This window comes from Stenotrophomonas sp. FBCC-B152 (assembly GCF_059134105.1).
Map to the genome: position 1 here is coordinate 3,121,917 of NZ_CP101442.1, position 114,232 is coordinate 3,236,148.

Sequence of the window (114,232 nt, forward strand, 5' to 3'; positions counted from 1 at the left end):
CCCGCCCCCGCGCGATTTCCTCGCGCACGAACTCTGGCGTGATCGAGGCCTGGATGGAAGCGCCGAACGACTGGCCGGGATGCTGCATCAGCAGCGCCTTGTCGCGGATCGCCTCGATGCGCTGGTTCTCGCGGATCGCCACGAACTCCATTTCCGGGGTGATGATGCCGCGACGGGCGTAGTGCATCTGGGTGACATTGGCACCGGCCACGGCGCGGCGCGGTTGCAGCCGCGACGGAAAGCGCACCGCGTCCAGCCGCGCATCGGTTTCGCGCGAACGCCCGAACGCCGAGCTTGGCCGACCCAGCAGTTCGGTGTCGCCGCGCTCGGCGACCCAGCCCGCACGCAAGGCCGGCAGCCCGGTGGACAGATCGATGCGGGCCTCGGGGTCGGTATAGGGACCGGAGGTGTCATAGACGGTCAGCGGCGCGTTGTCGCCACTCAGCGCGATCTCGCGCATCGGCACCTGCAGGTCGCTGCGCGAGCCGGGCACGTGGATCTTGCGCGAGCCGGGAATCGGTCGCGTGACCGATTCAGACAGCTGCTGGGCCTGTTGCTGCAGGGCGGAAAGGTGTGCGTTCATCGGGCATCGTCCTGGGTTGTCGGTGCGAGGGTTCGCACGGCGAGGGACGAAGCGGCGGCGCACGGCCGGCGCACGGCGCGCGGATGCCAGGCGGGGGCTGGACGGCGCGGTGCATCGGCTGTTGCGAAGCTTCCCTACGCCGGTATCAACCGGATCAGGTTCGAAGGGACTGTCTCAACCGTGGCCACGTGGCCGCGGTACCCCCGCTTCGGGGCGGATTAGACCACACCTGCACCGGAAGTGTGAACAGCCATGTCATGCCGCCTTGGCTAGACTGCCGCGCATGGTATTCCGACTCTCCATCGCCCTGGTGGTGCTGCTGGTGCTCGCCGCCGGCGTGGCACCGGACCCGTTCAACGAGATCGTGCGCGGCGGGCTGGTGCACATCATCCGCAGTGCCGGCTGGCTGTACCTGCTGGTGGTGTTCATCACGCTCTCGTTCCTGCTCTATCTCGCCTTCGGCCGGCTGGGCTCGCTGCGGATCGGCGGCGAAGACGCCGAACCGGATTTCTCCAACGCCAGCTGGATGTCGATGCTCTTCGCTGCCGGCATGGGCATCGGCCTGGTGTTCTGGGGCGCAGCCGAACCGGTGTCGCACTTCGTCACCCCACCCGAGGGCCTGCCCCCACAGAGCATGGAAGCAGCGCGCGCCTCGATGCGCTATGCGTTCTTCCACTGGGGCCTGCACCCGTGGGCGATCTACGCGCTGATCGGGCTGGCGATGGCCTGGTTCCAGTTCAACCGCAACGGCCGTGGCCAGATAAGCGACCTGCTGCAGCCGCTGATCGGCGCGCACCACCGCGGTTGGATCGGCACGGTGGTGAACGTGGCAGCGGTGGTCGCGACCGCCATCGGCGTGGCCACCACGCTGGGCTTCGGCACCATCCAGATCGCCGCAGGCCTCGAGCGCGTGTTCGGCCTCCACGCCGGCGCGCCACTGCAGCTCACCATCATCGCCGTCGCCTTCGTGCTCTACATGGCGTCCACCGCCAGCGGCGTGAACCGCGGCATCAAATGGCTCTCCAACTTCAACCTCGGCCTGGCCGCCGTGCTGCTGGCACTGGTGCTGGTACTGGGCCCCACTGCCTTCATCTTCGATACCTTCACCACCACCATTGGCTCCTACCTCAACCAGCTGGTGACCATGAGCCTGCGCATGTCGCCATTCTCGGGCAGCACCTGGGTGGCGGACTGGACGATCTTCTACTGGGCGTGGTGGATCGCCTGGGCACCGTTCGTCGGTTCGTTCATCGCCCGCGTCTCGCGCGGGCGCAGCATCCGCGAATTCGTGCTCGGCGTGGTGATCGCGCCCAGCGTGCTCGGCTTCCTGTGGTTCTCGGTGTTCGGCGGCACTGCGCTGTGGTCGCAGATCTTCGGCCATGTCGACCTGGTGCAGGCACTGGGCACCGGCTACGAAACCGTGTTGTTCACCATGTTCGACAGCCTGCCGATGCCCACCTTGCTCTCGGTGATCGCACTGGTGCTGCTGATGATCTTCTTCGTCACCTCGGCAGACTCGGCCGTACTGGTACTGGCCAGCATGTCCACCGACGAAGCCGGCGACCCGCCGCTGTCGCGACGGATCACCTGGGGCGTGGCGATCGCGCTGATCGCCGCCGTGCTGTTGCTGGCCGGCGGCCTGGATGCGCTGCAGGGCATGATCACCATCGCCGCCCTGCCCTTCGCACTGTTGATGCTGGCGGTGATGTGGTCGCTGTATCGCGTGCTCGACATGGAATATGCGCTGCAGCGCCGCCGTGCATTGCGCGCGCGGCGGATGATGGATGCCTGGATCGAGCGCGAGATCGCCGCGCAGGAAGAGACGCGCGATGAGGCTTCGCGGGCGGATGGTTAGGCCTCAAGAGCAGCGTTTCAGTTCTTACGTGACGGGGAGGCCGACGGGCAGCCCCTTACGGGACACGCCGTAAACCCATCCATGGGGGCTTGGCAAAAACATCCATGTTTTTTCACAGTCCCTACAGGGGCTGCCCGCCGGCCTCCCCAGAAGGTGAGTCGCGTGCGGATGGAAAGAGCAGACACGCATGGCGTGTCCCTACGCGGTGCCGTTGGTAGGTTCGGTTCCCGAACGAACACACGGAACGCACCCACGTCCGGTAACGCATGAAAATAATCGAAGCCGCCGTTGATCTTCCCGTGGCCCCCAACACACTGTCGAGGGTCGGCGGGGGCGGGTTTGCGGGACTGTAGAAAACATGGATGTTTTCTACAAGCCTTATCTGTTCGGAATCTGGCAGCGTAGGCGTCGAGAGCCGGCGTGGGCCGCCGTAAGAGCCTGGATCTCGACGATCGCCATGGAGCTTGGCGCCCACGCCGGAATCTCCCTTGATCCGCCCGAACAGTTGCTGGAGCTGACACTCGCAGTGATAAGACTGGGCAAGCGGGGGAGCTCTCGACCCTTCCAGACTATACGGAGTTTGGCGATGAACGGGATCGGGATTGATGTGAGCAAGCGTCAGCTGGATGTTGGTACGACTGACGGGGAAATTCTGCAGGTCAGCAATACCGCCGCTGGCTTTGCTGAATTGGAGGTCTGGCTGAAAGAACACCCGGCAGACCAGATCGTGCTGGAGGCTACCGGTGGCTATGAGCAGCGCGTGCTGGATTTCCTGCACAAGGCCGGTCGTCCGGTGGTCCGTGCCAATGCCCTGCGGGCCCGTAGGCTGGCTCAGGGCATGGGCCACGTGGCCAAGACAGATCGCTTGGATGCCTACGCATTGGCGAAGATGGCCGTGCTGGTCAAGCTGCGCGCCTACCAGCCGCTGGAGCCTTGGCAACAAAGAATGCGGGAATTCGTGCGGGCTCGCCGGCAGGCGATGCAGGCGCTGACCGTGGCGCGACAGCAGCAGGAAATGGTCGGTGATCGTGAATTGCGTCGGCTACTGCAGGCCAACATTACGCGCTTGCAGACGCTGGTCGCACGCTTGGGAACGCAGATCGGCGAACAGGTTGCACAGCAGCCTCGACTGGCCGTACTGAAGTCGATGAAGGGCGTCGGCCCTGCGCTACAGGCGGTGCTGGCCAGCTATCTGCCCGAGCTGGGCAGAATCAGCGGCAAGGCCATCGCCAGCCTGGTCGGCGTGGCACCGATGTCCCACGACAGCGGCACGATGCGCGGGAAACGAAGTATCCACGGTGGTAGAGCCGAGATCCGTCAGGTGCTTTACATGGCTGCCATGTCGGCCATGCGGCATGAGCCTCGGCTAAAGGATTTCTACCGGTCGCTGCGGGCTCGCGGCAAGGAAGGCAAGGTGGCCATCGTGGCGGTGATGCGAAAGATGCTGGTAATCCTCAACGCCCGTGTGCGCGACGCTGAAAGCGGACCGATCCCAGCCTGAAGCCAGCCAACGGGGGACATCAAGAGGCTGCCGGCCAGCGGCCGGCACTACCATGCCCGTCTGCTGGAGGAGCGGCCCGACCTCTCAGCAACACAGTTGCTCCATGGACGGATTCACGGCGTGTCCCGCAAACCCGCACCCGCCGGCCCAGCTCAGGCCATGCGGGAACCAAAGGCTGTTCGCCCCGATGCATGAAGCAGCCACGCAGGGCGTGGCTCTACAGGAATGTTCGGCAGTCAGGCGATACAGGACCGATCAGTACCCCGCTGCCTGCCCATCCTTGCGGCTTTCCGAAGCGCCGTAATACACGCCGGTTTCCGGGTCGCGCATGATCGCCTGGTACCCACCGTACGGACCATCCGCGAACGTCACGCGGTGGCCCTTGCGCATCAGCGCGCGCACCGTCTCATACGGATAGCCGGTTTCCAGGTTCACCTCGCCGCCGTCGCTCATCGCCGTGGCCTGCCCGGTCGGCTCGGTCGACCCTTCATGCTGGATGCGCGGCGCATCGCCGGCTTCCTGCAGGTTCATGCCGAAGTCCACCAGGTTCATCACGATCTGCGCGTGGCCCTGCGGCTGCATCGCACCGCCCATCACGCCAAAGCTCATCCACGGCTTGCCGTCCTTGGTCACGAAGCCCGGAATGATGGTCTGGAACGGACGCTTGCCCGGCGCATAGCCATTGGGGTGGTCCTTGCGCAGCACGAACATCTCGCCGCGATCCTGCAGGATGAAGCCCAGCCCCGGCGGCGCCATGCCGCTGCCCATGCCCCGGTAGTTGGACTGGATCAGCGACACCATCATCCCGTCCGCATCGGCCACCGTCATGTAGATCGTGTCGCCTTCTTCCAGCTGCTTCGGCGTGCCCGGCTGCACCTCGCGCAACGCCTTGTCCATCGAGATCAGCTTGCGGCGCTCGGCCGCGTATTCCTTCGACACCAGCTTGGCCACCGGCGCCGGCTGGAACGCCGGATCGGTGTAGAAGCGCGCACGGTCCGCGAACGCCAGCTTCTTGGCCTCCACGAACAGGTGCACGTGCTCCGGCGAACCGAACGGAATCTTCGAGAAGTCGTATCCCTCCAGCACGTTCAGGATCTGCAGCGCTGCGATGCCCTGGCTGTTCGGCGGCAGCTCCCACACGTCATAGCCCCGGTAGTTGCTGCTCACCGGCTCCACCCACTCGCCGTGATGGCTGGCCATGTCGTTATAGCTCAGGTAGCCGCCGTTGGCCTTGAAGTACGTGCCGATCGTGCGCGCGATGTCGCCCTTGTAGAACGCATCGCGGCCGCCCTGCGCGATCTGCTCCAGCGTGTTGGCCAGGTTCGGGTTCTTCCACAGCTCACCCTTGCGCGGCGCATGGCCGTTGATCGTGAACTGCTCCTTGAAGCCCGGGTACTGCGACAGCTTGGGCACCGAACGGTCCCAGTAGTAGGCGATCACTTCCGCCACCGGATGGCCCTCGCGCGCATAGCGGATCGCCGGCGCCAGGTTGTCGGCCATCGGCTTGCGGCCGAAGCGGTCGTGCAGCGCGAACCAGCCATCCACCGCGCCCGGCACCGACACCGGCAGCGGGCCGGTGGCCGGAATGTCCTTCAGCCCCCGGCGCTGGAACTCGGCCAGGGTCAGCGACTTCGGCGAACGGCCCGAGCCGTTGTAGCCGTACAGCTTCTGGGTCTTGGGATCCCACACGATCGCGAACAGGTCCCCGCCCACGCCATTGCCGGTGGGCTCCATCAGCCCCAGCGCGGCATTGGCTGCAATCGCCGCATCCACCGCCGAGCCGCCGCCCTTCATCACATCCAGCGCGATCTGGGTGGCCAGCGGCTGCGAGGTGGCCGCCATCGCGTGCGGGGCGATCACTTCCGAGCGGGTGGCAAAGCCATGCCCGGTAACCCGGTCGGCGGCAGAAGACAGCATCGGCAGGGCGCACAACAGCGCGGCGGCCAACACGGCACGGGCAAGGGGTCGGGTCACGGAGTGGGTTTCCTGGAGGGGTGGCAAGCCTTCGATGGTGGCGGTTGGGGCCTGTTGCGCACATCCGACAATGGTCATGTACGGCGTCATCGGCGGGGTCATCCACGACAGCCATATCCGCGCAGAAACCGGGCTTCAATACTTGAATTGGGGTTCACCGGAACGCTTTCACGCGCAACCATCCTTATACGGCGGGGCTTTGCGCTGGATACAGCCGAAACCGTTGGAAATTGTCGAAACACGGTTGACAGCGGCAAAACCGCTGTGGTTTTCTCGATCACATGTTGCAGCGCCACACGCCCATTCGCGAATCCATCGAGCACGCCGGTCCCGGCGCGGCCTCCATCCGTTCGCTTCTTGTCCTCGTACTTATTACCCAACCAACAGGTGCGGGACGGACCGGCGTGTAAGTAGAACTGCCAGGTATCCATCAAAACCCGCACCCACCCTGGTGCGGGTTTTTTCGTTTCAGAACCCTCCGATTTCTTCCTCCAAAGGACCTCCCCCATGAGCACCAACGACCTGCCCCAGATCAAGATCGCTGTTGTCGGCTACGGCAGCCAGGGCCGCGCCCACGCACTGAACCTGCGTGAATCCGGTTTCGACGTGGTCATCGGCCTGCGTCCGGGCGGCCCGACCGAGGTCAAGGCACAAGCCGACGGCTTCACCGTGAAGGCACCGGCCGAGGCGGTGAAGGATGCGGACCTGGTCGCCGTGCTGACCCCGGACATGGTGCAGAAGAAGCTCTACGAAGACGTGCTGGCGCCGAACATGAAACAGGGCGCGGTGCTGCTGTTCGCCCACGGCCTGAACGTGCACTTCAACATGATCGCCCCGCGCGATGACCTGGACGTGGTGCTGGTTGCACCGAAGGGCCCGGGCGCGCTGGTCCGCCGCGAATACGAAATCGGCCGCGGCGTGCCGTGCATCTGGGCGGTCTACCAGGACCGCAGCGGCAAGGCCGCCGAGTACGCCCTGGCGTATGCCGCCGGCCTGGGTGGCGCGCGCGCCAACCTGATCCAGACCACCTTCAAGGAAGAAACCGAAACCGACCTGTTCGGCGAACAGGCCGTGTTGTGTGGCGGTGCCTCGGCACTGGTCCAGGCCGGTTTCGAAACGCTGGTGGAAGCCGGCTACCAGCCGGAAATCGCCTATTACGAAGTCCTGCACGAACTGAAGCTGATCGTGGACCTGTTCTACGAAGGCGGCATCACCCGCATGCTGGAATTCATCTCCGAAACCGCGCAGTACGGCGATTACGTGAGCGGCCCGCGGGTGATCGACGCCGGCACCAAGGAGCGCATGAAGGCGGTGCTGGCCGACATCCAGGACGGCACGTTCACCAAGAACTGGGTGGCCGAATACGAAGCGGGCCTGCCGAACTACAACAAGTTCAAGCAGGCCGACCTGGAACACCCGATCGAGAAGGTAGGCAAGGAACTGCGCGCCAAGATGGTCTGGCTGCAAAGTCAAGCCGCGTAACCGCGCGGCTCCCCCACCGCTTTCGCAAAGGTCACCGCATGAACACCTCCGCACACAGCACCGCGCCCCGCAACGGCGCACGCTGGTTGACGCAGGCCCTGGAAGCCGAGGGCGTCGATACGCTGTTCGGCTATCCGGGCGGCACCATCATGCCCTTCTACGACGCCCTGGTGGATTCAGGGCTGAAGCACATCCTGGTGCGCCACGAACAGGGCGCGGCGCTGGCCGCCAACGGCTATGCCCGCGCCAGCGGCCGCGTTGGCGTCTGCGTGGCCACCTCCGGCCCGGGCGCCTCCAACCTGGTCACCGGCATCGCCGATGCCATGCTGGATTCGGTGCCGATGGTCTGCATCACCGGCCAGGTCGCCACCCCGCTGCTGGGCACCGACGCGTTCCAGGAACTGGACGTGTTCGGGCTGACCCTGCCGATCGTCAAGCACAGCTGGCTGGTGCGCTCGGTCGACGACCTGCCGCGCATCGTCCGCGAGGCGTTCCGCATCGCCCGCGAAGGCCGCCCGGGCCCGGTGCTGATCGACCTGCCCAAGGATGTACAGATCGCCGACGCCAGCCACCTGCCCGCGCACGTGCCGGAAACGGTCAACCCGCCGGTGGCCCCGGCCGACGCCGCGCTGGCCGATGCCATCGCCGCGATCCAGGCCGCCGAGAAGCCGGTGGTCTACGCCGGCGGCGGCGTGGCCCTGGGCGATGCGGTGGAGGACTTCCGTGCCTTCGTCGACGCCACCGCCATTCCCACCGTGCTGACCCTGCGCGGCCTGGGTGGGCTGCCTGCGCAGCACCCGCATTACCTGGGCATGCTGGGCATGCACGGCACCCGCGCGGCAAACATGGCCGTGCAGGAGAGCGACCTGCTGGTGGTGGTCGGCGCGCGCTTCGACGACCGCGCCACCGGCAAGTTGAACGAGTTTGCGCCGTTCGCCCGCGTCATCCATATCGATGCCGACGCGTATGAGATCTCCAAGCTGCGTACCGCCGATGTGGCGGTGCCGGGCAACGTCGGCACCGCACTGCGTGCGCTGACCGCAGCCCTGCCGCGCGCAGCCGCATCGCAGGAGGCGTGGCGCAAACGCTGCGCCGGGCACCGCGAGCGCTTCGCCGCACGCTACGACGCACCGGGCGCGCACATCTATGCCCCGGCGCTGCTGAAGCGCCTGAGCGAAGTGGCCCCGGCCGACGCGATCATTGCCTGCGATGTCGGCCAGCACCAGATGTGGGTGGCCCAGCATTGCCGCTTCAACCACCCGCGCAACCACCTGACCAGCGGTGCGCTGGGCACCATGGGCTTCGGCCTGCCGGCCGCGATGGGCGCGCAGTTCGCCTGCCCCGACCGCACCGTGGTGCTGGTCTCCGGCGACGGCAGCTTCATGATGAACGTGCAGGAGCTGGCCACCATCGCCCGCTGCCGCCTGCCGGTGAAGATCGTGCTGCTGGACAACAGCTCGCTGGGCATGGTCCGCCAGTGGCAGGAGCTGTTCTTCGCCGAGCGCTACAGCGAGATCGACCTGTCCGACAACCCGGACTTCGCCGCGCTGGCCAAGGTGTTCGGCATTCCGGCCACCCGCATTGAAAACCGCGACGACGTCGAAGGCGGCCTGGCCGCGCTGCTGGCCGAGCCCGGCCCGGCGCTGCTGCACGTGGCCATCGATGCGCGCGCCAACGTGTGGCCGCTGGTGCCGCCCAACAACGCCAACAGCACCATGCTGGAAAGCAACCCCGCCCATCAGCCCCAGGAGTTCCCCCATGCAATACCGGCTTGACCTGGTGCTGGTTCCGGCCGAAGGCGCGCTGCTGCGCGTGATCGGCATGGCCGAACGCCGTGGCTTCGCGCCGCGCGCGATCGTGGGTGCGCCCAATGCGGCCGACGATGGCCGCTGGCACCTGCAGCTGGTGGTGGACAGCACCCGTCCGCCGGAGACGCTGTGCCGCCAGATCGAGAAGATCTATGACTGTGTTTCGGTGCGGATCAGCGCGCTGGAGCCGGGTACTGGAGTAACCGTATGAACGCCCGCGCCGTGGTTCCGGTGCCGGTACGGAGGGGTCTTCTTCAAGGCCCGTCGCCCACGCACGACCGCGTCCGTCATCCCCCGTGCGATCTGCGGAGCCGCCATGCCGGCTAGCCGTGCCCCGCAGGAATCGGACGTAGGCGATGTAAGCGTCGCCGACGTGCTGGCCGCGCAGGCGCGGCTGCGCCGGTTCCTGCCGCCCACGCCGCTGCATTATGCGGAGCGGTTCGGCACCTGGCTGAAGCTGGAAAACCTGCAGCGCACCGGCTCGTACAAGGTGCGCGGCGCATTGAACGCGCTGCTGGCCGGGCGCGAGCGCGGCGATGACCGCCCGGTGATCTGCGCCTCGGCCGGCAACCACGCCCAGGGCGTGGCGTGGTCTGCCTACCGGCTGGATATCCCGGCCATCACGGTGATGCCGCACGGCGCCCCGGCCACCAAGATCGCCGGCGTCGCGCACTGGGGCGCCACCGTGCGCCAGCACGGCAACAGCTATGACGAGGCCTACGCCTTCGCACGCGCCCTGGCCGACCAGCACGGCTACCGCTTCCTGTCGGCCTTCGACGATCCGGACGTGATCGCCGGCCAGGGCACGCTGGGCATCGAACTGGCCGCGCATGCGCCGGACGTGGTGATCGTGCCGATCGGCGGTGGCGGGCTGGCGTCCGGCGTGGCGCTGGCGCTGAAGTCGCAGGGCGTGCGCATCGTGGGCGCCCAGGTCGAAGGCGTGGATTCCATGGCCCGTGCGATCCGCGGCGACACGCGCGAGATCTCCCCGGTGGCCACCCTGGCTGACGGCGTGAAAGTGAAGATCCCCGGCACCCTGACCCGCCGCCTGTGCAGTGCGCTGCTGGACGACGTGGTGATCGTGCGCGAAGCCGAGCTGCGCGAAACCCTGGTGCGGCTGGCACTGGAAGAACACATCATCGCCGAAGGCGCCGGCGCGCTGCCGCTGGCCGCCGGCCGACGCGTGGCCGGCAAGCGCAAGTGCGCGGTGGTCTCCGGCGGCAACATCGATGCGATGGTGCTGGCCCAGCTGCTGTCCGACATCCGCCCACGCCCGCCGCGCAAACCGCGCCGCCGCGCCAGCGAGCGAACACGGCCACCGCTACCGACCGTGCTCGCGCCACCCCCGAATTCCATCGTCCTTCCTTCCCCTGCCTTGCCATCCGACCTTGCCGTCGAGGAGACCTCCTGGTGACCACGCCCAACTCCCCCCGAATTCGAATTTTCGACACCACCCTGCGTGACGGCGAGCAATCGCCCGGCTGCAGCATGAGCCCGCAGCAGAAGCTGGTGATGGCACGCGCGCTCGACGAGCTGGGCGTGGACATCATCGAAACCGGCTTCCCGGCCAGTTCGCAGTCCGACCGCGACGCGATGGCGATGATCGGCCGCGAAGTGCGCCGCCCAACCCTGGCCGTGCTGTCGCGCTGCCTGGCCACCGACATCGAGACCTCGGCCAAGGCCCTGGACGCGGCCGCCAACGCGCGCCTGCACGTGTTCCTGTCCACCAGCCCGCTGCACCGCGAGCACAAGCTGCGCATGAGCCGTGAGCAGGTACTGGAATCGGTGCACAAGCACGTGAGCCTGGCGCGCAGCTACATCGACGATGTGGAGTTCTCGGCCGAAGATGCCACCCGCACCGAGGAAGACTTCCTGATCGAAGTGGCCCGCGTGGCCGTCGCCGCCGGCGCCACCACCATCAACCTGCCCGACACCGTGGGCTTCACCACCCCTGAAGAGATCCGCGGCATGTTCCAGCGGGTGATCGCCGGGGTGCCCGACAGCGACCGCATCATCTTCAGCACCCACTGCCACAACGACCTGGGCCTGGCCGTGGCCAATTCGCTGGCCGCCATCGAAGGCGGCGCCCGCCAGGTGGAGTGCACCGTCAACGGCATCGGCGAGCGCGCCGGCAACTGCTCGCTGGAAGAGCTGGCCATGGTGTTGAAGGTACGCAACGCCTTCTACGAAGAAGACACCCGGATCAACACCCCGCGCATCGTGTCCACCTCGCAGCTGCTGCAGCGCCTGGTCGGCATGCCGGTGCAGCGCAACAAGGCGATCGTGGGCGCCAATGCCTTCGCGCATGAATCGGGCATCCACCAGCACGGCATGCTGCGCCACCGTGGTACCTACGAAATCATGCGTCCGGAAGACGTGGGCTGGGAAAACTCGCAGATGGTGCTGGGCCGCCACAGCGGCCGCGCGGCGGTGGAAGCGCGCCTGCGTGCATTGGGCTTCTGGCTGGAGGAAGAAGAGCTGAAGCTGGTGTTCGAGCAGTTCAAGACCCTGTGCGAGCAGCAGCGCGTGGTCACCGACGCCGACCTGCAGGTATTGATGCAGGGCAGCTCCACCCAGAACGGCTACCGGCTGGCCTCGATGACCATCAGCGACGTAGGCAGCCGCGCCAACGCGCTGGTCGAACTGTCCGACCCGGATGGCAACCGCGTGGCCGAAACCGCGCAGGGCGATGGCCCGGTGGACGCGCTGTTCGGCGCGCTGGCCGCCGCCACCGGCGTACAGCTGATGCTGGACAGCTACCACGTGCACAGCGTGGGCATCGGTGCCGACGCGCGCGGCGAAGCCAACCTGAGCGTGCGCCACGACGGCGTGGAGTACGAAGGCACCGGCACCAGCCGCGACATCATCGAAGCCTCGGCCCTGGCTTGGCTGGACGTGGCCAACCGCCTGCTGCGCCAGCGCCAGGCCAACGCCGAACAACCCGCGGCCACCGCCGCCGCCTGAGGAACCCACGCATGAGTGCCTTCGACAGCCCGTACACCGCCGACGCTTCCCAGCACTGGAACGCGCACGACTACGCCATCGACGCCGGCTTCGTGCCGCTGCTCGGCGGTGCGGTGGCGCGCCTGCTCGACCCGCAGCGCGGCGAGCGGATCCTCGACCTGGGCTGCGGCGATGGCGTGCTGAGCTTCGACCTGGCACTGAGCGGTGCGCATGTGACCGGCGTGGACAGCTCGCCCGAGCTGATCGGCGGCGCGCGCGCCCGCGGCATCGACGCGCTGCTGAGGGACGCCCATGCGATGACCTTCGAGCGCCGCTTCGATGCGGTGTTCAGCAACGCCGCGCTGCACTGGATGCGCGAACCGGACAAGGTGATCGACGGCGTGCGCCGTGCGCTGCGACCCGGTGGCCGCTTCGTCGCCGAGATGGGCGGCCAGGGCAACGTGGCCACCATCACCAGCGCGCTGCAGGCCGCCCTGTGCAGCAACGGCCATGCGGTGCCGGCGTTCCCGTGGTACTTCCCCAGCGAGGACGAGTACGCCGACCGCCTGCGCGCGCACGGTTTCCAGGTGCGCCATATCGAATGCCTGGCGCGCCCGACCGTGCTGCCCACCGGCATGCAGGGCTGGCTGCGCACCTTCGCCTCGCCGTTCCTGGCCGGCCTGGATGCCCGCCAGCGCCAGCGCGTGCTCGACGACACCGTGGCGCTGCTGGCCCCGACCCAGCGCGATGCGCATGGCCAGTGGACCGCCGATTACGTGCGGCTGCGCTTCGAGGCGCGGCTGCGCACTTCCTGACCGACCCGAACCGCCCTATCGTCACATGAACCACAGCAAGGCCATTCCATGACCCCAGCTCCCCGCACCCTGTACGACAAACTGTGGGACGCCCACGTGGTCGTGCCCGAATCGGACAGCGCGCCCGCCGTGCTGTACATCGACCTGCACCTGATCCACGAAGTGACCTCGCCGCAGGCCTTCACCGAACTGCGCGAGCGCGGCCTGTCGCCGCGCCGCCCGGACCGGACCAAGGCCACCATGGATCACTCCACCCCGACCCTGCCGGCCGGCGCCGACGGCAAGCTGCCGTATGCCAGCGCCGCTTCGGAAGCGCAGGTGGCGATGCTGGCGCGCAATTGCGCCGAGCACGGTATCGAGCTGTTCGACCTGCAGTCGGCCAACCGCGGCATCGTGCACGTGATCGCACCCGAGCAGGGCTTCACCCAGCCGGGCATGACCATCGTGTGCGGCGACAGCCACACCTCCACCCACGGTGCGTTCGGCGCGCTGGCGTTCGGTATCGGCACCAGCGAAGTGGGCCACGTCCTGGCCACCCAGTGCCTGCTGCAGCGCAAGGCCAGGACCATGGCGATCACCGTCGATGGTGCATTGGCGCCGGGCGTGGGCGCCAAGGACGTGGTGCTGCACATCATCGGGGTGATCGGGGTCAACGGCGGCACCGGCCATGTGCTGGAATTCCGTGGCAGCGCGATCACCGCGATGGACATGGAGCAGCGCATGACCCTGTGCAACATGTCGATCGAAGCCGGCGCCCGCGCCGGCATGGTCGCGCCGGACCAGGTCACCTTCGACTGGGTGGCCAACACCCCGCGCGGCCCCAAGGGCGTGGAGTTCGACATCGCCGTGGCGCAGTGGAAGCAGCTGCGCAGCGACGCCGGCGCGCGCTTCGACGTGGAAGTCCACATCGATGCGGCCGACATCCGCCCGACGCTGACCTGGGGTACGCATCCGGGCACGGCCATCGCGGTGGACGCGCCGATCCCGGCCGCCAACGACGCGGCCGACCAGAAGGGCCTGGACTACATGCACTTCCGCGCCGGGCAGACCCTGGCGGGTACGCCGGTGGACGTGGTGTTCGTCGGCTCGTGCACCAACGGCCGGCTGAGCGACATGCGCGAAGTGGCGCAGGTGCTGCAGGGCCGGCGCGTTGCCACGGGCGTGCGCATGCTGGTGGTGCCGGGTTCGGAGATCGTCAAGCGCCAGGCCGAAGCCGAAGGCATCGACGCCATCGTGCGCGAGGCCGGTGCCGAATGGCGCGAGCCGGGCTGTTCGATGTGCATCGCGATGAACGGCGACCTGGTCGCCCCCGGCCAGCTGGCGGTGAGCACCAGCAACCGCAATTTCGAAGGCCGCCAGGGCCCGGGCTCGCGCACGCTGCTGGCCTCGCCGATGACGGCCGCCTGGGCGGCGGTGAACGGCCGGGTGGCCGACCCGCGTGAACTGTATGCCAGCCAGGAGGTGGCCTGATGAGCGGCTTCCGTAGCCTGACCTCGACCAGCGTGGTGCTGCGCGAGACCAACATCGACACCGACCAGATCATTCCGGCGCGGTTCCTGTCCACCACCGAACGCGCCGGGCTGGGCAAGCACGCGTTCAACGACTGGCGCTGGCAGGCCGATGGCAGCCCGAACCCGGGCTTCGCGTTCAATCAGCCGCACAACGCCGGGCGCAGCATCCTGCTGGCCGGGCGCAACTTCGGCTGCGGCTCCTCGCGCGAACACGCGCCGTGGGCATTGGCCGACCTGGGCCTGCGCGCGATCGTGAGCAGTGAAATCGCCGACATCTTCCGCGGCAATGCGTTGAAGAACGGCTTGCTGCCGATCGTGCTCGACGAAGCCGACGTGCAGACGCTGATGCAGCGCCCGGACGACGCATTGACCGTGGACATCGCTGCGCGCGAGCTGCGCACGCCCGATGGCCGGGTGTATTCCTTCCCGCTGGACGGCTTCTCGCAGACCTGTCTGCTGGAAGGCGTGGACCAGTTGGGGTATCTGTTGGGTCGTACCCCTGACATTGAACGTTACGAGAGTGAACATGCACGCTGAGATTGTCGTATTGCCCGGTGATGGCATCGGTCCGGAAGTCGCCGCGGCCGCGGTGGCGGTACTGGGCGCGGTGGCCGAACGCTTTGGCCACACCTTTGGTTTCAGCGAACACGATATCGGCGGCATCGCCATCGACCGCCACGGCGAGCCGCTGCCGGCGGCCACGCTGGAAGCCTGCCGCCAGGCCGATGCGATCCTGCTGGGCGCGGTGGGCGGCCCGAAGTGGTCCGACCCGAACGCGAAGGTGCGCCCGGAGCAGGGCCTGCTGGCTATCCGCAAGGCGCTGGGGCTGTATGCCAACCTGCGCCCGGTGCGTACCCACCCGGCCGCGCTGGGCGCGTCGCCGATCAAGGCGGAGCTGCTGGAGGGCGTGGACTTCGTGGTGGTGCGCGAGCTCACGGGCGGCATCTACTTCGGTGAGAAGACGCGCACGGCCGACACCGCCAGCGATCTGTGCAGCTACAGCGTGGGCGAGATCGAGCGGGTGATGCGCAGTGCGTTCCGGCTGGCACGGCAGCGCCGTGGCAAGGTCACCTCGGTGGACAAGGCCAACGTGCTGGAAACTTCGCGCCTGTGGCGTGACGTGGCGGCGCGGATCGGCCGCGAGGAATTCCCGGAGATCGCGCTGGAACACCAGCTGGTGGATTCGATGGCCATGCACCTGCTGGCCAAGCCGCGCGAGTACGACGTGATCGTGACCGAGAACATGTTCGGCGACATCCTCACCGATGAGGCCTCGATGCTGGCCGGTTCGCTCGGCCTGCTGCCGTCGGCGTCGTTGGGTGAGCCTGGCGCGGTCGGGATCTACGAGCCGATCCACGGGTCGGCGCCGGATATCGCCGGCAAGGGCATTGCCAACCCGTACGCCACGATCTTCAGCGCCGCGATGCTGCTGCGCCATTCGTTGGGGTTGGAAGCCGAAGCGGCCGCCGTTGAAGCCGCTGTACATGCGGCGTTGGATGATGGCGTGTTTACTGCGGATCTGGCGGCCAGGGGCCAGGCCGTATCCACCACGCAGGCAACCGACGCTGTGCTGGCGCGGCTGAGCTGACGTTTAAAAGCCCTCGTTTGAGCGTTTACGAGTGATGGGCCGGCGGTGGCGGGGGTACGGGGGGCGCCGTGAACCCATCCTTGGGGGCTCTTGCGAAACATCCATGTTTCGCAAAGCCCCCGTACCCCCGCCCCCGCCGACCCATTGACGGTTGGTTGGGGGCCAAGGTAGAGCCACGCCCTGCGTGGCTGCTCCGGCTTTTGATCATTGTCTCCGCCCACGACCATCTGTCTGGGGCGGCCGGCGGGCAGCCCCCGTAGGGGGCTGCCCGTCGGCCGCCCCGCCAGGAGTGAATCAAGGCGCCGATGCTTCTTCGGCTTTGCCCGCTTCACCCGCTTCATCCGGCTTCACCCGGAACCACGCCGCGTACAGCGCCGGCAGGAACACCAGCGTCAGCACGGTGCCCACGATCAACCCGCCCATGATCGAGATCGCCATCGAGCCGTAGAACGCACTGCGCGACAGCGGGATCATCGCCAGCACCGCCGCCAGCGCGGTCAGCACGATCGGGCGGAAGCGGCGCACGGTGGCGTCGATGATCGCGTGCCAGCGGTCGTGGCCGGCGTCGATGTCCTGCTGGATCTGGTCGATCAGGATCACCGAATTACGCATGATCATGCCCGCCAGCGCGATGGTGCCCAGCAGCGCCACGAACCCGAACGGTGCGCGGAACAGCAGCAGGAACAAGGTTGCGCCGATGATGCCCAGCGGTGCGGTCACCAGCACCATCGCCGCACGCGAGAAGCTGCGCAGCTGCAGCATCAGCAGCGTGGCCACCACGATCAGGAACAGCGGCATGCCGGCCTTGATCGAGTTCTGGCCGCGTGCGGAATCTTCCACCGTGCCGCCGGTTTCCAGCAGGTAGCCGGACGGCAGTTCGGCACGGATGCCTTCCAGCGTCGGCAGTATCTGCTGCACCACGTCCAGCGCCTGGCTGCCCTCACCGATATCCGCGCGCACCGTCACCGTCGGCAACCGGTTGCGGTGCCAGATGATGCCGTCCTCGAACACGTACTCCAGGCGCGCCACCTGCGACAGCGTCACCGAGGTGCCGCTGGCCGTGGGAATGGCCAGGCTGCCCAGCATGTCCAGCCGCACGCGTTCATTGTCCGGCCCGCGCAGCAGCATTTCGATCAGGCGGTTGCCCTCACGGTAGGTGCTCACACTCATGCCCGACAACGACGTGCCCAGCAGCTGGCTCACCTGCGCACTGCTCACGCCCAGCGCGCGCGCACGGTCCTGGTCGATCACCAGCCGCACCACCTTGCTCGGCTCGCTCCAGTCCAGGTTGACGTTCATCACGTGCGGGTTCTCGCGCACCTTGGCTTCCACCTTGCGTGCGATCGCCTGCACCTGCTCGATGTGTTCGCCTGAAATGCGCATCTGCACCGGGTAGCCCACCGGCGGGCCGTTCTCCAGCCGGGTCACGCGCATCTGCACGTCCGGGAACTGCGGAATGACCTCCTTCAGCAGCCAGTCGCGGGTGGCCTCACGCGCTTCGGCGTTTTCGGTCAGCACCACGAACTGCGAGAAGTTGGTGGCCGGCAGCTGCTGGTCCAGCGGCAGGTAGAAGCGCGGCGAACCGGTACCCACGTAGGCCACGTAGTTGCTGATGCCGTCGCGCCCCTTGAGCAGCTTCTCCAGCTTGGTCGCCTGCGCCTGGGTGGCCTGCAGTGATGCGCCTTCGGCCAGTTCGATGTCCACCATCAGTTCCGGGCGGGTCGAATCCGGGAAGAACTGCTGCGGCACGAAGCGGAAGATCAGCAGCGAGAACACGAACAGCGCTGCCGTGGCCGCGATCACCCACCAGCGGTGGCGCAGGCATGCATCCAGGAAGCGGCGGAAGCGCGTGTAGAACGGCCGCTGGTACGGGTCGTGGTCGTGCGCCAGTTCCGTCGGCGCGATCCAGCGCGCGAACGCCGGGTGGCGGTCGGCCCACTGCAGGCGCCTGGCGCGCCAGCGCCCGGCCAGGCTGTCCGGCTTGAGCGGCTGCGGATTGAACAGGTCCGGCAGCATCTTGTCGCCCAGGTAGGGAATGAACAGCACCGCCGCGATCCACGACACCACCAGCGCAATGGTTACCACCTGGAACAGCGAACGGGTGTACTCACCGGTGCTGGACGCCGCCGTGGCGATCGGCAGGAAGCCGGCCGCGGTGATCAGCGTACCCGTCAGCATCGGGAACGCCGTGCTTTCCCACGCGAAACTGGCCGCGCGCAGGCGGTCATAGCCCTGCTCCATCTTGGTGGCCATCATCTCCACCGCGATGATCGCATCGTCCACCAGCAGGCCCAGCGCCAGCACCAGCGCGCCCAGCGAGATCTTGTGCAGGCCGATGTCGAAGTAGTGCATGACGAAGAACGTCATCGCCAGCACCAGCGGAATGGTCACGCCCACCACCAGGCCGGTGCGCAGGCCCAGCGAGAAGAAGCTCACCAGCAGCACGATCACCACTGCTTCGGTGAGCACCTGCACGAACTCGCCCACCGATTCTTCCACCGCGTGCGGCTGGTCGGAGACCTTGCGCAGCTTCATGCCGGCCGGCAGGGTTTTCTGCAGGCGTTCGAATTCGGCATCCAGGGTGGCGCCGAGCTTGAGGATGTCGCCGCCGTCCTTCATCGCCACCGCGATGCCGATGGCGTCTTCGCCCATGAAGCGCATTTTCGGCGAGGCCGGGTCGGCGAAGCCGCGCTTGACCTCGGCGATATCGCCCAGGTGCACGGTGCGGTCACCGGCCTGGATCGGGAAGCGGCGGATGTCGTCCACGCTCTGGAACTGGCCGGTCACGCGCAGCTGCACGCGGTCGGTGGGGGTTTCAAAGAAGCTGGTGGCGGCGATCGCGTTCTGGTCGGCCAGCGCCTGCTGCACCTGCTGCAGCGAAACGCCGAGGGTGGCCAGCTTGGTGTTGGACAGCTCGATCCAGACCTTTTCGTCCTGCAGGCCTTCCAGCTCGATCTTGCCCACGTCCGGCACGCGCTGCAGTTCCAGCTGGATGCGGTCGGCGTAATCGCGCATCACCGCGTAGTCGAAGCCCTGCCCGGTCAAGGCATAGATGTTGCCGAAGGTATCGCCGAATTCATCGTTGAAGAACGGGCCGACGATCTCGCGCGGCAGGGTCGGCTTGATGTCGCCCACGCGCTTGCGCACCTGGTACCACAGGTCCGGAATCGCCTTGGAGCGCAGGCTGTCGCGGGCCACGAAGATCACCTGCGATTCGCCCGGCCGCGAGTACGAGCGGATGAACTCGTACTGCCCGGTGTTGAGCAGCGCCTTCTCGATCGGCTCGGTCACCTGGCGCGAGACCTGCTCGGCGGTGGCACCCGGCCACATCGTGCGTACCACCATCACCTTGAAGGTGAACGGCGGATCCTCGGACTGGCCCAGGTGCTTGTACGACCACGCACCGATGATCGCGAAGGCCAGCATCGCGAACAGCACCAGCGCGCGGTTGCCCAGCGCCCATTCGGAAAGATTGAAGCGGCGCACGGGGTCAGTGCCCCTTGGCCGTGGCAGCGGGCGCGGCGGCCGGCTTCAGCACCGGGCGGTTCTGCCGGTCCACCGGGGTGACCGCCTGGCCGTCGCGCAGCAGGTGCCCGCCGGCGGCCACCACCCAATCCTGCGCGGCCACGCCGGACAGCACCGGCACCGCGTCGGGGCCATAGGCACCCACGGTCACCGGCGTGGCCTTGATCGCGCCGTTGGACGGGTTCACCACCCACACGCTGGCCTTGCCATTGGCGCCGCGCAGCACCGCGCCCAGCGGCAGCTGCAGCGTGCCGGTGCGGCCGGCGGCGGCGAACACGCGCGCGCTCTGGCCCAGCTCCACTTCAGCGGCTGCTTCGGGCGCCAGGCTGACCCGGGTGGCGTAGGTACGCGCCTGCGCATCGGCGGCCGGGGCGATCTCGCGGATCGTGCCCGGCAGCATCTGGCCCGGCTTGTTCCACAGCTCCACCTGCACCTCCTGGCCGACCTGGTAATCGCGGATGTTGCTTTCCGGCAGGGCGATCAGCACCTCGCGTCCGCCGTCGGCGGCCAGGGTGAACACCGTCTGCCCGGCGCCGACCACCTGCCCGGCTTCGGCCTGGCGGCTGGCGATCACGCCATCGGCCGGCGCGCGCAGCTGCGCGTAGCCGGTCTGGTTGCGGGCCACCGCCAGGTTGGCGCGGGCGGCATTGGCCTGGCCCTGCGCGGCCTTGAAGGCGGCGGTCTGTGCATCCAGGGTGGACTGGCTGACCAGCTGCTGCTCGGCCAGCGTCGCGTAGCGCTTCTGGTCATCGCGGGCGCGCACCAGGTCGGCTTCGGCCGCGGCCAGCTGCGCCTGCGAGGCGCTTGCCTGCGAGGCGAAATCGGCGGCATCCAGTTCGGCCAGCAGGTCACCCTTGCGCACGCGCTGGCCGGCATCGACGTGGCGCTTCACCAGGTTGCCCCCGACCCGGAACGACAGCGGGCTTTCCTGCAGGGCATGCACCTCACCCGGGTAGGCCGCCACTTCCTGGCCGCTCACCGTGCCCGGCTGCACCACCAGCACCGGGATCGGTGCGGCCGGCTCGGCATCCTGTTTGCCACACGCTGCCAGCATCAACGCCAGCAGGCCACTGCCCATCCATCGCAAGTTGTTCATGAGGTCCTGGACCTTGAAGTACCGGGGGAGACCGTCTGGAAGCGACACTCTATTCCATGACGGCTAATAGTGAACCAGTCGGTATAGTATAAATATCGAACCGATTGGTCTAGTATTGTTTGCATGACTGATCCGACCACTTCCGCCGTGCCGTCCAAGCCTGCCGCCAAGGCAGCCGGACCCGGCCGCCCCAAGGATCTGGGCAAGCGCGCAGCCATCCTCGACGCGGCCAAGGCATTGTTCGTGGACCAGGGGTATGGCGGCGTCAGCATGGACAGCATCGCGGCCCAGGCCGGCGTTTCCAAGCTGACCGTTTACAGCCATTTCGGCGACAAAGAGACCCTTTTCACCGAAGCTGTGAAGTCCACCTGCGTGGAGATGCTGCCGGACGCGCTGTTCGTCACCGACGCCGACGGCGCGCTGCGCGAGCAGCTGCTGGGCATCGGCCGGGCGTTCTTCACCATGATCACCTCGCCGGCGGCCGTGGCCGTGCAGCGGGTGATGATGGCCCCCGATACCGACGACCGGATCCGCGAGATGTTCTGGGTGGCCGGCCCGCAGCGCACCAGTGATGCCCTGGCCGAGTTCCTGCGGGCCCGCACCGAGCGCGGCGAACTGGAGATCAGCGACTTCCAGACCGCCGCCCTGCAGTTCTTCACCCTCATCAAAGGCGAGCTGCATACGCATATGATGTGCGGGCTGCGAACGGCCCCGGCCGAGTGCGACGCCGACGCCCATGTGGAGGCCAGCGTGACCTTCTTCCTGAGGGCCTACGCCACCCGCCCCGGGCGGTGATGACAACATGAATGGACCGGAGGTCGCGGTGACTTCCGGCACTGCGACCCCGGCGCGACGGCAGCGATGCTCTCAGCGCGCCGCCGGCTCCCGGCACCGGTAAAATGGCCGGCCCACTGCGCTGGATTAAGAACCTCATGACGATCGATTACGCCCACGCCCGCGAACTGATGGTTGAACAGCAGATCCGTCCCTGGGACGTGCTGGACATCCGTGTGCTCGACGTACTGGCACGTTTGCCGCGCGAGGCGTTTGTCGCCGATGCGAACCGTACCCTTGCCTACGCCGACGTTGAACTGCCGCTGGGCGACGGCCGCAAGATGATGAAGCCGGTCATCGAAGGCCGCACCCTGCAGGCGCTGAACCTGCAGCCGGGCGATGAAGTGCTGGAAATCGGCACCGGCAGCGGCTACCTCAGCGCCTGCATGGGCGCCCTGGCCCGCGAAGTGCTCAGCCTGGAAATCGACCCGGCCCTGGCCGAGGCCGCGCGTGCGCGCCTGGATGTCACCGGCCTGGGCACCAATGTCCGCATTGAAACTGCCGATGCCCTGACCTGGGACACCGAGCGCCGCTTCGATGCCATCTGCGTTACCGGCGCGGTGGAAAGCATCCCCGCCCGCTTCACGCAGTGGCTGCGTCCCGGTGGCCGCCTGTTCGTGATCCGTGGCCATTCGCCGGCAATGGAAGCGGTGCTGGTCAATGCCGATGGCAGCATCAGCGATTCGCTGTTTGAAACCGATATCGATTACCTGCGCGGTGCCGCGCCGGCACCCCAGTTCCACCTCTGAGTCCAAGGAAGCCGCAATGATCCGCCGATCCCTCGCTATTGCGCTGGCCGCCGCCCTGCTGCCGATGACCGCCTCTGCCGCCGACCTGCTGCAGGTCTACGAAATGGCGCGCAACGGCGATCCGCAGCTGTCCGCGGCTGAATCGACCCGTCTGTTCGACAAGGAAGGCGCCGTGCAGGCCCGTGCCGCACTGCTGCCGCAGATCAATGGCGAGGCTTCGCTCACGCGCAATCGCACCACGCCGAACCACGACGTCAGCTCCACCTCGTTCACCACCAAGAACCGCAACTACGGCCTGAGCGCGTCGCAGACGCTGTTCAACTGGACGCAGATCTCCAACCTGCGTTCGCAGCGCGAGCTGAGCAAGGCGGCGGACTTCACCCTGGACTCGGCCAACGACGACCTGATCACGCGCACCTCGGCGGCGTACTTCAACGTGCTGGTGGGCATCGAATCGCTGTCGGCGGCGCAGACCAACGAAGCGGCGGCCAAGAAGCAGTTCGACTTCGCCGACAAGCGCCTGGAAGTGGGCCTGGCCCCGATCACCGATGTGCATGAAGCGCGCGCCCAGTACGACCAGGCCCGCGCCAACACCATCATTGCCCAAAACACCCTGGCCGACGCCTACCAGGCGTTGACCGAACTGACCGGCCAGCCGGTCACCGACCTGCGCGCCCTGCCGGCCGACTTCCGCCCGGAACTGCCGGCCAAGTACGCCACCGTTGACCAGCTGGTCAACGAAGCGGTTGCCCAGAATCCGGCGCTGAAGTCGCAGGAGCTGAAGGTGAGCGCGGCCGAATCGAGCGTGTCCGCCGCACGCGGTGGCCACTACCCGACCCTGTCGCTGGGTGCCACCGCCGGCCGTTCGGCCAGCTGGGGTGACGTGGTGGGCAGCGGTTCGAACTTCAGCCCGGACCAGCGCAGCAACAGCATCGGCCTGACCCTGAGCGTGCCGATCTTCTCCGGTGGCGCCACCCAGTCCGGCGTGCGCCAGGCCCTGGCCCAGCGCGATATCGCCCAGGACGGTTACGAGCAGCAGAAGCGCGCCCTGGACCGCAACACCCGCAACGCCTACCAGACCCTGGTGGCCGGCATCAGCGAAGTGGAAGCGCGCCGCCTGGCGGTGGTCTCGGCGCAGAGCGCGTACGACGCGTCGCAGGTCGGCCTGGAAGTGGGTACCCGCACCGTGCTGGACGTGATCCAGAACCAGCGCATCCTGTTCTCGGCCCAGCTCGAGTACGCCAACGCCCGCTACACCTTCCTGCAGAACCGTCTGCTGTTGGGCCAGGCAGTCGGCACGCTGGACATCGCCGACCTGCAGGACATCAACCGCCTGCTGACCCTGCAGGCCGCAACGCCGAGCACCCAGGTCAACAACTGACCGAGGTGTAACGCGGAAACGAAAAAGCCACCCGCAAGGGTGGCTTTTTCGTAGCGACACGCCATGCGTGTCCCACGGATCGCCGGCACCGCGCAGACACGCATGGCGTGTCCCTACGCCGAGGTCACTCCAAAGGCGGCGGCAATCGCGGGGCGATCAACTCGACCGTGCGCTTGAGCGCGCCACGGCCGTTGCTGACCAACGCGCACCCTGCGCTTGCCATGTCTTCGCGTGCTTCCGGATCGCGCAGCAGGGTGAGCAGTGCATCGCCCACGCCCGCCACGTCATCGGCGATCAATACCGCGCCCGCTTCGCGCATGCGCCTGGAGATCTCGGCGAAGTTGTGCAGGTGCGGCCCGGTCACCGTGGCGGTGCCCATTGCCGCCGGCTCGAGCAGGTTGTGGCCGCCGATCGGCTGCAGGCTGCCGCCGACGAACGCCACCTGTGCGCAGCCGTAGAACGCCATCAGTTCGCCCAGCGTATCGATCACGAACACATCGCTGTCGGCCTGCGGCCAGCGTTGCTGGCGGCGTGTGCTGACCTTCCAGCCCTGCTCGCGTGCCAGCGCTTCCACGCGCGGGAAGCGTTCGGGATGGCGCGGCGCCCACAACAGCAACAGGCCAGGAATTTCCTGGCGCAGGCGGCGGTGCAGGTCGATGGTGGCCTGTTCCTCGCCTTCGTGCGTGCTGGCCGCGATCCACACCGGGCGCGTGCCGGGCACGGCGGCGTGGAAATCGGCGGTGAACTCGCGCACGTTCGGCGTGGCGATGTCGAACTTCAGGTTGCCCAGCGGCTGTACCTGTTCGGGCAGCGCACCGAGCTGGATGAAGCGCTCGGCGTCGTCGGCCGACTGCGCGGCCACGCAGGTAACCGTGCGCAGGGTGCGCCCGATCAGTGGGCGCAGCAGGCGGTAGCCGCGCAGCGAGCGCGCCGACAGCCGGGCATTGAGGATGTACACCGGAATGTCGCGGTCGCGGCAGCCGAACAGCAGGTTCGGCCACAGCTCGGTTTCCAGGATCAGCGCCAGGCTGGGTTTGAAGTGGCCCAGGAAGCGGCCGACGCTGCCCGGCACGTCATACGGCAGGTACACATGGTCCACCGCATCGCCCCACAACGAGCGGACCCGCTCCGAGCCGGTGGGGGTGATGGTGGTGATCACCCAGCGGATGTCCGGGCGCAGCTGGCGCAGCGCGTTGACCAGCGGCGCGGCCGCATTCACCTCGCCCACCGACACCGCATGCAGCCAGACCCGCGGCTGCGCGGTGGAATCGGGGTAGGAAGCGTAGCGCTCGTCCCAGCGCTGGAAGTACTCGCGCACCCGGAAACCGCGCCAGACCAGGTGGTACACGGTGATCGGCAACAACAGGTACAGCACGACCGAATACAGGCCGCGCAGGATCCATTCGACGGGACTTTTACGCATGCGCAGAGGATACGGGAGCGGCCGCGGGAAAGACATGCGGGGCCGGTGCTGACGCACCGCGACAGGCGCATGACTTAGAATCGGGGGTATGTCAGATAACGCTTCCACCGCCACCCGGCCGTCCCTGCGCAATCCCCGCCACTGGCCGACCTTCGCTTTCATGCTGGTCGCCTTCGCCGTGGCCCGCCTGCCCTGGGGCCTGCAGCGCGCGCTCGGGCGCGGGGTGGGCACCGTGGCCTACCGGCTGGCCGGCAGCCGCCGGCGCGCGGCCGAGGTGAACCTCAAGCTGTGCTTCCCCGAAAAGGACGACGCCTGGCGCCAGCGCCTGCTGCGTGACAGCTTCGACGCGCTGGGCGTGGGCATCTTCGAATTCGCCCGGGCCTGGTGGGGCAGCATCGACAGCATCCGTCCCAAGGTGCAGGTGGAAGGGCTGGAGCACCTGCACCGCATGCAGGCCGAGGGCCGTGGCGTGCTGCTGGTGTCGGGCCACTTCATGACCCTGGAGATGTGTGGCCGGTTGCTGTGCGACCACGTCGACCTGTCGGGCATGTACCGCAAGCACCGCAACCCGGTGTACGAGTGGGCGGTGAAGTTCGGCCGGCTGCGCTACGCCAAGGCGATGTATGCCAACGAGGACATCCGCGCCACGGTGCGGCACCTGAAGAAGGGTGGCTTCCTCTGGTACGCGCCGGACCAGGACATGCGCGGCAAGGACACCGTGTTCGTGCCGTTCTTCGGTCACACCGCCTCGACCATCACCGCCACCCACCAGCTGGCGCGGATGACCGGCTGCGCGGTGATTCCGTATTTCCACCGCCGCGAAGGCGGGAAGTATTTCCTGAAGATCGGCGCGCCGCTGGAGAACTTCCCCAGCGAGGATGTGGAAGCCGATACCGCACGGGTCAACCAGGCCATCGAAGCGATGGTGCGCGAGGCCCCGGACCAGTACCTGTGGATCCACCGCCGCTTCAAGCGCCAGCCCGGCGGCCGCAGCGACTATTACAAATAACGGGAACGCGCTGCACGGCTGCAGGACGTCGATCCCTATCGTAGAGCCACGCCCTGCGTGGCTGCTCTTCGTCGGGCACCGCGCGCAGCCACGCAGGGCGTGGCTCTACGGGATCGGCACCGCGCGCGCAGCCACGCAGGGCGTGGCTCTACGGGATCGGCACCTCGCGCAGCCACGCAGGGCGTGGCTCTACAGGTCCCAGCGGCACCAGGCGTAAGGGTATTCGCCCATGTTTTCAGCGAGGCCGGCGCGCAGCGGGTTGGCGATGATGTAGCGCGCTGCATGTTCCAACGATTCGTCCGTACGCACGGCGTGGTCGTAGTAGCCCAGTTGCCAGACCTTCCCAACACCGAGTTTCCGGCTGCTGTACGACTTGAACACATTCATGCAGGTGGCGAGCGTGCCGCGCCGCAGCTCCATCAGCCAATGAACGTGATCGGGCATCACCACCCACGCCATGGACCGGCTGCGCCCACAGCGTTCAACATGGCGTAGCGCGTCGATCACGAGCTCTGCGTTGACGGGGTCTTCAAACAGGCGGCGTCGACCCTCTACGACAGTGGTGAGGACATACACATGGCCGGGTTCGGACACGCGGCCGAGACGGAGTCGTGGACTGGACATGCCTCCACGATGGAGGCGCCTCGATCGCCGCGGTATCGCCGAATCACGCTTCGGCGCATCGGTGCACGGCCTGCCACGACGTAGAGCCACGCCCTGCGTGGCTGGCGCGGTTTCCAACGAAGGGCAGCCACGCAGGGCGTGGCTCTACGGCGGGTTAAGCGATTCCAGGCCTAGAGATGCCTCACAGGGCGTGGCTCTACCGGTCGTCGCTGGCCAGCAGGCTGCCTGCGTAGAGGGCGGCGAGCAGCAAGGTGAGGCCGCCCCAGAACGTGGAATAGAACGCCAGGTGGGTGTTGAACGGGAACACCGTGACCGCCAGGGCGAGCATCGCCGGGCGGGCGCGTTCGCGCGCCGGTAGCGGGGCGAAGCGCCACGCGCGCCACGCCTGCGCCGCAGCCGCCAGCCACAGCAGCAACCCGAGCACGCCGGTTTCAGCCAGGATCTCCAGCAGGATCTGGTGCGCGTGCAACGCCGGGCCGGCGCCCCATACTTCCTGTTCTTCAGGGCGCGGATTGCAGTCGGGGTAGGCATCGCGGAAACCCCGTGCGCCTACGCCGTTGATCGGATGCTGCTCGATCATGCAGCCCGCCGCGGCCCAGATCTGCGCGCGCCCGGACAATGCCTGGTTCACGCCATCACTCTCGCCTTCCCACGCCATTGCGGTGCGTTCCAGCCGCTCGCGCACCTGGTGCGAGCCAGCGGCCAGTGCCACCGCCGCTGCGAGTCCCACCGCCACGCAGGCCAGCAGGCCGCGCGCGCCGAGCAGGCGCCAGCCGGAAAACACCAGCACCAGCGCATAGGTCAGCCACGCCGCGCGCGAACCGGCCAATACCAGCACGGCACCGACGGCAGCGGCCACCCCCATCCAGCCCCAACGGCCGAAGCGTGCGGCGGCGGCAAACAGCAGGAACGGCGACAGGCTGGCCAGCACCTGGCCGAATTTGAGGTTGCACGGCCCCAGCACGCCACTCAGGCGATCGGCTGCCGCCATCTCCGCCGGCGGGCACAGGCCATGGCCACTGATCGCCCATTTCAACTGGTCCATCGACCAGAACAACGGGCTGGTACCGAACGCGGCCTGCGCCAGTGCATCCAGCGTCCACACCCCGGTGATGATCGCGATGCCCTTCAGGGTCAGCGCGCGCCGCTCCGGCGTGGCCACCGCGATCGCCACCAGCCACATGAAGGGCAGGTAGCGCAGGCCGGCGGCGGTCTTGCGCCACGCCGTGCCCGGATCGATTGCATCGAAGGCGGAAAACGCCTGCGGCAGCCAGTAGCCCAGGAACAGGATGCTGGTCAGCGCCCAGGCCGGGCTGCTGAGCATGCGCTGCTTGCCCTGCAGGCGCAGCTGGATCATGCGTGCGGCGGCGTAGATCGCGCCCAGGCCCAGTACGGTTTCGGCAACGCCCGGTAGCGGCAGCAACGCCACGAACGCGATGACCCACCACGGCGCCCAGCGGCCCGCGCGGAAGCCCGGCGAACCGGGCGCCCTGACCGGCTCAGCCAGCGAGGGAGGTATAGAGCTGGAGCGTGTCACGTTGCATCGCCTGCAGGGTGAACGGAATACGCGAGGGCAGCGACGGCGGCTGCGCCAGCAACTGCAGCGCACGCGCCTGCAATGCCCCGGCGTCGCCCAAGGGTACCGCGCCGGATGGTTGGAGGTGTTGCAGCAGCTCGCCCACCCCGCCCTGGTTCCAGCCCAGTACAGGTCGGCCCACTGACAGCGCTTCGACCACGGTGCGGCCAAAGGCCTCCGGCTTGTCGGACAGCTGCAGCACCAGATCGCTGGCCGCATACGCTTCGGCGATGCGCGACGTGGGCGCGGTCATCAGCACCGCATCGGCGATGCCCAGGCTGCGCGCCTGCGCTTCCAGCTCGGCCACATAGCGCTCACGCCCCGGCTCGCGGGTGCCCGGCATCCACAGCAGCGCCGGCACACCGGCCGCATGCAGCCCGGCCAGCAGCCCCAGCGCATGGTGATGCCCCTTCAGGCGGGTGCCACGGCCCGGCAACAACAGCAGCGGCGCATCGCCGGCCAGCGCTGGATGCTGCGCGGCCACCGCCAGGCGCGGGCGCCGGTCCTGGCGGCCCACGCGCGGGAACTGCGCGGTATCCACCCCACGCGGAATCACCTGGAGGCGCTCGGGTGGCACGCTCGGGTAATGCTGGAGCACGAATTCGCGCACGCAGTTGGACACGCAGATCACCCGTTCGCCGCTGGTCATCACCGCGCTGTAGCGGCTGGGCGAATTCAAGCCATGCACGGTGGTGACCCAGTGCGGGCGGGTGGCCGCCGGCAGGTTGCGCACGGCGTAGTAGCCCAGCCAGGCCGGCAGCCGCGAGCGCGCATGCACGATGTCCGCGCCGGTTTCGGCCAGCAGGTTGCGCAGCGTGCGCACATGGCGCAGCGTCCACAGCGATTTGCGGCCGATATCCAGGGTGAGGTGTTCGGCGCCACTGGCCAGCAGCGGCTCAACCAGCCGGCCACCGGCAGAGACCACGATGGCGCGGTGCCCGGCCGCGACCAGCGCGGCGGCAATTTCCAGCGTTGAGCGCTCAACCCCGCCGGAGTGCAGCGCCGGCAGCAGCTGCACCACGGTCAGTCGGCGCACGTTCGGTTCCGCCTGCTCAGTCGGCCAGCACGAAGACCGAACCGCAGTACGGGCACGCCGCTTCGCGGTTCGGCTCGTCTTCGATCGGCAGGTACACGCGCGGGTGCGAGTTCCACAGCGCCATCTCCGGCGTCGGGCAGCTCAGCGGCAGGTCGCTGCGGTGCACGGTGTAGCGCTTTTCGGCATTGGCGGGCGCGGTGGCGGTATGGCTCATGGCGGGGCACGGAAAGGAATTGCGAGGGGCTCGATTCTAGCACCCGGGGCGCCGGGCGCGGCGCGGCCGGTTCGGCGCGGGACGTCACGGGCAAAACGCCGATATGCGATTTTTCCGGGTTTAGATCGAACTAATTTCACTTGCCAGACCCGCTCCGGGTGTTGCAGGATCGGGTGCGTTCCGATCAAACACCCGATCGCATGGCCCGTCCCCCGCCGGACCTGCATCGCTTCGACTGCCCTTGCGGGCGGCCGGCGTGGTGCTGTCTGCCGAGGTCGCCGATGCGGGCTCCGCCTGCCGCCTGTCCCACCCGGGAGATCCCTGCATGACCCTGCCGCACCCCCGCCCTGCCCGCCGCGCCCTGCTTCCGCTGGCCCTCGCCCTGGCCTGCGCGCCGGTGGCCCTGCCCGCCTTCGTGCAGGGCCTGCAGACCTCCTTCGAGCCGGGCGAACCGGCCCCGCAGGCCAGCAAGGGCGGCGTGCAGCTGAAGATCGGCAAGGGCCCGGAGGCGCCGTATGCGGCCAAGCCCGGCGTGGGCTACAGCGGCCTGCGTGCCCTGCACTACGCCAGCGCCGGCGGTGCCGCCACCACCACGCTGTTCACCACCGATGTGACCATCGACGCCGACACCACGCTGTCCTGGCTGGTGCTGCCGGAGATCGTGGGCGATGACACGGTGGCCTCCACCTATGTCTCGCTGGACCTGGTGCTGGACGACGGCAGCCGCGTCTCGGCCAGCGCCGCGCGCGACCTGCACGGCATTGCGCTGGGCGCCAAGGCCCAGGGCGATTCCAAGACCCTCTACCCGCAGCAGTGGGCGCACAAGTCGGTGCGCCTGGGCGACGTGGAGGCGCTGCGCGGGCGCCGCGTGGTCGCCATCGAACTGGATCTGGGCAGCGCCGCCAACGCACCGGTCTCGGGCTGGATCGACGACGTGCGCCTGGACAGCCAGCCGCGCACCGCCCCGGCCCGCCCCTCCGACTGGGTGCTCACCACCCGCGGCACCCAGGCCAACGGCACCTTCTCGCGCGGCAACAACTTCCCGGCCACCGCCGTGCCGCACGGCTTCAATTTCTGGACCCCGGTGACCGACGCCGGCGCGCTGAACTGGCTGTACCGCTGGAACGAGCAGAACAACGCCGCCAACCGCCCGCAACTGCAGGCACTGGCGCTGAGCCACCAGCCCAGCCCGTGGATGGGCGACCGCCAGACCTTCCAGGTGATGCCGTCGGCCACCCGTGGGGTGCCGGAAGCGGACCGCAGCAAGCGTGCGTTGTCGTTCTCGCGCGACAACGAAAGCGCGCGCCCGTACCGCTATGCGGTGCGCTTCGACAACGGCATTGCCGCCGCCATCGCGCCGACCGACCACGCCGCGCTGTTCCAGTTCGATTTCCCCAAGGACGGCGATGCCAACCTGCTGTTCGACAACGTCGACGCGCGTGGCGGGCTCACGTTGGATGCGGCCACGCAGACGCTGTCGGGCTACACCGATACGCGCAGCGGGCTGTCCAACGGCGCCACCCGCATGTACGTGGTGGCCAGCTTCGACCGGCCGTGGCGCAGCAGCGGCACCATCGCCAGCGGCCGGCCCACCGGCTACATCAAGTTCGACCCCGGCAGCGACCGCCGCGTGACCATGCGCATCGCCACCTCGCTGATCTCGGTCGAGCAGGCCCGCCACAACCTGGCGCTGGAACTGGCCAGCGATGACACCTTGGCCACCGTCGCCGCCCGCGCACAGGATGCCTGGGACCAGCGCCTGGCCCGCTTCGACATCGGCCAGGCCAGCGACGACCAGAAGACCACGCTGTATTCCAGCCTGTACCGCCTGTACCTGTACCCGAATTCCGGCTTCGAGAACGCCGGTACCGCTGCCGCCCCGGACTGGCGTTACGCCAGCCAGGCCAGCGCCGCCGACGACAACACCGATGGCAGCGCGGTGCGCAGCTTCGCGCCGATCCGCGATGGCAAGGTGTATGTCAACAATGGGTTCTGGGACACCTTCCGCACCACCTGGCCGGCGTACGCGCTGTTCACCCCGGACGATGCCGGCGCGCTGGTGCAGGGCTTCCTGGAGCAGTACCGCGCCGGTGGCTGGGTGGCGCGCTGGTCTTCGCCGGGCTATGCCGACCTGATGGTGGGCACCAGTTCGGACGTGGCCTTCGCCGATGCCTACCTCAAGGGCATCAAGGGCTTCGATCCGGACGAGGCCTACCAGGCCGCATTGAAGAACGCCACGGTGGTGCCGCCGGACCGCCATGTCGGCCGCAAGGGCATGGATAAGTCCACCTTCCGTGGCTACGCCAGCGCCGACGTGCACGAAGGCATGTCGTGGACGATGGAAGGCGCGCTCAACGATTTCGGCATCGCCAACATGGCCACCGCGCTGGCCAAAACCGCCGGCAGCCCGGCGGCGCGCGAGCGCTACACCACCGAAGCGGACTACTTCCGCGCCCGCGCCGGCACCTACGCCTCCGTGTTCGACCCGGCCGCCGGCTTCTTCCAGGGCCGCAAGGACGATGGCAGCTGGCGCGTGGCCGCAAAGGACTACGACGCGCGCGTGTGGGGCCACGACTACACCGAATCCAACGGCTGGACGTTCGCCTTCACCGCCGCGCACGACGGCGAAGGCCTCGCCGGCCTGTACGGTGGCCGCGAGAAGCTGGCCGAGAAGCTGGATACGTTCTTCAGCACGCCGGAAACCGCCGACCCGAAGTTCTCCGGTTCCTACGGCGGCACCATCCATGAAATGACCGAAGCGCGCGATGTGCGCATGGGCATGTACGCACACAGCAACCAGCCCTCGCACCACATTCCGTGGATGTACCTGTACGCCGGGCAGCCGTGGAAGACCCAGCAGCACGTGCGCGAGATCCTGTCGCGGCTGTACGTGGGCAGCGAGATCGGCCAGGGCTACCCGGGCGATGAAGACAACGGCGAAACCTCGGCGTGGTACGTGCTGGCCTCGCTGGGCCTGTACCCGCTGCGCATGGGCTCGCCGGAGTACGCGATCGGCTCGCCGGCGTTCAAGCACGCCAAGGTGGAACTGCAGGGCGGCGCGGTGCTGACCGTGAACGCGCCGGAAAACTCGGACCGCAACATCTACGTGCAGTCGCTGAAGATCAATGGCCAGCCGTGGACCAAGACCTGGGTGCCGCACGATGTGATCGCCAAGGGCGCGACGCTGGACTTCGAGATGGGTCCGGCGCCGTCCAAGTGGGGCACCGGGCCGGACGATGCGCCGCGCTCGTTGACCGCGCGGGGCGAGCGCCCGGCGCTGCTGCATGACCTGCTGGGCAGCGGTGCGCGTGCACAGCTGGACGATGGGAAGGTGCTGGCGGCGCTGACCGATGATGATGCCGGCACCGTGGTGCCGTTCGGTGGCAAGGGCAGCGTGGTGTTCACGGGCGTAACCGATGGCACGCCGTCGATGTACACGCTGACCAGTGGCAATGCGCCGATCCGGGGTGGAAAGTGGACGCTGGAAGCGCGCAAGGCCGGTGGCAGCTGGGTCACGCTGGACCAGCGCAGCGGTGAAACGTTCGAGTGGCAGCAGCAGACCCGCCCGTTCCGGATTGCCAAGCCGGGCCGTTATGCCGAATACCGGTTGCGGATCGAGGGGCCGGGACGCATGCAGCTGGCCGAAGTGGAGCTGTTGGCCCAATAGACGACGTAGAGCCACGCCCTGCGTGGCTGCTGTTCGGCCGGGTCCGCGCAAGCCACGCAGGGCGTGGCTCTACCCGGTGGGGCATACCCCCACCGGGTGTTCGTTACCGGTCAGCGGGCGCCGACCATCCCTGCATACAACGCGAACAACTGCTTGAAGTACCACTTTGCAGGACGAGTGCGCATGGCGCCGTTCCAGGGGGGGGAAGTGGTCGGGCCCAGGGTGGCGGGGTCCAGCGGACCACCGCCACGGCCGGGCCGCGTGGGGGTATTTGGCCCTTGGCAGGTTGCACGGGAGTGACCGTGGGGCTGCGGCGATGTTGCCGCTACCGAAAACGAAAAAGGGACCGGTGCGTTGCACCGATCCCTTCTTCAAGGTCTACCGACCAACGGTCGGTAGCTACCGGCTATCCAACCCTCAGGCCTTTTCCGCCTCGAGTTGCTTGCGGATTTGCGCATCCACAGCCGCAATGGCGGTCATGTTGAGCACGCGGCGCGAGGTGGCGCTGGTGGTCAGGATGTGCGCCGGCTTGGCCACGCCCATCAGGATCGGGCCGATCGCCACGCCGTCGGTGAACACGCGCACCAGGTTGTAGGCGATGTTGGCCGCTTCCAGGTTGGGCAGCACGAACAGGTTGGCGCGGCCCTTCAGCGTGCTGTCGGGCAGCAGCTTCTGGCGCAGCGCTTCATCCCACGCGGTGTCGCCCTGCATTTCACCGTCCACGTTCAAACGCGGGTTGCGCTTGAGCAGCAGCTCACGCACGGTGCGCATCTTCAGCGCGTCCTTGGAATCGTGGCTGCCGAAGTTGGAGTGCGACAGCAGCGCCACCTTCGGTTCGATCCCGAACAGCTTCATGCGGTAGGCCGCCTGCAGCGTGGCTTCGCAGATCTGCTCGGCCGTCGGGTCTTCCTGCACGTGGGTATCCACGAAGAAGAACACGCCCTGCTGGTTGATCACACCGGTCATGGCCGAAGTCGAGGTGACCTTCGATTCCAGCGGCAGCACGCTGCGCACGTAGCCCAGCTTCTTGTGGAAGCGGCCCACCACGCCGGTGAGCAGCGCATCGGCTTCGCCGCGTGCCACCATCACCGCCGCGATCAGGGTCGGGCGCGAGCGCATCAGGTTCTTGGCCGCCGCCACCGTCACGCCGCGACGGCCAGTGAGGTTGTGGTAGTACTGCCAGTACTCGTTGAAGCGCGGGTCGTCGTTGATGTTGGTAACGTCGAAATCAACGCCGGCCTTCATGCGCAGGCCCATGCGCTCGATGCGCGATTCGATCACGTCCGGGCGGCCGATCAGGATCGGGAAGGCCAGGCCTTCATCCACCACGTTCTGCACCGCGCGCAGCACCACTTCCTCTTCGCCTTCGGCGTACACCACGCGCTGCTTGTCGGCGCGCGCACGGTCGTACACCGGCTTCATCATCAGGCTGGTGCGGTAGACGAACTGGGCCAGCTTCTCGCGGTAGGCGCCCATGTCGGCAACCGGCCGGGTAGCCACGCCCGAATCCATCGCGGCCTGGGCCACGGCGGCCGACAGCTCCACCAGCAGGCGGCGGTCGAACGGGCGCGGAATCAGGTAATCGCGGCCGAAGCTCGGGGTGTCATCGCCATAGGCCGAGCCCAGGTCGCTGGCTTCGCGGCGTGCCATCGCGGCGATCGCGTGCACACAGGCGATCTTCATTTCTTCGTTGATCGCCGTGGCGCCCACGTCCAGCGCACCACGGAACAGGTACGGGAAGCACAGCACGTTGTTGATCTGGTTCGGGTAGTCCGAACGGCCGGTGCCGATCAGCGCATCCGGGCGCACCGCGCGCGCCACTTCCGGCATGATTTCCGGGGTGGGGTTGGCCAGCGCGAAGATCACCGGGTCCTTGGCCATGGTCTTGACCATGTCCGCAGTGAGGATGCCCGGGGCCGACAGGCCCAGGAAGATATCGGCGCCATCGACGATCTCGGCCAGCGTGCGCTTGTCCGTATCACGGGCATAGCGCTTCTTTTCCGGGTCCAGGTCGCTGCGGCCGGTGTGGATCACGCCTTCGCGGTCGAACGCCAGGATGTTCTCCGGCTTCAGGCCCAGCGAGACCAGCATGTTCACGCACGACACACCGGCGGCGCCCATGCCGGTGGTGGCCAGCTTCACTTCTTCGATCTTCTTGCCGGTGACGACCATGGCGTTGAGCACCGCCGCGCCGACGATGATCGCCGTGCCGTGCTGGTCGTCATGGAACACCGGGATGTTCATCCGCTCGCGCAGCTTGCGCTCCACGATGAAGCATTCCGGCGCCTTGATGTCTTCCAGGTTGATGCCGCCGAAGGTCGGCTCCAGCGAGGCGATGATGTCGACCAGCTTGTCCGGGTCGTTTTCATTGATTTCGATGTCGAACACATCGATACCGGCGAACTTCTGGAACAGCACGCCCTTGCCTTCCATCACCGGCTTGCCGGCCAGCGGGCCGATGTTGCCCAGGCCCAGCACGGCGGTGCCGTTGGAGATCACGGCCACCAGGTTGCCGCGGGCGGTGAGCTCGCTGGCCTGCTGCGGGTCGGCCAGGATGGCTTCGCAGGCGTGTGCCACGCCCGGCGAATAGGCCAACGACAGGTCGCGCTGGGTCAGCATCGGCTTGGTCGCCGTGACCTTGATCTTGCCCGGCGGCGACATGCGGTGATAGTCGAGGGCGGCCTGTTTGAAATCTTCGTTGGACATCGCTTTCTGCAGATGAATGGGCGAGAGGAACAGGGGATCATACCCCCGTTGGCGTGGGCGGACCTGTCGCTACGCTGTCGCGGGCATGCTGCGACTGCACAATTCGAAGGCCGTTCGCTGGCGTATGTACTGCCAGCCTGCCGCGTCCTGATGACAGAGCGCACCATCAGGGTACTGCACGAAAAAAGCAGGGGGTACCGCCCCGAAGGGCAGCACCACCCTGCTACACACACATCAGGGGGAGGGGCGTGTTCAGCGCGCCGGGACCGGCAGCGGCGCCGGCAGGTCGTCGGTGGCCAGCGGCGGCAGCTCAGCCTCGCGGCCATCCAGGGCCAGCGCCAGGCGGTCGCGGTCCAAGGCGTTTTCCCAGCGCGAGACCACCACGGTGGCCACCGCATTGCCGATGAAGTTGGTCAGCGAGCGGCATTCGCTCATGAAGCGGTCCACGCCCAGGATCAGCGCCATGCCGGCCACCGGCACTTCCGGCACCACCGCCAGGGTGGCGGCCAGGGTGATGAAGCCCGCCCCGGTCACGCCGGCGGCGCCCTTGGAGCTCAGCATCGCCACCAGCAGCAGCGCGATCTGGTGGCCCAGGGTCAGTTCGGTGTTGGTGGCCTGGGCGATGAACAGCGCGGCCAGGGTCATGTAGATGTTGGTGCCGTCCAGGTTGAACGAGTAGCCCGTGGGGACCACCAGGCCCACCACCGACTTGCTGCAGCCGGCCTTTTCCATCTTTTCCATCAGCGAGGGCAGCGCCGATTCCGAGGACGAGGTGCCCAGCACCAGCAGCAGCTCGGCCTTCAGGTAGCGGGCCAGCTTGAACACCGAGAACCCGCACAGGCGGCAGACCACGCCCAGAATGACCGCCACGAACAGGAACGCGGTGAGGTAGAACGAACCCACCAGCCAGGCCAGGTTGATCAGCGAGCCCACCCCGTACTTGCCGATGGTGAAGGCGATGGCACCGAACGCACCGATCGGCGCGGCCTTCATCAGGATGTGGACCAGGCGGAACACCGGGGCGGTCAGCGCCTCCAGGAAGGTCAGCACCGGGCGGCCGCGCTCACCCACCAGGGCAAGCGAAATGCCGAACAGCACCGCCACGAACAGCACCTGCAGGATGTTGCCATCCACGAAGGCGCTCACCAGCGTGGCCGGAATGATGTCCATCACGAAGCCGGTGAGGGTCAGCTCGTGGGATTTTTCCACGTAGCTGTGCACCGCCGTCTGGTCCAGGTCGGCCGGGTTGATGTTCATGCCGGCGCCGGGCTGCACCACGTGCGCCACCACCATGCCCACGATCAGCGCCAGGGTGGAGAAGAACAGGAAGTAGGCCATCGACTTGGCGAACACCCGGCCCACGGTGCGCAGGTGGGTCATGCCGGCGATGCCGGTGACGATGGTGAGGAAGATCACCGGGGCGATGATCATCTTCACCAGCTTGATGAAGCCATCCCCCAGCGGCTTGAGCGATTCGGCGAAGGCCGGCTCGTAATGGCCAAGGATGGCGCCCAGCACGATCGCCACCACCACCTGGAAATACAGCTGGCGGTAGAACGGCAACGGCTTGGCTGCAAGCGGGGCAGCGGTGGGAACGTGCATGGGAAACTCCGGCAGTGTCACGGGGATGCCGGCCGCAGGCGGCGGCATCGGGCGTGGTCTTTTTACGCCGGCTGCATCGCCACGCAGATAACCTATTGGTACTAGCCCCCCTGTTCAGCCAACTGCAGTGCCTACACTGCAACGGCACCGCGCCCCCACGGCGGCGGGTGGCCGTGTCGTTCCGGGCCTTGTGGCCCAACAGTTTTCCCGCTCGCGGCCGTTGTTGTTCTGCCCCACTTTTAGAAGCCAGACCATAATTCCATGCGCCTGACCCCCCTGTTTGTTGCACTCACCGCCCTGTCCGCCCCCCTCGCCGCGTCCGCCGCGGACTGGGACAACTGGCCGACCAAGGTCGCCTTCAGCGACGGCACCGAACTGGCCGCCACTGCCAACATCGCCTACGACCTCAACGATTTCTCCGGTAGCGACCGCTTCGAAGATGACGATGCGGTGCGCCGCAAGGAGTTCGGCGCGACCCTGAAGAAGAAGGGCGTGTACGACGCGATGGTGTACTACGACTTCCAGGCCGACACCTGGCTGGACGTGTTCTTCCGCTTCGAGAGCAAGGCCGTGTTCGGCAAGGACGTGGGCCGCTTCCGCTTCGGTTACATCAAGACCCCGGTCGGCCTGGATTCCAACACCTCCTCGCGCGCCGGCAGCTTCATGGAAACCGCCCTGCCCGTGCAGGCCTTCTACGCCGGCCGCCGCACCGGTGCCGAGTGGGTGCTGGAGCGCCCGCAGTACCTGATGCAGGTAGGCGCCTATGGCGGCAAGGACCTGCAGGGTGACAACCCCGGCACCACCCAGGCCGTGCGCGGCGTGTGGACCCCGGTGAAGGCACCGGGCGATGTGATCCACCTGGGGCTGGCCTATTCGCAGGAAAACCCGCGCGGCTACCGCGACGGCCGCGACGTGCACCACGACGCCAGCGCGCGCCTGCGCGCGCGCCCGGAAGCCGGCCTGACCGACATCCGCTTGGCGGATTCGGGCGCGCTGGTCACCGCCGACCAGATCCGCCGCACCGGCCTGGAAGGCATCTACATCCACGGCCCGTTCTCGGTGCAGGCCGAAGCGCTGCGCACCACGGTCACCCGTGATGGCAAGCCGGATTACACCGGTGATGGCCAGTACGTGATGGGCAGCTGGATCGTCACCGGCGAGTCGCGTCCGTACAGCGCGGGCGCCGTGGCCAACGTGAAGCCGGCGCACGATTACGGCGCGGTGGAACTGCTGGCCCGCTACAGCCGCATCGACCTGGACGACGCCGATGTGTTCGGTGGCCGCCAGCACGACTGGACCGTGGGTGCGAACTGGTACCTCACCAGCCACTTCAAGTTCCAGGCGAACTACGTGTGGGCGGATGCGAGCCGCCGTGGCGTGCGGACCAAGCCGGAGATCTTCGAGCTCCGGGCGCAGGTTCACTTCTGATGTTCAACGGCGGGTGCGTGCAACGCGCACCCGCCGGCACACCGTAAACTGACGCCATGTACCGCGTCTCCCGCTACCGCCCGTTGCTGTTGACCCTGCTGGTCATGGTGGGCGGTACGCTTCTGGCTGGCCTGGTTGCCGGTCGTTATGCCCAGCAGCGCGCCCTCGCGGCCGAAAGCACCCAAGTGCGCCGCCAGCTGGACCTTTACGCACAGACGCTGCAGCAGCGCATCGACCGCTTCCGCACCCTGCCGCAGCTGCTGGCGCTGGATCCGGAGCTGCTGCAGGCGGTGAGCAACCCGCTGGATGACGCCGAGCGCCACCGGCTCAACCTGAAGCTGCAGCAGGCCAACAACGTCACCCGCGCCTCCACCCTGACCCTGATCGACCGCCATGGCGTAGCCGTGGCCGCCAGCAACTGGGACCAGCCCACCACGAATGTGGGTGAGGACTACAGCTACCGGCCCTACTTCCAGCAGGCCATGGCCAAGGGCACCGGGCGCTTCTACGGCATCGGCATGACCACGGCGGTGCCGGGCTACTTCCTGTCGCAGGCGATCCTCAACCGCGAAGGCGATGTGCTGGGTGTCATTGCGATCAAGATCGAGCTGCGGGCGCTGGAGCAGGAATGGCTGCAGAGCACCGACATCGTGATGGCCAGCGATGCGCATGACGTGGTGTTCCTGGCCAACGGCGATGCGTGGCGCTACCGCCTGCTGCGCCCGCTCTCCCCGGCCGAGCGCAACGAGATGCTGGCCACCCGCCAGTACGCCGACCGTTCATTGCAGCCATTGCAGGCGCGCACGCTGGATGTGCTGGCCGATGGTGGCCGCATGGTGCGGCTGGAGCAGCCCTCGCTGCCGCGCCCGATGCTGTGGCAGACCTACGTGCTGGATGACCCGCAGTGGAAGCTGCACCTGCTGCACGATGCCGGCGCCAGCGCCGCCGTGGGCCGCAGTACCGCACTGGCGGCTGGCGGCATCTGGCTGGCGCTGTGCTTCCTGACCTTGTTCATCCAGCAGCGGCGGCGCCTGGCCTCGCACCGGCAGCGCAGCCGGTTGGAGCTGGAAGCGGTGCTGCAGCAGCACGCACAGGAACTGCGCACCGCGCAGGATGGGGTGCTGCAGGCCGCCCAGCAGGCCGACAGCGGCCTCAGCCGCAGCCTGGCGCACCTGCCGCAGGGCGTGGTGGTGATCGACAGCGAGCAGCGGCTGGTGGCGTGGAATGCACGCTATTTGGAGCTGTTCCGGTTCCCGCCCGATCTGATCCGGGTGGGTGTGCCGATTGCCGAGGCGTTCCGCTATAACGCCCGCCGTGGCCTGCTCGGCCCGGGACCGATTGATGACGCCATCGAGCGCCGCCTGAACCACCTGCGCAGCGGCCGCCCGCACATGCGCGAGAGTGAGAAGGACGATGGCACGGTGCTGGAGATCCGTGGCAACCCGCTGCCCGATGGCGGCTTCGTCACCAGCTACGCCGATATCACCGCCTACAAGAACACCGCACGTGAGCTGCGCTCGCTGGCCGATGCGCTGGAGCACCGCGTTGCCGAGCGCACCCGCGACCTGGACGAAGCACGCCGCGAGGCCGAACGCGCCAACCGCTACAAGACCCGCTTCGTGGCCTCGGCCGTGCATGACCTGCTGCAGCCGCTCAATGCCGCGCGGATGTTCGTGTCCGTGCTGCGCGGCAAGCTGAGTGGCGATGCGCGCGAGCTGAGCGAGCATGTGGATGCGGCGTTGGCCGCGCAGGATTCCATCCTCAACAGCCTGCTGGATATCTCGCGGTTGGAATCGGGCACGTTGCAGACGCATGTGCGTCCGTTTGCGCTGTCGCCGTTGCTGGAAACGTTGGCGCGTGAGTTTGGCATTGCCGCCAAGGCGCGCGGACTGCAGCTGGATTGGGTGGATACCCGCGCTGTGGTGGTGAGCGATGAAGCGCTGCTGCGCCGCATCCTGCAGAACTTCCTCTCCAATGCGCTGCGCTATACCCCGCGTGGGCGCGTGCTGATCGGGTGCCGCCGGGTGGGCGACCAGCTGCGCATTGAAGTGCATGACCAGGGCCCGGGTATTCCGGAGAGCCTGCAGGGCGAGATCTTCGAGGAGTTCCGGCGGCTGGATGATGGCGTGGACCAGGAGCGCGGCGCCGGGTTGGGCCTGGCGATCGTGGAGCGCATCGGGCGGCTGCTGGGGCACCGCATCAGCCTGCGTTCCACGCTGGGCAGCGGAAGCGTGTTTGCCGTGACCGTACCGCTGGGCAGTGCCGATGCGATACCGGCGCCCGCCCCTGCCCCTGCGGTGTCTGCGGATTCTGGCGATGACAGCCCGTTGAGGCAGTGCCGCGTGTGGAGTATTGATGATGATCCGCGGGTCTGTGCGGCTACCCGGGCACTGCTGGAACGCTGGGGCTGCCGGGTGGAGCTGGCTGATGGGCCGCATGCCGCGCTGGAAATCGCCTCAGCATTGAACGTGCCGCAGCTGGTGTTGCTGGATGTGCGCATGGGCCAGTGGCATGGGCCGGATATTTACGAGCAGTTGTGCGAGCTTTGGCAGGCGCGGCCGCCGGTGATTCTGGTTACCGCCGAACGCGATGATGCGTTGAAGGCGCAGGCAGCGGAGAATGGCTGGGGCTTCCTGTCCAAGCCGGTGCGCCCGCCGGCCTTGCGGGCGCTGATGACGCAGTTGCTGGTGAGGCACAGGGCATAGGCCGGTGTGCAGCTCACCGGCGCGGAAAGCTGCTCTTCGTTGATGTTCATGCCATCACCGTACGTTCGGGAATGGTCGGCGGTCGATTGGGATGCGACCCTACCGGGATCCGCTTTTCGGTAGGGTCGGACCCCGGTCGACTGCACGTAACGCTGCTACGTGCGACGAACGCATGACCTCTGAACGGAAAATGCGCTTCTTCGCTGACGGCCATGCCACTACCGAACGTTCGGACGGCGTCGGCGGTCGATCGGGATGCGACCCTACCGGGTGCATGCCGCGATACCGGACCTTTTTCTGATCAGAACGGAGAGCGAGTTGGGAACCTTAACGATGGACAGCCAAGACTCCAACATGAATGACGCTATTTGTGCTGTTGCGATTCTGCTCTACGGCGACGCGTTAGAGACAGAACAGGCCTCCGCCCTGCTGGATCTGAGCCCTACCCGGACCAGAAACCGAGGGGAAGTACGGACAACCTCCTCAGGGGCGCAGGTCCTTCAGAAGATCGGCTTCTGGGAACATCGGGTACGAGTTCCTGTTGGAGACCTTTCCGCAACCATTGTTCAACTGGTTGACGCTTTCCAATGCGAGACCGTAATCGGAAGGTTCGGGATTGAAAAGGCTGAACTGGATATCTTCGTGCCGCTCAACCCAGAGGATGAGAGAAACGGATTTGAAATGGAGCTCCCATCCGGACTCCTTCAAAAACTTGCGATGCTTGGCGTCGACGTGCTGGTTACAACACGCATAGTCACATGAGGCGGCAATTATCGATCCGCCCTACACCTGCCAAGCCAGTATGCCAGGCAGTTGCACACGCCTGGATCGTGCGTTACTGTCCCGGCACATCAGGTGGGGACCATGATGTCATTTACAACACTGTTGCAACGCCCGCGCACCGAAGTACTCACGAAGCTCCGCAAAGGTTATCTCGATGATGCTCAATCCAGGGCTGCCGCGCGAGGACCATTCGAAACAGCTCAAAGCCCTTCTCATGACATCGAGAGCGATGCTCTACGCCGCGTTGCTCGTGTTTGCCTTGGTTTTCATGCTCCTGTAGCACTCGCGGTGCGTTTCGGACCTTTCTTAGCTGCCGGAGCTGATCGAGATGGTGGGCCGATTCAACAGAAATGCTCATGGGCGCCTCGGCCAATGGTCAGGACCGCTGCGTGCTCTTGGTACCCTCACAATGGCGGCACTGCTGGTCGCGCCTTGTCTTGCAGTTGCGCAGAGCTGGGCATACGTCAACCATGCGCCAGACTCAAGCAGGGCAACCGCCGAACAAGAGGCGCGGATTACGCTCGTGACGGACAAGGGACTGTTCGGATACGGACATGACTACGGCAAGCTTGGTCGTTGCACAGACAGCGATTCGAATTGCATCACCTTCGATTTCATGGCGCTACGGGACATTCCGGGTAACGCGGATGTCGGATCGACTTACACAGAAGGCGCTCACTCTTTCAAGGTTTCGCGCGTCGTCAACCTGTCTCTGATAGGACAGGTGCATCGAACTCTTCGCGTCGACGTCACGACTGGTGGCAAACCCGCAAACTCCTACCTATTCGACAAAGACAGAGGAGTCGTTGCAATTGTGACTCCAAATTTCGACGTGAAAGGCATCCCCGAATCCATCTACTTTCTCGAGGGTGGGCTCGGCATCTTCGCGAAGGGCGCGGAGTGAGCGGATGTTGGGATCGATTGGCTTTTGACCAGTCAATTTCGCCTGTCCCGGCGAAGCTTCCTTCCCTATCTGCGAGACTGAACTGGAGGCAGATGGCCCTATCAGAGCCCTCGAGGAGCAACGGATGATCCGACGTGTCCCTGCGCTGACGACGTCGATGTTGGTGCCGCACTGCTTTGGTAATTGGATGGACTCGCCCCTCGCCGAGGCGTCTGGGCGCCACGGTGGCACGCTATGGCCAACGACAGCGAGGGACGAGCCCATGAACAAGCTTACGCCGACTTATGTGCGCTTGGCGGTGGATCTTGCCAAGCAGGTTTTCCAGGTGGCTGGTGAGGACGCCAGCGGCCGGGTTGTGTACGAGGAACGAGTGAAATCCCGTGCCGCGTTTACCAAACTGCTGGAGGGCCTGGATCCAAAGGTCGAGGTGCTGCTGGAGACCGGTCCGGGCGCCCAGGCATGGGCCCGGCTGATTCAGGGTGTTGGGGCCAAGGTGCGGATTCTGCCGGCGCAGCGGGTGGCCGAGCACCGCAGCGGCGCCAAGAATGATCGCAATGATTGCCTGGCCATTCTGCGTGCCGGTCGTGACGAGATGCTCCATGACGTTCCTGTCAAATCGATCGAGGCGCTCGGAATGCAGGCCCAGCACCGGATCCGCACCGGTTACATACGGCGGCAGACGTTCATCAGCAATCAGCTGCGTGGCCTGCTGATGGAACATGGCATTGCTGTGTCCAAGTCCAACGCAGCGCTGTCGCTTTGGGTGGGCCGCATCCAGACCGACACCAGCTATCCGATCCCGCCGATGCTGCGCGAACTGATTGCAGATCTGTGGGCTGAGTGGGGGCATCTGGCGCAGCGCCGCGAGCGGATCGACAAGCAGCTGGAACAGACTGCCAAAAGCGATGAACTGGCGCGCCGGTTGATGACCATCCGCGGGTTTGGTCCGATCATGGTCACGGCCCTGATCGCCAAGCAGAGCCAGCCGGAGCGATTTCCCAATGCCCGTCAGTTTGCGGCCTACTTTGGGCTGGTGCCGGACCAGCACAGCAGCGGCAGCAAGGTGCGTCTGGGTCGAATGACCCGGCGGGGTGACGCCTACATCCGAAATTTGGCAGTAACCGGGGCCCAGTCGGTCCTACACCACGTCAAGGCCGATGCGACCGAGACCGATGACAAACGATTGCAACGCTGGTGCCGTCAGCACGGCAAAAAGGGCGCGGCCATCCGCCTGGCCAACCGAAATCTGCGCATCGCATGGGTAGTGATGACCACTCAGAGCGAGTATCGCCGCCAATAAAAAGGACGAGCAGAACAGACCAAAAACCGTTTCCGCCACCGGGTGCCCAGCACCCACCCCGCTGCTTTGAAAACATGGGAAACAGGTCAGACCGTCGCGACATGATGCCTACGACCCTACCGGCCCTCGAGGCCTCCTGGTAATCGGCAGATCGCAAGCTCAACCAATTTTGGCCGGCAGGCGTACGCGCCCGCCATCAAAGGCCTGATACATAGATGCAGCCGGTTCCCGGTTTCGAAAAAGCAGCTTGACGGGTGGGGGCGAGTCCATACATAGGGTCGGACCCCAGTCGACTGCACGTGACGCTGCTACGTGCGACGAACGCATGACCTCTGAACGAAATGCGCTTGTTCGTTGATGGTCATGCCACTACCGAACGTTCGAACCAGGTCGGCGGTCGATCGGGATGCGACCCTACCGGGCGCATCCCGCCGCACCGGACCGACGATTGCGCCGCAGCATGATCTCTGATCGCGCAAACTAGCGTCCATCAACGCAGGCGGAGCCATGAAGAACATACTTCCACAATTGATCCTTCTTCCCTCGTTCGTGCTGTACTGCCTCCAGGTCGCCATGTTCACCACGGATCTTGAGATCGCAGTCTGTGGTGCATATGGCGTCATGTGGTTCCTGTTCATCACTCGTCCACCCTACAGATCTTCGATTCTACTCGGATGCATTGCTGCGCTAGGCCTTGGCTTCTCACCACAAAGACTGAGGCTTGGCGAAAGTATCAGTACAATGGGAGCGCTGGTTGCCTTCGTCCATTTCCTTTCGACTGCAACGTATCTCTGGGCAGCTCGGAAACTCACCGAACGCACCGCAGGGCAGTGATCCTAGGATGTTGTGGCCGCAGTGCTTTGGTAGGGTCGGACCCCAGTCGACTGCACGTGACGCTGCTACGTGCGATGAACGCATGACCTCTGAACGAAATGCGCTTTTTCGTTGATGGTCATGCCACTACCGAATGTTCGAACGAGGTCGGCGGTCGATCGGGATGCGACCCTACCGGGCGCATCCCGCCATACCGGACCAATCCCCGTTACTCCGTCGTCTCTTCGGTTGTCGTAACCGCCAACCGGCGCCCCTTCCTGGGGGCGTGGTCCAGATACCGATACGGCACCGGAATCGGCGTCTCATCCAACGTCAACGTGATCCGCTTGCTCTCCACTTCCACGATCACGCGACTGCCTACCGGCAGCTCAAATCGCTCCATCCAGATCCCGCGCAACACCAAGCAGGGAATGCGACCACCGTCTGGCAGGCGATGACCGCCGGGATGAGAGAAGGACCCGACACGCAGACTCTCAGGCACATGCATGCCGATGCGGGTTTGGGGCTGTTCGCTGGAATGCAGATCCGAATTTGAACGACGCATTTGCCACCTCCAAGGAAGTCTCCCTCGCCGGAATGGCGAGGGAGTCGGGAGGTTGAAATCCGCACAGCAGCTCGCGGCGTGACGTATTCCCACGGGGGTGTTGTATTCCGACACCCTCCCGACATAGGCACGTCATCGTTCAACTGCTGTGGAGATTTCAAGCTCCGAGGCAACACCATGCACCATGCAGCGCGCAAATTTAAATCGCTTGTTTTGAATGATATTTGAGTATCGATAGACGCACACTACCAATCGTCGCAAACGACACTTTGTCGACATTTCTGGTTCTGGTAGCCTTCGTTCGCAGCCCTAGGAACACGTTCTCTCCCAGCTACCATTACTGGTGATGACACTAGGTACGTACTGGCCCCGTTCGCGGAGCCAGTCTTCTTGGGGAGCTTGGCGTCGGCGGGCTTTTTGCTTTTGACTCGTACAGATTCGAAAAAGAAGATGACCGATTCGATCTTCGTTGACCAGGAATTCCACACCGAGGCGACAGCACTGGATTTCCCGCGACTTGATCGGCAGCTTCAAGCGATGGCTCTTCTTGAACTGATCACGTTGGGGAGGCGGGAGTTCGCAGCGGGCAGGTTCGGCGATGCTGACGCGTTCATGGCAGAGATGGACAGCTCAACGTAATCCTGTCTTGGCGCAATGAAGGTCCATCTGCACCTGCCGCCACCAGTGCGACTAAACTTAGATTCTCGGAGAGCAGAGCGCGGCTTCGGTTTGGATCATGCCCCACCGCGCCGATAAGCTCTATCGGCGGTCGATCGGGATGCGACCCTACCGGGCTATAGGCCGCCGGTTTTCATCGGCGCTTGCGTTTCTTGTGGCGCGGCGAGGTTCGTGTTGCTTCTAATGGATCGACGTCATCCGCTGATGAGAGGTCGAGGGCCCTGCGGCCTCGGCGTGCCAGAGTGCGGATCACACCCAGCCAGGCGTCTCCGAACAGTAGCGAGAGTGCGAAGGCTGTGTAGAACAGCAGCAGCATGGTTGGGGGGGCGATCATGCCGCCATCTGCGTTCGGACACGTTGAGAGTTGCGTACCGAAGTGGGCCGCGACTACCAGTTCGGTCGTCAGCAGGAGTGCTGCAGCCATGCGCACCCAGATTAAGCTGACCTTGAACAGTCCCGTCTTCAGGAAGTCGAAGTTGTAGTAGACGAACAGAATCGGCAGTAAAAGTAGCCGTGACCACATGAAGGCACCTGTTCGGACGTTCGATGTGCAGTCCATCGTGACCATCAGGTTGCCTAGTTCGAACAGGATGTAGCCTGATCCGATCAAGAGCGCTGCCTTGAAGCACCTTGCGAAGATCTGTTCGCCGGTTAGTGGCATGGGGCTTGGTCTCGTCCTTGAGGGGTTGTGGGTTTTGCTTGGGCTGAGACTAGAGCGGGGCTTCGGGTTGGGTCATGCCCTACCGTGCCGATCAGTTGTATCGGCGGTCGATTGGGATGCGACCCTACCGGGTTTCGCCAGCGCATGGCTGACACCGCGTTTGCACACTCGGTGGCCTTAGGTCAGGTCTGCGCCTGCGTCGCCTTCTGGTTCCAGGGCCTTTACCAGTACTGCTGCCTGGGTGCGGCTGTGGCATTCGAGTTTTTTGAGGATGGCGGTTACGTGCACCTTTACGGTGTTTTCGGCCAGGCCCAGTTCGTAGGCGATCTGCTTGTTGAGCAGGCCGTCGGCGAGGCTCAGCAGTACGCGGAACTGTTGCGGGGTGAGCTGGGCCAGCCGGGCTGCGAGCAAGGCGTCAGATTCGCTGCGTTCTGCTGCCATCGCCGGGAACCAGAGGCCGCCGTCGAGTACTGCCGCTACAGCCTGGCCGATGGTTTCGGCCGGGGCGGATTTGGGGATGAAGCCGGCGGCGCCGAACTGCTGGGCGCGGCGGATGACGCGCGGGTGGTCGTTGGAGGAGACGATGACCACCGGGATGTCCGGGTGGGAGCCGCGTACGTGGAGGAGTGAGGAGAAGCCTCGTGCGCCGGGCATGGTGAGGTCCAGGAGGACCAGTTCGATTTCCGGGTGCTGGTTGAGGGCTGCTTCCAGCGCCTGGGCGCTGGCTACCTCGATGACCTGTACCGCTGGGAGGGCCTGGCGTAGGGAGTGGACTACGGCGGCGCGGAGTAGCGGGTGGTCGTCGGCTACGAGGATGGTGATTTCGCTCATGGGGGGATTGTAGGGGGGATTTTTGGATCCCGCGAAGAGCGGACACGCATGGCGTGTCCCTACGCGGGTTGAAGGCGCCGGATGGACCTCAGCCACGCAGGGCGTGGCTCTACGGGTTGCCGACCCGCACCATAGCGACACGCCATGCGTGTCCAGCGCGCAAAGGAGCGCAACCCGTGCACCCACGCGGGTCCGTTCAGCGCGGCTGCGTGCTGCCCTTCCAAGCGTCGAGGAACTGGCGGCGCTTCAGGGCATCCAGATAGACCAGCAGGCCCGGGCCGAGCAGGATCGGGCGGTAGCTTCGGCCCGGCGCGCGGCCGCGCTGGGTGGGGACGATCGACATCAGGCGCGCTTCGCGGGAGAGCACCTGCTGGCCGCGCGGGGAGAGCAGGTAGTCGAGGAAGCGGCGGGCTTCTGCTGCGTTCTGGGCCGTGCGCGGGATGACGGCGGTGCGCAGTACTACGAGGGTGTAGTCCTCGGGTTCCACGATTCCCAGTGGAGCGCCCGCGTCGATGCGGGCCTGGGCGTAGGAGCCGAGTACGTTGTAGACCAGCGAAAGCTGGCCACTGCTGACGCGGTCCAGCAGCACGCCGGTGCGCTCCTCCAGCTGTACCTGGTTGTCGCCCAGCGCGCCGAGCAGCGCGCCGGCCATGCTGCCGCGCTGGCCGTCCTGTGTGGCCAGCAGGTAGCCGACGCTGCTGCGTTCGACGTCGTAGGTACCCACCTTGCCGGCCAACGGCGCATCCGGGGCGCGCAGCAGTTCGAGCAGCTGGCGGCGTGTTTTCGGGACGCGGGCGGCTGGCAGGGTGCGGGTGTTGTAGACCATCGCCACCGGTTCGTAGCTGATGCCGAACGCTTCATGCCGCCATTGCGCCCACGCGGGCAGTGCGTCGGTCTGCGGTGAGCGGTGCGGCAAGGCGTGGCCGTCGTTGACCAGCTTGGCCTGCAGGTCCATGCCGCTGCTGATCAGCATGTCCGGCCCGGTGGGGCTGTGGCGCTGGCGCAGGTACTGCGCGTACATGTCCTGGGTGATGACGTCTTCGTAGACGATCTCGGTGCCGGGGTGCAGGCGCTGGTAATCGGTGATGACGGTGGCGAACACTTCGATGTCGGTGGAGCCGTGGATGCGCAGCTCGGCCGTGGCAGTACCCTTGGCCGGGAAGCGCTGCACATCGCCAGGTGCGGCGAATGCCGGCGCGGCCACCAGCAGCAACAACAGGAACACGGTGCGCATCATGCGTGCAGCCTCGGCAGACGGATGGTGGCCACCAGCCCGCCGCTGGGCCGGTTGCTCAGGTCGATCTGGCCGCCGTGGCTGTCCACCACACGCTTGACGATGGCCAGGCCCAGCCCTGCCCCGCCCGGTGCGGCATCTTCGCCACGGGCAAAGCGCTCGAATACGCGCTCGGCATCGCCCGGCGGAATGCCCGGGCCGTGGTCGGCGATGGTGACCACGCTGTAGGTGCCCTCTTCGGTGAGTGCCACCTGCAGCGGGCCGTCGCCGCCGTACTTGAGGGCGTTGTCGATGAGGTTCTTGATTGCTTCGCGCAGCAGCAGTGCGTCGCCCTGCACGCGCGAAGAAGAGACGCCCACGGCCAGCTGCACGCGCGGGGCGGGCAAGGCCTGCGGCAGCGCTTCGTGCAGGGCCTGGTGCACGGTTTCCACCATGTCCACCGGGGCGAAGCGCTGCAGGTTGGAGCGGTGGATCACGCTGGCGTCGCTGAGCAGCTGGTTGAGCAGGCGGCTCATGTGGGTGGCGTTGCGGTCGATGGCGGCAAGGCTGCGGCGCATGTCTTCCGGGTCGTCGTCGTCCAGCGCCAGCTGCGCCTGCGCGCGCAGGGCGGCCAGCGGGGTGCGCATCTGGTGGGCGGCTTCGGCCATGAACGCACGCAGGGTTTCATTGCTGCTGGACAGGCGCGCCATGAAGCGGTTCAGCGCGGCCACCATCTGGTCCATCTCGCGCGGCACGCGGGCATCCAATGGGCTCAGGTCGGACGGTTCGCGCCGCGACAGCTCGCGCTCCACCTTCACTAGCGGCCGGAACGCGCGGTGCACGCCGAATGCCACCAACGCCAGCGACAGCAGCGAGAGCACGCCGATGGCGAGCAATGCGCGGTTGACGATGTCCTGCGCCACCGCCTCCCGGGCGCGACGGGTCTGGCCGACCTGCACGCGCACTTCCGCCTGCGCCGAGGGCGAGGAAACGCGCCGCGACACCACCACGAAACGAACGGTTTCGCCGCTGTAGTGCGCATCGAACAGCTGCGGCTCGTCGGTGGGGGCGCGTGGCGGCAGGGGGAGGTCGGCGTAACCGGTCACGGTGCGGTTCTGGCCGTCGAACACGCGGTAGAACACGCGGTCGTCCGGTGCCATCGACAACAGATCCAGCGAGGCATACGGCAGGTCCACCTGCCACTGCGCATCCACCAGCGCCACCGAGTCGATGATGGACAGCGCCGACGACACCAGCAGGTGATCGTAGGAGCGGTTGGCGGCGCGCTGGCCGTAGTCACGTGCGGCAAACAGCAACGCCACGGCAAACACCGCCAGCAGCACGCCCAGATACAGGGTGAGCGTGCGCCGCAGCGAGCTGGGCGCGCGGGCTTCAGCCTTGGGCATCGGGCGTGCCGTCGATGGCTTCGAGCAGGTAACCACTGCCACGCACGGTGACGATGCGCAGCGGCGCGTCGGCCAGCTTCTTTCGCAGGCGGCCCACATACAGCTCGATGGCGTTCGGGCCGGCTTCGTCGTCGAAGCCGAACAGGCCATTGCCGATCTCGTCCTTGCCGACCACGTGGCCCAGCCGGCCCATCAGGATTTCCAGCAGGCGGTATTCGCGGTTGGGCAGTTCGATCGGCTGCCCATCCAGGCTGACCCGGTGCGAGGCATTGTCGAACTGGAAACCGCCGATCTGCACCACTTCGCTCGCCTGGCCGCGGGTGCGTCGCAGCAGCACGCGGCAGCGCGCTTCGAATTCGCGGAAGTCGAACGGCTTGCCCAGGTAATCATCCGCACCCACATCCAGCGCCTGCACACGGTCTTCGATCCCATCGCGGGCGGTGAGCATCAGCACCGGGGTGGCATCGCCACGCTCGCGCATGCCGGCCAGCACGCGCAGGCCATCCAGCTTGGGCAGGCCAATATCCAGCACCACCAGGTCGAAGCTCTGGTAGCGCAGCACGCTGGCGGCCGCCAGGCCGTCGTTCTGCCAATCCACCGCGTGGCCACTGCGGCGCATGCGGCGGACGATGGCGTCGGCCAGGTCCGGGTTGTCTTCTACCAGCAGGATGCGCATCGGGCGGAAACAGGCGGGGGTGCGGGAATCCTAGCGCGAGCGGGGTGTTCCGTGGGTTGCGCTGCGCTGCAGCAGGCGCCGACAGGTGGATGACAGCTTCCCCGCACTAGGCTGCGCCATCGCCAGGCACCCCCGTGCGGACGCGTCCCGACAACCTGCGGGTTGGCACGGCCCACACGCCCTGCCCGCCCACCGCCATGTACCTGGGAGGGTTCATGCACTTCAATTCCCTGCGTTGCCGCGGGCTGGCCGCCTGCGCCCTGTTGTTGCCGGTCGCCCCGCTCTGGGCCGCCGATGAGGCCGAGGCGGACCGCCCGGTCACCGCCACCTTCGGCGGCCGCCTGCACCTGGATTTCGCCGATTTCGACAACGATGCGCGCGGCACGCCCAACAAGGACGACACCGAGATCCGTCGTGCCTGGCTGGACATGTCCGGCAGGTTCTTCGTGGTGGACTACAAGCTGGAAGCCGATTTCTCCGGCGACCAGGTGGAAGCCAAGGATGTCTACGTCAGCCGCGATTTCAGCGGCGGCAAGCTCAGCGTGGGCCAGTTCAAGCAGTTCTTCTCGCTGGATGACCGCACCGGCTCGAACTACGGCAGCTTCCTGGAGCGCGGCAACGCCGGCACCACGCTGGCGCCGCTGTACCGGCTGGGCGCGTCGTGGCAGGCCGCCAAAAACGACATGACCTGGGCCGCCAGCGCCTACAGCCTGGAGAGCATCGATGCGTGGCAGGTGAAGGGCCGTGCGGCCGGCGGCCGTGCCACCTGGGCACCGGGCGCCACGGCAGGCGATGTGCTGCACCTGGGGCTGTCACTGGCGCACGAGCGCTACGACACGCCGGGCGCCAACGGGGTACCGGCGCTGCGCATCCGCCCGCGCCCGGCCGGCCACCTCTCCGACAACAGCCGGCTGACCCTGATCGACTTCTCGTCCGGCCGCGATACCGACGTCAACAAGTGGTCGCTGGAGTACGCGCAGGTGCGCGGCCCGCTGTCGTGGCAGGGCGAGTTCAGCGGGGCCACCTTCGATGACGGCAGCCAGCGCGGCACCGTGCTGGCCGGCTACGGGATGCTGAGCTGGTTCGTCACCGGCGAGTCGCGCGGCTACGACCGCAAGACCGGGCGCTTTGCACGCATCAAGGACATCCGCCACAAGGCCGGTGCCTTCGAGCTGGCGCTGCGTTACGACCAGATGCGCGGTGAGCAGCACCTGTTCGGGCAGCCGGACCTCATCGACGCGCGCACCGAAGCCTGGACCCTGGGCGGCAACTGGTACATGCGCCCGAACCTGCGCTTCATGTTGAACCTGATCGACAGCCGCAACCGCGATTACCTGGCGGCGGCCACCGTGGACCACACCCGCGCGGTCACCGGCCGCCTGCAGTTCGATTTCTAACCTCCCCTTGCAAGGAAACCCGCAGATGATGCTGAGCATCCTCGGTTTTGGCATGGTCATTACGTTCATGTACTTGATCATGAGCAAACGACTGTCGCCCCTGGTCGCCCTGATCACCATTCCCATCGTGTTCGCGCTGATGGGCGGCTTCGGTGCGGATATCGACCAGATGATGCTGGATGGCATCAAGAAGATCGCGCCCACCGGCGTGATGCTGATGTTCGCCATCCTGTACTTCGGGGTGATGATCGACGCTGGCCTGTTCGACCCGCTGGTGCGGATCATCCTGCGCCTGGTCAAGGGCGACCCGATGAAGATCGTGCTGGGCACGGCCGCATTGGCGATGCTGATCTCGCTGGATGGTGATGGCTCGACCACCTACATGATCACCGTGTCGGCGATGCTGCCGCTGTACCAGCGGCTGGGCATGAGCGCGTTGAACATGACCTGCGTGACCATCCTGGCCGGCGGCGTGATGAACCTCACCCCGTGGGGCGGGCCGACCGCGCGCGCGGCCACGGCGCTGCACGTGGACCCGGCCGATGTGTTCATTCCGCTGATCCCGGCGATGGTGCTGGCCTGCATTTCGGTGCTGGTGCTGGCCTGGTACCTGGGCCTGAAGGAACGTCGCCGATTGGGCGTGGTGACCCTGCCCAAGGGTGGCAGCTGGATGGATGCCAGCGTCTCCGATGATGGCGCGCTACCCACCGTGGAAGATGCCGAAGACACCAAGCGGCCGAAGCTGCTGTGGGTGAACCTGGGCCTGACCCTGGCGCTGATGACCGCGCTGGTGATGGGCGTGCTGCCGATGCCGGTGCTGTTCATGGTCGGCTTTGCGATCGCGCTGGTGATCAACTACCCGAACCTGGCCGAGCAGCGCCGCCGCGTGGTGAACCATGCGGGCAACGTGCTGTCGGTGGTGTCGCTGATCTTTGCCGCGGGCATCTTCACCGGCATCCTCAACAACACCGGCATGGTGGAGGCGATGTCGCACAGCTTCCTGGCGATCATTCCCGATGCGTGGGGCCCGTACCTGGCGGTGATCACCGCGCTGGCCTCGATGCCGTTCACCTTCTTCATGTCCAACGACGCCTTCTACTTCGGCGTGCTGCCGATCCTGTCCGAGGCCGCCGGCAACTACGGCATCACCCCGGTGGAAATGGCGCGCGCCTCGCTGGCCGGCCAGCCGGTGCACCTGCTCAGCCCGCTGGTGCCGTCGACCTACCTGCTGGTGGGCCTGGCCAAGGTGGAATTCGCCGACCACCAGAAGTTCACCCTGAAGTGGGCGGTGATGGTGTCGCTGGTACTGATGGCCGGCAGCCTGCTGTTCGCGCTGTATCCCCTTGCCGCTTGATCCGGGAGATTCTGAAATGACCCTTCGTATCGCATACGTCACCAGCGGCATGGGCAGCGTGGGCACCGCCATCTGCCAGAAGCTGGCCCGCACCGGGCACACGGTGGTGGCCGGGTGCGCGCCCAATTCGCCGCGCAAGGCCGGTTGGCTGCGCGAACAGCGTGAGCTGGGCTTTGATTTCATCGCCTCTGAAGGCAACGCGGCCGACTGGCAATCGACGGTCGCGGCCTTCACCAAGGTCAAGGCCGAGGTGGGCGAGATTGACGTACTGGTCAACAACGCCGGCGGCAGCCGCGACGTGCTGTTCCGGCAGATGACCCAGGACGACTGGAACGCGGTGATGGGCTCGAACCTGCATGCGCTGTTCAATATCACCAAGCAGGTGATCGACGGCATGGCGGGGCGTGGCTGGGGCCGGATCATCAACATCGGCTCGGTCAGCGCGCACAAGGGCCAGATCGGCCAGGTGAATTTCGCCACGGCAAAGGCGGCGATGCATGGCTTCAGCCGGGCACTGGCCAACGAAGTGGCCACGCGCGGGGTGACGGTGAATACCATTTCGCCGGGCTATATCGCCAGCCAGTCGATCAGCAGCTTCCCGCCGGATGTGCTGGACCGGTTGGCGGGTTCGGTCCCGATCCGCCGCCTGGGCAAGCCCGAAGAGGTCGCCAGCCTGTGTGCGTGGCTGGCGTCGGATGATGCCGCATATGTGACCGGTGCCGATTACGCCGTGAACGGCGGATTGCATATGTTCTGATCGGCCGAATCCGCGTAGGGACACGCCATGCGTGTCCGCTCTTCGCTCAGGCCACACGAGTGCCTGACGGACGGCTTCGGCGGGTTTAAACGCCGGTTGGATCGCCCCAACCGGCGTTGCAGCGGCTTCGGGTACTTGTGCCGCGCTTCGCGCGGTGGACACGCATGGCGTGTCCCTACGAATTGTTACGGGCCCATTGGGATTCAGAGCGGATTTCGTGGGTCCGAATTGGCCCGTGATCATTGGGCATCACGCGGAGTCAGAACTCCGCGCTTACCGTCATGAAGAGTTGCCTCGGTGCGCTTGCGTGGATCGCGTAGCGCGTTCCGGTCGGGTCGGTCGGGGCGAATGAACTCAGCTGCCCCGCATACCGCTTGTTGGTCAGGTTGGTGGCGTTGAGCGAAACCTTGACGTCGCGCAGGCCCAGGCCCGGCCCGAACGAATACCCCATGCCCGCGTCGAACGTGGTCACGCCCGGTACGGACTGGTCATTGGTGTAGGTGTAATACCGCTTGCCGGTGTACTTGGCGCGCAGGCTGGCAAAGAAGCCATCCCGGTTCCAGCTGATCTCGCTGGAGGCCATTCGCTGCGGCGTATCCACGGTGATCTTGCCGGCCACCGGCACCACCGCGCCGCCCGAGGTGTAGTCATCCTCGTAGGTGCTCTTGTTCCACGACACCGCGTTGTACCACTGCAGCCCATCCACCGGCTTGAGGATGAAGGTCAGCTCCGCGCCCTGGCTCTTCACCGAGCCGACGTTGATGAAGCGGGTGATGCACTCCGGCCGCGTGCCCACTTCAATGCTGGTGCAGGGATTGAGCGACAGCAGGCGGTTGTCGAACATCACGTGGTAGGCCGCGATCGAGGCCTGGTACTTTTCGCCGAAGGTACGGAAGCCCGCTTCGAACGAACGCGACTTCTCCGGTTCCAGGTCATCCACGCTGGCCGCGAACGATTCCGGCGACACCTGCAGCGGGCCACCGCTGCCACCGCCGACGAACGCGGCGATGTTCTCCGAATAGGAGGCGAACAGCTCGTTGTTCGGGTTGAGCTTGAAGCCGATACCGGCCTGCGGCAGCACCGATTCCTTGGCGGTCAGCGTGCCGGAGGCATAACTGGCCTCGGTACCCGGCTTGGACACGGCGGTCATGCGGGTATTGGGGCTCTTGATGCCCACATCCACGGTCAGCCGATCGTCCAGGAAGCGCATGCGGTCCTGCACATAGAACTGGCGGGTGCGGATGTCGTAGTCCTGGTCGAACAGGCGGCGGTTCGGGTAATTCAGGTAGCCATCGTCCAGGAACGGCCCGGTGATGTAGTAGAAGTTGCGCTCCACGTTGTGGTCGTTGCGCTCGTACCACAGCCCCGCTTCCAGCTCATGCAGGCCCAGCTGCCAGCTCAGCGCAGCGGTGATGCCCTGGCGGTTGATGGTGTAGTTGGTGCTGCGGATGGAGATCGGCAGCGCCTGTGGGGTACCCGGATTGGACGCCTGCCCCGGTGCCCACCAGTGCCCCTGGCCCCGGTTCTCATGGTGATAGGCGAGCAGCTTCAGGCGGGCGCTGTCGCCCAGCGCCAGGTCGGCATCCAGCGAGTACAGGTTGTCATCGCGCAGCGCGCGGCTCTGGTAGTACGCATCGTCGATGCTGTTGACGCCACCACTGAAGGCGCAGCGCTGTGCGTTGTAGGTGGCCGGCGCGCAGTAGGCGGCGGCCAGGGCGCGATCCCAATCCGGCGCGTAGATGTTCCAGTCCCAGCCCAGGCCGCGCTCGAGCATGCTCTTGGACAGATAGGCGTAGTTGGCCTGGCTCACCCGCGAGGTGGCGGCGAACGCGCCGAAGCGATGGTCACCCACGTTCCACACCGCCTTGGCATTGAACTGGCGGGTGGTCTGGTTCTGGTTCGGTTCGGCCCACATGTCCGCGTCCTGGTGCACGCCGGAAACATAGGCCGAGAAGCCGTTGAGGTCACCGGTGTCCACGCGCAGGAAGCCACGGCGCTGGTTGTCGTCGCCCACGGTGACGCTGGCACGGCCGCCAAATTCGGTGGACGGGTCCTGCGAGAAGTACTGGATGGTGCCGCCAAGGTTGCTGGTGGAGGCCACGCCCAGCGAGCCGATGCCCTGCGACAGCTCGGCGCCGGCCAGGTTCTCGGCGATCAGCGCACGCGCGATGCTCAGCCCGTTGTAGTTGCCGTAGCTGTTGTCGCCCAGCGGAATGCCATCGAGCGTGTAGCCCAGGCGGCTCTTGTCGAAGCCGCGCAGGCTGATGGTCTGCGATTCCTCGTTGGCGCCGAAGGCATCATTGGACTGCACCGACACGCCCGGCAGGCGGTCAAGGATCTTCTGCGCGCTGGTGCCCGGCGGCAGCACCTGCTTGTCCACGGCGGTGATGCGCTGCACCTGGCGGGTTTCGCCCTGGCCGATCACCGACACGGCGTCCAGGGTGCGGGCGCTGGGCGCGCCGCTGGCATCGAGGGTGGTGTCCACGTCGGCGGCATGTGCATTGGCAGCGCACAGCGCGATCGCCACGGCGATCGTCAGGGGTCGGTTGAGCATGGGGGTCCGTTGCGTGATGGAGGTGCCTGCGTGGTGCAGGTGCGCGGCCATCTTGGGGACGCAACATGAAAGGATTCTTACGCTTTGGCGAGCGAGCACCGAAAGTGGGACGCGGTGCATGGATTGCGTGCGGTCGACGGCGTACCCACCAACGCTGGGTACCTACCGCTACCTACTCGGCTGCCAATTGATCCATGCGAATGCGATTGGCGAACAGGGAGAACGCCAGCATGCCGGCCAGCCCGTTGGCGCGGCTGACCCAGTGCGGCAACCAGCGCGGGGGGCGCAGGATGCCTTCTTCGAACAACGGCGCGAAATCCACCGCATCGGTCAGCGACATTTTGCCGGCGAACAACCAGCGGCAGTACTGCAGCCGGTCTTCGGCCAGCATGTGGCGGAAGAAGGTATGCACCGACACCAATCCACGCAGGTACACGGTGTCCTTGGTGAAGGCCGCGCCGCCGGTGGCGGGCACGCCACGGAACACGCGCTGGGCCGAGGCGAAGCTCTCTTCGTTGTTCTGCCCGGCATCGCAGAAGTAGCGGAACACCTGGATGAAATCCGCGCCTTCGCGTGCCATCGCGATGGCTTCGGTGCGCAGGCTGATGCGCTTGAGCCGCTCGATGTCGATGCTGCCGGTGATCTGCTCGGCGAACGTGGCCAGCCCTTCCTGGGTGGCGGTCACCCGAGGCGAGGACAACGCCAGGCTGGGCAGGTGCGGCTGTTCGCGGCCGTTGAGCGCGGTGAGCGAATGCACCAGCGCTTCATGGTGGAACAGCTGCGCGCGGTCGTAGGCGCTGAAGCGCGCACTGGTGCGCAGGCGGATGCGGGTGGGGCCGGCGGCGGCCTTGGAGATCAACTCCGGATCCAGCTGCACGCTGATGATGCGCGATTCAAAGAACGCATCCAGGTCGCTCTGCAGCTGCAGCTGCAATGCGGTGGCCGAGACCGGCACCTGTTCTTCGGGGGCGAGCAGTTCGTGGTCCAGTTCCTGCGCGATCTGGATGAAGTGGCGGGCCGCTTCGCGGGTGCTGGGCCCGTTGCCCGGCAGCGGCTGCTCGGGCGAGCCGAACAGCTCCACCGAGTAACGGTCCACGGCAGCGGTGCCCAGCGACTCGAGCAGGCCGGCGGCCAGGTCCCAGCTGTGGGCGGAGCGGCGGATGTACAGGCCGATCGGGTGGTCGGCATCGCACTGGGCGCTGATCGCGGCCAGTTCCCGGCGGGTGTCGGCGAAATCAAGTTTCGGGTAGTCCAGCACCGGCAGCACCGGCTGGCCACGCGCCACGCTGGCCAGGAACGGGGCCTGCAGGGCGGCCGGCCAGCTGGTCAGGCCCAGCAACCGGAGGCCCCCCACGGCCTCCACCAGCCGGGCGTCCAGCTCGGTGTGGTGGGCCACATCCCGATCCACGGTCATCGGCGGGCGGTGAGGAGCGATGCTCATGAAGCGGACATTAGCAGGGTCAACCGAGGGGTTGGCAACCGGGTGCGGGCGGGGCACTAATAGCCTATAGTTGGAACAAGAGTAGCCAGAGGATAGGACGATGCCCGCAGCCAGCAAGCGCGCCCCCGCGTCGCCCAAGGTCGAGTCGTACGCCATGGGCCCCTTGGAGAACCCCCGTTCTGCGCAGGTCGTGCGCGATGCGACAACGGTGAAGTTCAAACTGCCGGTGAAGCTGGATTCGTTCAGGGCCTTGCTGCGCACCGCACCGCTTGCCGAGCGCGTGCAGATCGAACGCGAAGGCGTGCCCTACCAGGTGGTGAAGGGCCTGATCGATGAGATATTCGACAGCAGTACCGAATTCCAGACCTTCGTGCGCATTCCCAAAGCCACCTTTACCAAGAAGATGCGGGACAGGTCCCTGTTCGCCGGCACCACCGGGCAGTCCGTCGTGGGGTTGATGGAATTGATCAACCGCGTGGAAGACATGCTCGCGGCCGAGCGCGACAACGAACAGGCGCGTGGCTTCGACGTGGAGAAGTGGGTCGGCGAATGGATCCAGCGGCCGCAGCCTGCATTGGGCGGCCTGGCACCGGCTGACGTGATGGATACGCCCACCGGCCGTGCGTCGGTGATGCGGGTGCTGGGGGCCATCCAGAGCGGCGCCTATCAATGAAGCTGGCCCGCATTGGCTCGACAGGGCCTGCGTGGGCGCCCGACGACATCAGTGGCACCGGCGCCGCCTGTTCGCCTGGCCGCTGGAACCGGCCTGGCGAGAAGGTGGTGTATGCGGCCCCCACTCTCGCCATGGCGGTCCTGGAGACCGCCGCGCATATCGATGACAACGGCCTGCCGCTGAACAAGTACGTGATCGAGATCGACGTACCGGATGAGGTTTGGGCGGCGCGTCTTGTCACGTCCGCAGCCACGCTGCCGATAGGTTGGGACGCCATTCCACACGGCATGATCTCGGTGAACACGGGATCTGCGTGGTACAGCGCGGGCGCTCACGCGATCATCGAACTACCGTCGGTGATCGCGCCCGAAGAGACCATTGTTCTCATCAACGCCCAGCATCCGGACGCCCAGCGCATGACCGCGCGGGCCGCGCGCCGGCTTCAGTACAAGCTGCTGTTCCGGGGCAGAGGCCGGTAATCGAGGCGCGGAGGTGCGCCTCAGCGCTTTTTGCCCGGCGGGCGCCACTGCGCACCCTTGCTCACGTGCTTGCGCTCCAGCGCCTGCTGGGCCTGGCGCACCGCCAGCTTGGCGGCCGCGGCGGCCACTTCTTCCTTCAGCTTGAAGTAGTTGAGCAGCCGCTCTTCATCCAGCTCACCGGAATCGATCGCCGCGCGCACCGCACACCCCGGCTCACGCTGGTGGGCGCAATCGCGGAAGCGGCACTGTGCGGCCAGCGCTTCCACGTCGGCGAACCCCACTTCGCCCAGCGCTTCTTCGCCGGTCGGCTTGAGCTCACGCATGCCGGGAGTGTCGATCAGGCAGGCGCCCGACGGCATCGGAATCAGCGCGCGGTGGGTGGTGGTGTGGCGACCCTTGGAGTCGTTGCCCCGCACTTCGGCGGTCTTCATCAGCTCGTAGCCGAGCAGCGTGTTGGTCAGGGTCGACTTGCCGGCGCCGGAGGAACCGACCAGGACCACGGTCTGCCCGGCGCCGAGCCACGGCAGCAGCGCGCTGGCACTGGCCGGGTCGCGCCCATTGATGGCAAGCAGCGGGATGTCCTGCGCGGCCAGTTCTTCGAGCACGGCCAGGGCGTCTTCGCTGTATTCGGTCTGGTCGGCCTTGGTCAGCACCACCACCGGCTGCGCGCCGCCACCGCCCACGAGCATCAGGTAACGCTCGATCCGGCGCGGGTTGAAGTCCGAATCCAGCCCGCAGACGATGAACACGGTATCGATGTTGGCCGCGATCACCTGCTGGTGGTAATGCTCGCCGGCCGCACCGCGCTTGATCGCGGTGCGCCGCGGCAGCAGCGCCACGATCAGGATGCCGTCCAGCAGCACCCAGTCGCCCACGGCCGCGCGTTCGTGGCTGGGGAAGCGTGGGCGCTGCCATTCGGCGGGGGATTCGGTCTTGATCGCCGCGCCCGGGGCATCGGCCACCACGTAGCCCGTACGGTGCTGTTCAACCACCCGGCCCGGGCGGGCCTGGGGGTACTGCTCGAACAGGGCCTGCCAGGCAGGCAGTTCGGGGGCGCCTGCCCAGGGCCAGCCCATGGTCTGCAGGGCGCGGTAGTCGATCGGTTCGCTCATGCGCCCATTCTAGAGGCATCGGCGGCAACTGCCCGCCAATACTGGGAATTTGCCCGGGAAGCCTTGCCCTGCAACGCAGCATTTCCGCTAGTATGCGATTTCCATGCCCGAACCACGGCCCAGTCATGTCCACGCCCCCGCTGAAGCCGCTTGCCACCCGCGAGCGCCTGTCCGAAGTCCGCTACGAGATCCGGGGCGAACTGGCGCGGCGAGCGCGTGAGCTGGAGGCGCAGGGGCGCAAGCTGATCAAGCTGAACATCGGCAACCCGGGCAACTTCGGGTTCCGCGCGCCCGAACACCTGCAGCGCGCCATTGCCGATGACATGGGCCGCACCGATCCGTACACCCACCAGCAGGGCCTGCCGGAGGCACGCGAGGCCATTGCCGCCGCGTATGCCCGGCGTGGCGCGCCGGATGCGCACCCGGACCGGGTGTTCATCGGCAATGGCGTCAGCGAGCTGATCGACCTGTCGCTGCGCGCCCTGCTCAACCCCGGCGACGAAGTGCTGGTGCCCTCGCCCGACTACCCGCTGTGGTCGGCGGCAACCATCCTCAACGATGGCCGCCCGGTGTACTACCGCTGCGCACCGGAAAACGGCTTCCAGCCGGACCCGGTGGAGATCGAGACACTGGTGTCTTCGCGCACCCGCGCCATCGTGCTGATCAACCCGAACAACCCCAGCGGCGCCAGCTATTCGCGCGAGCTGCTGGAGCGCATCGTGGCCATCGCCGCCAAGCACAACCTGCTGCTGATGGTCGATGAGATCTACGACCAGATCCTGTACGACGACGCGCAGTTCCAGCCGGTGGCCCCGCTGGCCGGCGAACATCCGTGCATCACCTTCAGCGGCCTGAGCAAGGTGCACCGCGCCTGCGGCTGGCGCGTGGGCTGGGCGATGCTGTCCGGTGCGGCCGAACGGCTGGGCGAGTTCCGCGCCGCGATGGACCTGCTCAGCGCGCTGCGCCTGTGCGCCAACGTGCCGGGCCAGTACGCCATCGATGCGGCGGTGAACGGCCCGGACACGGTGTCGGCGCTCTGCGCCCCCGGTGGCCGCCTGTATGAAACCCGCCGCGCGGTGATCGAGGCCTGCAACGCCAGCGAGCACCTGTCGCTGGTGGCCCCGGCCGGTGCGCTGTACGCGTTCCCGGCCGTGGTGGGCGCGGCCGCGCGCAGCTTCGACGACCACGATTTCGCGCTGGAACTGATGAACGAGGAAGGCGTGCTGGTGGTACCCGGGTCGAGCTTCAACGTGCCCTACCGCCACCATTTCCGGGTGACGCTGCTGCCGGAGGCCGAGGTGATGCGCGATGTGTTCGCACGCATCGACCGGGCGCTGGCCCGCCGCGCCGAGGCCAACACCAAGGTGGTGCCGCTCAAGCCGCGCAGCGCGGTGGCCTGAGGTGGCGCTGTCCTACCTGGCCCTGGGCGATTCCTACACCATCGGTGAAGGCGTGGCCCCGGCCGGGCGCTGGCCGGTGCAGCTGGCCACGGCGCTGCAGGAAGCCGGCCACGTAGTGGCCGAACCGCAGATCATCGCCACCACCGGCTGGACCACCGACGAGCTGGATGCGGGCATCGATGCCGCCGCCCCCAAGGGGCCGTTTGGCCTGGTGAGCCTGCTGATCGGGGTCAACGACCAGTACCGCGGCCGCAGCGTGGAAGAGTACCGCCCGCGCTTCACCGCCCTGCTGCAGCGCGCGCTCGGCTTTGCCGGGCAGCAGCGCCGGCGGGTGCTGGTGCTGTCCATTCCGGACTGGGGCGTGACCCCGTTCGCCCGCGAGAACAAGCGCGACCCGGCGCAGATCGCACGCGAACTGGATGCCTACAACGCGGCCGCGCAGGCGATCTGTGCCGAGCACGCGGTGGCATTCGTGGACATCACCGCGATCAGCCGCGAACGCGGTGCGGAACCTGGCATGCTGGTCGACGATGGCCTGCACCCGTCGGCGGCGATGTATACCGAATGGACGCGCCGGGCCTTCCCGGTCGTACGCGCCCACCTGGATGACGAGGCAGCACGCTGAGCACGGACGCATTACCACTGGCCAGGGAACAGGCCCACCGCATCGCCGATGCCTTCATGCCGGCGCAGCGCTTCGGCAACCGCCGCGATTACTACTACAGCCGCGGCAAGCTCGGCAGCGACCCGCTGTATCCGGGCGTGCTGGGTGCGCTGGCGCCGTGTTCGCTGCCGCTGCTGGATATCGGCTGCGGGCTGGGGTTGCTGGCCCATGTGCTGCGCCAGAACCAACGCGCCCAGCCTTACCAGGGCGTGGATATCGATGCGGACAAGATCGCCCGTGCACAGCGTGCCGGTGCGCGCGCGGGGCTGCACGATGCGCGCTTCGAGTGCGTGGATGCCAGCGCTGCCCTGCCCGACCACCACGGCAGCGTGGCGCTGCTGGACGTGCTGCAGTACCTGCCGGCCGACGCGCAGCCAGTGCTGCTGCGCGACGCGGCGGCCCGGGTCGCACCCGGCGGGCGGCTGGTGATCCGCACCACGCTGGCCGACAACAGCGGGCGCGACCGCACCACGCGGATCACCGACATGCTGGCGCACCTGGTCGGCTGGATGGGCACGCGGCCCCGGCATTACCCGGATGCGGCCAGTGTGCGCGCACCGCTGGAGGCCGCCGGGCTGCAGCTGGAGATGACGCCGCTGTACGGCAATACGCCGTTCAACAACTGGCTGGTGACCGCCGTGCGTGGGGACGCCGCATGAACACGCCGCGCCCCCGCCATTCCGCGCTGGGCATCGCCGCGCTGGTGGTGAGCCTGGTGGCGCTGGTGCTGTTCGCGGTCACTGCGCATGTGGCCCACCTGCCCCGCTATGCGGGCATGCACGAGGTGCCGGTGGCGGTGCTGGTGATGTTGTTCGTGGCGCTGGGCGTCACGGTGGTGGGCCTGCTGCTGGGCATCGGCAGCGCGCTGCAGCACCAGCGCCGCCGGGTCACCGGCGTGCTGGCGCTGGGGCTGTCGATCACCTTGTTGTGGGCGCAGGCGTCGCTGGGGAGCTGGATCCACCAGCAATGGGTGGATGCGCACCCGACAGCGGAGGCAGGGGCAACGCCGCACTGAGGCCACGCGCCTGGAGGGCCTGCAGCACCGCTTCGATGATCGCGAGGTTGTGGCCGTGGGCGGCGCCTTCGTGCAGCAGCACGATCGCGCCGGGGCGCAGCCGGGCGACGATGCGGTCGACCACCACCTGCGGCTGGCAGTCCACGCCGTCGAAACCGCGTGCGCTCCAGCCCACCCGGGTCAGGCCCCAGCGCTTCAGCGCGGGGGCCACGAACGGGTTGGTCATGCCCACCACCGAGCGGTACCAGCGCGGCGGGGTGCCGGCAATGTCCGTCAGGGCCTGCTGGCACTGCGCGATCTCGTCGGCCATGGTGGCCGGGCCGAGCCGCCAGAAGCGGGTCTGCGGGTGGCGGTGGCTGTGGTTGCCCAGGTCGTGGCCCCGCGCCAGCACCTGCCGCACCCGTTCCGGCCGGGCGGCAGCGCGCTCGCCGACCATGAAGAAGGTGGCCTTCGCCTGGTAGCGGTCCAGCAGGTCCAGCACGGCCGGGGTCTCTTCCGAGGGGCCGTCATCAATCGTCAGCCAGACCTGTTCAGCCGGGGCCGGCAGGTGGCTCAGCACCGGGGCGTAGAAGCGGCTGTTGGGCAGGAACACCGGCACCAGGAACAGGGCGTGCGAGGCCACCATCAACGGCAGCCCGATGGTCCAGCCCCAGGCCCACCAGGCCAGCACCACGGCCAGCTGGGACAGCAGCAGCCAGGGCAGCCAGCGCCACGGGCGGCGGGGAATGCGATGCAACGTTTCCGGTACGGTCATGCCCCATGATGCCATGCCGCGTAGAATGTACGGTTCGAAACTCCGGACCCGACCACCATGTCCCTTGATCCCGCCCTGCGTTCGCGCATCGAATCGATTCTTACCGCCAACCGCGTCGTGCTGTTCATGAAGGGCCAGCCGACGATGCCGCAGTGCGGGTTCTCGGCCAAGGCCGTGGGCGCGCTGCAGGACCTGGGCGTGGAGTTCGCCCACGTCAACGTGCTGGCCGACGCGGAAATCCGCGAAGGCATCAAGGCCTACGGCGACTGGCCGACCATCCCGCAGCTGTACATCGACAGCGAACTGGTCGGCGGCAGCGACATCATCCTGCAGATGGCCAGCAGCGGTGAGCTGAGCAGCGTGCTGGGCCTGGCCGCGCCGGACCGCACCCCGCCGAGCATCACCGTGACCCCGGCCGCGGTGGAAATGCTGCGCGGTGCGCTGGCCGATGCACCGGGTGCCTCGCTGCAGCTGAGCATCGATGCCAGCTTCCAGCCGAACTTCCAGCTGGCCCCGCACGACGACAACGCCATTGCCGCCGAATCCAACGGCCTGCGCGTGCAGTTCGACCTGGCCAGCGCGCGCCGCGCCGATGGCATCACGATCGACTGGGTGGACGACATCCGTGGCAAGGGCCTGGCCATCGACAACCCGAACGCGCCGAAGGCCGTGCAGGAACTGGCCGTTCGCGACGCCGACGACCAGCGCCGCGCCGGCACCCTGACCGTGGTGGATGTGCGCCCGGCCGATGAGCGTGCGATTGCCGCGATCGAGGGCACGTTCGAAACCTTCGACGGCGACAACCGCGCCCGCCTGGAAGCCCTGCCGAAGGACACCCCGCTGGCGTTCCTGTGCCACCACGGTGGCCGCAGCGCGCAGGCGGCCGAGCAGTTCCGTGCGCTGGGCTTCAGCAAGGTCTACAACATCACCGGCGGCATCGATGCCTGGTCGGATGCGGTGGACAACAGCGTGCCGAAGTATTGATCGCAGGTTGAACTGCGATGGATGAAAAAAACGCCGGCATTGCCGGCGTTTTTTTTCAGCCGGCGAAGCCGCCTTCGGCAAGGTAGTCCAACTCTTCCGGCGTTGGCATCCGCCCCAGTACCGCATTGCGATGCGGGAACCGGCCGAAGCGGCGGATGATGTCGCGGTGCAGTTCGGCGTACTGCAGGTATTCCTTGTCGCCCAGCACGTCGAACATGGCCACCGAACGCTCCTGGTCCTGCGGGTCTTCGGAATGCTCGAACGGCAGGTAGATGAAGGCACGCAGCTTGGGCACCAGCTGCAGGTCCAAGCCTTCTTCCACCGCGCGCATGGCGTAGTGGCGGGCCAGGCCGTCGGTGGCGTAGGAATGGGCGGTGTCGCGGAAGCAGTTGCGCGGGAACTGGTCGAGCAGGATCATCAGCGCCAGCGCGCCATCGGCCGTTTCCAGCCAATGCTCGCGCGCACGCCGGGCGGCGGCGAAGTGTTCGTCCAGGAATGCCTCGCGGAAACGCGCATCGAACGCGTCATCGCGCGCGAACCACTGCTGCGGTCCCGCGTTGCGCCAGAATTCCACTACTTGTGCCGCCACGTCCATTCACTACCCCTGCGGGCGGCGCGCCTTCCAGGCGCCCACCCATGCCATTGCCATCATTCGTCAAAGCGCAGGTGGCGGACCGACTTGCCGTTGCGCCGTATAAGCTTAAGCGCCTCGATACCTATCTGGATATGGTTTTCAACGAACTGGGAGCTGACCTTGGCGTCGGACGCCTCGGTTTTGACCCCATCGGGGATCATCGGCTGGTCGGACACCAGCAGCAGGGCGCCGATCGGAATGTGGTTGGCGAAGCCGGCCGCGAACAGGGTGGCCGTTTCCATGTCGATGGCCATGCAGCGCATCAGCCGCAGCTTTTCCTTGAACGCCTCGTCGTGTTCCCAGACCCGCCGGTTGGTGGTGTAGACGGTGCCGGTCCAGTAATCGTGACCGAGGTCGCGGATCGTGGTGGAGACCGCACGCTGCAGCGCGAACGCCGGCAGCGCGGGAACTTCCGGCGGCAGGTAGTCGCTGGAGGTGCCCTCGCCGCGGATCGCCGCAATGGGCAGGATCAGGTCGCCCAGCTGGTTCTTGCGCTTGAGCCCGCCGCACTTGCCCAGGAACAGCACGGCCTTGGGCATCACCGCCGAGAGCAGGTCCATCACGATGGCCGCGTTGGGGCTGCCCATGCCGAAGTTGATCAGGGTGATGCCATCGCTGGTGACGCTGGCCATCGGCCGGTCCAGGCCCTGCACCGGCGCGCCGGTGAGCTGGGAAAACACATGCAGGTAGCCACCGAAGTTGGTCAGCAGTACGTGCGGGCCGAACTGGTCCAGTGCCACGCCGGTGTAGCGCGGCAGCCAGTTTTCGACGATTTCCTGTTTGTTCTTCATGGCGCGGCTCGACGTGGCATCCCGTTCAATTCGGCAATTGTCCTGCGGATCAACGAATAAGCAAGCCGGCAGCGGACGTGGCATGCACTTGGCCACTTGGCAACGCGCCGGCCAGCGGCTAGCGTCGCGGGGGATCTTTCACGCCGCATCGGGGATGACATGCATACACGATTGACCGCCGGGCTGGGCCTGGCGCTGTTCGGCTTGGTTGCGCCTTCGGCGCCGGCGGCGTCGCGCTTCACCCAGGACCCCTACCCCAGCACCTATGCGCCGATCGCCTCGGCCCCGGTGCTGATCCGCAATGCCACCGTGCTCACCGGCACCGGCGCGCGCCTGGAACAGACCGACCTGCTGCTGCGCGATGGCCGCATCGCCGCGCTGGGCAGCGCGCTGGAGGCACCGGCCAACGCGGTGCAGGTCGATGGCACCGGCAAGTGGGTGACCCCCGGCATCATCGACGTGCATTCGCACCTGGGCGTGTACCCCAGCCCGGGCGTAAGCGCGCATGCGGATGGCAATGAAATGACCGCACCGGTCACCGCCAACGTGTGGGCCGAGCATTCGGTCTGGCCGCAGGACCCTGGCTTTGCCGCCGCCCTGGCGGGCGGAGTGACCTCGATGCAGGTGCTGCCCGGCTCGGCCAACCTGGTCGGCGGGCGCGGGGTGACGTTGAAGAACGTTCCCGCCACCACCTACCAGGCAATGAAGTTCCCCGGCGCGCCGTGGGGCCTGAAGATGGCCTGCGGCGAGAACCCCAAGCGCGTCTATGGCGGTGGCAAGGGCGTGGCGCCGGGTACGCGCATGGGCAACGTGGCCGGCTACCGCGCCGCCTTCATCGACGCCAGCGAATACCTGGCCAAGAACGCCCCGAAGAAGGTCAAGAAGAAGCGCTGGTTCGGCGGCAGCGACAAGGGCGACAGCGCCGGCGATACCGGCGGCAAGCGCGACCTGAAGCTGGACACGCTGGCCGGCGCCATCGACGGCGACATCCGCGTGCACATCCACTGCTACCGCGCCGATGAAATGGCCACGATGCTGGACCTGTCCAAGGAATTCGGTTTCAAGATCGCCGCGTTCCACCACGGCGTGGAGGCCTACAAGCTGGCCGACCGGCTGGCCGCCGAAGGCGTCTGCGGTGCGCTGTGGGCCGACTGGTGGGGCTTCAAGATGGAAGCCTTCGACGGCATCCAGGAAAACATCGCGCTGGTGGACCGCCCGGCCAACAGCTGCGCGATCGTGCATTCGGATTCGCCCGAGGGCATCCAGCGGCTCAACCAGGAAGCCGCCAAGGTGATCGCCAACGCGCGCCGCGCCGGCATGCAGATCGCACCTGAGCGCGCCATCGGCTGGCTGACCTCCAATGCCGCGCGCTCGCTGGGCGTGGAGAAGCAGACCGGCAGCCTGGAGGTGGGCAAGATGGGCGATGTGGTGGTGTGGAACGGCAGCCCCTTCAGTTCCTACGCGCTGGCCGAGAAGGTCTATATCGACGGCCACCAGGTCTACGACCGCCAGGACGTGCGCCGGCAGCCGCTGTCGGACTTCATGCTGGGCCAGGAGGCACGCCCATGACCGCCCCCCGCGTACTGCAGCGCAGCCTGCTGGTGCTGGCACTGCTTGGCGCAGCGCCCGCCAGTTGGGCGCAGGACCTGCTGATCCGCAATGCCACGGTGCACACCGCCAGCGCGCGCGGCAGCCTGGACCACGCCGATGTGCTGGTCCAGGGCGGCGTGATCCGCGCCGTGGGTACCGGCCTGGCCACGCCGGCCGGCGCCACGGTGGTGGAGGCCAATGGCCGCCCGCTGACCCCGGCGTTCTTCGGCGGCATCACCGATATCGGCATCGATGAAGTGTCCGGCGAATCCACCACGGTGGACAGCGGGTTGAAGCTGCAGGACCAGCCGATGCGCCCGGAGTTCGACGTCACCCTGGCCTACAACCCGGCCTCGGTGCTGATCCCGGTTGCGCGCCTCGACGGCATCGGCTTCACCGCCTTGGGGGCCAACACCGACGGCAGCTTCATTGCCGGCCAGGGCGGGGTGATGCGGCTGGATGGCAGCGCCGACCCGATCGGTCCGCGCGCGTTGTTCATCCGGCTCGGTTCGTCCGGCGCCGAACTCACCGGCAGCTCGCGCGCGGCGCAGTGGATGCTGCTGGAGCAGATGGTGAGTGAGGCGCGCGGCCGGGTGCCGGTCGATTCGCCGCATGCCCTGCTCACCCCCGCCGGCCGCGCCACGCTGGCGCGTTACCTGGCCGGCCAGGGGCGGCTGGTGGTGGAGGTGGACCGCGCGGCGGACATCCGCCAGCTGCTGCGCTGGGCGGCGCGCGAGAAAGTGAGCATCGCCATTGCCGGCGGTGCCGAGGCGTGGCGGGTGGCGCCGCTGCTGGCCCAGGCGAAGGTGCCGGTGTTCGTGGACGCGCTGGGCAACCTGCCCACCAGTTTCGATCAGCTCGGCGCGACCCTTGAAAACGCCGCACGCCTGCATGCGGCCGGGGTGCAGGTCAGCTTCGCCCAGCGCGACGATGCCTCGCACAACGCCCGCAAGATGCGCCAGCTGGCCGGCAATGCCGTGGCCAACGGCCTGCCCTGGCAGGACGGCCTGGCCGGGCTGACCCGGGTGCCGGCGCAGGTGCTGGGCGTGGGTGACACGCTGGGCAGCATTGAGCCGGGCAAGCTGGCCGACCTGGTGCTGTGGGAAGGCGACCCGCTGGACGTGGGCCACTACGCCGAGCAGGTCTGGCTGGGTGGCCGCGCCATGCCGATGCGCTCGCGCCAGACCGAGCTGCGCGACCGCTACGCCGCCCCGGCCACCCGCGAACCCAGGGCCTATTCGCGGTAAGGTCCGCTTACACGCCCGTAGAGCCAGGCCCTGCCTGGCTGAAGGCCAAGGAATCCCATGACCCTGCGCTGGTACTTCGACTTCGTCTCGCCGTTCGCCTACCTGCACTGGCAGCAGCTGAGAACGCTGCCGCAGTTCGACCGCATCACCCCGGTGCCGATCGCGCTGGGCGCGGTGCTGCACCACCTGGGCAACCTGGGCCCGGCCGAGATCCCGGCCAAGCGCCGCTTCACCTACCGCCAGGTGCTGTGGCAGGCGCAGCAGCAGGGCGTGCCGCTGCGCTTCCCGCCCGGCCACCCGTTCAACCCGCTGGCCGCCCTGCGCCTGTGCCTGGCGGCGGACGCCTCGCCGGCATCGGTGGACATCCTGTTCAACTGGATCTGGCGCGATGGCCGCGCGGCCGATACTCCCCAAGCACTGGCCCTGCCGGCGGCGATGCTGGACGTGGGCGATGTCGTTGCCGCCGTATCGGCACCGTCGGTCAAGGAACAGCTGCGCCAGAACACCGAGGCGGCCATCGCCGCCGGGGTGTTCGGGGTGCCTACCCTGTCCATTGACGGCGAGCTGTTCTGGGGCAACGAAAGCCACGCCCTGATGGCCGCAGTGCTGGCCGACCCGGGCCTGCTGCAGCAGCCGGAATGGCAGCGGATCGACACGCTGCCGGTGGCGGTGGAGCGCAGCCGGCCAAGCTGACCGGCGTGGTCAGGCAACCGGACGCGTTTTGAGATAGCTTTCACACTTTCGAACGGACACCCTGCCTGGAGGGGGCAAACAGGATGCGCATCGGAATCGTGGTCGACTCTGCCTGTGATCTACCGCAGGACTTCATCCAGCAGCACAACATCGTGCTGCTGCCCATCACCGTCCGGATTGGCGAGGCCGTGCTGGCCGACCACCGCGACGAACAGGCCACCCTGAGTTTCCTGCACGCCCACGTGGCCGAGCACGGCGCCGAGGCCGAAACCATTCCCTTCAGCGTGGTGCAGATCCGTGATCTGTTCCTGGGCAAGCTGGTGATCGATTATGACCATGTGTTCTGCATGACGATCACCAAGACCCGCAGCCCGATCCACGACAACGCGATGCAGGCCAGCTTCGCGATCCTCAACGACTACAAGCCGGTGCGCCAGGCGGCGGGCTACAACTCGCCGTTCGCGCTGCGCGTGCTGGATACACAGAACCTGTTCGCCGCCCAAGGCGTGACCGCGGTGGAAGCGGTGCGCCTGCGTGACAGCGGCGCCGGTGTGCAGCAGATCCGCGAGCGGCTGGAGCAGCTGGCCTTGAACGTGCACGGCTACATGGTCACCCGCGACCTGTACTACATGCGCGCCCGCGCCCGCCACAAGGGCGACCGCAGCGTGGGCCTGATCAGCGCGGCGCTGGGCAGCGCGCTGGACATCAAGCCGGTGCTGCACGGGTATCGCGGCACCACCGGCCCGGTGGCCAAGATCAAGGGCTTCGACAACGCGGTGCAGAAGCTGTTCGATTTCGTCGGCCAGCGGGTCAAGGGCGGCCTGATGACGCCCACGGTGTGCGTGAGCTACGGCGGCGAACTGGCCGACCTGCAGGCGCTGCCGGGCTATGCCAGCCTGCGCGAGACCTGCAAAGCGCACGGGGTGGACGTGTACGAATCGGTGATGAGCCTGACCGGCATGGTCAACGTGGGCAAGGGCGCGGTCACCATCGGGTTCGCGGACGAACCGCATACCTTCAGCGCCTGAGCCAACAGACCGGCGGCCGGTTTCTGCACACCGATTCCACCGCGCATCTGCCAGCCTTGGCGCATTCAACGGAGACCACCATGTCGCAGTATTTCATCAGCCTGCCGGACCCTTCCAAGGCCCACGGCAACGATGCCGATCTTTCTTTCCGTTCGCAGAGCGCCGGCGGTTTCGCCGAAGAGCTGGAAGCCGCGCTGCGCACCACCGGCCTGTTCGACCGCTGGCGCGCCAAGCAGCCGGATCCCGATGCGGTCGAGCCGCAGTGGGGTGCAACCGACCCGAATGCCACCGTGACGGGTGAGCAGAAGGACCTGCGCATCAACCTGGTGGTCACCACCACCATCAACAGCGATGTGCTGAAGGAGCGGCTGCGCCTGCTCGCCGGCCACCACTGGGAACTGCGCGACGTAAGGTAAAAACCGACCCGACCGGCGACGCCACCACATCGCGTTGCCGGTCAGCTGCCCGTCAGGCATTTCACAGGGCCTGTGCAGCGCGCTCCGGCATGGTGGGGTTGAACCTGCCCTGGAGTATTCGATGCCGCTGCGCCTGCCCGCTTCCGCTTCCCTGCTTGCCCTTGCCCTGGCCGCCGCAACCCCGGCGCTGGCGCAGGCCCCGGCTACCCTTCCCGCGCCCATCGCTGAAGACGACGCCGTGGCTACCGGCCCGCGCTCGGACCTGCATGCGCAGGTGCTGTTGGACCGCGCGCATTTCTCACCGGGCCAGATCGACGGCGTGGTGGGCTCCAACCAGAAGCGCGCGGTGGCTGGCTTCCAGGCCGCGCGCGGACTGAAGGTGACCGGTGAGCTCGATGATGCAACCTGGCAGGCGCTGCAGCCGGACAGCACGCCGCCTTTGGCCAGCTACACCCTCACCGCCGAAGACGTGGCTGGCCCCTTCCAGCCGATTCCAAAGAAGCCCGCTGACCAGGCCAAGCTCAAGGCGATGGGCTTCAGCTCCGTGGGCGAAGCGCTCGGCGAACGCTTCCACGCCGACCCCAAGCTGCTGCAGGCGCTCAACCCAGGCGTGGACCTGGGCAAGGCCGGCAGCACGATCCAGGTGCCGAACATCGCGCCGGCGGCGCTGCCCAAGGCGGCCAAGCTGGTCATCGACAAGTCCGATTCGACGCTGCGCCTGTATGACGCGCAGGGCAAGGTGTACGCGCAGTTCCCGGTGTCTTCCGGCAGCCAGCACGACCCGCTGCCGATCGGCGAATGGAAGATCCTGGGCATCTCGCGCGATCCGCCGTTCCACTACAACCCCAAGCTGTTCTGGGACGCCAAGGCCGGGGACCGCAAGGCCACCCTGCCGCCCGGCCCGAACAACCCGGTCGGGCCGGTCTGGATCGACATCTCCAAGCCGCATTACGGCCTGCACGGCACCCCCGAACCGGGCCACGTGGGCAAGACCGAATCGCACGGCTGCGTGCGGATGACCAATTGGGACGCGCTGCAGGTGGCCGACGCGGTGGATGCCTCGGTGCCCGTGGTGATGCAGGAGTAAATGACGATGCTGACGCGATTGCTGGCACTGGGTGTGGTGATTGGCGTGGCCGGGTGGTGGTTGCTGGCGTCCGGGAATGATGTGCCGGAGGCGGTGGTTGCCGCGCCGCTGGCGGCGGCGCCCGTGGCAGCGGGGCCCGTGACCGCAAGCAGCCAGGCAGGGCCTGGCTCTACCGGCAGCCAGGCAGGGCCTGGCGCTAGCGCAGCCCCGTCGGGGCTGCTGTTGCCGGTGCAGGGGATTACGGCTGCGCAGTTGCAGGACACCTTTACCGATGCGCGCAGCCAGGGGCGGGTGCACGATGCCATCGATATCCTGGCCGACGAGGGCACGCCGGTGCTGGCCGTGGCCGACGGCACCATCGAGAAGCTGTTCGACAGCGAGCGCGGCGGGCTGACCGTGTACCAGTTCGAGCCGGGTGGCACTTACTGCTACTACTACGCGCACCTGCAGCGCTATGCCGACGGGCTGGCCGAGAAGCAGGTGGTCAAGCGCGGCGACGTGATCGGCTACGTCGGGCATACCGGCAACGCCAGCCCGGACGCCCCGCACCTGCATTTCGAGATCCACCGGCTGGGCCCGGAAAAGCAGTGGTGGAAGGGCGAATCGCTCAATCCCTACCCGGTGCTGCGCGGTGAGCAGGCCCTGCCCTGAGCCCAGCCCGGCCGGCCTGGCTGAACCGGGATGGGGTGCGCAATTGGCCCGGCCGCCGCGAAGGTGCGAGAATCGCCGGCCCTCCCTTGCCGGCTGGCGCATTGGCGCCGCCCTCCTGACCGAGATTACGTGAAGACCCCCGAAAGCCTGCAGGCGCTGATCGAAGACGGCGTGATCGACGAAGTACTGCGCCCGCTCAAGAGCGGCAAGGAAGCGGCCGTGTACGTCGTACGCAGCGGCGACGACGTGCGCTGCGCCAAGGTGTACAAGGACATGGCCCAGCGCAGCTTCCAGCAGCGCGTGCAGTACCAGGAAGGCCGCAAGGTGCGGGGCAGCCGCGAGGCGCGCGCGGTGGGCAAGGCCAGCAAGTACGGCCGCAAGCAGCAGGAAACCGCCTGGAAGAACACCGAGGTCGACGCGCTGTACCAGCTGCGCGACGCCGGCGTGCGCGTGCCCGAGCCGCATGGGTACTTCCACGGCGTGCTGGTGATGGAACTGGTGACCGATGCCGACGGCTTCTCCGCCGCACGCCTGGGCGAGGTGGAGCTGGAGCGCGACCAGGCCCGTGAGTTCCACCGGATCCTGGTGCGCCAGGTGGTGCTGATGCTGTGCTGCGGCCTGATCCACGGCGATCTGTCGCCGTACAACGTACTGGTGGGCCCCGATGGCCCGGTGGTGATCGATTTCCCGCAGGTGGTGAGTGCCGGTGGCAACAATGCCGCGCGCAGCATGCTGCTGCGCGACGTCAACAACCTCACCGCCTACCTGGGCCGCTCCGCACCGGAGCTGCTAGACACCTGGTACGGCGAAGAAATGTGGGCGTTGTTCGAGGCCGGTGAACTGCTGCCGGACAGCCCGCTGACCGGTGAATTCGTCCACGACGAATCCACCATCGACCTGGACAGCGTGCGCCACGCGATCAACGACGCGCGCGAAGAAGCGCTGATCCGCCAGCAGGGCCGCGAAGCGGCGGAAGAAGAAGACGCGTAAGCCTCAGGCGTACAACGCCTTGGCGTGATACGCGATGTGCTCGCCGATGAACGTGCCGATGAAGTAATAGCTGTGGTCATACCCCGGCTGCATCCGCAGCTGCAGCGGGTGCCCCGCCGCCGTGCACGCGGCCTGCAGCCACTGCGGCTGCAGCTGGCTGTCCAGGAACTCATCGCCGGCGCCCTGGTCGACCAGCAGCGGCAGCTTCTCGCTGGCCGTGGCCACCAGTTCGCTGGCATCCCACTGCGCCCAGCCAGCACGATCCTCGCCCAGGTACGCGCTGAAGGCCTTCTGCCCCCACGGCACCCGGGTCGGGGCCACGATCGGCGAGAACGCCGACACGCTGCGGTAGCGGCCCGGGTTGCGCAGGGCGATCACCAGCGCACCGTGGCCGCCCATGGAATGCCCGCTGATGCTGCGCACGCCGGTGGCCGGCAGGTGCGCCTCGATCAACGCCGGCAGCTCGTCAACGATGTAGTCGTGCATGCGGTAGTGCGCCGCCCACGGCTGCTCGGTGGCGTTGAGGTAGAACCCCGCGCCGTTGCCCAGGTCGTAGCCCTCGGCATCGGCCACGTCATCGCCGCGCGGGCTGGTATCGGGCGCGACCAGGATCACGCCATGTTCCGCCGCATAGCGCTGCGCGCCGGCCTTGGTGATGAAGTTCTGCTCGGTGCAGGTCAGCCCGCTCAGCCAGTACAGCACCGGCAGCTTCTGGGTGGCCGCCTGCGGCGGCAGGTACACCGCCACCTTCATCTCGCAGTTGAGCACCGCCGAGCGGTGCTGGTACACGTCCTGCCAGCCGCCAAAGGCGGCGCGGTGTTCGATGCGTTCCATGGGCATTCCCGCCGTGATCAGTAGTGGACGACCGAACGGATCGACTTGCCTTCATGCATCAGGTCGAAGGCTTCGTTGATCTCGTCCAGGCCCATGGTGTGGGTGACGAACGGCGCCAGTTCGATATCGCCCTTCATCGCATCTTCGACCATGCCCGGCAGCTGGCTGCGACCCTTCACGCCGCCGAAGGCGGTGCCCTTCCACGAGCGGCCGGTGACCAGCTGGAACGGGCGGGTGGAGATTTCCTGGCCCGAACCGGCCACGCCGATGACCACCGACTGGCCCCAGCCGCGGTGCGCGCATTCCAGCGCCGCGCGCATCACGTTGACGTTGCCGATGCATTCGAAGGTGTGGTCCACGCCCCAGGTGGTCATTTCCACGATGACCTGCTGGATCGGCTTGTCGAAGTCCTTCGGGTTGATGCAGTCGGTGGCGCCGAACTGTTTGGCCAGTTCGAACTTGGAGGGGTTTGTGTCGATGGCGAAGATGCGGCCGGCCTTGGCCTGGCGCGCACCCTGGATCACCGCCAGGCCGATGCCGCCCAGCCCGAACACCGCCACCGAATCACCTTCCTGCACCTTGGCGGTGTTGTGCACCGCGCCGATGCCGGTGGTCACGCCACAGCCGAGCAGGCACACATGCTCCGGGTTGGCCTCCGGGTTGATCTTCGCCAGCGAGACCTCGGCCACCACCGTGTATTCGCTGAAGGTGGAGCAGCCCATGTAGTGGTAGATCGGCTGGCCGTTGTAGGAGAAGCGGGTGGTGCCGTCGGGCATCACGCCCTTGCCCTGGGTGGCACGCACGGCCACGCACAGGTTGGTCTTGCCGGAAGTACAGAACAGGCACTCGCCGCATTCGGCGGTATACAGCGGAATGACGTGGTCGCCCGGCTTCACGCTGGTCACGCCCTCGCCCACTTCCACCACGATGCCGGCGCCTTCATGGCCCAGCACGGCCGGGAACAGGCCTTCCGGATCATCGCCGGACAGGGTGAAGGCATCGGTGTGGCAGACCCCGGTGTGGGTGATGCGCACCAGCACTTCGCCCTTCTGCGGCGGGGCGACGTCGATCTCGACGATCTTCAGCGGTTCGCCAGCGGCGAAGGCAACGGCAGCACGGGATTTCATGGGGAGGTCTCCAGGACAGATGACAAGGCGGGACAGCGCGCGGCGAAGCGCACGCTCATTTCAGGTAGGAACGGATCAGCGCGCTCATGTCGCGCACGCGCTCGGCGCGCTGCGCATCGGACTGCGCCGGCTGGCCGAATTCTTCGCGCAGGTGGGCTTCCATCACTTCGGACATCAGCCCGTTGACCGCGCCACGGATGGCGGCGATCTGCTGCAGTACCGGGCCGCAATCGGCGCCCACTTCCAGCGCGCGGTCGAGCGCGTCGCACTGGCCGCGGATGCGCCGCACCCGGGCCAGGACCTTCTTCTTTTCTTCCGGGGAGTGAGGCACGGCAGCGCGACCAGAGAACTATACTGGGGGATAGTATACGGGGTAAGGAGCTCGATGGGACCGAAATGCCCGCCTTAGCGTTGGCTTTTGGAAGCACGGGCGAGGTTGTAGTATCCGATCATCCGGGCAATCCAGGATGCCCATACGCGCCTCGACAGAGGCACCAATGGATGGAGTTTCGCAAGTGGCAAATCTCAAAATCTTTGTATCCTCCACATGCTACGACATGCATGCGATTCGAGCACAGCTGCGAACCATGCTTCTGAATGCTGGCTACGAGCCAGTCATGAGCGATCAAGCAGATGTAATTTACGACCCGCGAATCCATACGCATACTAGCTGCTTACGGGAAGTTGAAAACTGCGACGCGGCAATCGTCGTTGTCGGCTCTAGGTTTGGCGGAACCACTGTTCCAAGAGCCCTTGAGCTAGTTGATCTGGATAGGATTGGAGATATTAGCCGAGCAGATCGGTTCGGCGAGGACAAAGCCAAAATTTCGATAACTCAAGCTGAAGTACTAAAGTCCATCCAATCAGGGATACCCGTGTTTGCTTTCGTGGAAACCGGCGTCATGCGGGATCACCTTACGTACGAGAAGAACAAGAACAAGTCCATTATCGGGGAAATAGAGTTCTCGTCAATTGATAAAAGCGATACAGCCCCCTATATATTTGAATTTATTAATTTTCTCAGACTGAGAAATGAGAACAATAGTATTTTCGAGTTCTCTCGGTTCGAGGATATTGAGTCTCAACTTAAGAAGCAATGGTCTGGCCTATTCCAACGCCTGCTGCATGAACAGCGCACCAAGTCCATGGAAAGTCGCCGAATTGACAACTTGAGCAGCCAGATTGCCGATTTAAAGGCTGCAGTCCTTGGGTCGATCTCTAGTGTGGAGCTCAAAGAAACGGCGAAAGGAGCACTTCGGTTTCGACAGCTTATCGAATTCACACGGGGAATCATGAGGCATCGCTCCCCAGAAGATCTTCGTGAGCTGATCAAGGCTAACTCGACTTGGACAAGTGCCACAAAATCTCTCGGCGTCAAGGAATTCCGCAGCCTCTCCTCCAACGGCAGAGCTGGGCTACCTGGCTTCATCGTCGTAATGGACGACCAAACATACTTCAAAGCAAGGCTTCCAATCCGATACATCGAGCGGTTTTCGGAAGAGTGGAGCGCGCTAGCCAGTCTTAGTACAGATGCGCTCGAGGCGATATTAACAGCAGTGATAGACAGCCTTGACGTCAGAGTTCTTCCAATGGTTAGACACTACAACGAACCGTACCAGGAAGATGTCGAGCCACTGTCTGATGAGGAAGATTCCGGACATAACAGCACACCTGCCACCATACTTGTGACCCAAGAAAAGTTCATTGAAGAGTCACTTAAAATATTCTTGACTTCACATCGCGAATTCAACTCCATGAATTTCCTTGTTGACGTTGACTCCAGTAAAATCTCAGTGACCAAACTATCGGACGGCCCGAATGGAACTTCCTCCGTAGCCGTTTATAAATACCAGATCCCTGAAGACGGGAATGTCGCCCCCGAGCTCGCCAACGTTAAGGCCAGGATTCTTAAGGAGTTTGCGAGGAGCCAATAGTTCCTCACACCAATGCCCCGCGCTCTCTGAGTTACACATTTTAGGCAGGAGCACCCTCCTGCCTGAGTAATTATTGCACCGGGCGCGCATTAAGCGCTCGGAATAGTTCGGAGGTTACTGCTCTACCGTTGGCGGGGCGGGATTGGTGGTGGATGCACGGGGCCATCACGGCAGTGCAGTGATGCTCACTACATCCCCGCCATCCCAGACAAACGATGCCAAACGCACCCTCTCCCGTAATCCACGCGTTTGAAGCCAATTATTCCACTTCAGGCACGATCGAAAAAATTCTTTCGCTGACTGCGGGCTGTGCCCAGTGCAGCAGCATCACCTCGTGCGGATCAGCGCAGCTTATACAACTTCCCGGCGGAGCTCTGTTTCGCTGCGCACACTGCGGCTCGCATCAGCCAATCAGCCACGCACGACTCGATGCCCGGGTCGCACCGGCAACGATTTTGCGTGACACTGTTATGAACCATTGCGCGGCGACGGTCACGATCCGTTTCTGAGCAGTTGCGTGCACACGAAAGGCACGGCCTTGTGAGGATGATGGCTCAACTCCCCACCATCCCACTGCCCACCATGCCCACGCCGTCCGGCTCCCGTCTGGTTGTCTACGCCGCGCTGGTCGGCAACCTGTGCATCGCCATCGCCAAGTTCGTGGCTGCCGGGCTGTCGGGCAGCTCGGCAATGCTCAGCGAAGGGGTGCATTCGCTGGTGGACACCACCAATGAACTGCTGCTCCTGTACGGCCTGCACCGCGCGGAAAAAAAGCCCGACACCGTGCACCCGTTCGGCTACGGCCGCGAGCTGTATTTCTGGAGCTTCATCGTGGCCCTGCTGGTGTTCGCCGCCGGCGCAGGGGTTTCGGCCTACGAGGGCATCCAGCACATCCGCCACCCGGAACCGGCCACCAACCACACGGTGAGCTACGTGGTGCTGGGCATCTCGTTCGTGTTCGAGGGCGTTTCATGGTGGGTGGCGTTGCGCGAATTCCGCGCGACCAAGGGGTCCCAGGGCTACTTCGAAGCCTTCCGGCGCAGCAAGGACCCCACCACCTTCACCGTGCTGCTGGAAGACAGCGCCGCGTTGCTGGGCCTGGCGTTCGCCGCCATCGGCCTGGCCGCAGCGCAGTGGCTGGACATGCCGGTGCTCGATGGCGTGGCCTCGCTGTGCATCGCCGGCGTCCTGGCCGCCACCGCGTTCCTTCTGGCACGCGAGACCAAGGGGCTGCTGGTCGGCGAGCCGGCCCACCCGCACGTGGCACAACGCATCATGGCCGTGGCCAACACCGATGCCGACCTGCGCAGCGCGAACGGCGTGACCACCATGCAGATGGGCCCGGACCAGGTCGTGGCGATGCTGAGCGCCGAATTCGAAGACGACCGCACCACCCCGCAGATCGAGGCGTGCATCACCCGTATCGAACGCGCGGTCAAACAGGAGTACCCGGAGCTGGTGGCGCTGTTCGTCAAGCCACAGACCCCGGAGGTCTACCGGGCGCGGCGCGCGGCACTGGGTGATCCGGGATGAAGGCTTCAGCTCGCGCCCCGGCCCGGGGGGATCGGTCTTCATGGTCGCTACACGCGATCAGATAACCTAGCCGGCCTGCGCACGCCCCACTTTGCCCGCGAGACCTCTTTGAACGTTACCGATCCCACAGACAAGCACAGCGGGCGCGACACCGAGCGGGTGAAAATGGCGCTTGCCGCCGGCGCGATCGTGGGGACGTGGTTCTGGGACGTGACCCACGACCGGCTTACCGTCGACGAGGCGCTGACCCATGCGTTTGGCCTGGACCCTGGCGCCGCCCACCGCGAGCTGCGCCTGGAGCAGGTGCTGTCGGCCGTGCATCCGGATGACCATGCCGATCTGGCAACGGCCATCAGCGAGGCGCTGATGCGTGGCGGCCGCTACGCGCACCAGTACCGCACGCGCAACGCCGAAGGCCAGTACCGTTGGATAGAAGCGATCGGCCGGGTCGACCTGGACGCCGAAGGGCGCGCTACCGGGTTCCAGGGCGTGCTGATCGACATCGACGAGCGCCGCCAGATCGAGAGCGAGCGCGACCAGGCCCAGACGTTGTTGCGCTCTTTCGTGGATGCTGCCCCGGGCGTGGTGTACGCCAAGGACCGCGAAGGCCGGCTGTTGATCGGCAACCACGGCACCACCGAACTGATCGGCCTGCCACCGGAGCAGTACGTCGGGCGTACCGATGCCGAACTGTTGAATGATCCGGTGCAGGCAGCCGCCGTCATGGCGACCGACGAACGCATCATGGCCACCGGGCAGTCCCAGCAGCTGGAGGAGGAAATCAATTTTCCCGACGGCCGCCGCGCGCACTGGCTGTCGACCAAGGCGCCGCTGCGCGATGCCGATGGCGCCGTGATCGGGTTGATCGGTACCTCGCTGGACATCACCGAGCGCAAGGCCGCCGAAGCTCGCCATCAGGAAATCGAAGAGCGCTACCGGCTGGTGGCGCGCGCCACCAACGATGCGATCTGGGATTGGCGCATGGCCGACGGCCAGGTCATCTGGAACGAGGCACTGGCCGATCTGTTCGGCCATGACCGGATGGAAACCGACGCGCAGTGGTGGCTCGACCACATCCACCCGGAGGATCGGGCGCGCGTCGATGCCGATATCCATGCGGTGATCGAAAGCGACGGCACGGTCTGGTACGGCGAGTACCGCTTCCGCCGCAGCGACGGCAGTTATGCCGATGTGCTCGACCGCGGCGCGGTGCTGCGCGGCGTGGACGGCGAGCCGCTGCGCATGATCGGCGCGATGCTGGACCTCTCCGCCCGCAAGGTGGCCGAGGCGGCGCTGGCAGAGAGCGAAGAACGCCTGCGTTTTGCCACCGAAGCCGGCGACATGGGCTTCTGGGACGTGGACCTGGTGCACGACGTGCTGATCTGGCCGCCCCGTACCAAGGCGATGTTCGGGATCTCCGCCGATGTCGAGGTCGGCATGGACGACTTCTACTCCGGCCTGCATCCGCTTGACCGCGAGGCCACCAGCGCCGCTTTCGCTGCAGCCGCCGATCCCGCGCAGCGCGCACTCTACGACGTGGAGTACCGCACCATCGGCAAGGAAGATGGCGTGGTGCGATGGGTCGCGGCCAAGGGGCGCGGCCATTTCGAGGGCGACCGCTGCGTGCGCGTGGTCGGCGTGGCGATTGAAGTCACCGCGCGCAAGGCCGCCGAAGCGCGCCTGCAGGAACTCAACGAGCACCTGGAAAGCCGCGTGCTGGAAGAGGTGGCCGAGCGCACCCGGGTGGAGGATGCGCTGCGGCAGAGCCAGAAGATGGAGGCGGTGGGCCAGCTCACCGGCGGCATCGCGCACGATTTCAACAACATGCTGGCCACGGTGATCGGCCCGCTGGATCTGTTGTCGCTGCGCCTGGGCGACGCCGACCCACTCATCAACCGCTACATCGACATGGCCATCGATGGCGCCAACCGTGCCGCACAGCTGACCCAGCGATTGCTGGCCTTCTCGCGCCAGCAGCCGCTGCAGCCGGTACCGGTGGATGCCAACCAGCTGGTGGTGGGCATGTCCGACCTGTTCGTGCATTCGCTCGGCGGCAGCATCCGCCTGCAGACCGTGCTGGCCGCCGACCTGTGGTTGACCTTCGCCGACGCCAATCAGTTGGAAAACGTCATCCTCAACCTGGCGGTCAACGCCCGCGATGCCATGCCCGGAGGCGGTCAGTTGGGCGTGGAGACCGCCAACTGCGTGATCGATGCAGGCAACGCCACGATGCATCCGGAAGTTCCGAGCGGCGAGTATGTGCTGATCACCGTGTCCGACAGTGGCGCCGGCATGTCGCCGGAAGTGATCGCCAAGGCATTCGATCCGTTCTTCACCACCAAGCAGGTCGGCCAGGGCACCGGACTGGGGCTGTCGCAGGTATACGGGTTCGTGAAGCAGTCTGCCGGCCATGTGAAGCTGTGCTCGACGCCCGGCGAAGGCACCACGGTGAGGCTCTATCTGCCGCGCCTGGTCGCCGAACCGGCGGCAGCGTACGTGCCTGCGGTGCGCGATGCCATCGTGCCGGGCGGCGGCCGCGAGTTGATCCTGGTAGTGGAAGACGAACCGGTGGTGCGGCAGTTTTCGGTGGAAGCGCTCACCGCGCTGGGTTACGACGTGCTGGCCGCAGAAGGCGCGGCCACGGCGCTGTCGCTGCTGGACACCCACCCGGCCATCGCGCTGTTGTTCACCGATGTGGTGATGCCGGAAATCAACGGGCGCCAGCTGGCCGACGAGGCCCTGCGCCGCCGTCCGGACCTGAAGGTGCTGTTCACCACTGGCTACAGCCGCAACGCGCTGGAGCGCAATGGCGTGATCGCCCCGGGCGTGCAGCTGATCGGAAAGCCGTTCACCGTCGATTCCCTGGCCACGCGCGTGCGTGCGGTGCTGGCCGGGGCCGGCTGAGCGAGAGAGCTGGCGCCTCAGCGCTTGCTTCGGCCGGCCATGTTGGCCCGCCATGAGTCCAGCGCCGCCGCCAGCTCCATCGACGGATGCAGGCCGAACGTGCGGTGGTACATGCCGGCAAAACGCCCTTGGTCCCACACCCCGTACCGTGCGCACACCGACGTGACGGTGTCGCCCGGGGTCGCCTCGCGCAGCGCCTTGCGGATCACGTGCAGCCGTTCGAGCATGAAGTACTGGTGCGGCCCCATGCCGAACACTTCATCGAATGCGCGGCTCAACGAGCGCTGCGAGGTGCCGGCGCTCAGCACCAGGTCACCGATCACCGCCTCACCCCGGATGCTCTTGTGGATGTGGTCCAGGCTGAGACGGATGATTTCGTTGCGCGGCAATGTCGGCCGCCCTCGGGTGCGCCGCACGGCTTCGGGGTTGGCCAGCACCATGCAGCGCAGCAGCGCGTGGATGATCTGGCCACTGAACGAGCGGCGCACGCTGGGCTCGTCGAACACGCTGGGGGTCTGCCGATGGATCGCCAACGCGCGGGTGACCAGGGTGATGATCGGTGCCATCTCGGCACGGCCGACATTCACTGCGTAGGTGCGATCAATATGGTCGTCGAACAGTTCGGCCACTTCGCGCGCGCGCTGCACTACCGCAGTGGTATCCATGTCCAGCGCAATGAACTTCGATTGCGTGCGGGTGAAACCGTGCACCTCGACACCGGGGGCGAACCAGACGAACTGGTCATCAGCGGTCGCGCTCCCCTGCATGAACGCGTCGCTGCCGGGCAACGAGATGTGCACCACGTAACGTCCGGGCTGGCTCAGCCCGTTGTACAGCGCCGGGGCGCCATCCTGGCCGAGCATCGCGGTGACGTCACCGGCATCCAGGATGTCCAGTGTCCAGGCCCGACCCACCGGCCCGGTCACGCGCATCAGGCCATCCACACCCGCGAGCGCGTCGGCGTAGGCCTCGAAGTCGGTGAAGCTCAGCAACGGCATCGGAGTTACCCGGTTCCGGTGGGACAGGATGCTTCAGCGGCGCCGGCCACGAAACCGAACTTGCACGGCTTCGGGACCGGTATTTGTACTTGCCGGGGTGGGTCGGCTACGTTGTGAAGGTGGTGAAGCGAACGGAAGCGATCAGGTCGGCGCGAAACCGCGCGTGCTCTTCTTCTCGTTCTTTTCCGCCTTCTTTTCCTTCGCAGTCTTGGCAGGCTTCTTCTTCTGCTCTTTCTGCTTGTCCAGACCCTTGGCCATGACGGCATGCTCCCTGTAGATGGCGTGCAGCATGGCACATTGCAGGGCTGCCGGACGCATTGGCGGACGAATGGTCCGCCCGGCGCGTGATCAGTTGAAGATTTCGCGGATGGCGGTGACCCGGCCGTCCCGGAAAACGATCTGGATGGTCTTGCGCGACTGGTAATACTCCCAGCGCTCGCCCAGGTTTCCGCCCTGGTCACTTTCTTCCTGGATCACCCGGTCCGGCTTGCCGGCCACCTGGGTCACCCTGCCTGCGTTGTCGCCCGAGTTCACCAGATTGTTGCCGAACCTTACGCTGTCGGCCATCGCCGTGCCGGCCATCAGGCCCAGCGCCAGCACCCATACACTCCTGTTCATCATCCCTGCTCTCCTTGTACCCATGGCGGGTAAGCCATGGGCAACTTTGCCATAAACCGGCTGCGGCGGTCGCAGGCAGGGCATCCGGCTCAGGGCAACGGATGCGCCGGCACGCCTTCGTGGGTCATCTTCACGGGCAGGATATGTCCCTGCGCATCGAACTCCATGCGGTCGATGGCGGTGGCACGTTCATTGCGGCCGGTCTTCCCCAGCGGGCGCCGGTGGTAGACGATGTACCAGCTGTCGTCGTCGGGCGCATGGATGAGCGAATGGTGGCCGGCGCTGGTGGCAATGGCCGGGTCCTGCTGCAGGATCCGGCCGATCCGCTTGAACGGCCCCGTGGGCGCGTCGGCGATGGCGTAGGCCACCGAATAATCCGGCTCGCCCCAGCCGCCTTCGGACCACATGTAGTAGTAGCGGCCGCCGCGCTTGAACATCAGCGAGCCCTCGACATACTCCGGCGCGGGCGTGATTTCCTTGTACAGCGTGCCATCGGGCAGCGGCACGATGCCGGTGAAATCGTCCTTCAGGCGCACGATGTTGGCGTGCTTCCAGCCGCCGTAGAGCATGTACCAGGTGCCGTCGTCGTCCTTGAACACGAACTGGTCGATGGGCTGGGCGCCGTTATGGAACGAACCAACCAGCGGCTTGCCCAGCAGGTCGCGGTACGGGCCCTCGGGCCGGTCGGCCACGGCAACGCCGATGCCGCCCACTTCGTTGTCGTTCTTGATGTCGTTGGCGGAGAAAAAGAAGTAGTACTTTCCGTCCTTCTCCACCACCGACGGGGCCCACAAGGCCTCTTTGGCCCAGGAGACCGCTTCGATCTTCAGCACCCCGGGATGCCGGGTCCACTGCACCAGGTCGGGCGAGGAAAACGCGTCGAACGCGGTCTGCTCGGCATACGGGCGCGAGCTGGTCGGGAAGATCCAATAGGTCTTGCCGAACACCGCCGCTTCCGGATCGGCATACCAGCCGGGCAGGATCGGGTTGCCGGACATCGGCGCGGCCACCGCGCCAAACGAAACCGCTGCCGCCAGTGCTGCGGCCACCATCATCGTGCTGCGAACCCCCATGCCCTGCCCTCCCATGCCAGATCATCGAGGGGCCAGTTTAGATCGATTCAAGCGCCGACTTTGTGCGCACTGCAGCATTTTCCCGTGGCAGTTCCAAGGCTGCGCGCAGCCCGCCACCTTCCCGATTGGCCAGGGTCAACCGCCCACCCAGCGCGCGGCTGAGCTGGTCGGCGATGGCCAGACCCAGCCCGGTGCCACCGCTGGTCCGCCCACGCGAAGGCTCCAGCCGATGGAACGGCTGCAGCACCGCCGCCAGTGACGCCTCGGGAATGCCCGGCCCGCGGTCCATCACATCAATGCTCACCCCGCCCTGCGCGCCTATGGTCAGACCCACGTCGGCGCTGCCGGCGTACGCCAGCGCGTTGTCGATCAGGTTCTGCACCACCCGCCGCAGCACCTGCGGATGGGTCTGCAGCGTGGCCTGGGCACCGGCCACGCGCCGCACCGGCTTGCCCACCTCCTCGTAGTCGCCCACCACGCTGTCGAGGAACGCGGGCAGGTCGAGCTGCACCGGGGTGCCCATGCTGACGGTTGCGCTGCGCGCGTAATCGATACCCTCGCGCACCAGCTGGCTGAGCTGGGTCACATCGCCCAGCAGGAGCTCCTGCGCGGGCGTCTCGTCCAGCGATTCGATGCGCAGGCGCAGTCGCGTGATCGGGGTCTGCAGGTCGTGCGAGATCGCCGCCAGGATCTGCATGCGTTCGCTGACGTGCGCAGCCACGCGCGACTGCAGCGCGTTCAGTGCGCGTGCCGCGGTCGCCACTTCCTGCGGTCCCTGTTCGCTGATCGCATCGCCCTGCCCGGCCACGTCCAGGCGGTCGGCGGCGTCGGCCAGCCGTACCAGCGGGCGGGTGGCCAGGCGCACCGCCAGCCACACGCAGCCCAGCAACAGCAGCACCTGCGCGGCGAGCACCCACGGCAGCCAGCGCGCGATCGGCAGCAGCGAAGGCGTGACTTCGATGGTCAACGGCTGGCCATCGGCCAGGGTCAGCTCCACTTCGTAGCGCTCGGGCGACGCCGAGACCGCGCGCGGGCGCAATGCATAGCGGTGCGCCAGCGAATCATCGATCAAACCGGCCACCTGGCGTGCACGCTCGCTGGCCAGCGCGCTGCCCGGCTGTGCGGGGCGCAGCAGGTACCGGTAAGTGCGCCGTTCCAGCTGCGGCAGCCACGCCGTGCGTTCGGCCGGAGAAAGATGCTCGAGCAGCGCCACGCTGAGCGGCACGTCATCCTCCATGTTGCTCAACATCATCGCGCGCGTGGCGGTGGCGCGCTCATGGAACAGCAGCGCGAACGACAGGCCATGGGCAAGCAGCATGCCGGCCGCCAGGATCAGCAGCAGCCGCGTACCCAGCGTGCGCGGCAACCAGGAGAACCTGCGGGGTTGCACGGCCGCGTTCATGCGTCCTCGTCGAGCAGTACGACCGGCTGGCTGAACACATAGCCTTCGCTGCGCACGGTCTTGATGAAGGTCTGTTCGCGCGCGCCATCGCCCAGGCGCTGGCGCAGGCGGCTGACCAGCAGGTCGATGGAGCGGTCGAACAGTTCGGCGTCGCGCCCTTGGGTCAGGTTGAGCAGCTGGTCGCGGCTGAGCACGCGCTGCGGATGGTCGATGAACACCCGCAGCAGGCGGAACTCGCCGCCACTGAGCGGATACACCGTGCCGGCCTCATCCAGCAGGTGCCGCGCACTGGTATCCAGCCGCCAGTTGCCAAAGCGGATCAACCGTGCGGCCTCGCTCACCTGCAGGTTCGGCGGCAGCATGCGCGCGCGCCGGATCACCGCAGTGATGCGCGCCAGCAGCTCGCGCGAGGAGAACGGCTTGACCACGTAATCGTCGGCGCCCATTTCCAGCCCGATGATGCGGTCGGTTTCATCATCGCGCGCGGTCAGCATCACCACCGGCACGGCGCGGTGCTTGCCGGCGCGCAGGTTGCGGCACAGCGACAGCCCGTCTTCGCCCGGCATCATCACGTCCAGCACGATCAGGTCCACGTCGCTGGTCTCCAGCGTGGCGCGCATTTCGCGCCCGTCAGCCGCCTGGCTCACGCGCAGGCCGTTGCGGCGCAGGTAGTCGCCCACCAGCTGGCGGATATCGGCGTCGTCATCGACAACCAGGATGTGGTCGGTACGGGTGGTCATGCCTGCTCCGCGTGGTGGCCATCGGTGACCCGCTGCGGGTCCGTGAAGGCATGGTATCGCCGCCAACGCGGCCCTGCGGCAAGGCGGGGGCATCCATTTGTATGACTGTGTATCAACCGCCGCTGTGATGCGGAAAGGCGACAAATCTCCGGGTTCGCCGACACCTGCCGGATACGGGGCGGGCGTTGAATGGCCTCCAACGCCGGCGGCCCCTCCGCCGGCCGCCTACCCCGAGGACATCTGCATGAATGCCACCGTCTCCCCCCGTTCCAACACCGCGCTGGTTTTCGGCGGCTCCCGTGGCATTGGTGCCGCCATTGCCAGGCGGCTGGCCCGTGAGGGCCACCCCGTTGTGCTGACCTTCGTCTCCCAGCCTGAGAAAGCCGCCGCAGTGGTCGCCGCGATCCAGGCCGACGGCGGCCAGGCCATCGCCCTGCAGGCTGACAGCGCCGATGGGCAGGCCATCGGGTCGGCGGTCAAACAAGCGGTGGACACCTTCGGCCCGTTGCAGGTGGCGGTGGTCAATGCCGGCATCTACCAGGGCAGCCCGCTGGCCGGCTTTCCCACCGACCTGCTGGACCGGATGCTGGCCGTGAACGTGCGCGGCGTGTTCCTCGCCGTGCAGGCCGCCGCCGCTGCCATGAACGATGGCGGTCGCCTGGTCACCATCGGCAGCAACACCGCCGTGCGCAGCGGTGCGGTCGGCAGCAGCGTGTATGCGATGACCAAGGCCGCCGTGGCCACCTTGGTACGCGAACTGGCGCTGGACCTGGCGCCGCGCCGGATCACGATCAACAACATCCAGCCCGGCCCGATCGCCACCGACATCACCGCCGATTTCGTCGACCAGCTGGTGCAGCGCAATCCGCTCGGCAGGGTTGGCCAGCCCGATGAGATCGCAGGACTCGCCGCTTGGCTTGCCAGCCATGAAGCGGCCTACATGACCGGTTCCAGCCTGACCATTGATGGCGGCTGGGCCATCTGAACGTCAACGGAGAGCACCATGCACACTACTTCTTTCCCGCTGTCCCGTTCGCCGCGGTCATTCGGCGCCTCCCTGCTGGCCATGGCGATGGCCTTGGCGGCCTCTGCATCCGCCATCGCATCGCCTGCCCTGCCTGTCCCTGCGCCGACAGTGGCGGTCGCACACGCGCCGCCCCCGCTGGAGGCGAACAAGCATGTCGTCGCTGGCGATCTGGACGTGGCCTATGCCGAGCTGGGCCCGGCCGACGGCGAGGTGGTCGTGCTGCTGCACGGCTGGCCCTATGACATCAATGCCTATGCCGAGGTGGCGCCACAGCTGGCGGCCAAAGGCTACCGGGTGATCGTGCCGCACCTGCGTGGCTATGGCAGCACCCGCTTCCTGTCGGCGCAGACGCCGCGCAATGGCGAACCGGCGGCACTTGCTTCCGATGTGCTGAACCTGCTTGATGCCCTGCACATCCCGCGCGCCAACCTGGCCGGCTTCGACTGGGGTGCGCGCTCGGCCGACATCGTTGCCGCGCTGTGGCCGGAACGGGTCAAGTCGCTGGTCTCGGTCAGCGGCTATCTGATCGGCAGCCAGGCAGCCGGCAAGACGCCGCTGCCACCGCAGGCCGAGCTGCAGTGGTGGTACCAGTTCTACTTCGCCACCGATCGCGGCCAGGCCGGTTACGCACGCTACACGCACGACTTCGCCCGCCAGATCTGGCAGCTGGCGTCGCCGCAGTGGCGCTTCGACGACGCCACGTTCGCGCGCAGCGCCGCCGCGCTGGACAACCCCGACCACGTGGCCATCGTGGTGCACAACTACCGCTGGCGGCTGGGCCTGGCCGACGGCGAGCCGAAGTACGCCGCACTGGAGCAGCGCCTGGCGCAGGCGCCGAGCATCGGCGTACCGACCATCACCCTGGAGGGCGATGCCAACGGCGCGCCGCACCCCAAGGCCGAGGCCTATGCCGCCAAGTTCACCGGTCCCTATGAGCATCGCCTGCTGCAGGGCGGCGTGGGCCACAACCCGCCCCAGGAAGCACCGCAGGCGTTCGTCCAGGCGGTGATCGATGCCGCTGCACTCTGATCCGCCCCCTTCATCCACACCGAGGCAATCCCCATGAATGCAATCGACAAGGTGCTGTACACCGGCAAGACCCACACCGTCGGCGGTCGCGCCGGACGCGCGTACAGCGACGACGGCCAACTGGATATCGCCCTCTCCCCGCCGGGAAGCGGCAAGTCGGGCACCAACCCCGAGCAGCTGTTCGCGGCCGGCTGGTCTGCCTGCTTCCAGGGCGCGATGGCCAAGGCCGCGCGCAGCTTGAACCTGACCCTGCCCGCCGACACCGCCGTTGATGCGGAAGTCGACCTCGGCATGGTCGGCGAGGAGTACCAACTGCAGGCACGGCTGCGGATCAGCGTGCCCGGCATGGACCTCGCACAGGCCTCGGCACTGGTGGACGCAGCACACCGCACCTGCCCGTACTCCAAGGCCACGCGCGGCAACATCGACGTACAGCTCTCGGTCGCCTGAGGAGAAGGACCATGCGCATGCTTCGCCCGATCATCACCCTGCTGGCCGCGTGCATCTCCGCCAGCGCCTGTACGCCGGGCGCAGCGGCCGACCCGGTCCCGCCCAGCCCCAACATGCCGGCGCCACAGGCGCCGGAGTTCACCGGCATCGAACACTGGCTCAACGGCCCGCCGCAATCGCTGCGGCAGCTGCGCGGCAAGGTGGTGCTGGTGGAGTTCTGGACCTACTCCTGCATCAACTGCCTCAACGTGATGCCGCACGTGAAGCGGTGGCATGACACCTACGCCGGCCAGGGGTTGACCGTGATCGGCGTGCACACCCCCGAGTTCGGCTATGAAAAGCTGCCGCACAACGTGGAAGCAGCCGTAAAGCGGCTCGGTGTCACCTGGCCGGTGGCGCAGGACAACGCCTACCAGACCTGGCGCGCGTACGGAAACCAGTACTGGCCGGCGCTGTACCTGATCGACCAGGAAGGCCGCATCGTCTACCGGCATTTCGGCGAAGGCGACTACGCGGCCACCGAAGCGCAGATCCGCAAGCTACTCGCCTCATAGCCTCAGAACCGGTACACGAATCCGAGCCGCAGGCCGGCGTCCTTGAAGTCGACGTTGCCGCTGAAGCTGTCCTTGTCGGCGTCTGCTTCGATCCGGGTGTAGGTGTAGTCGAGGGTGAATCCGGTGCGCTCCCAGGGGAACCATTCCACGCCGGCGCGCCCGAAGTAGATGTCGCCGTCGATGTCGTCCACGCTGACGGTGAAGTAGCCCACGTCGGCGGAAAGGCGCCAGTCGTCCGCCGGCGTCCAACGCCAGCCGCCGCCGATCATCGGCGCGGGCACATCGGCCGATACCCGGCTGCTGGCCGCGCCACCGCCCTGGTTGCCGCCCACGTCCACATCCAGCTTGATGCCCAGTTCCATGCGGTACCAGACCAGGCCAACGCGCGGACCCAATGCCCACTGGTCGTGCGATGCCGCCCACCAGGTATAGGACGCCTCGTAGGCATCGATATCCACATCGGTACGTATCGTGCTGGACGCCTCGTAGAGCGTTCCGTCGAACTCGATGTCGCGGTTGATCTGGCGGGTCGCATCGGCGCTCTGCGTGTAATACGAGAGCGCGAACTCATGCTTTTCCCACGGGCGCCAGGTCAGGCCGACGGTGGCGACCAGGTTGTCATCGCCCAGCCCCAGGTCGCGGTGCAGGTTGATGTCGGTGCCCCGCCGGCCTTCGCCATCGGCACGTATCTCGGTGTCGAACGACGTCACATAGCCGCTGACATGTACGCTGAAGGTGTCCAGCGGTTCCACGGCGTGGGCGCATGGGGCGAACGCCAACACGAGTGTCGGCAGGCCGAGGATGAAGAGGGTGTTGCGGGACGGCAGGGAGAACGACATGACCGGTGCTCCGGGGTGGCCGAGCTCAAGGGAGTGGTGCGGGGTCCGCCAGACTGCAAACCATGGTTGCACCATTCAGGCCGACGATGGTCAGTAAATGTACTTAACGTGGCAGCCAGCAGGGCCTGGCTCTACGATGGCGGCGGGGCGTCTGTTGGCTTCTTGAGGATCCTGCATGCAATTTCTGGTCAACATCGATGTCGACAATCTTGATGCGGCGCTGGCGTTCTACACGCGTGCGTTCGAGCTGCGCGCGGGACGGCGCTTCGGAAGCGACGGCGTGGAACTGCTGGGTGGACCAGCACCGATCTACCTGCTGGCCAAGGCATCAGGCAGCTCGGCCACGCCACAGGTGCGCGACCGCCGCGATTACCGCAGGCATTGGACGCCGCTGCACCTGGACTGGGTGGTGGATGACCTGGAAGCCGCCCTGGCACGGGCGGTAGGCGCAGGCGCACGCGTGGAACAGCCGCCGGCAACCCACGCCTGGGGACGCATCGCCCTGCTCGCCGATCCGTTCGGCCACGGCTTCTGCCTGCTGCAGTTCCTCGGCCGTGGCTACGACGAGATCAGCGACTGACGCGCGTCATCAGTGCGACAGGTACTGTTCGGCGGAAAAAGAGCGCAGGAAATCATCTGCCTCGCGCTTGGACATGCCGTTTTTGCGGGCGTCGGCAAAATCGCGCTGGAATTCCGCTGTTTTCTGGTAGGCCTCGAACTTCGCCGCGCGGTAGGCCGCGAACGCCGCAGCGTCCATCGCCTGGCGTTCGACCACCTTTCCGGCCTCCACCCGGATCAGCTGGTAGTGGTCGTAGGTGGACCCATAGCCCATGTGCACGTACCGGATCTGGCTTCCATCGGGGATCACCAGCGTACCGCTGTACCAGTCGGCCACCACGCGCGCGACGTCGGGAAACAGGGTCGGAAGCAGCTCCTTGGTTTCCTCCAGGGACACTGCGATGGTCACCGATGCCAGCACCAGCTGGTCCTGGTCGATGCGCCAGCGGGCCACGTAGCCGCGCCAGTTCGCGCTGGATGCCATGGTGTCTTCCGGCGGCGCCCAGCCGATCCGTTCCAGATGCGCGGACAGTGGATTGGTGTTGAGCGGCAATTTCTCGCCGTTCACCTCGATCGTGTCCGGAATCTGCGCAGTGGCCTGCACCGCCCCGGACAGCAGCGACGCCAGCATGCACAGCACCACCAGGATCGAACGGATCATGCAGGTTCCCCTTTCTCAATCGGTCCCGCGCAGCATATCCACGAACGCGCGCAATGCCGAGGACATCTGCCGCTGGCGTGGGTAGTACAGCACCCAGCCGGCGAACGGTTCGCTCCAGTCTTCCAGCACCGCCACCAGCCTGCCATCGTCCAGGTAAGGGCGCGCCGCATCCTCCAGCACGTAGGCCAGGCCCAGGCCGTCCAGCACCGCCTGCAGGATGGTGTGCTGGTCGCCCAGCGTGAGCCGGCCCGGCACATCGATGTCCAGGGTCTGGCCATCGCGCTCGAACTGCCACTTGTACAGATGGCCGCTGGCAAAGCGGAAGCGCACGCACTCATGCTCCACCAGCTCGCGCGGGTGCAGTGGCACCGCCCGGTCCTGCAGGTAGGCCGGCGAGGCCACGATCAGCCCGCGCAGCGGCGGCCCCAGCGGCACCGCCACCATGTCTTCCGGCACGAACTCATGCAGCCGCACCCCCGCGTCGTAGCCCTCGGCCACGATATCCACCAGCCCATCGTCCTGCGCCACCTCCAACCGCACATCCGGGTGCGCGCGCAGGTAATGCGCCAGGCGCGGGCCCAGCTCGGTATGCACCGCCGCGCGGGTCGCATTGATCCGCAGCAGCCCGGCCGGCGCCGCACGGAAGTGGTTCATCTCCTCCAGCGCGTCATGCACCTGGCCCAGCGCCGGCTGCAGGCGGTCGAGCAGCCGCTGCCCGGCCTCGGTGAGGGCCACGCTGCGGGTGGTGCGGTGGAACAGCCCCACCCCCAACCGCTCTTCCAGCGCGCGGATCGCATAGCTCACCGCCGAGGTCGACAGCGCCAGCTCCGCCCCGGCACGGCGGAAGCTGCGGTGACGGGCTACCGCCGCGAACGCCGCCAGGTGGGTCAGGTTGTCAGTAGCCACGATTGTGCAGTCTGCCTTGATGAATCATGCCGATATACTGACTGTATACCCATGGGAAGCGGGCGTATTGTAAAGCGCCTTTCCATAAATCCCAGGATATCCCCATGTCCCTCGCCCATGGCTATGCCGTGCATGACCAGACCGCGCCGCTGGTGCCGTTCTCCTTCGAGCGCCGCCCGGTCGGTGCCGACGATGTCCGCATCCAGATCCTCTACAGCGGCATCTGCCACTCCGACCTGCACCAGGCCCGCGACGACTGGGGCGGCGCCCAGTTCCCGATGGTGCCGGGCCACGAAATCATCGGCCGGGTCACCGAAGTCGGCGCCAACGTCACCCGCTTCAAGGTCGGCGACTTCGCCGGCGTCGGCTGCATGGTCGACTCCTGCCGCCATTGCGACGCCTGCGACCACGACCTGGAGCAGTACTGCGAAAAGGGCCCGACCTACACCTACAACAGCAAGGAGCGCGGCAGCGACCAGCTCACCTTCGGCGGCTACTCCGACCACATCGTGGTTGAACAGCGCTTCGTGGTGAAGGTCTCCGAGACGCTCGACCTGAAGGCCGCCGCCCCGCTGCTGTGCGCCGGCATCACGACCTACTCCCCCCTGCGCCACTGGAAGGTCGGCCCGGGCCAGAAGGTCGGCGTGATCGGCCTGGGTGGCCTCGGCCACATGGGCGTCAAGTTCGCCAAGGCCATGGGCGCCACCGTGGTGATGATCACCACCACCCCGGAAAAGGGTGCCGATGCCAAGCGCCTGGGTGCCGATGAGGTGCTGGTCTCGCGCGACCCGGCGCAGATGAAGGCCCACGCCAACAGCTTCGACTTCCTGCTCAACACCATCCCGGTCAGCCACGACACCAACACGTACATGCAGCTGCTCAAGCGTGACGCCACCATGTGCCTGGTCGGCGTGATCACCGAACTGGACCCGCCGCTGATGGGTTCCAGCGTGATCTTCGGCCGCAAGCACGTGACCGGCTCGGCGATCGGCGGCATGGCCGAAACCCAGGAAATGATGGATTTCTGTGCCGAACACAACATCGTCAGCGACGTGGAAGTGATCGACATCAAGACCGTCAACGAAGCCTGGGCGCGCATGGCGAAGAACGATGTGCGTTACCGCTTCGTAATCGACATGGCGACGTTGGCGGCATAACGCTTGCGTTCGACAAGGTGACGACCAACGGTCGTCACCTACCGGTTTCGGTTGTTCAGTAAGCGAACTGCTTGAACACCGGGTCCACGCTCTGGTTCCACTCACCGTGGTACAGCGCCAGCTTGCGCTCGGCCGGGGTAATGCCCGACGCCACGATCTCCTGCAGCACATCCAGGAAGTGACTTTCATCCTGCCCGTCCGCATTGCGCGCCGCGCGCCGCTTCAGGCCCGCGATCGCGATCTTCAACGCTTCGGCCGCCAGGTCGCGCACCGTGCCACCGCGGAACGGAAGGTTCAGCGCATGCTTCGGCACCCCATCGCGCAGCGCATGGCGCTCCACCAGGCTGAAGTCACGCACCAGGTCCCACGCTGCATCCAGCGCCGCATCGTCGTACAGCAAGCCCACCCAGAATGCCGGCAGCGCACACAGCCGCGCCCACGGACCACCATCGGCCCCGCGCATTTCCAGGTACTTCTTCAAACGCACTTCCGGGAACGCCGTGGTCATGTGGTCCGACCAGTCGCGCAGCGTCGGCAGCTGGCCCGGCAGCGCCGGCAGCTTGCCCACCATGAAATCGCGGAAGCTCTGCCCGCTGGCGTCGTGGTACACGCCATCGCGGTAAGAGAAGTACATCGGCACATCGAGCAGGTAATCCACGTAACGCTCGTAACCGAAGCCATCCTCGAACACGAAGTCGAGCATGCCCGTACGGTCCGCATCCGTGTCCGTCCAGATGTGCGAGCGGTAGCTCAGGTAACCGTTCGGCTTGCCCTCGGTGAACGGCGAATCGGCGAACAGCGCCGTGGCGATCGGCTGCAGCGCCAGCGACACCCGGAACTTCTTCACCATGTCCGCTTCGGTGGCGTAATCCAGGTTCACCTGCACCGTGCAGGTGCGCGTCATCATGTCCAGCCCAAGCGAACCCACCTTCGGCATGTAGTCGCGCATGATGCGGTAGCGGCCCTTGGGCATCCACGGCATCTCCTCGCGCGTCCACTTCGGCTGGAAGCCCATGCCCAGGAAGCCCAGCTCCAGCTCCGCCGCCACCTGCGCCACCTCGTTGAGGTGCGTGCCGGTTTCCACGCAGGTCTGGTGGATGCTTTCCAGCGCCGCACCCGACAGCTCCAGCTGCCCGGCCGGCTCCAGCGTGACCGACGCGTTGTCGCGCAGCAGCGCGATGGTGCGGCCGTTCTCCTGCACCGGCGCCCAGCCGAAGCGGGTCAGCCCGGTGAGCAGCGCTTCAATGCCGCGCTCGCCATCAAAGGTGGGCGGGCGCAGGTCGTCCAGCCGGAAGCCGAACTTCTCGTGTTCCGTGCCGATGCGCCACTGCGCCTTGGGCTTTTCGCCGGAGGCCAACGTGGCGACCAGTTCATTACGGTCGGTGATCGGCGTCTCGGCGACGTGGCTGGGGCTCGACAAGGGGAGGCTCGCAGGGATTCTGGACTGGACGGGGATGTGGGGCTGATCGCCCTGCATCGCAAGGGCGCAGTATAGGGTGGCCGTTCCAGCCGTCATGCCACCGTGACGGTTTTCTGCATCCTATTGGATGGGACTTGACCGCCTGCCATGCCCGCCGCGCCTGGCTTGCGCGCGTTGGGCCCGGTGCCCGGCAGCAGCATGGCGCGGCCGCTTGGCCGATACTGCACCGTAATGGACATGCCCGTAACCCCCGATCCGCTGCTGGCCGAGATGGCCAGCCTTGCCGACTGCCAGCGCGCGGGCGGGTATGCGTGCATCACCGCGCGCCGCGAACACGGTGCCCAGTCGGTGGACATCCCGCAACCGCAGTTCGCCATCCTGCTGCAGGGGCGCAAGCAGGTGCGCACCGCACACCAGACCCTGCAGCTGGTGCCCGGCGACCTGTTCCTGATCACCCGGCGCTGCCGGATCGACGTGGTCAACACGCCCGATCCGCAGACGGGGCTGTACCTCAGCGCGATCGTTCCGCTGTGCGCCGAAGCACTTTCTGCCGCGCGCGTGCTGTGGAACGAGCCCTTGCCCGAGGCCGGCGACGCGCTGGCCAAGCTGTCACTGCACGACCATGCCGACACCCTGCGCCAATGGCGCCAGGCACTGGAGCACGCCCAGTACACCGAAGCCCGCCTGGCCTTGGCCTCGCTGGTGCTGGCGTTCTGCCGGCGCGGCCATGGCAGCCTGCTGGTGGCGCCCGAGCCCAGCCTGGGCGAACGCATCCGCGACCTGATTGCCGCCCAGCCCGAGCGCGACTGGCAATCGCGCGATTTCGAAGACCAGCTCGGTCTCAGCGGTGCCACCCTGCGCCGGCGCCTGGCCAGCGAGCAGTCCAGCGTGCGCGAACTGATCGCCGATGCGCGCCTGGCCCACGCCATGAACCTGCTCTACACCACGCAGCTGCCGCTCAAGACCGTGGCTGCCCGCGTCGGCTACCGCTCGCCGGGCAGCTTCAGCAAGCGCTTCGCCGCGCGCTACGGGCTGGAACCGACAGCCATCGGCAACAGCTGAGCGCACCGCGAGCGTTTCGCCGCGCATTCTGAGCGGAACGCCGCGCCCGCCCCGCGCACCATGCAGGCACCGCGGCGCTGCCGCCTTGTATGGAAACGACCATGTCCTTCCCCCGTGTGCGTGTACTTGCCACCGCCCTGCTGCTGGTCACGGTTGCCGCACCTGCCTTCGCCACCACCACCCACCACCCGCATGAGCAGGTGCCCGGCGTCTACCACCAACGGATCGGCGAACTGGAGGTCACCGCGCTGTTCGACGGCACCGTGGCGCTGGGCCGCTCGGAACTGGTCGGCATCGCGCCGGGCGCGGTCACCCGCCTGCTCGACCACCGCTACGTGCCCGAAGACGGCAAGGGCCTGCAGACCGCGGTCAACGCCTACCTGATCCAGCGCGGCAACCACCTCACCCTGGTCGACACCGGCACCGCCGGCTGCTTCGGGCCGGGGCTGGGCCAGGTGCTGGGCAACCTGCGCAAGGCCGGCTACGACCCGGCCGATGTGGATGATGTCCTGCTCACCCACGCCCACCCCGACCACCTGTGCGGCCTGCTCGATGCACAGGACAAGGTCGCGTATCCGAATGCCACCGTGTGGCTGTCCGACGCCGATGCGGCCTATTGGCTGGACCCGGCCAGCGAAGCCGGCGCGCCGCAGGGCGTGCGTTTTGCCTTCGCATTGGCGCGCAGGGCCGTGGCGCCCTACGTGGCCAGCGGCAAGCTGCACCGCTTCAGCCCCGGCCAGGCGCTGCCCAACGGCGTCACCGCGCTGGACAGCCACGGGCATACCCCGGGCCATGTGTCCTGGAAGATCGAGGGCGGTGAGGGGCAGACAGTCCTGGTGTGGGGCGACATCGTGCACTTCCACGCCGTGCAGTTCGCCCAGCCACAGGCCGCATTCGAAGCCGACAGCGACCGCACGGCGGCCATTGCCAGCCGTCGCGCGATGATGGCGCAGGCGGCGGATGGGGGGTGGTGGGTCGCCGGTGCCCACCTGCCGTTCCCGGGGTTGGGCCATGTCCGCCGGGAAGGCGATGCGTTCGCGTGGGTCCCGGGCGAATTCGCGCCGTTGCCGGCGCGGTGAATGTGTACCGACCAACGGTCGGTACCTACCGGTAGCACCCGACCGTTGGTCGGGTGGCGGGTGGCGCCTTACGGGGCCTCGGGCGCCGGCTTGTTCAGGCCCAGCCAGCCGCCGATGATCCCGCGTGCCTCGTCCACGCCCTGGCGGGCCGGGCCGGAGAAGGTCTGCACGCTGACGGTGTCGCCGAATGCGGACTGCAGCTCCTTGCGCACCTTCTGCAAGGCAATGCCCTGCTGGCCACGGCCGAGCTTGTCGGCCTTGGTCAGCAGCGCGTGCGCCGGCAGCCCGCGCCGGACCGCATAGGCCAGCATCTGCCGGTCGTAGTCCTTGAGCGGGTGGCGGATGTCCATCACCACCACCAGCCCGCGCAGGGCCTCGCGGGTGCGGAAGTACTGGTCGATGAAGGCCTGCCAGTGCGCCTGCAGGTCCAGCGGCACCTTGGCGTAGCCGTAACCGGGCAGATCGACCAGCTTGGCGTCCGGGGTGACTTCGAAGAACACCAGCTGCTGGGTGCGGCCGGGGGTCTTGGAGACCCGGGCCAGGCTGTTCTGGCGGGTCAGGGCGTTGAGGGCACTGGATTTGCCGGCGTTGGAGCGGCCGGCAAAGGCCACTTCGGCCCCCACGTCGTCCGGCAATTGCCGGGTATTGTGGGCCGAGAGCAGGTAATGGGCGCGTTCGAGGAGCAATGACATGGGCATAGGATCGCATGTCCGGGCCCCGCGCGTGCTGCCGGTCACGGGTTTTGCCGCACTGCCGCGTTGACCCCGGTGTGAAACGGCATGGATAATCGGGCGATCCCCGCGTGTGCAGCCTGCACACGCCAGGCCGGTCCACACGGAGCTTCCGCATGCGCCATGCTCGCGTTCTTGCCGTTTCCGCTGTCGCTGTATCGTTGCTCGCCGCTGTTGCCTATGCCCAGACCGCAGTGACCCCGCTGCCGGACAACACGCCGGTGAGGACGGCGTCGCTCGAAGTCGATTTCAGCAAGACCACCTGGGGCGATGCCAAGGCGGGCCAGACCAAGGCCGCTGCCTGCGCCGCCTGCCACTCGGCCGATGGCAACGCCACGGTGGAGATGTACCCCAGCATCGCCGGCCAGAGCGAGCGCTACGTCGCCCAGCAGATGGCCCTGATCGCCAACGGCCAGCGCACCTCCGGGGCCTCGGCGGCGATGGTGCCGTTCGTACAGGACCTCAGCCCGCAGGACATGCGCGACATCGGTGCGTATTTCGCCACGCAGAAGGCCAGCGCCGGGCTTGCCGACGACAGCCTGGTGGCCGAAGGTCCCTACAAGGACAAGAAGTTCTACGAAATCGGCCAGCAGCTCTACCGCGGCGGCGATGCCTCGCGCGGCATTCCGGCGTGCATGGCCTGCCATGGCCCCACCGGTGCGGGCAACCCGGGCCCGGCCTACCCGCATGTGGGGGGCCAGCACGCCTCCTATGTGGCGCGGCGGCTGCAGGAGTACCAGGCCGGGGTGACCCAGCAGACCGACAAGGCGCACTTCCAGATCATGGCGACCATCGCCAAGTCGCTGACCGAACAGGAAATCCAGGCACTGGGCAGCTACCTGCAGGGCCTGCACAACCGCGCCGATGACGTGGCCGCCGCCGCGCCGCGCTCGGCCGTGGGCGGTGCACGCCAATGACGGCAGGCCGGGACCGATGACAGATGCGCCCCGCCCAGGCGGCGGGTTATGTTCACTGCCACGCCGGCACTGGGCCGGCGTTGTTTTTTCCGATGGAGATGGATGTAGATGACGTTGATGCCCCGCCTGATGCTGTTGCTGCTGGCCCTGAGCCCCCTGTCCGTACTGGCCGCGCCCGCCCCCGCCGCACTGGTGGAAGGCAAGGATTACGAAGTGATCCAGGCCCCCGGCCCGCTCGCGCCGCTGGCCGGCAAGATCGAAGTGGCGGAAGTGTTCGGCTACACCTGCCCGCATTGCGCCCACTTCGAGCCGCTCCTGCAGGCCTGGCAGAAGAAGCTGCCCAAGGACGTGCGCTTCACGCCGGTGCCGGCCGTGTTCGGCGGCTACTGGGATTCCTACGCCCGCGCCTACTACGCCGCCGACCAGCTGGGCGTGGCCAAGCGCAGCCATGCGGCGATGTTCGACGCACTGCATGAAAAGGGCTCGCTGCCGCTGTCCAACGTGTCGCCCCAGGAGCTGGCCGGCTTCTATAAGGACTACGGCGTGACCGAACAGCAGTTCACCACCGCGCTGAAGAGCGATGAAGTGGAGGCAAAGCTGGCCGTGGCCAAGTCCTTCGCCCAGCGGGTCAAGGTGCAGGGCACCCCGTCGCTGATCGTCAACGGCAAGTATCTGGTCAAGGGCACCTCCTTCGACGAGATGCTGCGCAATGCCGATGCGCTGATCGCGCGCGAACGCGCCGCGAAGGCTCGCTGAACCGTCACGTACCCTGCACGCGGCGCCCCGGCGGCCGCGTGTCATCATTCCCCCCTGGCCGGCGCCCGACGCGCCGGCCCCAACATGCTCTGCTGGAGACGCTTCGATGAAGACCCGTTTCGCCCTCATGCTCATGGCCCTGCTGCCGATCCTGGCCGCCTGCAAGGCCCAGGACGGTACCGCCAACACCGCCACGCCGACCGAACCGGCTGCGCCGACCAGCACCCCGGCCACTGAAACAGCCCCGGCCCCGACCGAGGCTGCACCGGCCGCCAGCGGTGAAACCGCCGCCGCGGAGACCGCCGCCGCCGAAGCCACCACCCCGGCCCCGGCCCCCGCGTCCTCGCAGCCGACCGGTCCGGCCCCGGTGGAAGGCACCGACTACGTGGTCATCGCCGACGGCAAGCCGTTCCAGCCGGCCACCGGCAAGATCGAAGTGGCCGAAGTCTTCGGCTTCGTCTGCCCGGCCTGCGCCGCGTTCCAGCCGCTGATCGGGCCGTGGAAAGCCGGCCTGCCGAGCGATGTGAACTTCGTGTACGTGCCGGCCATGTTCGGCGGCACCTGGGATGACTACGCCAAGGCGTTCTACGCCGCACAGGCGCTGGGCCTGGAAGACAAGACCCACGAAGCGCTGTACAAGGCCATCCACGTCGACCAGTCCCTGAAGGGCGAGCGCGGCCGTGATTCGGTGCAGGAGATCGCCGCCTTCTATGCCAAGCACGGTGCCGATGCCAAGCAGTTCGAAGCCACCATGTCGAGCTTCGCGGTGAGCGCCAAGACCAGTGCCGCCAAGCAGTTCGCCCAGCGCAGCCAGATCACCGGCACGCCGTCGGTGATCGTCAACGGCAAGTACCTGGTCAAGGGCAAGAGCTTCCCGGACATGCTGCGCATCGCCGATCACCTGATCGCCCGCGAACGCGCCGCCAAGGGCAACTGAGCCATCAAGAGCAAGCGACCGTCGTGACTTCCCCCAACACGCGGACCCTGCGCCTGCTGACGGCCAACATCCAGGCCGGCTCCAGCACCCGCCGCTACAGCGACTATGTGACCCGCAGCTGGTCACATGCGCTGCCGGCGGGGCGCAAGCGGACCAGCCTGGACGCCATCGCCCAGCTGGCCCGCGGTCACGACATCGTCGGCCTGCAGGAGGCCGACCCCGGCAGCCTGCGTTCGGGCTTCACCAACCAGACCCACTACCTGGCCGAGCGCGCCGGCTTCAATTACTGGAGCCACCAACCCAACCGCCGCATGGGCGGGGTGGCCTCCAGTGCCAACGGCCTGTTGAGCCGGCTGGAACCGGTGGAAGTCCAGGACCATGCCCTGCCCGGCCGGATCGGCGGGCGCGGCGTGCTGCTGGCCAAGTTCGGCGATGGCAATGAGGGCCTGGCGGTGGCCGTGGCCCACCTGTCGCTGGGCACCAACTCGCGCATGTCGCAGCTGGCCTTCATCGCCGACCTGTTGTCCGAGCATTCCAACGCGGTACTGATGGGCGATTTCAACTGCCTGGCCGAACGCCCGGAAATGCAGGTGCTGTACCAGAAGACCAACCTGCAGCCGCCCGGCTGCGCGGTGCCCACCTTCCCGAGCTGGCGCCCGGACCGGGCCATCGACCACATCCTGCTCAGCAACGGCCTGCAGCAACGCAGCGCCGAAGCAGTACCGGCGGCGTTTTCCGATCACCTGGCGCTGGCCATGGAGATCGATGTGCCCAGCCACGCCCTGCGCTGACCACGTAAACGGGATGTCCACAGCGCATATGCGCTAATGCGTGGGGTCTGCCGGCAACGGCACCGTGAGCCCCTTCATCCATGAACATCGTGGAGACGCCTCCCAGCGAGGTGCGCACGCTTCGACCCGTCTTCCTGCTTGCCGCCACGATCGTGGCGGCATTCGCCATTCTGGTCACCGCGTTTCCCATTTCCTCCGGCGTGCTGTTGCTGGAAGCGCAGACCTGGGCGTCGCGCAACGTCGGCTGGTACTACCTGCTGGCGATGACCGTGTACCTGGTGTTCGTGGTCGGCGTGGCGCTGTCCGGCTACGGCCAGGTGAAGCTGGGCGCGGACCATGACGAGCCGGAGTTCAGCTACCTCTCCTGGGCCGGCATGCTGTTCGCGGCCGGGATCAGCATCACGCTGTTCTTCTTCTGCGTGTCCGAACCGCTCACCCATTACCTGCAGCCGCCGCAGGGCGGCGTGGGCGGCGGCGAAGCCGGTGCCCGCCAGGCCATGCAGCTGTTGTTCCTGCACTGGGGCCTGCACGGCTGGGGCGTGTTCGCGCTGGCAGCGATGGCGCTGGCCTACTTCGCCTATCGCCACAACCTGCCACTGGCGCTGCGTTCGGCGCTGTACCCGCTGATCGGCAAGCGCATCAACGGCCCGATCGGCTACACCGTGGATGCACTGGGCATCGTGGCCACCGTGTTCGGCATCGGCGCGGACATGGGCTTTGGCGTGCTGCACCTCAATGCCGGCCTGAACGTGCTGCTGCCGATCCCGCACGCACCGTGGGTGCAGGTGGCGCTGATCGCGCTGATGATGGGCGCGGCGATCATCGTGGCGGTGTCCGGCGTGGAAAAGGGCGTGCGCTGGATGTCGGACATCAACATGCTGCTGGCCATCGCGCTGCTGCTGTTCATGCTGTTCGCCGGGCCCACCCAGTACCTGCTCAGCACCTTCATGCAGAACCTGGGCGATTACCTCGGCAACGTGGTGGGCAAGAGTTTCGATGTGTATGCCTACGGCGGCCGCGCCGACTGGCTGGGCAACTGGACGGTGTTCTACTGGGCCTGGTGGATCGGCTGGGCGCCGTTCGTGGGGCTGTTCATCGCGCGCATCTCGCGCGGCCGCACCATCCGCGAATTCGTGTTCGGCGTACTGCTGATCCCGCTGGGCTTCACCCTGGCGTGGCTGTCCATCTTCGGCAACAGCGCCTTGGACCAGGTACTGCACCATGGCCAGGAGCACCTTGCGCAGTTGGCCGTGGATAACCCGCCAACCGTACTGTACGCGCTGCTGGACAGTTACCCGTGGAGCCGCGCGGTGATCACCGTGACGGTGATGGTCAGCTTCATCTTCTTCGTCACCTCGGCCGATTCGGGCACCGTGGTGCTGTCCACCCTGTCCTCGCACGGGGGCCTGCCGGAAGAAGATGGTCCGCGCTGGCTGCGTGTGTTCTGGGGGGTGATGACCGCACTGGTCACCGCCGGGCTGCTGCTGGCCGGCAGCATGGACGCACTCAAATCGGCGGTAGTGCTCGCCTCGTTGCCGTTCTCGGTGGTGCTGCTGCTGATGCTGTGGGGCCTGACGCGCGCACTGGGTGAGGAATCGCAACGCAAGAAGGCCTCCCAGTACTCGCCGATCCCGCTGATCGGCCAGTCGCGCCACCAGCGTGGCTGGCGCCAGCGCATCACCCAGGCCGTGCATTTCCCGGTGCGCGACGAGGTGTACCGCTTCATGGATACCGACGTGCGCCCGGCCATCGAAGCGGTGGCCACCCAGCTGCGCGAGCAGGGCCTGGACGTGACCACCCAGTTCGAACCGGGCCAGATGGAGCTGCAGGTCAACCATGGCGAACAGCAGGTGTTCCGCTACCAGGTGGTGATGCGCGGTTACCTTACCCCCTCGTTCGCCGCGCAGCGCTTCCGCAACCAGCGCTACTACCGCGCCGAAGTGCACCTCTACGAAGGTGGACAGGATTACGAGCTGGTCGGCTACAGCCGCCAGCAGATCATCAACGACATCATCGACCAGTACGAGCGCCACCTGCAGTTCCTGCATCTGACCCGTTGAACCCGCTGGTCTCCCGACGCAAACAGGAGTCATCGACATGCCCACCTTCCCCGACCAGCTGCTGTACATCGGCGGCCGCTACGTGGCCTCGCAGGGCAACCGCACCTTCGAGGTGGTCAACCCGGCCAACGGCGAGGTGCTGGCCAACGTGCACAGCGCCAACAGCGACGACCTGGACGCCGCGGTGGAAAGTGCCCACGCGGGCCAGAAGGCCTGGGCCGCGCTCACCACCGTGGAGCGCTCGCGCATCCTGCTGCGCGCGGTGGCGCTGCTGCGCGAACGCAACGACGACCTGGCCGAACTGGAAAGCCTCAACACCGGCAAGCCGCTGAGCGAAACCCGCAGCGTGGACATCGTCACCGGTGCCGACGTGCTGGAGTACTACGCCGGGGTGATGCACGGGCTGGAAGGCAGCCAGGTGCCGCTGCGCGAAGGCAGCTTCTTCTACACGCGGCAGGAACCGCTGGGCGTGGTCGGCGCGATCGGTGCCTGGAACTACCCGATCCAGATCGCCCTGTGGAAGGCGGCCCCCGCGCTCGCTGCGGGCAACGCGATGATCTTCAAGCCCAGCGAAGTGACCCCGCTGACCGCGCTGAAGCTGGCCGAAATCTTCACCGAAGCCGGCCTGCCCGACGGCGTGTTCAACGTGCTGCCTGGCGATGGCGCCGGCGTGGGGTCGGCGCTGACCGAGCACCCGGGCATCGAAAAGATCTCCTTCACCGGCGGCACCGCCACCGGGCGCAAGGTGATGGCCAGTGCGTCCAGTTCCACGCTCAAGGAGGTGACGATGGAGCTGGGCGGCAAGTCGCCGCTGATCATCTGCGCCGACGCGGATATCGCCCTGGCCGCCGACGTGGCGATGATGGCCAACTTCTACAGCTCCGGCCAGGTCTGCACCAACGGCACCCGCGTGTTCGTGCCGCGCGCCCTGCTGGCGGATGTCGAGCAGGCGCTGCGCGAGCGCGTGGGCCGTATCCGCATTGGTGATCCGTTGGCCGAAGACACCAACTTCGGCCCGCTGGTCAGCGCCGCGCACATGCGCCGCGTGCTGGCGCACATCGAAAGCGGCAAGGCCGATGGCGCCCGCGTGGTGTGTGGAGGCGAACGCCTCACCGACGGCGCGTTGGGCAAGGGCTGCTATGTCGCCCCGACCATCTTCAGCGACTGCCGCGACGACATGGCCATCGTGCGCGAGGAGATCTTCGGGCCGGTGCTCAGCCTGTTGTCCTATGAGGACGAGGACGAAGCCATCCAGCGTGCCAACGCCACTGAGTACGGCCTGGCCGCCGGCGTGGTGACCGCCGACCTGAGCCGCGCGCACCGGCTGATCCACCGCCTCGAAGCGGGCATCTGCTGGGTCAACTGCTGGGGTGAATCGCCGGCCACGATGCCGGTGGGCGGCTACAAGCAGTCCGGCGTGGGCCGCGAGAACGGCCTGGCCACGCTGCGTGCCTACACCCGCACCAAATCCGTCCAGATCGAACTGGACCGCTACGCATCGGTGTTCTGACCATGAAGCGCGAATACGACTACATCATCATCGGCGCCGGTTCGGCCGGCAACACCCTGGCCGCGCGCCTCACCGAAGACGCGGGCGTGAGCGTGCTGCTGCTCGAAGCCGGCGGCCCGGACTACCGGCTGGATTTCCGCACGCAGATGCCGGCCGCGCTGGCCTACCCGCTGCAGGGCCGGCGCTACAACTGGGCCTATGAAACCGAGCCGGAACCGTACATGGACAACCGGCGCATGGAATGCGGGCGCGGCAAGGGCCTGGGCGGCTCCTCGCTGATCAACGGCATGTGCTACATCCGCGGCAACGCGCTGGATTTCGACCAGTGGGCCACCTTCGATGGGCTGGAGGACTGGAGCTACCTGGACGTACTGCCCTACTTCCGCAAGGCGGAAACCCGCGACATCGGGCCCAACGATTACCACGGCGGCGACGGCCCGGTCAGCGTGGCCACCCCGAAGAACGACAACAACGTGCTGTTCCACGCCATGGTCGAGGCCGGCGTGCAGGCCGGCTACCCGCGCACCGACGACCTCAACGGCTACCAGCAGGAAGGCTTCGGCCCGATGGACCGCACGGTGACGCCGCGCGGGCGCCGCTCCAGCACCGCGCGCGGCTACCTGGACATGGCCAAGGGCCGGCCCGGGCTGGAGATCGTCACCCACGCCACCACCGACCGCATCCTGTTCGACGGCAAGCGCGCGGTAGGCGTGCGCTACCTGGCCGGCGGCAGCGCCGACCCGATCGACGCGCAGGCGCGGCGCGAGGTACTGCTGTGCGCCGGTGCGATTGCCTCACCGCAGATCCTGCAGCGCTCCGGCGTGGGCGCGCCGGCCTTGCTGGCGTCGCTGGGCGTGCCGCTGGTGCACGACCTGCCCGGCGTGGGCGAGAACCTGCAGGATCATCTGGAGGTGTACATGCAGTACGCCTGCACCAAGCCGGTGTCGCTGTACCCGGCGCTGCAGTGGTGGAACCAGCCGGGGATCGGCGCGGAGTGGCTGTTCAACGGTACCGGGATCGGCGCCAGCAACCAGTTCGAGGCCGGCGGCTTCATCCGCACCCGTGACGATTTCGCCTGGCCCAACATCCAGTACCACTTCCTGCCGGTGGCGATCAATTACAACGGCACCAACGCGGTAAAGGAACACGGGTTCCAGGCGCACGTGGGCTCGATGCGCACCCCCAGCCGTGGCCGCGTGCACGCGCGCTCGCTGGACCCGCACCAGCATCCCTCGATCCTGTTCAATTACCAGGCCACCGACCAGGACTGGCAGGAGTTCCGCGATGCGATCCGGATCACCCGCGAGATCATCGCCCAGCCCGCGCTGGACGAATACCGCGGCCGCGAGATCAGCCCGAGTGCGGACTGCAGGACCGATGCCGAGCTGGATGCCTTCGTGCGCGCCCGTGCCGAAACCGCCTACCACCCGTCGTGTTCGTGCGCGATGGGTACCGATGCGATGAGCGTGGTGGACGGCCAGGGCCGCGTGCATGGCATGCAGGGCCTGCGCGTGGTGGATGCCTCGATCATGCCGCGCATCATCACCGGCAACCTCAACGCGACCACGATCATGATCGCCGAGAAGATCGCCGACCGCATCCGGGGCCGCGAACCGTTGCCGCGCAGCACGGCCACGTACTACGTGGCCGGCGATGCGCCGGTGCGGCGCTGACGGGGCTTACCCCGTCGGTTCGGCGAACACCGGCTCGCGTCGTTTGGCGGTCACCGTGCTGCCAATGGATGCCACCACCGTGCAGCCGATCGCCGCCCATTGCAGCGGCGTCAGGTGTTCGGCCAGCAGGCCCATCGCCAGCAGTGCGGCCACCGCCGGTTCCATGCTGATCAGGATGCCGAAGGTTTCCTTCGGCAGGCGCTTCAACGCCGCCATTTCCAGCGACATTGGAATAGCGCTGGAGACCACCGCCACGCCCAGCCCGAACAGCAGGATCTTCGGGTCCAGCAGCGCCATGCCGGCGTGCGCCACGCCCACCGGCACCACCACCAGCGCCGCCGCGCACAGGCCCAGCGATACCGTGTGCCCTGCATGCAGGTGGCCGGCGCGTTTGCCGAAGATGATGTACAGCGCCCAGCACACCGCCGCGCCCAGTGCATACAGCACGCCGCCCAGATCGAGCGGTTCGCCATGGCCCAGTGGCAGCAGCAACAGCAGGCCGGTGGCGGCGCAGCCGACCCAGACGAAATCGATCGGCCGGCGCGACGACCACATCGCCACCGCCAGCGGCCCGCAGAATTCGATGGCCACCGCGATGCCGAACGGGATCGTGCGCAGCGCCATGTAGAACAGCAGGTTCATCACCCCCAGGGTGATGCCGTAGCGGAAGATCGCGCCCGCGTCGGCGCGCGTGGTGGTCCAGCGCCACGGCCGGAACACCGCCAGCAGCACCAGGGCGGAGAAGCCCACGCGCAGCGCACTGGTGCCCTGCGCGCCGATCACCGGGAACAGCTGCTTGGCGAACGAGGTGCCCACGGCCAGGGCGGTGACCGAGCCGAGCACGGCGAGGACGGGGAACAGGGTGGCGAGTCGCGACGAAGTCATCGCGCGAGGATACGCCCAGGCACCCGGTGTGAGATACCTGGCGTGTCGTTACCCGCGCACTGCCGCCTCGATCTTCGCCACATCGATCTTCTTCATGGTCATCATCGCCTCGAACGCGCGTTTGGCCACGGCCGGGTCGGTGCTGTTGAACGCCTCGGTCAGCACGCGCGGGGTGATCTGCCACGACAGGCCCCATTTGTCTTTGCACCAGCCGCAGTCGCTCTCCTGCCCGCCGTTGCCGACGATGGCATTCCACAGCCGGTCGGTTTCGGCCTGGTCATCGGTGGCGATCTGGAACGAGAACGCCTCGCTGTGCTTGAACGCCGGCCCGCCGTTCAAGCCGATGCAGGGAATGCCGACTACGGTGAACTCCACGGTCAGCACATCGCCCTTCTTGCCGGACGGAAAGTCGGACGGCGCGCGATGCACGGCCTGCACCGAGCTGTCCGGGAAGGTGGCGGCATAGAAGGCGGCCGCTTCCTCGGCGGTGCCGTCGTACCAGAGACAAAGCGTGTTCTTGGCAATCATGGGACGTTCCTGGAAGCGGGCCGCAGCCCGTGTGCGACCACCGTAGGCGCGGCCACGTTAAAGGCGGGTGGGTCGAGGATTGAAACCGGCAGACATTGCGGATGGGACTGATTCGCATTACCATGCTGCGGTCCCGTTCGCGCCAGGGAGGCGCACGGCGATCAGTTGCCAAAGCCCGTGCCGCTGCACCGCACCCGCCCGCCTACTGCCCCCCACCGTCCGCAGCGCCCGGCATCCGAGGATCGCCGCCTGGTGCGCCGCCGCCCAGGAAACGCTGATGCTCCGTACCGCCGCTGTGCTGTCCCGCCCCCTGTCCCACGGCCGCCTGCCGCAGGCGCTGTTGATCGCCCTGGCCACGCTTGCCGCTGCCCCGGCCTTCGCGCAGGACGCCACCCCCGATGCCACCACGCTGGACAAGATCGTGGTCAAGGGCGAGCGCGCGGAAGGCTATTCGGTCCGCCGCACCTCCGCCGGCACCCGCTTCGACCTGGCCCCGCGCGAGATCCCGCAGTCGGTGAGCATCATCAGCCACCAGCGCATCGAGGACCAGAACCTCGACGACATCATCGACGTGCTGGCCAACACCACCGGCGTGAGCAGCACCCAGTCCGATACCGAGCGCACCGAGTTCTACTCGCGCGGCTTCTATATCGACAGCTACCAGTACGACAACCTGCCCACCCAGATGGTGCAGAACTGGAGCTACGGCGATTCCGGCCTGGACCTGGCCCTGTACGACCGCGTGGAAGTGGTGCGTGGTGCCACCGGCCTGCTCACCGGCGCGGGCAACCCGTCGGCGTCGGTCAACCTGATCCGCAAGCACGCCGACAGCGCCGAACTGACCGGCAGCGTGTCGGTCAACGTCGGCAGCTGGGGCCGCACCCGCAGCACCGTGGACGTGACCACGCCGCTGAATGCCAGTGGTTCGGTGCGTGCACGCGTGATCGGCAGCTACCTCGACACCGAATCGCAGATGGACCGCTACGACCAGCACAAGACGCTGGGCTATGCGGTGATCGACGCCGACCTTACCCCGGACACCCAGCTGAGCGTGGGCTACGACTACCAGCAGAAGCGCGCCAACGGCGCCACCTGGGGTGGCTTCCCGATGCTGTTCGCCGATGGCAGCCCGACCCCGTACGACGAGTCGTTCAACTCGGCGGCCAAGTGGACCTACTGGGATACCACCAGCAAGCGTGCCTTCGCCACGCTGGAGCACGGCTTCGCCAACGACTGGAAAGTCCGCATCGGCGCCTCGCACGATGAAACCAAGGCCGACGACAAGCTGTTCTACCCGGCCTACAACGACTGGACCACCGGCGCCTCGCTGTTCGACCCGGTCACCGGAACCGGCATCTCGCCGTCGGCCGGCTTCTACAACACCGAACGCAAGGTCGATGCGGTGGACGGTTACGTGGAAGGTCCGTTCCAGCTGTTCGGCCGCGAGCACCAGCTGATGGCCGGCCTGAGCTACAACAAGCGCGACTACGCCAACTACGGTGATTACCAGGTCGGCGGCCCGGGCATGACCTGGGATCCCTTCACCAGCTACCTCAACTGGAACGGCGACATCAGCGAGCCGAACTGGAACCCGTTGGCCCTGGCCAGCGAAGGCACCATCACCCAGAAGGCCGGCTATGCCGCCACCCGCCTGTCGCTGGCCGATCCGCTGAAGCTGATCCTCGGTGCGCGTTACACCGACTGGAAGAGCGAGGGCGAAGGTGCCGACCGTTCGCACAAGGTCACCACGCCGTATGCCGGCCTGGTCTACGACCTCAACGACACCTGGTCGACCTACGCCGCCTACACCGAGATCTTCCAGCCGCAGACGCTCAAGCAGCAGGACGGCAGCTACCTGGATCCGGTGGACGGCAAGAGCTACGAAGTGGGCGTCAAGGCCGCCTGGTTCGACAACCGCCTGAACGCCTCGCTGGCGGTGTTCCGCATCGAGCAGGACAACGTGGGCCAGGCCACCACCATTCCGGTGGAAGGCAGCCCGAACGAGTTCGCCTACGTCGCCGCACGCGGCACGGTGAGCCGTGGCTTCGAGCTGGAGTTGAACGGTGAGCTGGCGCCGGGCTGGAACGCCACCTTCGGTGCCTCGCGCTACGTGGCCAAGGACATCAACGGCGCGGGCATCAACACCAACCTGCCGCAGACCACCATCAAGCTGTTCACCAGCTACACCCCGCAGTCGCTGAGCGACCTGACCGTTGGTGGCGGCGTGAACTGGCAGAACGGCATCTACTACCCGGTGCCCGCGTACGGCCGTATCGAGCAGGACAGCTACGCCCTGGTCAGCGCCTTCGTGCGTTACCGCCTGGCCCCGCAGTTCAGCGTGCAGGCCAACCTCAACAACCTGCTGGACAAGCAGTACTTCTCGCAGATCAACGGCTACGGTGCCTACGGCGACGGCCGCAACGGCTCGATCACCTTTACCTGGTCGTTCTAAGCAACGCCAACGTGACATGTAGAAGGCCGGGATTTCCCGGCCTTCTGCCGTACTGCGAGCAGCGCAAACCCGAACGCCACCTATGCACAGATGCGGGGCAACGGTACGCTCTGGCAATGCCGCATCCAAAACCAACAACCTTCAGCTTGTTTGTCTCATTGAGCGACTTCGTCATCTACTTCGGCGAGGGGGACGATGACTTTCTCGCGCATCCGCTTCTTGACACCGTCGCCAAAACACTGGGGTTACGAATCGACATTCGAAAACTCTATGACGACTATTTCTGCGGCGACGAGGCCGTTCTTGGGCACACCCACGTGTTCCATGGACTCTCAAGAGAAAAGGACATCTTTGTGCTGGATCTTCGCCCCGGCGATGATCAGCTGGACATTGTGCATCTCGCAGTCATCTGCAGCCCTGCCACCCGGGACCCTGTTCGATATCAATTGAGGCTGTTCTTCGATGCCGCTTCCTGCCCGATCTCGTATCACGAGTCCCACGGCACTGGATACGTCCGCAACCTACTGGACGCCAATCAATATCCGGGCCATGACTACGCAAGGAACCGGCCGCAGGAGCTCAAGTACGCAGCCTCATCGAGCCTTTAGTCGCCAAGCAAATCACCTCAGCACTCTGCTTGAGGCGCCTCCAGGCCCGGCGCGCCACGATACCGATCCGAGCCGAACTGGTCGATTCGGCAAGCAAGCGGACTGGTTTTTCATTTACGAAGAGACGAGAGAGTGCAATGGAAGGAGCAATAACTGCAGCCATAGGCGCTGCGGCAGCTATCGGCGGCGCCGTGATAGGAGGGCTGCTCAGTCGTCGAACGCAAGAACTGAGCGGTCAGAATCTCTTGAATATAGAGCGTGAGAAGATTGAAGCTGCAAGCCTCATGCACTCTCGCACGGAGCGCATGCAGGCGCTACAGAAGATATATCAGGCGATCTGCGATATATCGAGAGAATTCTCCATGACCAAGGTCTTAGCCACACTGGAATCCGGGGTTTCAGCCCAGGAGTTTGATCAGATTTATTTGAGGGAAGCCAAGAAGGTAGATTCCATCAGATTCTTGGCATTGGCCCACGCTGGCGATGTCTCCGGTGACCTGGATCTTCTCTACGCGGCAATGAACCGCTACTGGGGAGCAGTGAGGGCGCTTGTCGGCAGCACAACGAGCCAGCCCGATTCCCGCTTGAGAATCGAGGCTTTCACGGCCATCCAAAAGGAAATTCAGAGTCTTGATGCAGCCGCCGCAAGAGCTTTGCAGAAGATCCGACCGTGAATCAACACAAGGCGCGGATTCATCGGATCATGCGCTTGCGAACGCAACAGAAACCGGGGCGCCCTTCAGGCGCCCCGACCATTCAGTACGGAATCATAACGTCCCGCCTCAGAACCGCAGGTCCGCGCGCAGGTACCAGTAACGCCCCTTCGGGATGTCGTAGGTGGACGCGTCATACCCGTTCAACGAGCACGACAGGCAGATCGGCGGATCCTTGTCGAACGCGTTGTTCAAGCCGGCGCTGAGCTGCAGGCCCTTCATCCAGTCGAACTTGTAGCCCACCTGGAAGTCGTTGTAGGTGGTTGCCGCCAGTTCGTTGGTACCGGCCGCCTGGTCGCTGCACACCGGGAACGCGGCGGCATCGCCGCACTGTTCGGTGAGCTTGGAGATGTGGCGAACGGTCCACGACGCATTCCATGCACCCATGTTCCAGCTCAGCGACGCGTTGCTGGTCCATTCCGGAATCGAGCTGTCGGTGACTTCCACGCCCGGCTCCTGCGGCTGGCGCTGGCCTGCCGCACCCACCGCCTCGTAACGGCCGACGAAGGTGTTCTGCCAGCCGATCTTGAACTGGCCCACATCGGTCTGCGGCAGCGTCCAGAACAGGTCCACGTCCCAGCCGTCGGTCT

The 114,232-nt window shown here is 66.6% G+C and carries 102 protein-coding genes and 1 riboswitch (2 of these 103 only partly in view); of the genes, 61 read left to right on the forward strand and 41 right to left on the reverse strand.

What is annotated here, in order from left to right; all coding sequences use genetic code 11:
• Positions 1-583, reverse strand: partial view of a phosphomethylpyrimidine synthase ThiC gene (thiC, locus tag NMB40_RS14390; RefSeq protein WP_494358852.1) — the 5' end (the start) only. Its footprint begins 1,187 nt before the window's first position; 583 of the gene's 1,770 nt are visible here — the first part of the coding sequence; the start codon lies at positions 581-583; its stop codon lies beyond the left edge, outside the window.
• A 113-nt stretch (positions 584-696) separates the two neighbouring features.
• Positions 697-798, reverse strand: a riboswitch (TPP riboswitch).
• Positions 799-866: 68 nt separating this feature from the next.
• Between thiC and NMB40_RS14395 the strand changes: the two genes are divergently transcribed.
• Both NMB40_RS14395 and NMB40_RS14400 read left to right on the forward strand, forming a co-directional pair.
• Positions 867-2,438: a BCCT family transporter gene (locus NMB40_RS14395; RefSeq protein ID WP_494358853.1), complete on the forward strand. Its 1,572-nt coding sequence runs from the start codon at positions 867-869 to the stop codon at positions 2,436-2,438.
• Between the two features lie 586 nt (positions 2,439-3,024).
• Complete coding sequence (locus NMB40_RS14400; protein WP_494361035.1) at positions 3,025-3,939, forward strand: IS110 family transposase; 915 nt, start codon at positions 3,025-3,027, stop codon at positions 3,937-3,939.
• 255 nt (positions 3,940-4,194) lie between these two features.
• Here the strand turns inward: NMB40_RS14400 and ggt are convergent, their stop codons facing one another.
• Both ggt and NMB40_RS14410 read right to left on the reverse strand, forming a co-directional pair.
• Positions 4,195-5,913 carry a gamma-glutamyltransferase gene (ggt, locus tag NMB40_RS14405; RefSeq protein WP_494358854.1) on the reverse strand — a complete coding sequence of 573 codons (1,719 nt, stop codon included), beginning with the start codon at positions 5,911-5,913 and terminating at the stop codon, positions 4,195-4,197.
• Between the two features lie 98 nt (positions 5,914-6,011).
• Complete coding sequence (locus NMB40_RS14410) at positions 6,012-6,344, reverse strand: hypothetical protein (RefSeq protein ID WP_282247791.1); 333 nt, start codon at positions 6,342-6,344, stop codon at positions 6,012-6,014.
• A gap of 76 nt (positions 6,345-6,420) precedes the next feature.
• Between NMB40_RS14410 and ilvC the strand changes: the two genes are divergently transcribed.
• The 9 genes from ilvC to leuB all read left to right on the forward strand — a co-directional run bounded on the left by ilvC (position 6,421) and on the right by leuB (position 16,060).
• Positions 6,421-7,395, forward strand: coding sequence for a ketol-acid reductoisomerase (gene ilvC / locus NMB40_RS14415; RefSeq protein ID WP_093533610.1), 975 nt, complete (start codon positions 6,421-6,423; stop codon positions 7,393-7,395).
• Between the two features lie 38 nt (positions 7,396-7,433).
• Positions 7,434-9,170, forward strand: a complete 1,737-nt coding sequence (ilvG, locus tag NMB40_RS14420; RefSeq protein WP_282247792.1) for an acetolactate synthase 2 catalytic subunit — start codon at positions 7,434-7,436, stop codon at positions 9,168-9,170.
• Entirely contained in the window at positions 9,154-9,414 is a 261-nt protein-coding gene (locus tag NMB40_RS14425) for an ACT domain-containing protein (protein ID WP_068853936.1), read from the forward strand. The genes ilvG and NMB40_RS14425 overlap by 17 nt, the downstream gene beginning before the upstream one ends.
• Positions 9,415-9,519: 105 nt before the next feature.
• Positions 9,520-10,617 carry a threonine dehydratase gene (locus NMB40_RS14430; protein WP_494358855.1) on the forward strand — a complete coding sequence of 366 codons (1,098 nt, stop codon included), beginning with the start codon at positions 9,520-9,522 and terminating at the stop codon, positions 10,615-10,617.
• Positions 10,614-12,167, forward strand: a complete 1,554-nt coding sequence (locus tag NMB40_RS14435) for a 2-isopropylmalate synthase (RefSeq protein ID WP_494358856.1) — start codon at positions 10,614-10,616, stop codon at positions 12,165-12,167. Before NMB40_RS14430 ends, NMB40_RS14435 begins: the two co-directional genes overlap by 4 nt.
• An 11-nt stretch (positions 12,168-12,178) precedes the next feature.
• The gene (locus NMB40_RS14440) at positions 12,179-12,961 is read left to right on the forward strand and encodes a methyltransferase domain-containing protein (protein ID WP_494358857.1); all 783 of its coding nucleotides are present in this window, start codon (positions 12,179-12,181) and stop codon (positions 12,959-12,961) included.
• 48 nt (positions 12,962-13,009) lie between these two features.
• Positions 13,010-14,431 carry a 3-isopropylmalate dehydratase large subunit gene (leuC, locus tag NMB40_RS14445; RefSeq protein WP_494358858.1) on the forward strand — a complete coding sequence of 474 codons (1,422 nt, stop codon included), beginning with the start codon at positions 13,010-13,012 and terminating at the stop codon, positions 14,429-14,431.
• Complete coding sequence (gene leuD, locus NMB40_RS14450; protein ID WP_494358859.1) at positions 14,431-15,009, forward strand: 3-isopropylmalate dehydratase small subunit; 579 nt, start codon at positions 14,431-14,433, stop codon at positions 15,007-15,009. Before leuC ends, leuD begins: the two co-directional genes overlap by 1 nt.
• Positions 14,999-16,060: a 3-isopropylmalate dehydrogenase gene (gene leuB, locus NMB40_RS14455; RefSeq protein WP_494358860.1), complete on the forward strand. Its 1,062-nt coding sequence runs from the start codon at positions 14,999-15,001 to the stop codon at positions 16,058-16,060. The genes leuD and leuB overlap by 11 nt, the downstream gene beginning before the upstream one ends.
• Positions 16,061-16,354: 294 nt before the next feature.
• Here leuB and NMB40_RS14460 read toward each other — a convergent pair whose 3' ends face one another.
• Both NMB40_RS14460 and NMB40_RS14465 read right to left on the reverse strand, forming a co-directional pair.
• The gene (locus NMB40_RS14460) at positions 16,355-19,546 is read right to left on the reverse strand and encodes an efflux RND transporter permease subunit (RefSeq protein WP_494358861.1); all 3,192 of its coding nucleotides are present in this window, start codon (positions 19,544-19,546) and stop codon (positions 16,355-16,357) included.
• Positions 19,547-19,550: 4 nt separating this feature from the next.
• Positions 19,551-20,681: an efflux RND transporter periplasmic adaptor subunit gene (locus NMB40_RS14465; protein ID WP_494358862.1), complete on the reverse strand. Its 1,131-nt coding sequence runs from the start codon at positions 20,679-20,681 to the stop codon at positions 19,551-19,553.
• 123 nt (positions 20,682-20,804) lie between these two features.
• On the opposite strand from NMB40_RS14465, the gene NMB40_RS14470 reads away from it, so the two are divergent.
• From NMB40_RS14470 to NMB40_RS14480, 3 genes are all read left to right on the forward strand, one after another.
• On the forward strand, positions 20,805-21,476 hold the full coding sequence (locus NMB40_RS14470; RefSeq protein ID WP_478062979.1) for a TetR/AcrR family transcriptional regulator: 672 nt from the start codon (positions 20,805-20,807) through the stop codon (positions 21,474-21,476).
• A gap of 137 nt (positions 21,477-21,613) precedes the next feature.
• Positions 21,614-22,264 (forward strand): protein-L-isoaspartate O-methyltransferase family protein, encoded by a 651-nt coding sequence (locus NMB40_RS14475; RefSeq protein ID WP_494358863.1) that lies wholly within the window; start codon positions 21,614-21,616, stop codon positions 22,262-22,264.
• A 16-nt stretch (positions 22,265-22,280) separates the two neighbouring features.
• The gene (locus tag NMB40_RS14480) at positions 22,281-23,645 is read left to right on the forward strand and encodes a TolC family outer membrane protein (RefSeq protein WP_494358864.1); all 1,365 of its coding nucleotides are present in this window, start codon (positions 22,281-22,283) and stop codon (positions 23,643-23,645) included.
• A gap of 124 nt (positions 23,646-23,769) precedes the next feature.
• Here the strand turns inward: NMB40_RS14480 and waaA are convergent, their stop codons facing one another.
• Positions 23,770-25,068 (reverse strand): lipid IV(A) 3-deoxy-D-manno-octulosonic acid transferase, encoded by a 1,299-nt coding sequence (waaA, locus tag NMB40_RS14485; protein ID WP_494358865.1) that lies wholly within the window; start codon positions 25,066-25,068, stop codon positions 23,770-23,772.
• An 88-nt stretch (positions 25,069-25,156) separates the two neighbouring features.
• Between waaA and NMB40_RS14490 the strand changes: the two genes are divergently transcribed.
• Positions 25,157-26,077 (forward strand): LpxL/LpxP family Kdo(2)-lipid IV(A) lauroyl/palmitoleoyl acyltransferase, encoded by a 921-nt coding sequence (locus tag NMB40_RS14490; protein WP_494358866.1) that lies wholly within the window; start codon positions 25,157-25,159, stop codon positions 26,075-26,077.
• Between the two features lie 189 nt (positions 26,078-26,266).
• Here the strand turns inward: NMB40_RS14490 and NMB40_RS14495 are convergent, their stop codons facing one another.
• From NMB40_RS14495 to NMB40_RS14510, 4 genes are all read right to left on the reverse strand, one after another.
• On the reverse strand, positions 26,267-26,701 hold the full coding sequence (locus NMB40_RS14495) for an REP-associated tyrosine transposase (protein ID WP_494358867.1): 435 nt from the start codon (positions 26,699-26,701) through the stop codon (positions 26,267-26,269).
• 196 nt (positions 26,702-26,897) lie between these two features.
• Complete coding sequence (locus tag NMB40_RS14500; protein ID WP_494361084.1) at positions 26,898-28,220, reverse strand: O-antigen ligase family protein; 1,323 nt, start codon at positions 28,218-28,220, stop codon at positions 26,898-26,900.
• Positions 28,201-29,313: a glycosyltransferase gene (locus NMB40_RS14505; RefSeq protein WP_494358868.1), complete on the reverse strand. Its 1,113-nt coding sequence runs from the start codon at positions 29,311-29,313 to the stop codon at positions 28,201-28,203. Before NMB40_RS14505 ends, NMB40_RS14500 begins: the two co-directional genes overlap by 20 nt.
• Before the next feature lie 16 nt (positions 29,314-29,329).
• Positions 29,330-29,527 carry a zinc-finger domain-containing protein gene (locus tag NMB40_RS14510; protein WP_494358869.1) on the reverse strand — a complete coding sequence of 66 codons (198 nt, stop codon included), beginning with the start codon at positions 29,525-29,527 and terminating at the stop codon, positions 29,330-29,332.
• A 325-nt stretch (positions 29,528-29,852) separates the two neighbouring features.
• On the opposite strand from NMB40_RS14510, the gene NMB40_RS14515 reads away from it, so the two are divergent.
• Entirely contained in the window at positions 29,853-33,194 is a 3,342-nt protein-coding gene (locus tag NMB40_RS14515; RefSeq protein ID WP_494358870.1) for a GH92 family glycosyl hydrolase, read from the forward strand.
• Between the two features lie 417 nt (positions 33,195-33,611).
• On the opposite strand, the gene NMB40_RS14520 is transcribed toward NMB40_RS14515, so the two are convergent.
• Positions 33,612-35,900 carry an NADP-dependent malic enzyme gene (locus NMB40_RS14520; protein ID WP_282246417.1) on the reverse strand — a complete coding sequence of 763 codons (2,289 nt, stop codon included), beginning with the start codon at positions 35,898-35,900 and terminating at the stop codon, positions 33,612-33,614.
• A gap of 252 nt (positions 35,901-36,152) precedes the next feature.
• On the reverse strand, positions 36,153-37,502 hold the full coding sequence (locus NMB40_RS14525) for a dicarboxylate/amino acid:cation symporter (protein WP_494358871.1): 1,350 nt from the start codon (positions 37,500-37,502) through the stop codon (positions 36,153-36,155).
• Between the two features lie 261 nt (positions 37,503-37,763).
• On the opposite strand from NMB40_RS14525, the gene NMB40_RS14530 reads away from it, so the two are divergent.
• The 5 genes from NMB40_RS14530 (at position 37,764) to NMB40_RS14550 (ending at position 44,622) form a co-directional block, all read left to right on the forward strand.
• The gene (locus NMB40_RS14530) at positions 37,764-38,930 is read left to right on the forward strand and encodes an OprO/OprP family phosphate-selective porin (RefSeq protein WP_494358872.1); all 1,167 of its coding nucleotides are present in this window, start codon (positions 37,764-37,766) and stop codon (positions 38,928-38,930) included.
• A 56-nt stretch (positions 38,931-38,986) separates the two neighbouring features.
• Positions 38,987-41,635: a hybrid sensor histidine kinase/response regulator gene (locus NMB40_RS14535; protein WP_494358873.1), complete on the forward strand. Its 2,649-nt coding sequence runs from the start codon at positions 38,987-38,989 to the stop codon at positions 41,633-41,635.
• Between the two features lie 354 nt (positions 41,636-41,989).
• Complete coding sequence (locus NMB40_RS14540; RefSeq protein WP_494358874.1) at positions 41,990-42,397, forward strand: DUF4279 domain-containing protein; 408 nt, start codon at positions 41,990-41,992, stop codon at positions 42,395-42,397.
• A gap of 430 nt (positions 42,398-42,827) precedes the next feature.
• Positions 42,828-43,322: a hypothetical protein gene (locus tag NMB40_RS14545; protein ID WP_494358875.1), complete on the forward strand. Its 495-nt coding sequence runs from the start codon at positions 42,828-42,830 to the stop codon at positions 43,320-43,322.
• A 262-nt stretch (positions 43,323-43,584) separates the two neighbouring features.
• Positions 43,585-44,622, forward strand: a complete 1,038-nt coding sequence (locus NMB40_RS14550) for an IS110 family RNA-guided transposase (protein WP_494358876.1) — start codon at positions 43,585-43,587, stop codon at positions 44,620-44,622.
• 1,042 nt (positions 44,623-45,664) lie between these two features.
• Here NMB40_RS14550 and NMB40_RS14555 read toward each other — a convergent pair.
• Positions 45,665-46,000, reverse strand: coding sequence for a SymE family type I addiction module toxin (locus tag NMB40_RS14555; protein ID WP_494358877.1), 336 nt, complete (start codon positions 45,998-46,000; stop codon positions 45,665-45,667).
• 450 nt (positions 46,001-46,450) lie between these two features.
• Here NMB40_RS14555 and NMB40_RS14560 point away from each other — a divergent pair, with 450 nt between their 5' ends.
• A complete protein-coding gene (locus NMB40_RS14560) occupies positions 46,451-46,639 on the forward strand; it encodes a hypothetical protein (protein ID WP_494358878.1) in 189 nt (62 codons plus the stop codon).
• 172 nt (positions 46,640-46,811) lie between these two features.
• On the opposite strand, the gene NMB40_RS14565 is transcribed toward NMB40_RS14560, so the two are convergent.
• The 5 genes from NMB40_RS14565 to NMB40_RS14585 all read right to left on the reverse strand — a co-directional run bounded on the left by NMB40_RS14565 (position 46,812) and on the right by NMB40_RS14585 (position 51,465).
• The gene (locus NMB40_RS14565) at positions 46,812-47,339 is read right to left on the reverse strand and encodes a hypothetical protein (RefSeq protein ID WP_494358879.1); all 528 of its coding nucleotides are present in this window, start codon (positions 47,337-47,339) and stop codon (positions 46,812-46,814) included.
• Positions 47,340-47,516: 177 nt separating this feature from the next.
• Positions 47,517-48,170 (reverse strand): LuxR C-terminal-related transcriptional regulator, encoded by a 654-nt coding sequence (locus NMB40_RS14570; RefSeq protein ID WP_282246411.1) that lies wholly within the window; start codon positions 48,168-48,170, stop codon positions 47,517-47,519.
• A gap of 196 nt (positions 48,171-48,366) precedes the next feature.
• Positions 48,367-49,407 (reverse strand): ABC transporter substrate-binding protein, encoded by a 1,041-nt coding sequence (locus NMB40_RS14575; protein WP_282246410.1) that lies wholly within the window; start codon positions 49,405-49,407, stop codon positions 48,367-48,369.
• Positions 49,404-50,789 carry a sensor histidine kinase N-terminal domain-containing protein gene (locus tag NMB40_RS14580; protein WP_494358880.1) on the reverse strand — a complete coding sequence of 462 codons (1,386 nt, stop codon included), beginning with the start codon at positions 50,787-50,789 and terminating at the stop codon, positions 49,404-49,406. Before NMB40_RS14580 ends, NMB40_RS14575 begins: the two co-directional genes overlap by 4 nt.
• On the reverse strand, positions 50,776-51,465 hold the full coding sequence (locus tag NMB40_RS14585; RefSeq protein WP_093533590.1) for a response regulator transcription factor: 690 nt from the start codon (positions 51,463-51,465) through the stop codon (positions 50,776-50,778). The genes NMB40_RS14580 and NMB40_RS14585 overlap by 14 nt, the downstream gene beginning before the upstream one ends.
• A 215-nt stretch (positions 51,466-51,680) precedes the next feature.
• Between NMB40_RS14585 and NMB40_RS14590 the strand changes: the two genes are divergently transcribed.
• Genes NMB40_RS14590 through phbB form a run of 3 tightly spaced genes read left to right on the forward strand, consistent with a single transcriptional unit; the run spans position 51,681 to position 54,973 of the window.
• A complete protein-coding gene (locus NMB40_RS14590; protein ID WP_494358881.1) occupies positions 51,681-52,862 on the forward strand; it encodes an OprO/OprP family phosphate-selective porin in 1,182 nt (393 codons plus the stop codon).
• A 28-nt stretch (positions 52,863-52,890) separates the two neighbouring features.
• A complete protein-coding gene (locus NMB40_RS14595; RefSeq protein ID WP_448144015.1) occupies positions 52,891-54,216 on the forward strand; it encodes a CitMHS family transporter in 1,326 nt (441 codons plus the stop codon).
• Positions 54,217-54,232: 16 nt separating this feature from the next.
• Positions 54,233-54,973: an acetoacetyl-CoA reductase gene (phbB, locus tag NMB40_RS14600; RefSeq protein ID WP_068853963.1), complete on the forward strand. Its 741-nt coding sequence runs from the start codon at positions 54,233-54,235 to the stop codon at positions 54,971-54,973.
• Between the two features lie 259 nt (positions 54,974-55,232).
• Here the strand turns inward: phbB and NMB40_RS14605 are convergent, their stop codons facing one another.
• Together NMB40_RS14605 and NMB40_RS14610 are read right to left on the reverse strand one after the other, a co-directional pair.
• Positions 55,233-57,527: a TonB-dependent receptor gene (locus tag NMB40_RS14605; protein ID WP_494358882.1), complete on the reverse strand. Its 2,295-nt coding sequence runs from the start codon at positions 57,525-57,527 to the stop codon at positions 55,233-55,235.
• Positions 57,528-57,699: 172 nt separating this feature from the next.
• Complete coding sequence (locus NMB40_RS14610; RefSeq protein ID WP_494358883.1) at positions 57,700-58,968, reverse strand: flavohemoglobin expression-modulating QEGLA motif protein; 1,269 nt, start codon at positions 58,966-58,968, stop codon at positions 57,700-57,702.
• Between the two features lie 100 nt (positions 58,969-59,068).
• Between NMB40_RS14610 and NMB40_RS14615 the strand changes: the two genes are divergently transcribed.
• A complete protein-coding gene (locus NMB40_RS14615; protein WP_494358884.1) occupies positions 59,069-59,641 on the forward strand; it encodes an antitoxin Xre/MbcA/ParS toxin-binding domain-containing protein in 573 nt (190 codons plus the stop codon).
• Positions 59,638-60,120 (forward strand): RES family NAD+ phosphorylase, encoded by a 483-nt coding sequence (locus NMB40_RS14620; RefSeq protein WP_494358885.1) that lies wholly within the window; start codon positions 59,638-59,640, stop codon positions 60,118-60,120. Before NMB40_RS14615 ends, NMB40_RS14620 begins: the two co-directional genes overlap by 4 nt.
• A gap of 20 nt (positions 60,121-60,140) precedes the next feature.
• Here the strand turns inward: NMB40_RS14620 and rsgA are convergent, their stop codons facing one another.
• A complete protein-coding gene (rsgA, locus tag NMB40_RS14625) occupies positions 60,141-61,232 on the reverse strand; it encodes a ribosome small subunit-dependent GTPase A (RefSeq protein ID WP_282247259.1) in 1,092 nt (363 codons plus the stop codon).
• Between the two features lie 125 nt (positions 61,233-61,357).
• Here rsgA and NMB40_RS14630 point away from each other — a divergent pair, with 125 nt between their 5' ends.
• Genes NMB40_RS14630 through NMB40_RS14645 form a run of 4 tightly spaced genes read left to right on the forward strand, consistent with a single transcriptional unit; the run spans position 61,358 to position 64,311 of the window.
• Positions 61,358-62,632 carry a pyridoxal phosphate-dependent aminotransferase gene (locus NMB40_RS14630; protein WP_282247260.1) on the forward strand — a complete coding sequence of 425 codons (1,275 nt, stop codon included), beginning with the start codon at positions 61,358-61,360 and terminating at the stop codon, positions 62,630-62,632.
• Between the two features lies 1 nt (position 62,633).
• Positions 62,634-63,257, forward strand: coding sequence for an SGNH/GDSL hydrolase family protein (locus NMB40_RS14635; RefSeq protein ID WP_282247261.1), 624 nt, complete (start codon positions 62,634-62,636; stop codon positions 63,255-63,257).
• A gap of 56 nt (positions 63,258-63,313) precedes the next feature.
• Positions 63,314-63,955, forward strand: a complete 642-nt coding sequence (locus tag NMB40_RS14640) for a class I SAM-dependent methyltransferase (protein WP_494358886.1) — start codon at positions 63,314-63,316, stop codon at positions 63,953-63,955.
• Positions 63,952-64,311, forward strand: a complete 360-nt coding sequence (locus tag NMB40_RS14645; protein ID WP_494358887.1) for a hypothetical protein — start codon at positions 63,952-63,954, stop codon at positions 64,309-64,311. Before NMB40_RS14640 ends, NMB40_RS14645 begins: the two co-directional genes overlap by 4 nt.
• Here NMB40_RS14645 and NMB40_RS14650 read toward each other — a convergent pair.
• Entirely contained in the window at positions 64,214-65,065 is an 852-nt protein-coding gene (locus tag NMB40_RS14650; RefSeq protein WP_494358888.1) for a polysaccharide deacetylase family protein, read from the reverse strand. The genes NMB40_RS14645 and NMB40_RS14650 overlap by 98 nt on opposite strands.
• A 57-nt stretch (positions 65,066-65,122) precedes the next feature.
• Here NMB40_RS14650 and grxD point away from each other — a divergent pair, with 57 nt between their 5' ends.
• On the forward strand, positions 65,123-66,049 hold the full coding sequence (grxD, locus tag NMB40_RS14655) for a Grx4 family monothiol glutaredoxin (protein WP_494358889.1): 927 nt from the start codon (positions 65,123-65,125) through the stop codon (positions 66,047-66,049).
• A 55-nt stretch (positions 66,050-66,104) separates the two neighbouring features.
• On the opposite strand, the gene NMB40_RS14660 is transcribed toward grxD, so the two are convergent.
• Together NMB40_RS14660 and NMB40_RS14665 are read right to left on the reverse strand one after the other, a co-directional pair.
• A complete protein-coding gene (locus NMB40_RS14660) occupies positions 66,105-66,644 on the reverse strand; it encodes a DUF924 family protein (RefSeq protein WP_095362913.1) in 540 nt (179 codons plus the stop codon).
• 53 nt (positions 66,645-66,697) lie between these two features.
• Complete coding sequence (locus NMB40_RS14665; protein ID WP_282247266.1) at positions 66,698-67,474, reverse strand: AMP nucleosidase; 777 nt, start codon at positions 67,472-67,474, stop codon at positions 66,698-66,700.
• Positions 67,475-67,633: 159 nt separating this feature from the next.
• Between NMB40_RS14665 and NMB40_RS14670 the strand changes: the two genes are divergently transcribed.
• The 8 genes from NMB40_RS14670 (at position 67,634) to NMB40_RS14705 (ending at position 75,176) form a co-directional block, all read left to right on the forward strand.
• Positions 67,634-69,043, forward strand: coding sequence for an amidohydrolase (locus NMB40_RS14670; protein ID WP_494358890.1), 1,410 nt, complete (start codon positions 67,634-67,636; stop codon positions 69,041-69,043).
• Entirely contained in the window at positions 69,040-70,311 is a 1,272-nt protein-coding gene (locus tag NMB40_RS14675) for an amidohydrolase family protein (protein ID WP_494358891.1), read from the forward strand. Before NMB40_RS14670 ends, NMB40_RS14675 begins: the two co-directional genes overlap by 4 nt.
• 57 nt (positions 70,312-70,368) lie before the next feature.
• Positions 70,369-71,004, forward strand: a complete 636-nt coding sequence (locus tag NMB40_RS14680; RefSeq protein WP_282247269.1) for a 2-hydroxychromene-2-carboxylate isomerase — start codon at positions 70,369-70,371, stop codon at positions 71,002-71,004.
• 83 nt (positions 71,005-71,087) lie between these two features.
• Entirely contained in the window at positions 71,088-72,032 is a 945-nt protein-coding gene (locus NMB40_RS14685) for a DegV family protein (protein WP_282247270.1), read from the forward strand.
• Positions 72,033-72,112: 80 nt separating this feature from the next.
• Positions 72,113-72,448 carry a hypothetical protein gene (locus NMB40_RS14690; protein WP_448143527.1) on the forward strand — a complete coding sequence of 112 codons (336 nt, stop codon included), beginning with the start codon at positions 72,113-72,115 and terminating at the stop codon, positions 72,446-72,448.
• A 121-nt stretch (positions 72,449-72,569) separates the two neighbouring features.
• Positions 72,570-73,535 carry a L,D-transpeptidase family protein gene (locus NMB40_RS14695; protein ID WP_494358892.1) on the forward strand — a complete coding sequence of 322 codons (966 nt, stop codon included), beginning with the start codon at positions 72,570-72,572 and terminating at the stop codon, positions 73,533-73,535.
• Positions 73,536-73,541: 6 nt separating this feature from the next.
• A complete protein-coding gene (locus NMB40_RS14700; protein WP_494358893.1) occupies positions 73,542-74,186 on the forward strand; it encodes a M23 family metallopeptidase in 645 nt (214 codons plus the stop codon).
• Between the two features lie 129 nt (positions 74,187-74,315).
• On the forward strand, positions 74,316-75,176 hold the full coding sequence (locus tag NMB40_RS14705; protein WP_494358894.1) for a PA4780 family RIO1-like protein kinase: 861 nt from the start codon (positions 74,316-74,318) through the stop codon (positions 75,174-75,176).
• Between the two features lie 3 nt (positions 75,177-75,179).
• Here the strand turns inward: NMB40_RS14705 and fghA are convergent, their stop codons facing one another.
• From fghA to NMB40_RS14720, 3 genes are read right to left on the reverse strand one after another with little or no spacing between them, the layout of a single operon-like run.
• A complete protein-coding gene (fghA, locus tag NMB40_RS14710; protein ID WP_494358895.1) occupies positions 75,180-76,010 on the reverse strand; it encodes an S-formylglutathione hydrolase in 831 nt (276 codons plus the stop codon).
• Positions 76,011-76,027: 17 nt separating this feature from the next.
• Entirely contained in the window at positions 76,028-77,137 is a 1,110-nt protein-coding gene (locus tag NMB40_RS14715; protein WP_282244214.1) for an S-(hydroxymethyl)glutathione dehydrogenase/class III alcohol dehydrogenase, read from the reverse strand.
• 55 nt (positions 77,138-77,192) lie between these two features.
• Positions 77,193-77,468, reverse strand: coding sequence for a metal/formaldehyde-sensitive transcriptional repressor (locus tag NMB40_RS14720; RefSeq protein WP_448143532.1), 276 nt, complete (start codon positions 77,466-77,468; stop codon positions 77,193-77,195).
• A gap of 166 nt (positions 77,469-77,634) precedes the next feature.
• On the opposite strand from NMB40_RS14720, the gene NMB40_RS14725 reads away from it, so the two are divergent.
• From NMB40_RS14725 to NMB40_RS14735, 3 genes are all read left to right on the forward strand, one after another.
• Positions 77,635-79,071 (forward strand): DUF4062 domain-containing protein, encoded by a 1,437-nt coding sequence (locus NMB40_RS14725; RefSeq protein ID WP_494358896.1) that lies wholly within the window; start codon positions 77,635-77,637, stop codon positions 79,069-79,071.
• Positions 79,072-79,653: 582 nt separating this feature from the next.
• Positions 79,654-80,604: a cation diffusion facilitator family transporter gene (locus NMB40_RS14730; RefSeq protein ID WP_494361085.1), complete on the forward strand. Its 951-nt coding sequence runs from the start codon at positions 79,654-79,656 to the stop codon at positions 80,602-80,604.
• Positions 80,605-80,712: 108 nt separating this feature from the next.
• On the forward strand, positions 80,713-83,508 hold the full coding sequence (locus NMB40_RS14735; protein WP_494358897.1) for a PAS domain-containing protein: 2,796 nt from the start codon (positions 80,713-80,715) through the stop codon (positions 83,506-83,508).
• A gap of 17 nt (positions 83,509-83,525) precedes the next feature.
• Here NMB40_RS14735 and NMB40_RS14740 read toward each other — a convergent pair whose 3' ends face one another.
• From NMB40_RS14740 to NMB40_RS14765, 6 genes are all read right to left on the reverse strand, one after another.
• Positions 83,526-84,506 carry an AraC family transcriptional regulator gene (locus NMB40_RS14740; protein WP_494358898.1) on the reverse strand — a complete coding sequence of 327 codons (981 nt, stop codon included), beginning with the start codon at positions 84,504-84,506 and terminating at the stop codon, positions 83,526-83,528.
• 141 nt (positions 84,507-84,647) lie between these two features.
• Complete coding sequence (locus NMB40_RS14745) at positions 84,648-84,797, reverse strand: hypothetical protein (protein WP_282244225.1); 150 nt, start codon at positions 84,795-84,797, stop codon at positions 84,648-84,650.
• A 57-nt stretch (positions 84,798-84,854) separates the two neighbouring features.
• Positions 84,855-85,124 carry a DUF2845 domain-containing protein gene (locus NMB40_RS14750; RefSeq protein ID WP_282244227.1) on the reverse strand — a complete coding sequence of 90 codons (270 nt, stop codon included), beginning with the start codon at positions 85,122-85,124 and terminating at the stop codon, positions 84,855-84,857.
• A gap of 89 nt (positions 85,125-85,213) precedes the next feature.
• Positions 85,214-86,197, reverse strand: a complete 984-nt coding sequence (locus NMB40_RS14755; protein ID WP_494358899.1) for a glycoside hydrolase family 43 protein — start codon at positions 86,195-86,197, stop codon at positions 85,214-85,216.
• A gap of 37 nt (positions 86,198-86,234) precedes the next feature.
• The gene (locus NMB40_RS14760) at positions 86,235-87,599 is read right to left on the reverse strand and encodes a sensor histidine kinase (protein ID WP_494358900.1); all 1,365 of its coding nucleotides are present in this window, start codon (positions 87,597-87,599) and stop codon (positions 86,235-86,237) included.
• Positions 87,596-88,339, reverse strand: a complete 744-nt coding sequence (locus NMB40_RS14765) for a response regulator (RefSeq protein WP_494358901.1) — start codon at positions 88,337-88,339, stop codon at positions 87,596-87,598. Before NMB40_RS14765 ends, NMB40_RS14760 begins: the two co-directional genes overlap by 4 nt.
• A gap of 244 nt (positions 88,340-88,583) precedes the next feature.
• On the opposite strand from NMB40_RS14765, the gene NMB40_RS14770 reads away from it, so the two are divergent.
• Genes NMB40_RS14770 through NMB40_RS14785 form a run of 4 tightly spaced genes read left to right on the forward strand, consistent with a single transcriptional unit; the run spans position 88,584 to position 91,399 of the window.
• Positions 88,584-89,324: an SDR family NAD(P)-dependent oxidoreductase gene (locus NMB40_RS14770; protein WP_494358902.1), complete on the forward strand. Its 741-nt coding sequence runs from the start codon at positions 88,584-88,586 to the stop codon at positions 89,322-89,324.
• 18 nt (positions 89,325-89,342) lie between these two features.
• Positions 89,343-90,395, forward strand: coding sequence for an alpha/beta fold hydrolase (locus tag NMB40_RS14775; protein ID WP_494358903.1), 1,053 nt, complete (start codon positions 89,343-89,345; stop codon positions 90,393-90,395).
• A 33-nt stretch (positions 90,396-90,428) separates the two neighbouring features.
• Positions 90,429-90,845, forward strand: coding sequence for an organic hydroperoxide resistance protein (locus NMB40_RS14780; RefSeq protein ID WP_494358904.1), 417 nt, complete (start codon positions 90,429-90,431; stop codon positions 90,843-90,845).
• A gap of 11 nt (positions 90,846-90,856) precedes the next feature.
• Positions 90,857-91,399, forward strand: coding sequence for a thioredoxin family protein (locus NMB40_RS14785; RefSeq protein WP_494358905.1), 543 nt, complete (start codon positions 90,857-90,859; stop codon positions 91,397-91,399).
• 2 nt (positions 91,400-91,401) lie between these two features.
• Here NMB40_RS14785 and NMB40_RS14790 read toward each other — a convergent pair whose 3' ends face one another.
• Entirely contained in the window at positions 91,402-92,238 is an 837-nt protein-coding gene (locus tag NMB40_RS14790; protein ID WP_494358906.1) for a hypothetical protein, read from the reverse strand.
• Between the two features lie 175 nt (positions 92,239-92,413).
• Here NMB40_RS14790 and NMB40_RS14795 point away from each other — a divergent pair, with 175 nt between their 5' ends.
• Positions 92,414-92,818: a VOC family protein gene (locus NMB40_RS14795; RefSeq protein ID WP_494358907.1), complete on the forward strand. Its 405-nt coding sequence runs from the start codon at positions 92,414-92,416 to the stop codon at positions 92,816-92,818.
• Between the two features lie 9 nt (positions 92,819-92,827).
• Here the strand turns inward: NMB40_RS14795 and NMB40_RS14800 are convergent, their stop codons facing one another.
• Complete coding sequence (locus tag NMB40_RS14800) at positions 92,828-93,457, reverse strand: hypothetical protein (protein WP_494358908.1); 630 nt, start codon at positions 93,455-93,457, stop codon at positions 92,828-92,830.
• Positions 93,458-93,472: 15 nt separating this feature from the next.
• Positions 93,473-94,363, reverse strand: coding sequence for a LysR family transcriptional regulator (locus tag NMB40_RS14805; RefSeq protein WP_448143544.1), 891 nt, complete (start codon positions 94,361-94,363; stop codon positions 93,473-93,475).
• 104 nt (positions 94,364-94,467) lie between these two features.
• Between NMB40_RS14805 and NMB40_RS14810 the strand changes: the two genes are divergently transcribed.
• Positions 94,468-95,520 carry an NAD(P)-dependent alcohol dehydrogenase gene (locus tag NMB40_RS14810; protein ID WP_282244238.1) on the forward strand — a complete coding sequence of 351 codons (1,053 nt, stop codon included), beginning with the start codon at positions 94,468-94,470 and terminating at the stop codon, positions 95,518-95,520.
• A gap of 55 nt (positions 95,521-95,575) precedes the next feature.
• Here NMB40_RS14810 and NMB40_RS14815 read toward each other — a convergent pair whose 3' ends face one another.
• On the reverse strand, positions 95,576-96,940 hold the full coding sequence (locus NMB40_RS14815) for a glutamate--cysteine ligase (protein ID WP_494358909.1): 1,365 nt from the start codon (positions 96,938-96,940) through the stop codon (positions 95,576-95,578).
• A gap of 237 nt (positions 96,941-97,177) precedes the next feature.
• Here NMB40_RS14815 and NMB40_RS14820 point away from each other — a divergent pair, with 237 nt between their 5' ends.
• Positions 97,178-98,002: a helix-turn-helix transcriptional regulator gene (locus NMB40_RS14820; protein ID WP_494358910.1), complete on the forward strand. Its 825-nt coding sequence runs from the start codon at positions 97,178-97,180 to the stop codon at positions 98,000-98,002.
• Positions 98,003-98,103: 101 nt separating this feature from the next.
• Positions 98,104-99,081, forward strand: a complete 978-nt coding sequence (locus NMB40_RS14825) for an MBL fold metallo-hydrolase (RefSeq protein ID WP_494358911.1) — start codon at positions 98,104-98,106, stop codon at positions 99,079-99,081.
• A gap of 68 nt (positions 99,082-99,149) precedes the next feature.
• On the opposite strand, the gene yihA is transcribed toward NMB40_RS14825, so the two are convergent.
• The gene (gene yihA, locus NMB40_RS14830) at positions 99,150-99,773 is read right to left on the reverse strand and encodes a ribosome biogenesis GTP-binding protein YihA/YsxC (protein ID WP_282244244.1); all 624 of its coding nucleotides are present in this window, start codon (positions 99,771-99,773) and stop codon (positions 99,150-99,152) included.
• 155 nt (positions 99,774-99,928) lie between these two features.
• Here yihA and NMB40_RS14835 point away from each other — a divergent pair, with 155 nt between their 5' ends.
• The 7 genes from NMB40_RS14835 (at position 99,929) to betA (ending at position 108,456) form a co-directional block, all read left to right on the forward strand.
• Positions 99,929-100,729 (forward strand): c-type cytochrome, encoded by an 801-nt coding sequence (locus NMB40_RS14835; protein ID WP_282244246.1) that lies wholly within the window; start codon positions 99,929-99,931, stop codon positions 100,727-100,729.
• A gap of 108 nt (positions 100,730-100,837) precedes the next feature.
• Complete coding sequence (locus tag NMB40_RS14840) at positions 100,838-101,485, forward strand: thiol:disulfide interchange protein DsbA/DsbL (RefSeq protein WP_494358912.1); 648 nt, start codon at positions 100,838-100,840, stop codon at positions 101,483-101,485.
• Positions 101,486-101,591: 106 nt separating this feature from the next.
• Positions 101,592-102,422 carry a thiol:disulfide interchange protein DsbA/DsbL gene (locus tag NMB40_RS14845; protein ID WP_494358913.1) on the forward strand — a complete coding sequence of 277 codons (831 nt, stop codon included), beginning with the start codon at positions 101,592-101,594 and terminating at the stop codon, positions 102,420-102,422.
• Between the two features lie 53 nt (positions 102,423-102,475).
• The gene (locus NMB40_RS14850; RefSeq protein WP_282244314.1) at positions 102,476-103,213 is read left to right on the forward strand and encodes an endonuclease/exonuclease/phosphatase family protein; all 738 of its coding nucleotides are present in this window, start codon (positions 102,476-102,478) and stop codon (positions 103,211-103,213) included.
• Between the two features lie 80 nt (positions 103,214-103,293).
• Positions 103,294-105,273 (forward strand): choline BCCT transporter BetT, encoded by a 1,980-nt coding sequence (betT, locus tag NMB40_RS14855; protein WP_494358914.1) that lies wholly within the window; start codon positions 103,294-103,296, stop codon positions 105,271-105,273.
• A 37-nt stretch (positions 105,274-105,310) separates the two neighbouring features.
• The gene (gene betB, locus NMB40_RS14860) at positions 105,311-106,783 is read left to right on the forward strand and encodes a betaine-aldehyde dehydrogenase (protein WP_494358915.1); all 1,473 of its coding nucleotides are present in this window, start codon (positions 105,311-105,313) and stop codon (positions 106,781-106,783) included.
• 2 nt (positions 106,784-106,785) lie between these two features.
• Positions 106,786-108,456, forward strand: coding sequence for a choline dehydrogenase (gene betA / locus NMB40_RS14865; protein ID WP_494358916.1), 1,671 nt, complete (start codon positions 106,786-106,788; stop codon positions 108,454-108,456).
• 6 nt (positions 108,457-108,462) lie between these two features.
• Here betA and NMB40_RS14870 read toward each other — a convergent pair whose 3' ends face one another.
• Both NMB40_RS14870 and NMB40_RS14875 read right to left on the reverse strand, forming a co-directional pair.
• Positions 108,463-109,341, reverse strand: a complete 879-nt coding sequence (locus tag NMB40_RS14870; protein WP_494358917.1) for an EamA family transporter — start codon at positions 109,339-109,341, stop codon at positions 108,463-108,465.
• A 48-nt stretch (positions 109,342-109,389) separates the two neighbouring features.
• Complete coding sequence (locus NMB40_RS14875; RefSeq protein ID WP_494358918.1) at positions 109,390-109,869, reverse strand: VOC family protein; 480 nt, start codon at positions 109,867-109,869, stop codon at positions 109,390-109,392.
• 277 nt (positions 109,870-110,146) lie between these two features.
• Between NMB40_RS14875 and fhuE the strand changes: the two genes are divergently transcribed.
• The 3 genes from fhuE to NMB40_RS14890 all read left to right on the forward strand — a co-directional run bounded on the left by fhuE (position 110,147) and on the right by NMB40_RS14890 (position 113,603).
• On the forward strand, positions 110,147-112,321 hold the full coding sequence (gene fhuE / locus NMB40_RS14880; protein ID WP_494358919.1) for a ferric-rhodotorulic acid/ferric-coprogen receptor FhuE: 2,175 nt from the start codon (positions 110,147-110,149) through the stop codon (positions 112,319-112,321).
• Positions 112,322-112,479: 158 nt separating this feature from the next.
• Positions 112,480-112,929: a hypothetical protein gene (locus NMB40_RS14885; protein ID WP_494358920.1), complete on the forward strand. Its 450-nt coding sequence runs from the start codon at positions 112,480-112,482 to the stop codon at positions 112,927-112,929.
• Positions 112,930-113,066: 137 nt separating this feature from the next.
• Positions 113,067-113,603, forward strand: a complete 537-nt coding sequence (locus NMB40_RS14890; RefSeq protein ID WP_494358921.1) for a hypothetical protein — start codon at positions 113,067-113,069, stop codon at positions 113,601-113,603.
• A 108-nt stretch (positions 113,604-113,711) separates the two neighbouring features.
• Here NMB40_RS14890 and NMB40_RS14895 read toward each other — a convergent pair whose 3' ends face one another.
• On the reverse strand, positions 113,712-114,232 hold the 3' portion of the coding sequence (locus tag NMB40_RS14895) for a TonB-dependent receptor (RefSeq protein WP_494358922.1). It continues 2,350 nt past the right edge of the window; only the last 521 of its 2,871 coding nucleotides appear in the window; its start codon lies beyond the right edge, outside the window; it ends in the stop codon at positions 113,712-113,714.

Excerpts from the sequence above, each read along its gene's own strand:
- NMB40_RS14560 (WP_494358878.1), top strand. The coding sequence starts at position 46,451 with ATGACCGATTCGATCTTCGTTGACCAGGAATTCCACACCGAGGCGACA.
- NMB40_RS14440 (WP_494358857.1), top strand. The coding sequence starts at position 12,179 with ATGAGTGCCTTCGACAGCCCGTACACCGCCGACGCTTCCCAGCACTGG.
- NMB40_RS14890 (WP_494358921.1), top strand. The coding sequence starts at position 113,067 with ATGGAAGGAGCAATAACTGCAGCCATAGGCGCTGCGGCAGCTATCGGC.
- NMB40_RS14630 (WP_282247260.1), top strand. The coding sequence starts at position 61,358 with ATGTCCACGCCCCCGCTGAAGCCGCTTGCCACCCGCGAGCGCCTGTCC.
- NMB40_RS14555 (WP_494358877.1), bottom strand. The coding sequence starts at position 46,000 with ATGCGTCGTTCAAATTCGGATCTGCATTCCAGCGAACAGCCCCAAACC.
- fghA (WP_494358895.1), bottom strand. The coding sequence starts at position 76,010 with ATGGAACGCATCGAACACCGCGCCGCCTTTGGCGGCTGGCAGGACGTG.
- NMB40_RS14610 (WP_494358883.1), bottom strand. The coding sequence starts at position 58,968 with ATGAGCATCGCTCCTCACCGCCCGCCGATGACCGTGGATCGGGATGTG.
- NMB40_RS14645 (WP_494358887.1), top strand. The coding sequence starts at position 63,952 with ATGAACACGCCGCGCCCCCGCCATTCCGCGCTGGGCATCGCCGCGCTG.
- NMB40_RS14765 (WP_494358901.1), bottom strand. The coding sequence starts at position 88,339 with ATGACCACCCGTACCGACCACATCCTGGTTGTCGATGACGACGCCGAT.
- NMB40_RS14745 (WP_282244225.1), bottom strand. The coding sequence starts at position 84,797 with ATGCTGCACGCCATCTACAGGGAGCATGCCGTCATGGCCAAGGGTCTG.
- NMB40_RS14760 (WP_494358900.1), bottom strand. The coding sequence starts at position 87,599 with ATGAACGCGGCCGTGCAACCCCGCAGGTTCTCCTGGTTGCCGCGCACG.
- NMB40_RS14730 (WP_494361085.1), top strand. The coding sequence starts at position 79,654 with ATGCCCACGCCGTCCGGCTCCCGTCTGGTTGTCTACGCCGCGCTGGTC.
- NMB40_RS14775 (WP_494358903.1), top strand. The coding sequence starts at position 89,343 with ATGCACACTACTTCTTTCCCGCTGTCCCGTTCGCCGCGGTCATTCGGC.
- NMB40_RS14715 (WP_282244214.1), bottom strand. The coding sequence starts at position 77,137 with ATGAAATCCCGTGCTGCCGTTGCCTTCGCCGCTGGCGAACCGCTGAAG.
- NMB40_RS14550 (WP_494358876.1), top strand. The coding sequence starts at position 43,585 with ATGAACAAGCTTACGCCGACTTATGTGCGCTTGGCGGTGGATCTTGCC.
- betB (WP_494358915.1), top strand. The coding sequence starts at position 105,311 with ATGCCCACCTTCCCCGACCAGCTGCTGTACATCGGCGGCCGCTACGTG.
- NMB40_RS14680 (WP_282247269.1), top strand. The coding sequence starts at position 70,369 with ATGACCCTGCGCTGGTACTTCGACTTCGTCTCGCCGTTCGCCTACCTG.
- NMB40_RS14685 (WP_282247270.1), top strand. The coding sequence starts at position 71,088 with ATGCGCATCGGAATCGTGGTCGACTCTGCCTGTGATCTACCGCAGGAC.
- NMB40_RS14520 (WP_282246417.1), bottom strand. The coding sequence starts at position 35,900 with ATGTCCAACGAAGATTTCAAACAGGCCGCCCTCGACTATCACCGCATG.
- NMB40_RS14675 (WP_494358891.1), top strand. The coding sequence starts at position 69,040 with ATGACCGCCCCCCGCGTACTGCAGCGCAGCCTGCTGGTGCTGGCACTG.
- phbB (WP_068853963.1), top strand. The coding sequence starts at position 54,233 with ATGACCCTTCGTATCGCATACGTCACCAGCGGCATGGGCAGCGTGGGC.
- NMB40_RS14565 (WP_494358879.1), bottom strand. The coding sequence starts at position 47,339 with ATGCCACTAACCGGCGAACAGATCTTCGCAAGGTGCTTCAAGGCAGCG.
- NMB40_RS14425 (WP_068853936.1), top strand. The coding sequence starts at position 9,154 with ATGCAATACCGGCTTGACCTGGTGCTGGTTCCGGCCGAAGGCGCGCTG.
- rsgA (WP_282247259.1), bottom strand. The coding sequence starts at position 61,232 with ATGAGCGAACCGATCGACTACCGCGCCCTGCAGACCATGGGCTGGCCC.
- NMB40_RS14780 (WP_494358904.1), top strand. The coding sequence starts at position 90,429 with ATGAATGCAATCGACAAGGTGCTGTACACCGGCAAGACCCACACCGTC.
- NMB40_RS14770 (WP_494358902.1), top strand. The coding sequence starts at position 88,584 with ATGAATGCCACCGTCTCCCCCCGTTCCAACACCGCGCTGGTTTTCGGC.
- yihA (WP_282244244.1), bottom strand. The coding sequence starts at position 99,773 with ATGTCATTGCTCCTCGAACGCGCCCATTACCTGCTCTCGGCCCACAAT.
- NMB40_RS14690 (WP_448143527.1), top strand. The coding sequence starts at position 72,113 with ATGTCGCAGTATTTCATCAGCCTGCCGGACCCTTCCAAGGCCCACGGC.
- NMB40_RS14790 (WP_494358906.1), bottom strand. The coding sequence starts at position 92,238 with ATGTCGTTCTCCCTGCCGTCCCGCAACACCCTCTTCATCCTCGGCCTG.
- NMB40_RS14845 (WP_494358913.1), top strand. The coding sequence starts at position 101,592 with ATGAAGACCCGTTTCGCCCTCATGCTCATGGCCCTGCTGCCGATCCTG.
- NMB40_RS14595 (WP_448144015.1), top strand. The coding sequence starts at position 52,891 with ATGCTGAGCATCCTCGGTTTTGGCATGGTCATTACGTTCATGTACTTG.
- NMB40_RS14785 (WP_494358905.1), top strand. The coding sequence starts at position 90,857 with ATGCGCATGCTTCGCCCGATCATCACCCTGCTGGCCGCGTGCATCTCC.
- NMB40_RS14700 (WP_494358893.1), top strand. The coding sequence starts at position 73,542 with ATGCTGACGCGATTGCTGGCACTGGGTGTGGTGATTGGCGTGGCCGGG.
- NMB40_RS14510 (WP_494358869.1), bottom strand. The coding sequence starts at position 29,527 with ATGAGCCATACCGCCACCGCGCCCGCCAATGCCGAAAAGCGCTACACC.
- NMB40_RS14470 (WP_478062979.1), top strand. The coding sequence starts at position 20,805 with ATGACTGATCCGACCACTTCCGCCGTGCCGTCCAAGCCTGCCGCCAAG.
- NMB40_RS14875 (WP_494358918.1), bottom strand. The coding sequence starts at position 109,869 with ATGATTGCCAAGAACACGCTTTGTCTCTGGTACGACGGCACCGCCGAG.
- NMB40_RS14525 (WP_494358871.1), bottom strand. The coding sequence starts at position 37,502 with ATGCACGTTCCCACCGCTGCCCCGCTTGCAGCCAAGCCGTTGCCGTTC.
- betA (WP_494358916.1), top strand. The coding sequence starts at position 106,786 with ATGAAGCGCGAATACGACTACATCATCATCGGCGCCGGTTCGGCCGGC.
- NMB40_RS14660 (WP_095362913.1), bottom strand. The coding sequence starts at position 66,644 with ATGGACGTGGCGGCACAAGTAGTGGAATTCTGGCGCAACGCGGGACCG.
- NMB40_RS14840 (WP_494358912.1), top strand. The coding sequence starts at position 100,838 with ATGACGTTGATGCCCCGCCTGATGCTGTTGCTGCTGGCCCTGAGCCCC.
- NMB40_RS14490 (WP_494358866.1), top strand. The coding sequence starts at position 25,157 with ATGTCAGATAACGCTTCCACCGCCACCCGGCCGTCCCTGCGCAATCCC.
- NMB40_RS14695 (WP_494358892.1), top strand. The coding sequence starts at position 72,570 with ATGCCGCTGCGCCTGCCCGCTTCCGCTTCCCTGCTTGCCCTTGCCCTG.
- NMB40_RS14740 (WP_494358898.1), bottom strand. The coding sequence starts at position 84,506 with ATGCCGTTGCTGAGCTTCACCGACTTCGAGGCCTACGCCGACGCGCTC.
- NMB40_RS14535 (WP_494358873.1), top strand. The coding sequence starts at position 38,987 with ATGTACCGCGTCTCCCGCTACCGCCCGTTGCTGTTGACCCTGCTGGTC.
- NMB40_RS14825 (WP_494358911.1), top strand. The coding sequence starts at position 98,104 with ATGTCCTTCCCCCGTGTGCGTGTACTTGCCACCGCCCTGCTGCTGGTC.
- NMB40_RS14835 (WP_282244246.1), top strand. The coding sequence starts at position 99,929 with ATGCGCCATGCTCGCGTTCTTGCCGTTTCCGCTGTCGCTGTATCGTTG.
- NMB40_RS14575 (WP_282246410.1), bottom strand. The coding sequence starts at position 49,407 with ATGATGCGCACCGTGTTCCTGTTGTTGCTGCTGGTGGCCGCGCCGGCA.
- leuB (WP_494358860.1), top strand. The coding sequence starts at position 14,999 with ATGCACGCTGAGATTGTCGTATTGCCCGGTGATGGCATCGGTCCGGAA.
- NMB40_RS14540 (WP_494358874.1), top strand. The coding sequence starts at position 41,990 with ATGAATGACGCTATTTGTGCTGTTGCGATTCTGCTCTACGGCGACGCG.
- NMB40_RS14650 (WP_494358888.1), bottom strand. The coding sequence starts at position 65,065 with ATGACCGTACCGGAAACGTTGCATCGCATTCCCCGCCGCCCGTGGCGC.
- NMB40_RS14620 (WP_494358885.1), top strand. The coding sequence starts at position 59,638 with ATGAAGCTGGCCCGCATTGGCTCGACAGGGCCTGCGTGGGCGCCCGAC.
- NMB40_RS14820 (WP_494358910.1), top strand. The coding sequence starts at position 97,178 with ATGCCCGTAACCCCCGATCCGCTGCTGGCCGAGATGGCCAGCCTTGCC.
- NMB40_RS14430 (WP_494358855.1), top strand. The coding sequence starts at position 9,520 with ATGCCGGCTAGCCGTGCCCCGCAGGAATCGGACGTAGGCGATGTAAGC.
- NMB40_RS14725 (WP_494358896.1), top strand. The coding sequence starts at position 77,635 with ATGGATGGAGTTTCGCAAGTGGCAAATCTCAAAATCTTTGTATCCTCC.
- grxD (WP_494358889.1), top strand. The coding sequence starts at position 65,123 with ATGTCCCTTGATCCCGCCCTGCGTTCGCGCATCGAATCGATTCTTACC.
- NMB40_RS14750 (WP_282244227.1), bottom strand. The coding sequence starts at position 85,124 with ATGAACAGGAGTGTATGGGTGCTGGCGCTGGGCCTGATGGCCGGCACG.
- NMB40_RS14410 (WP_282247791.1), bottom strand. The coding sequence starts at position 6,344 with ATGGATACCTGGCAGTTCTACTTACACGCCGGTCCGTCCCGCACCTGT.
- NMB40_RS14495 (WP_494358867.1), bottom strand. The coding sequence starts at position 26,701 with ATGTCCAGTCCACGACTCCGTCTCGGCCGCGTGTCCGAACCCGGCCAT.
- betT (WP_494358914.1), top strand. The coding sequence starts at position 103,294 with ATGAACATCGTGGAGACGCCTCCCAGCGAGGTGCGCACGCTTCGACCC.
- NMB40_RS14515 (WP_494358870.1), top strand. The coding sequence starts at position 29,853 with ATGACCCTGCCGCACCCCCGCCCTGCCCGCCGCGCCCTGCTTCCGCTG.
- NMB40_RS14670 (WP_494358890.1), top strand. The coding sequence starts at position 67,634 with ATGCATACACGATTGACCGCCGGGCTGGGCCTGGCGCTGTTCGGCTTG.
- NMB40_RS14480 (WP_494358864.1), top strand. The coding sequence starts at position 22,281 with ATGATCCGCCGATCCCTCGCTATTGCGCTGGCCGCCGCCCTGCTGCCG.
- NMB40_RS14870 (WP_494358917.1), bottom strand. The coding sequence starts at position 109,341 with ATGACTTCGTCGCGACTCGCCACCCTGTTCCCCGTCCTCGCCGTGCTC.
- waaA (WP_494358865.1), bottom strand. The coding sequence starts at position 25,068 with ATGCGTAAAAGTCCCGTCGAATGGATCCTGCGCGGCCTGTATTCGGTC.
- NMB40_RS14475 (WP_494358863.1), top strand. The coding sequence starts at position 21,614 with ATGACGATCGATTACGCCCACGCCCGCGAACTGATGGTTGAACAGCAG.
- NMB40_RS14400 (WP_494361035.1), top strand. The coding sequence starts at position 3,025 with ATGAACGGGATCGGGATTGATGTGAGCAAGCGTCAGCTGGATGTTGGT.
- NMB40_RS14590 (WP_494358881.1), top strand. The coding sequence starts at position 51,681 with ATGCACTTCAATTCCCTGCGTTGCCGCGGGCTGGCCGCCTGCGCCCTG.
- NMB40_RS14585 (WP_093533590.1), bottom strand. The coding sequence starts at position 51,465 with ATGCGCATCCTGCTGGTAGAAGACAACCCGGACCTGGCCGACGCCATC.
- leuD (WP_494358859.1), top strand. The coding sequence starts at position 14,431 with ATGAGCGGCTTCCGTAGCCTGACCTCGACCAGCGTGGTGCTGCGCGAG.
- NMB40_RS14545 (WP_494358875.1), top strand. The coding sequence starts at position 42,828 with ATGGCGGCACTGCTGGTCGCGCCTTGTCTTGCAGTTGCGCAGAGCTGG.
- NMB40_RS14810 (WP_282244238.1), top strand. The coding sequence starts at position 94,468 with ATGTCCCTCGCCCATGGCTATGCCGTGCATGACCAGACCGCGCCGCTG.
- NMB40_RS14640 (WP_494358886.1), top strand. The coding sequence starts at position 63,314 with ATGCCGGCGCAGCGCTTCGGCAACCGCCGCGATTACTACTACAGCCGC.
- ilvC (WP_093533610.1), top strand. The coding sequence starts at position 6,421 with ATGAGCACCAACGACCTGCCCCAGATCAAGATCGCTGTTGTCGGCTAC.
- NMB40_RS14800 (WP_494358908.1), bottom strand. The coding sequence starts at position 93,457 with ATGATCCGTTCGATCCTGGTGGTGCTGTGCATGCTGGCGTCGCTGCTG.
- NMB40_RS14755 (WP_494358899.1), bottom strand. The coding sequence starts at position 86,197 with ATGGGGGTTCGCAGCACGATGATGGTGGCCGCAGCACTGGCGGCAGCG.
- fhuE (WP_494358919.1), top strand. The coding sequence starts at position 110,147 with ATGCTCCGTACCGCCGCTGTGCTGTCCCGCCCCCTGTCCCACGGCCGC.
- NMB40_RS14580 (WP_494358880.1), bottom strand. The coding sequence starts at position 50,789 with ATGCCCAAGGCTGAAGCCCGCGCGCCCAGCTCGCTGCGGCGCACGCTC.
- NMB40_RS14615 (WP_494358884.1), top strand. The coding sequence starts at position 59,069 with ATGCCCGCAGCCAGCAAGCGCGCCCCCGCGTCGCCCAAGGTCGAGTCG.
- NMB40_RS14605 (WP_494358882.1), bottom strand. The coding sequence starts at position 57,527 with ATGCTCAACCGACCCCTGACGATCGCCGTGGCGATCGCGCTGTGCGCT.
- ilvG (WP_282247792.1), top strand. The coding sequence starts at position 7,434 with ATGAACACCTCCGCACACAGCACCGCGCCCCGCAACGGCGCACGCTGG.
- NMB40_RS14570 (WP_282246411.1), bottom strand. The coding sequence starts at position 48,170 with ATGAGCGAAATCACCATCCTCGTAGCCGACGACCACCCGCTACTCCGC.
- NMB40_RS14465 (WP_494358862.1), bottom strand. The coding sequence starts at position 20,681 with ATGAACAACTTGCGATGGATGGGCAGTGGCCTGCTGGCGTTGATGCTG.
- NMB40_RS14530 (WP_494358872.1), top strand. The coding sequence starts at position 37,764 with ATGCGCCTGACCCCCCTGTTTGTTGCACTCACCGCCCTGTCCGCCCCC.
- leuC (WP_494358858.1), top strand. The coding sequence starts at position 13,010 with ATGACCCCAGCTCCCCGCACCCTGTACGACAAACTGTGGGACGCCCAC.
- NMB40_RS14395 (WP_494358853.1), top strand. The coding sequence starts at position 867 with ATGGTATTCCGACTCTCCATCGCCCTGGTGGTGCTGCTGGTGCTCGCC.
- NMB40_RS14665 (WP_282247266.1), bottom strand. The coding sequence starts at position 67,474 with ATGAAGAACAAACAGGAAATCGTCGAAAACTGGCTGCCGCGCTACACC.
- NMB40_RS14795 (WP_494358907.1), top strand. The coding sequence starts at position 92,414 with ATGCAATTTCTGGTCAACATCGATGTCGACAATCTTGATGCGGCGCTG.